Source organism: Flavobacterium esculini, assembly GCF_048284325.1.
Classification (GTDB): Bacteria; Bacteroidota; Bacteroidia; order Flavobacteriales; family Flavobacteriaceae; genus Flavobacterium.
Window position 1 is genome coordinate 230,686 of sequence record NZ_JBLVPI010000002.1, and the last position, 115,343, is coordinate 346,028.

The 115,343-nt window shown below is 33.0% G+C and carries 102 protein-coding genes and 3 tRNA genes (2 of these 105 only partly in view); 76 read left to right on the forward strand and 29 right to left on the reverse strand.

Features of this window, described 5'->3' with window-relative positions; genetic code table 11:
• Positions 1-23, forward strand: the 3' portion of a protein-coding gene (galE, locus tag ACNQGG_RS02705) for a UDP-glucose 4-epimerase GalE (RefSeq protein WP_417961284.1). Its footprint begins 991 nt before the window's first position; 23 of the gene's 1,014 nt are visible here — the last part of the coding sequence; its start codon lies beyond the left edge, outside the window; it ends in the stop codon at positions 21-23.
• A 74-nt stretch (positions 24-97) separates the two neighbouring features.
• Here galE and ACNQGG_RS02710 read toward each other — a convergent pair whose 3' ends face one another.
• From ACNQGG_RS02710 to ACNQGG_RS02735, 6 genes are all read right to left on the reverse strand, one after another.
• Positions 98-349, reverse strand: a complete 252-nt coding sequence (locus tag ACNQGG_RS02710; RefSeq protein ID WP_417961286.1) for a hypothetical protein — start codon at positions 347-349, stop codon at positions 98-100.
• A gap of 125 nt (positions 350-474) precedes the next feature.
• Positions 475-1,350, reverse strand: coding sequence for an ACP S-malonyltransferase (fabD, locus tag ACNQGG_RS02715; RefSeq protein ID WP_417961288.1), 876 nt, complete (start codon positions 1,348-1,350; stop codon positions 475-477).
• A 205-nt stretch (positions 1,351-1,555) separates the two neighbouring features.
• Complete coding sequence (locus tag ACNQGG_RS02720; RefSeq protein WP_417961290.1) at positions 1,556-2,506, reverse strand: bestrophin family protein; 951 nt, start codon at positions 2,504-2,506, stop codon at positions 1,556-1,558.
• A 32-nt stretch (positions 2,507-2,538) separates the two neighbouring features.
• Positions 2,539-3,264, reverse strand: a complete 726-nt coding sequence (locus tag ACNQGG_RS02725; RefSeq protein ID WP_417961292.1) for a hypothetical protein — start codon at positions 3,262-3,264, stop codon at positions 2,539-2,541.
• 80 nt (positions 3,265-3,344) lie between these two features.
• Positions 3,345-4,619 carry a HAMP domain-containing sensor histidine kinase gene (locus ACNQGG_RS02730; RefSeq protein ID WP_417961294.1) on the reverse strand — a complete coding sequence of 425 codons (1,275 nt, stop codon included), beginning with the start codon at positions 4,617-4,619 and terminating at the stop codon, positions 3,345-3,347.
• A 117-nt stretch (positions 4,620-4,736) separates the two neighbouring features.
• The gene (locus ACNQGG_RS02735) at positions 4,737-5,411 is read right to left on the reverse strand and encodes a response regulator transcription factor (RefSeq protein ID WP_417961296.1); all 675 of its coding nucleotides are present in this window, start codon (positions 5,409-5,411) and stop codon (positions 4,737-4,739) included.
• Positions 5,412-6,044: 633 nt separating this feature from the next.
• Between ACNQGG_RS02735 and ACNQGG_RS02740 the strand changes: the two genes are divergently transcribed.
• The 4 genes from ACNQGG_RS02740 to ACNQGG_RS02755 all read left to right on the forward strand — a co-directional run bounded on the left by ACNQGG_RS02740 (position 6,045) and on the right by ACNQGG_RS02755 (position 13,015).
• Positions 6,045-6,611, forward strand: coding sequence for an RNA polymerase sigma-70 factor (locus tag ACNQGG_RS02740; protein WP_417961298.1), 567 nt, complete (start codon positions 6,045-6,047; stop codon positions 6,609-6,611).
• A 199-nt stretch (positions 6,612-6,810) separates the two neighbouring features.
• A complete protein-coding gene (locus ACNQGG_RS02745; protein ID WP_417961300.1) occupies positions 6,811-7,995 on the forward strand; it encodes a FecR family protein in 1,185 nt (394 codons plus the stop codon).
• A 158-nt stretch (positions 7,996-8,153) separates the two neighbouring features.
• Complete coding sequence (locus tag ACNQGG_RS02750; protein ID WP_417961302.1) at positions 8,154-11,573, forward strand: SusC/RagA family TonB-linked outer membrane protein; 3,420 nt, start codon at positions 8,154-8,156, stop codon at positions 11,571-11,573.
• Between the two features lie 32 nt (positions 11,574-11,605).
• Positions 11,606-13,015 (forward strand): RagB/SusD family nutrient uptake outer membrane protein, encoded by a 1,410-nt coding sequence (locus tag ACNQGG_RS02755; protein ID WP_417961304.1) that lies wholly within the window; start codon positions 11,606-11,608, stop codon positions 13,013-13,015.
• A gap of 184 nt (positions 13,016-13,199) precedes the next feature.
• Here the strand turns inward: ACNQGG_RS02755 and ACNQGG_RS02760 are convergent, their stop codons facing one another.
• On the reverse strand, positions 13,200-13,562 hold the full coding sequence (locus ACNQGG_RS02760) for a structural protein (protein WP_417961306.1): 363 nt from the start codon (positions 13,560-13,562) through the stop codon (positions 13,200-13,202).
• Positions 13,563-13,652: 90 nt separating this feature from the next.
• On the opposite strand from ACNQGG_RS02760, the gene ACNQGG_RS02765 reads away from it, so the two are divergent.
• The gene (locus ACNQGG_RS02765) at positions 13,653-14,516 is read left to right on the forward strand and encodes an AraC family transcriptional regulator (protein WP_417961308.1); all 864 of its coding nucleotides are present in this window, start codon (positions 13,653-13,655) and stop codon (positions 14,514-14,516) included.
• Here the strand turns inward: ACNQGG_RS02765 and purT are convergent, their stop codons facing one another.
• The 3 genes from purT to ACNQGG_RS02780 all read right to left on the reverse strand — a co-directional run bounded on the left by purT (position 14,517) and on the right by ACNQGG_RS02780 (position 18,268).
• The gene (gene purT, locus ACNQGG_RS02770) at positions 14,517-15,728 is read right to left on the reverse strand and encodes a formate-dependent phosphoribosylglycinamide formyltransferase (protein ID WP_417961310.1); all 1,212 of its coding nucleotides are present in this window, start codon (positions 15,726-15,728) and stop codon (positions 14,517-14,519) included.
• A 177-nt stretch (positions 15,729-15,905) separates the two neighbouring features.
• Positions 15,906-17,108: a pyridoxal phosphate-dependent aminotransferase gene (locus ACNQGG_RS02775; protein WP_417961312.1), complete on the reverse strand. Its 1,203-nt coding sequence runs from the start codon at positions 17,106-17,108 to the stop codon at positions 15,906-15,908.
• Positions 17,109-17,173: 65 nt separating this feature from the next.
• Positions 17,174-18,268, reverse strand: a complete 1,095-nt coding sequence (locus tag ACNQGG_RS02780; RefSeq protein WP_417961314.1) for a fatty acid desaturase family protein — start codon at positions 18,266-18,268, stop codon at positions 17,174-17,176.
• Between the two features lie 107 nt (positions 18,269-18,375).
• Here ACNQGG_RS02780 and rsmG point away from each other — a divergent pair, with 107 nt between their 5' ends.
• On the forward strand, positions 18,376-19,005 hold the full coding sequence (gene rsmG / locus ACNQGG_RS02785) for a 16S rRNA (guanine(527)-N(7))-methyltransferase RsmG (RefSeq protein ID WP_417961316.1): 630 nt from the start codon (positions 18,376-18,378) through the stop codon (positions 19,003-19,005).
• A gap of 71 nt (positions 19,006-19,076) precedes the next feature.
• Positions 19,077-19,748 carry a DUF2490 domain-containing protein gene (locus ACNQGG_RS02790; RefSeq protein WP_417961318.1) on the forward strand — a complete coding sequence of 224 codons (672 nt, stop codon included), beginning with the start codon at positions 19,077-19,079 and terminating at the stop codon, positions 19,746-19,748.
• Positions 19,749-19,886: 138 nt separating this feature from the next.
• On the opposite strand, the gene pruA is transcribed toward ACNQGG_RS02790, so the two are convergent.
• From pruA to ACNQGG_RS02805, 3 genes are all read right to left on the reverse strand, one after another.
• Positions 19,887-21,515, reverse strand: coding sequence for an L-glutamate gamma-semialdehyde dehydrogenase (gene pruA, locus ACNQGG_RS02795; protein ID WP_417961320.1), 1,629 nt, complete (start codon positions 21,513-21,515; stop codon positions 19,887-19,889).
• Positions 21,516-21,809: 294 nt separating this feature from the next.
• Complete coding sequence (gene apaG, locus ACNQGG_RS02800; RefSeq protein ID WP_416849289.1) at positions 21,810-22,196, reverse strand: Co2+/Mg2+ efflux protein ApaG; 387 nt, start codon at positions 22,194-22,196, stop codon at positions 21,810-21,812.
• Between the two features lie 81 nt (positions 22,197-22,277).
• Positions 22,278-23,540 carry a type IX secretion system plug protein gene (locus ACNQGG_RS02805; RefSeq protein WP_417961322.1) on the reverse strand — a complete coding sequence of 421 codons (1,263 nt, stop codon included), beginning with the start codon at positions 23,538-23,540 and terminating at the stop codon, positions 22,278-22,280.
• Between the two features lie 175 nt (positions 23,541-23,715).
• Between ACNQGG_RS02805 and ACNQGG_RS02810 the strand changes: the two genes are divergently transcribed.
• Positions 23,716-26,526, forward strand: a complete 2,811-nt coding sequence (locus ACNQGG_RS02810) for a M16 family metallopeptidase (protein WP_417961324.1) — start codon at positions 23,716-23,718, stop codon at positions 26,524-26,526.
• A gap of 76 nt (positions 26,527-26,602) precedes the next feature.
• On the opposite strand, the gene ACNQGG_RS02815 is transcribed toward ACNQGG_RS02810, so the two are convergent.
• The 9 genes from ACNQGG_RS02815 to ACNQGG_RS02855 all read right to left on the reverse strand — a co-directional run bounded on the left by ACNQGG_RS02815 (position 26,603) and on the right by ACNQGG_RS02855 (position 40,267).
• Complete coding sequence (locus ACNQGG_RS02815) at positions 26,603-27,373, reverse strand: class I SAM-dependent methyltransferase (protein WP_417961326.1); 771 nt, start codon at positions 27,371-27,373, stop codon at positions 26,603-26,605.
• A 142-nt stretch (positions 27,374-27,515) separates the two neighbouring features.
• A complete protein-coding gene (map, locus tag ACNQGG_RS02820; RefSeq protein WP_417961328.1) occupies positions 27,516-28,334 on the reverse strand; it encodes a type I methionyl aminopeptidase in 819 nt (272 codons plus the stop codon).
• Between the two features lie 44 nt (positions 28,335-28,378).
• On the reverse strand, positions 28,379-29,767 hold the full coding sequence (locus ACNQGG_RS02825; RefSeq protein WP_417961330.1) for a TolC family protein: 1,389 nt from the start codon (positions 29,765-29,767) through the stop codon (positions 28,379-28,381).
• On the reverse strand, positions 29,767-31,113 hold the full coding sequence (locus ACNQGG_RS02830; protein ID WP_417961332.1) for an HlyD family secretion protein: 1,347 nt from the start codon (positions 31,111-31,113) through the stop codon (positions 29,767-29,769). The genes ACNQGG_RS02825 and ACNQGG_RS02830 overlap by 1 nt, the downstream gene beginning before the upstream one ends.
• 2 nt (positions 31,114-31,115) lie before the next feature.
• Positions 31,116-32,777: a peptidase domain-containing ABC transporter gene (locus tag ACNQGG_RS02835; RefSeq protein WP_417961334.1), complete on the reverse strand. Its 1,662-nt coding sequence runs from the start codon at positions 32,775-32,777 to the stop codon at positions 31,116-31,118.
• Between the two features lie 30 nt (positions 32,778-32,807).
• Positions 32,808-33,479: a TetR/AcrR family transcriptional regulator gene (locus ACNQGG_RS02840; protein ID WP_417961567.1), complete on the reverse strand. Its 672-nt coding sequence runs from the start codon at positions 33,477-33,479 to the stop codon at positions 32,808-32,810.
• A 120-nt stretch (positions 33,480-33,599) separates the two neighbouring features.
• Positions 33,600-35,117 (reverse strand): 2,3-bisphosphoglycerate-independent phosphoglycerate mutase, encoded by a 1,518-nt coding sequence (gene gpmI, locus ACNQGG_RS02845; RefSeq protein WP_417961336.1) that lies wholly within the window; start codon positions 35,115-35,117, stop codon positions 33,600-33,602.
• 141 nt (positions 35,118-35,258) lie between these two features.
• Positions 35,259-37,676, reverse strand: a complete 2,418-nt coding sequence (locus tag ACNQGG_RS02850) for a DUF5916 domain-containing protein (protein ID WP_417961338.1) — start codon at positions 37,674-37,676, stop codon at positions 35,259-35,261.
• 197 nt (positions 37,677-37,873) lie between these two features.
• A complete protein-coding gene (locus ACNQGG_RS02855) occupies positions 37,874-40,267 on the reverse strand; it encodes a DUF5916 domain-containing protein (protein WP_417961340.1) in 2,394 nt (797 codons plus the stop codon).
• Positions 40,268-40,455: 188 nt separating this feature from the next.
• On the opposite strand from ACNQGG_RS02855, the gene ACNQGG_RS02860 reads away from it, so the two are divergent.
• Positions 40,456-41,178: a murein L,D-transpeptidase catalytic domain family protein gene (locus ACNQGG_RS02860; RefSeq protein ID WP_417961342.1), complete on the forward strand. Its 723-nt coding sequence runs from the start codon at positions 40,456-40,458 to the stop codon at positions 41,176-41,178.
• Here ACNQGG_RS02860 and ACNQGG_RS02865 read toward each other — a convergent pair.
• On the reverse strand, positions 41,167-42,753 hold the full coding sequence (locus ACNQGG_RS02865; RefSeq protein WP_417961344.1) for a L,D-transpeptidase family protein: 1,587 nt from the start codon (positions 42,751-42,753) through the stop codon (positions 41,167-41,169). The two genes, ACNQGG_RS02860 and ACNQGG_RS02865, sit on opposite strands and share 12 nt — an antisense overlap.
• 609 nt (positions 42,754-43,362) lie before the next feature.
• On the opposite strand from ACNQGG_RS02865, the gene ACNQGG_RS02870 reads away from it, so the two are divergent.
• Together ACNQGG_RS02870 and ACNQGG_RS02875 are read left to right on the forward strand one after the other, a co-directional pair.
• A tRNA-Gly gene (locus tag ACNQGG_RS02870) sits at positions 43,363-43,435 on the forward strand.
• 48 nt (positions 43,436-43,483) lie between these two features.
• Positions 43,484-43,556: transfer RNA gene (locus ACNQGG_RS02875), tRNA-Gly, on the forward strand.
• A gap of 59 nt (positions 43,557-43,615) precedes the next feature.
• Here the strand turns inward: ACNQGG_RS02875 and pepE are convergent.
• Positions 43,616-44,323 carry a dipeptidase PepE gene (gene pepE, locus ACNQGG_RS02880; RefSeq protein ID WP_417961346.1) on the reverse strand — a complete coding sequence of 236 codons (708 nt, stop codon included), beginning with the start codon at positions 44,321-44,323 and terminating at the stop codon, positions 43,616-43,618.
• A 167-nt stretch (positions 44,324-44,490) separates the two neighbouring features.
• Here pepE and ACNQGG_RS02885 point away from each other — a divergent pair, with 167 nt between their 5' ends.
• The 7 genes from ACNQGG_RS02885 to ACNQGG_RS02915 all read left to right on the forward strand — a co-directional run bounded on the left by ACNQGG_RS02885 (position 44,491) and on the right by ACNQGG_RS02915 (position 50,663).
• Positions 44,491-45,231 carry a peptidase associated/transthyretin-like domain-containing protein gene (locus tag ACNQGG_RS02885; RefSeq protein ID WP_417961348.1) on the forward strand — a complete coding sequence of 247 codons (741 nt, stop codon included), beginning with the start codon at positions 44,491-44,493 and terminating at the stop codon, positions 45,229-45,231.
• Positions 45,218-45,946: a carboxypeptidase-like regulatory domain-containing protein gene (locus ACNQGG_RS02890; RefSeq protein ID WP_417961350.1), complete on the forward strand. Its 729-nt coding sequence runs from the start codon at positions 45,218-45,220 to the stop codon at positions 45,944-45,946. The genes ACNQGG_RS02885 and ACNQGG_RS02890 overlap by 14 nt, the downstream gene beginning before the upstream one ends.
• Positions 45,936-46,688 (forward strand): peptidase associated/transthyretin-like domain-containing protein, encoded by a 753-nt coding sequence (locus ACNQGG_RS02895; RefSeq protein ID WP_417961352.1) that lies wholly within the window; start codon positions 45,936-45,938, stop codon positions 46,686-46,688. The genes ACNQGG_RS02890 and ACNQGG_RS02895 overlap by 11 nt, the downstream gene beginning before the upstream one ends.
• An 80-nt stretch (positions 46,689-46,768) precedes the next feature.
• Positions 46,769-47,272 (forward strand): DUF6702 family protein, encoded by a 504-nt coding sequence (locus tag ACNQGG_RS02900; RefSeq protein ID WP_417961354.1) that lies wholly within the window; start codon positions 46,769-46,771, stop codon positions 47,270-47,272.
• Between the two features lie 62 nt (positions 47,273-47,334).
• Positions 47,335-49,578 carry a M1 family metallopeptidase gene (locus ACNQGG_RS02905; protein ID WP_417961356.1) on the forward strand — a complete coding sequence of 748 codons (2,244 nt, stop codon included), beginning with the start codon at positions 47,335-47,337 and terminating at the stop codon, positions 49,576-49,578.
• A gap of 111 nt (positions 49,579-49,689) precedes the next feature.
• A complete protein-coding gene (locus tag ACNQGG_RS02910; RefSeq protein WP_417961358.1) occupies positions 49,690-50,091 on the forward strand; it encodes a Sec-independent protein translocase subunit TatA/TatB in 402 nt (133 codons plus the stop codon).
• Positions 50,091-50,663 carry a phosphatase PAP2 family protein gene (locus tag ACNQGG_RS02915; RefSeq protein ID WP_417961360.1) on the forward strand — a complete coding sequence of 191 codons (573 nt, stop codon included), beginning with the start codon at positions 50,091-50,093 and terminating at the stop codon, positions 50,661-50,663. Before ACNQGG_RS02910 ends, ACNQGG_RS02915 begins: the two co-directional genes overlap by 1 nt.
• Before the next feature lie 153 nt (positions 50,664-50,816).
• On the opposite strand, the gene ACNQGG_RS02920 is transcribed toward ACNQGG_RS02915, so the two are convergent.
• Positions 50,817-51,458, reverse strand: a complete 642-nt coding sequence (locus ACNQGG_RS02920; RefSeq protein ID WP_417961362.1) for an O-methyltransferase — start codon at positions 51,456-51,458, stop codon at positions 50,817-50,819.
• Between the two features lie 81 nt (positions 51,459-51,539).
• Here ACNQGG_RS02920 and rlmN point away from each other — a divergent pair, with 81 nt between their 5' ends.
• From rlmN to dnaG, 6 genes are all read left to right on the forward strand, one after another.
• Positions 51,540-52,583, forward strand: a complete 1,044-nt coding sequence (rlmN, locus tag ACNQGG_RS02925; RefSeq protein ID WP_417961364.1) for a dual-specificity RNA methyltransferase RlmN — start codon at positions 51,540-51,542, stop codon at positions 52,581-52,583.
• Between the two features lie 77 nt (positions 52,584-52,660).
• Positions 52,661-53,638, forward strand: a complete 978-nt coding sequence (locus ACNQGG_RS02930) for a polyprenyl synthetase family protein (protein ID WP_417961366.1) — start codon at positions 52,661-52,663, stop codon at positions 53,636-53,638.
• Positions 53,639-53,786: 148 nt separating this feature from the next.
• A complete protein-coding gene (locus ACNQGG_RS02935; protein WP_417961569.1) occupies positions 53,787-54,347 on the forward strand; it encodes an RNA polymerase sigma factor in 561 nt (186 codons plus the stop codon).
• A complete protein-coding gene (locus ACNQGG_RS02940) occupies positions 54,334-55,053 on the forward strand; it encodes a hypothetical protein (RefSeq protein WP_417961368.1) in 720 nt (239 codons plus the stop codon). The genes ACNQGG_RS02935 and ACNQGG_RS02940 overlap by 14 nt, the downstream gene beginning before the upstream one ends.
• Positions 55,054-55,085: 32 nt before the next feature.
• Positions 55,086-56,126: a hypothetical protein gene (locus ACNQGG_RS02945; RefSeq protein WP_417961370.1), complete on the forward strand. Its 1,041-nt coding sequence runs from the start codon at positions 55,086-55,088 to the stop codon at positions 56,124-56,126.
• A gap of 123 nt (positions 56,127-56,249) precedes the next feature.
• Complete coding sequence (dnaG, locus tag ACNQGG_RS02950; protein WP_417961372.1) at positions 56,250-58,232, forward strand: DNA primase; 1,983 nt, start codon at positions 56,250-56,252, stop codon at positions 58,230-58,232.
• 152 nt (positions 58,233-58,384) lie between these two features.
• Here the strand turns inward: dnaG and ACNQGG_RS02955 are convergent, their stop codons facing one another.
• Both ACNQGG_RS02955 and nadE read right to left on the reverse strand, forming a co-directional pair.
• Positions 58,385-59,014 (reverse strand): response regulator transcription factor, encoded by a 630-nt coding sequence (locus ACNQGG_RS02955; protein ID WP_039108911.1) that lies wholly within the window; start codon positions 59,012-59,014, stop codon positions 58,385-58,387.
• 99 nt (positions 59,015-59,113) lie between these two features.
• On the reverse strand, positions 59,114-59,914 hold the full coding sequence (nadE, locus tag ACNQGG_RS02960; RefSeq protein ID WP_417961374.1) for an NAD(+) synthase: 801 nt from the start codon (positions 59,912-59,914) through the stop codon (positions 59,114-59,116).
• Between the two features lie 100 nt (positions 59,915-60,014).
• Here nadE and gldB point away from each other — a divergent pair, with 100 nt between their 5' ends.
• On the forward strand, positions 60,015-60,971 hold the full coding sequence (gldB, locus tag ACNQGG_RS02965; RefSeq protein ID WP_417961376.1) for a gliding motility lipoprotein GldB: 957 nt from the start codon (positions 60,015-60,017) through the stop codon (positions 60,969-60,971).
• Positions 60,971-61,306 (forward strand): gliding motility protein GldC, encoded by a 336-nt coding sequence (gldC, locus tag ACNQGG_RS02970; RefSeq protein ID WP_417961378.1) that lies wholly within the window; start codon positions 60,971-60,973, stop codon positions 61,304-61,306. Before gldB ends, gldC begins: the two co-directional genes overlap by 1 nt.
• Before the next feature lie 88 nt (positions 61,307-61,394).
• Here the strand turns inward: gldC and yihA are convergent, their stop codons facing one another.
• Both yihA and ACNQGG_RS02980 read right to left on the reverse strand, forming a co-directional pair.
• Positions 61,395-62,015, reverse strand: coding sequence for a ribosome biogenesis GTP-binding protein YihA/YsxC (yihA, locus tag ACNQGG_RS02975; protein ID WP_416857054.1), 621 nt, complete (start codon positions 62,013-62,015; stop codon positions 61,395-61,397).
• Between the two features lie 31 nt (positions 62,016-62,046).
• Positions 62,047-62,820 (reverse strand): alpha/beta fold hydrolase, encoded by a 774-nt coding sequence (locus ACNQGG_RS02980; protein ID WP_417961381.1) that lies wholly within the window; start codon positions 62,818-62,820, stop codon positions 62,047-62,049.
• Between the two features lie 381 nt (positions 62,821-63,201).
• On the opposite strand from ACNQGG_RS02980, the gene mraZ reads away from it, so the two are divergent.
• The 49 genes from mraZ to ACNQGG_RS03225 all read left to right on the forward strand — a co-directional run.
• Complete coding sequence (mraZ, locus tag ACNQGG_RS02985; protein WP_035670146.1) at positions 63,202-63,675, forward strand: division/cell wall cluster transcriptional repressor MraZ; 474 nt, start codon at positions 63,202-63,204, stop codon at positions 63,673-63,675.
• On the forward strand, positions 63,650-64,558 hold the full coding sequence (gene rsmH, locus ACNQGG_RS02990) for a 16S rRNA (cytosine(1402)-N(4))-methyltransferase RsmH (RefSeq protein WP_417961384.1): 909 nt from the start codon (positions 63,650-63,652) through the stop codon (positions 64,556-64,558). Before mraZ ends, rsmH begins: the two co-directional genes overlap by 26 nt.
• Positions 64,559-64,564: 6 nt before the next feature.
• Positions 64,565-64,912 carry an FtsL-like putative cell division protein gene (locus ACNQGG_RS02995; protein WP_416857050.1) on the forward strand — a complete coding sequence of 116 codons (348 nt, stop codon included), beginning with the start codon at positions 64,565-64,567 and terminating at the stop codon, positions 64,910-64,912.
• Complete coding sequence (locus ACNQGG_RS03000; protein WP_417961386.1) at positions 64,903-66,906, forward strand: penicillin-binding protein; 2,004 nt, start codon at positions 64,903-64,905, stop codon at positions 66,904-66,906. Before ACNQGG_RS02995 ends, ACNQGG_RS03000 begins: the two co-directional genes overlap by 10 nt.
• Complete coding sequence (locus ACNQGG_RS03005; RefSeq protein ID WP_417961388.1) at positions 66,903-68,366, forward strand: UDP-N-acetylmuramoyl-L-alanyl-D-glutamate--2,6-diaminopimelate ligase; 1,464 nt, start codon at positions 66,903-66,905, stop codon at positions 68,364-68,366. The genes ACNQGG_RS03000 and ACNQGG_RS03005 overlap by 4 nt, the downstream gene beginning before the upstream one ends.
• Positions 68,367-68,462: 96 nt before the next feature.
• On the forward strand, positions 68,463-69,692 hold the full coding sequence (gene mraY / locus ACNQGG_RS03010) for a phospho-N-acetylmuramoyl-pentapeptide-transferase (protein WP_417961390.1): 1,230 nt from the start codon (positions 68,463-68,465) through the stop codon (positions 69,690-69,692).
• A gap of 1 nt (position 69,693) precedes the next feature.
• Positions 69,694-71,025 (forward strand): UDP-N-acetylmuramoyl-L-alanine--D-glutamate ligase, encoded by a 1,332-nt coding sequence (gene murD, locus ACNQGG_RS03015; protein WP_417961392.1) that lies wholly within the window; start codon positions 69,694-69,696, stop codon positions 71,023-71,025.
• Positions 71,026-71,098: 73 nt separating this feature from the next.
• Complete coding sequence (locus tag ACNQGG_RS03020; RefSeq protein WP_416857045.1) at positions 71,099-72,388, forward strand: FtsW/RodA/SpoVE family cell cycle protein; 1,290 nt, start codon at positions 71,099-71,101, stop codon at positions 72,386-72,388.
• A gap of 59 nt (positions 72,389-72,447) precedes the next feature.
• Positions 72,448-73,536 (forward strand): undecaprenyldiphospho-muramoylpentapeptide beta-N-acetylglucosaminyltransferase, encoded by a 1,089-nt coding sequence (murG, locus tag ACNQGG_RS03025; protein WP_417961394.1) that lies wholly within the window; start codon positions 72,448-72,450, stop codon positions 73,534-73,536.
• A 37-nt stretch (positions 73,537-73,573) separates the two neighbouring features.
• Positions 73,574-74,923: a UDP-N-acetylmuramate--L-alanine ligase gene (gene murC, locus ACNQGG_RS03030; RefSeq protein ID WP_417961396.1), complete on the forward strand. Its 1,350-nt coding sequence runs from the start codon at positions 73,574-73,576 to the stop codon at positions 74,921-74,923.
• Positions 74,910-75,632: a cell division protein FtsQ/DivIB gene (locus tag ACNQGG_RS03035; RefSeq protein ID WP_417961398.1), complete on the forward strand. Its 723-nt coding sequence runs from the start codon at positions 74,910-74,912 to the stop codon at positions 75,630-75,632. Before murC ends, ACNQGG_RS03035 begins: the two co-directional genes overlap by 14 nt.
• A gap of 6 nt (positions 75,633-75,638) precedes the next feature.
• Positions 75,639-77,021, forward strand: a complete 1,383-nt coding sequence (gene ftsA, locus ACNQGG_RS03040; protein ID WP_417961400.1) for a cell division protein FtsA — start codon at positions 75,639-75,641, stop codon at positions 77,019-77,021.
• A 51-nt stretch (positions 77,022-77,072) separates the two neighbouring features.
• Positions 77,073-79,028 (forward strand): cell division protein FtsZ, encoded by a 1,956-nt coding sequence (gene ftsZ, locus ACNQGG_RS03045; protein ID WP_417961402.1) that lies wholly within the window; start codon positions 77,073-77,075, stop codon positions 79,026-79,028.
• A gap of 341 nt (positions 79,029-79,369) precedes the next feature.
• Positions 79,370-79,819, forward strand: coding sequence for a GatB/YqeY domain-containing protein (locus tag ACNQGG_RS03050; RefSeq protein ID WP_417961405.1), 450 nt, complete (start codon positions 79,370-79,372; stop codon positions 79,817-79,819).
• Positions 79,820-79,879: 60 nt separating this feature from the next.
• Positions 79,880-79,953 (forward strand) — tRNA-Arg (locus ACNQGG_RS03055).
• A gap of 932 nt (positions 79,954-80,885) precedes the next feature.
• Complete coding sequence (locus ACNQGG_RS03060; protein WP_417961407.1) at positions 80,886-81,755, forward strand: ABC transporter permease; 870 nt, start codon at positions 80,886-80,888, stop codon at positions 81,753-81,755.
• A 206-nt stretch (positions 81,756-81,961) separates the two neighbouring features.
• Complete coding sequence (locus tag ACNQGG_RS03065) at positions 81,962-83,221, forward strand: ABC transporter ATP-binding protein (protein WP_417961409.1); 1,260 nt, start codon at positions 81,962-81,964, stop codon at positions 83,219-83,221.
• Between the two features lie 70 nt (positions 83,222-83,291).
• Entirely contained in the window at positions 83,292-84,032 is a 741-nt protein-coding gene (locus tag ACNQGG_RS03070; RefSeq protein ID WP_121341015.1) for a class I SAM-dependent methyltransferase, read from the forward strand.
• Positions 84,033-84,749 (forward strand): class I SAM-dependent methyltransferase, encoded by a 717-nt coding sequence (locus ACNQGG_RS03075; RefSeq protein ID WP_417961412.1) that lies wholly within the window; start codon positions 84,033-84,035, stop codon positions 84,747-84,749. It abuts the gene before it with no gap.
• A gap of 3 nt (positions 84,750-84,752) precedes the next feature.
• The gene (locus ACNQGG_RS03080; RefSeq protein WP_417961414.1) at positions 84,753-85,577 is read left to right on the forward strand and encodes a glycosyltransferase family 2 protein; all 825 of its coding nucleotides are present in this window, start codon (positions 84,753-84,755) and stop codon (positions 85,575-85,577) included.
• A complete protein-coding gene (locus ACNQGG_RS03085) occupies positions 85,565-86,566 on the forward strand; it encodes a glycosyltransferase family 2 protein (protein ID WP_417961416.1) in 1,002 nt (333 codons plus the stop codon). The genes ACNQGG_RS03080 and ACNQGG_RS03085 overlap by 13 nt, the downstream gene beginning before the upstream one ends.
• A gap of 90 nt (positions 86,567-86,656) precedes the next feature.
• Positions 86,657-87,706, forward strand: a complete 1,050-nt coding sequence (locus tag ACNQGG_RS03090; RefSeq protein ID WP_417961418.1) for a glycosyltransferase family 4 protein — start codon at positions 86,657-86,659, stop codon at positions 87,704-87,706.
• 86 nt (positions 87,707-87,792) lie between these two features.
• Positions 87,793-88,710 carry a glycosyltransferase gene (locus tag ACNQGG_RS03095; RefSeq protein ID WP_417961420.1) on the forward strand — a complete coding sequence of 306 codons (918 nt, stop codon included), beginning with the start codon at positions 87,793-87,795 and terminating at the stop codon, positions 88,708-88,710.
• Positions 88,694-89,647, forward strand: a complete 954-nt coding sequence (locus ACNQGG_RS03100; RefSeq protein WP_417961422.1) for a glycosyltransferase family 2 protein — start codon at positions 88,694-88,696, stop codon at positions 89,645-89,647. The genes ACNQGG_RS03095 and ACNQGG_RS03100 overlap by 17 nt, the downstream gene beginning before the upstream one ends.
• Entirely contained in the window at positions 89,634-90,665 is a 1,032-nt protein-coding gene (locus tag ACNQGG_RS03105) for a glycosyltransferase family 2 protein (protein ID WP_417961424.1), read from the forward strand. The genes ACNQGG_RS03100 and ACNQGG_RS03105 overlap by 14 nt, the downstream gene beginning before the upstream one ends.
• Positions 90,665-91,603, forward strand: coding sequence for a glycosyltransferase family 2 protein (locus tag ACNQGG_RS03110; protein WP_417961426.1), 939 nt, complete (start codon positions 90,665-90,667; stop codon positions 91,601-91,603). Before ACNQGG_RS03105 ends, ACNQGG_RS03110 begins: the two co-directional genes overlap by 1 nt.
• An 83-nt stretch (positions 91,604-91,686) precedes the next feature.
• The gene (locus ACNQGG_RS03115) at positions 91,687-92,901 is read left to right on the forward strand and encodes a glycosyltransferase family protein (RefSeq protein ID WP_417961428.1); all 1,215 of its coding nucleotides are present in this window, start codon (positions 91,687-91,689) and stop codon (positions 92,899-92,901) included.
• Between the two features lie 11 nt (positions 92,902-92,912).
• Positions 92,913-93,794: an FkbM family methyltransferase gene (locus ACNQGG_RS03120; protein ID WP_417961430.1), complete on the forward strand. Its 882-nt coding sequence runs from the start codon at positions 92,913-92,915 to the stop codon at positions 93,792-93,794.
• 144 nt (positions 93,795-93,938) lie between these two features.
• Positions 93,939-94,877 (forward strand): glycosyltransferase family 2 protein, encoded by a 939-nt coding sequence (locus tag ACNQGG_RS03125; protein WP_417961432.1) that lies wholly within the window; start codon positions 93,939-93,941, stop codon positions 94,875-94,877.
• 22 nt (positions 94,878-94,899) lie between these two features.
• Positions 94,900-95,604 carry a class I SAM-dependent methyltransferase gene (locus tag ACNQGG_RS03130; protein ID WP_417961434.1) on the forward strand — a complete coding sequence of 235 codons (705 nt, stop codon included), beginning with the start codon at positions 94,900-94,902 and terminating at the stop codon, positions 95,602-95,604.
• 4 nt (positions 95,605-95,608) lie between these two features.
• On the forward strand, positions 95,609-96,751 hold the full coding sequence (locus ACNQGG_RS03135; RefSeq protein ID WP_417961436.1) for a glycosyltransferase: 1,143 nt from the start codon (positions 95,609-95,611) through the stop codon (positions 96,749-96,751).
• 125 nt (positions 96,752-96,876) lie between these two features.
• A complete protein-coding gene (locus ACNQGG_RS03140) occupies positions 96,877-97,773 on the forward strand; it encodes a glycosyltransferase family A protein (protein ID WP_417961438.1) in 897 nt (298 codons plus the stop codon).
• Between the two features lie 94 nt (positions 97,774-97,867).
• Complete coding sequence (locus ACNQGG_RS03145) at positions 97,868-98,776, forward strand: glycosyltransferase family 2 protein (protein WP_417961440.1); 909 nt, start codon at positions 97,868-97,870, stop codon at positions 98,774-98,776.
• A 26-nt stretch (positions 98,777-98,802) separates the two neighbouring features.
• Entirely contained in the window at positions 98,803-99,477 is a 675-nt protein-coding gene (locus ACNQGG_RS03150) for an acylneuraminate cytidylyltransferase family protein (protein WP_417961442.1), read from the forward strand.
• Between the two features lie 8 nt (positions 99,478-99,485).
• Positions 99,486-100,526 (forward strand): N-acetylneuraminate synthase family protein, encoded by a 1,041-nt coding sequence (locus ACNQGG_RS03155; RefSeq protein ID WP_417961444.1) that lies wholly within the window; start codon positions 99,486-99,488, stop codon positions 100,524-100,526.
• The gene (locus ACNQGG_RS03160) at positions 100,526-101,185 is read left to right on the forward strand and encodes a TylF/MycF/NovP-related O-methyltransferase (protein ID WP_417961446.1); all 660 of its coding nucleotides are present in this window, start codon (positions 100,526-100,528) and stop codon (positions 101,183-101,185) included. Before ACNQGG_RS03155 ends, ACNQGG_RS03160 begins: the two co-directional genes overlap by 1 nt.
• 4 nt (positions 101,186-101,189) lie before the next feature.
• Entirely contained in the window at positions 101,190-102,311 is a 1,122-nt protein-coding gene (gene neuC, locus ACNQGG_RS03165) for a UDP-N-acetylglucosamine 2-epimerase (RefSeq protein ID WP_417961448.1), read from the forward strand.
• On the forward strand, positions 102,311-103,714 hold the full coding sequence (locus ACNQGG_RS03170; protein WP_417961450.1) for a glycosyltransferase family protein: 1,404 nt from the start codon (positions 102,311-102,313) through the stop codon (positions 103,712-103,714). Before neuC ends, ACNQGG_RS03170 begins: the two co-directional genes overlap by 1 nt.
• Positions 103,708-104,265 (forward strand): serine O-acetyltransferase, encoded by a 558-nt coding sequence (locus tag ACNQGG_RS03175; protein WP_417961452.1) that lies wholly within the window; start codon positions 103,708-103,710, stop codon positions 104,263-104,265. The genes ACNQGG_RS03170 and ACNQGG_RS03175 overlap by 7 nt, the downstream gene beginning before the upstream one ends.
• A gap of 7 nt (positions 104,266-104,272) precedes the next feature.
• Entirely contained in the window at positions 104,273-105,706 is a 1,434-nt protein-coding gene (locus ACNQGG_RS03180) for an MBOAT family O-acyltransferase (protein WP_417961454.1), read from the forward strand.
• 207 nt (positions 105,707-105,913) lie between these two features.
• Entirely contained in the window at positions 105,914-106,243 is a 330-nt protein-coding gene (locus ACNQGG_RS03185; RefSeq protein ID WP_417961456.1) for an endonuclease domain-containing protein, read from the forward strand.
• Between the two features lie 295 nt (positions 106,244-106,538).
• On the forward strand, positions 106,539-107,417 hold the full coding sequence (locus ACNQGG_RS03190) for a hypothetical protein (RefSeq protein WP_417961458.1): 879 nt from the start codon (positions 106,539-106,541) through the stop codon (positions 107,415-107,417).
• Between the two features lie 3 nt (positions 107,418-107,420).
• The gene (locus ACNQGG_RS03195) at positions 107,421-108,563 is read left to right on the forward strand and encodes a glycosyltransferase family 4 protein (RefSeq protein ID WP_417961460.1); all 1,143 of its coding nucleotides are present in this window, start codon (positions 107,421-107,423) and stop codon (positions 108,561-108,563) included.
• Between the two features lie 3 nt (positions 108,564-108,566).
• On the forward strand, positions 108,567-110,114 hold the full coding sequence (locus ACNQGG_RS03200; RefSeq protein ID WP_417961462.1) for a glycosyltransferase family 2 protein: 1,548 nt from the start codon (positions 108,567-108,569) through the stop codon (positions 110,112-110,114).
• Complete coding sequence (locus ACNQGG_RS03205; RefSeq protein ID WP_417961464.1) at positions 110,111-111,121, forward strand: glycosyltransferase family 2 protein; 1,011 nt, start codon at positions 110,111-110,113, stop codon at positions 111,119-111,121. Before ACNQGG_RS03200 ends, ACNQGG_RS03205 begins: the two co-directional genes overlap by 4 nt.
• Before the next feature lie 103 nt (positions 111,122-111,224).
• The gene (locus ACNQGG_RS03210; protein ID WP_417961466.1) at positions 111,225-112,322 is read left to right on the forward strand and encodes a glycosyltransferase family 4 protein; all 1,098 of its coding nucleotides are present in this window, start codon (positions 111,225-111,227) and stop codon (positions 112,320-112,322) included.
• The gene (locus tag ACNQGG_RS03215) at positions 112,319-113,458 is read left to right on the forward strand and encodes a glycosyltransferase (protein ID WP_417961468.1); all 1,140 of its coding nucleotides are present in this window, start codon (positions 112,319-112,321) and stop codon (positions 113,456-113,458) included. Before ACNQGG_RS03210 ends, ACNQGG_RS03215 begins: the two co-directional genes overlap by 4 nt.
• Positions 113,455-114,465: a glucosamine inositolphosphorylceramide transferase family protein gene (locus ACNQGG_RS03220; RefSeq protein WP_417961470.1), complete on the forward strand. Its 1,011-nt coding sequence runs from the start codon at positions 113,455-113,457 to the stop codon at positions 114,463-114,465. The genes ACNQGG_RS03215 and ACNQGG_RS03220 overlap by 4 nt, the downstream gene beginning before the upstream one ends.
• Positions 114,447-115,343 carry the 5' portion of a glycosyltransferase family 4 protein gene (locus ACNQGG_RS03225; protein ID WP_417961472.1) on the forward strand. The gene runs 177 nt beyond the window's last position, so 897 of the gene's 1,074 nt are visible here — the first part of the coding sequence; the start codon lies at positions 114,447-114,449; its stop codon lies beyond the right edge, outside the window. The genes ACNQGG_RS03220 and ACNQGG_RS03225 overlap by 19 nt, the downstream gene beginning before the upstream one ends.

Here is a 115,343-nt window from a genome sequence, read left to right on the forward strand (position 1 = left end):
GGGAACAGAAAATCAGGAAATAAAAAAGCTGTGTTTTGCATTTGCCCCCAATAAGCAGACACTATTTGGGGGCAGTGCATTGACAGCTTTTTTTGTATTATTTTTTAGCAGATTCTTTTAGTTTTTCAGCCGCTTGATTCATTTTATCAGCCCCTTTTTCAAGAACTTCCCCTGCTTTAACCTTAGTGGAATCAGCTGCAGCATCAACTTTTACAGCTGCCGTATCTATTGCTTCATCCATTTCATTTCCAACAGCTTCGGTTGCCTCTTTTACTTCTTCTTTTGTTTCTTTTTTACAAGAAGTCATTAAAGTTGCAACTATTGCCAATCCTAAAAGTATTTTTTTCATTTTTTTTTTTTATTTTAAAAATTAATAATTGGTGAACTCATCCCATAAAGATAAACAAAATCCCCACAAACATAAGCTTATGAGGATTTTGTTTATAGGCAACAACGGATCACTGATCATTATTTTTAAGCATTCGCAGTCACCGCTTCTTTATCAATTTTTCCAATCAATCCTGCTAATACTTTTCCGGGTCCTACTTCAGTAAACAAAGTAGCTCCATCTTTAATCATTTGTTGTACAGATTGTGTCCATTTTACTGGAGCCGTCAATTGTATAATCAGGTTTTTCTTAATTTCATTTGCATCTGAAACAGCACTTGCCGTTACATTTTGATATACTGGACAAATGGGAGTTGAGAACGTGGTTGCTTCAATAGCAGCAGCAAGTTCTTCTCTTGCAGGTTCCATCATTGGTGAGTGAAATGCACCGCCAACAGGTAATAACAAAGCACGTTTTGCCCCTGCAGCTTTCATTGCTTCGCAGGCTTTTTCTACAGCCGATGTTTCTCCAGAAATCACTAATTGTCCCGGACAGTTGTAATTTGCAGCCACCACAATTCCATCAATAGAAGCACAAACTTCTTCCACGATAGTATCCGCCAATCCTAAAACTGCAGCCATAGTCGAAGGTTTTATTTCGCAGGCTTTTTGCATAGCCAATGCACGTTGTGAAACCAATCGCAATCCGTCTTCAAAAGATAAAGCGCCATTTGCCACTAATGCTGAAAATTCACCTAATGAATGTCCCGCCACCATTTCCGGTTTGAAATCATCACCCAGCGTTTTTGCCAAAATCACCGAATGTAAAAAAACTGCGGGTTGTGTAACTTTGGTTTCTTTCAATTCTTCGGCGGTTCCTTCAAACATGATGTCTGTGATGCGGAAACCTAAAATTTCATTGGCTTTCTCGAATAATTCCTTTGCTAATGGAGAGTTTTCATATAAGTCTTTGCCCATTCCTGTAAATTGTGCGCCCTGACCCGGAAATACGTATGCTTTCATCTGTCTAATTTAAAGATTTAAAAATTTAAAGATTGAAAAATTAGTTTCAATCAGAACGCAAAAATACTATTTTTTACGGTATTTGAAACTATCTGTTTGGGTTCGTTTTGTTACTGGAAAGTATACCCCTTATTATAGATAATTAAGATTCAATCAAAAAAAAATCCACTCAAATTAAGGAGTGGATTTAGGCTAAAGCCAAAAGCTAAAGGACAAAATAAGCATTATTTAAAGGTTGTATGTGATGTGCTTTTGCTTCAGAAGCATGTACTTCCTCGTCAAACTCATCTCTGTATTCGTTGACCATTTGCATTAAATTTTTTTCAATTGTAATTGAAATTGCATTTACAGGGGTGTCAGTTGGTCTATTTTCAAATGGATCTTGTAAATGAATTGCCATTTTTTCGATTAAGAAAAAAGCAGCAGCAATCGTTGTCACTAATGGAATTTGAAGCCAGCCAATAGTATTGATTAATCCAAATGGCAAGAGAATTATAAATAAACACAGCGCAAATCGGATGTACATACTGTATGTTGTTGGAAAAATAGTGTTTTTTATACGTTCACACTTCCCCATTGAATCACACAATCGCGTTAATGTATTGTCAATTTCTACTTGCTGGTAAACATTTATTTTATTGCGACTAAGTGCCTTTTTTAAATCTTTGGCGTGTAACATTAAGATAGCATTAGGAACATGTTTGTGTCCTTTTACAAAGCGTAAATCATCTTCATCCAGTAAATCCTTTATTGTTTTTGTTGCATCTTTTTCTCGCAGTGTTTGTCCAAGGCTATAGCACCAAGCAGCTTGTCTTTTTGCAAATTTTTCTTTGAAATCGTTTGCCTGTACTGAAAAATCGGGATCATTGTAAAAAACAATAATTTGTCGCAATAGTGTTCGGGAATCGTTAACAATAGAACCCCAGATTATTCGGGCTTCCCACCAGCGGTCATAAGCTTGATTGGATTTGAATGCCAGTAGCAATGAAATAATTGTGCCAATTATTGTTGGGATTGCTATAGGAATATTGATAGATACAGTTTTGAAAAAATAGCGAAAAATTTCGAATGCAATGCAAAAGAAAATGACTAATGCTAATTCATTTTTTATTTTTCCCAATACATATTTCATGGGAATTTTCTTTTTTAGTAACATATATTTTGAATTAAAATTTTAAACAATCATCTTTAATAAACCTCTTCATATAAAGAAAGGACGGGTAAACCTAATGTCTCGTTAAGAGCAGTTTTTTCTTTTTTTAGGAGTTTTAGTTTCTTGGGTTTTCGTGTTTCGATCAGAATATTTATGTTGTTTTTTGATATCGTATCGGTTAAAAAGGGTTCTATTTCATTCGCTTTTTGTTGGTCATTTATTTTAGTTTGACTTACGATTTTTAAAGAAAAAAGGGTGTTTACATAGGTTTGTAAATCTTCTACTTGAAGGATTGAATCTGAATTTCTAATATACAAGGCCTGACTAAATACTTCTTCTTCAAAGTTCGTATTGAGGTGTAAAATGGGACATTTGCTATTAGAAATGATTTGGACACAATACATATTTATTTTCTTTTTAGAAGATTTAAAAGAAGGAGTAATTATTGTTAATTCAATAGCGAAATGCTCCATTAAATTTCTAAAAAGGGGTGAAGAAATACCGTATTGATGGTGAATTTTTAAGCTGCAATTGCTGGATTTCAAAATGATTTCTCTACACATTTGTAAAACATTTTCCTGTGCAGTGCTTAGATTCTGATTGATGTTTCTTAATAAATTGGCAGATGAATACGTGTCTGGAATGTCAGCTATTAGCATCAAAATGAGCAGGCATTGCTCGTCATTAGATGATTTTATGGCTGTTTTAATTGCATTGATTGTATCGCTTTGTAATGTCGTAGGAATTAGAATATTTTTCATATGTATTAAATTTGATTTATTTATACATACAAAATAACAGTACCCAGTTTACAGCAATCTTAAATTAACATTAGAATATTCTAAGAATTAACATTAGAATCTCTAATGTTGGCGGTATTAAACGTAATGTTTACAATAGTGCCTTGATCCGGTTCAGATTGTATTTTAAGTTCTCCATTATGCATCCTGATTATTTTCATGGCAAGCGGAAGTCCTAATCCATAGCCATTGTATTTTGATGCTTTTTTGCCTCGGAAAAAAGGCTCGTAAAGATGGGGGATGTCTTCTGCGGGGATACCAATTCCAATATCAGTAATCGAAATTTTGATGGATGAATTGTTTCCTGATAAAGTAACAAAAACAGTTTCGTTATCGGAATATTTCACACCATTGGCTATAATATTATTCAATGAAAGTTCCAATAAAGATCTGTTACAGGGGATTTCTAGTAAACTCGGATCACTAGGGATTTTATTAATTTTTATCCTCACTCTGTTATTAGGATAGATTTTATCAATATCCGATTTTACATCCATTAGAAGTTCATCAATTCTCACGACATCTAATAATTGTTTTTTTCCGTCATAACCGGTTTGTGTCAGTTTTAAAAGACTTTCCGTAAGATCTCCCAGTCTTGAGGCCTGACTGTGAATATTTTCTAAAGAGGAAATATATTCCGTAACGCTTCTTTCTTTTAAGAGCATGATCTCTGCTTCGGCAATTATGGTTGTTACTGGTGTTTTTAGTTCATGTGAAGCATTATTTATAAAATTAGCTTGAATTTCAAATGAGGTTTCCAGTCGATCCAGCATATTGTTAAATGTCTTTATTAAATCGGCAATTTCATCGGTGCTTTTGCTTTCGGGAAGTCTGTTGTGTAGGTTTGATGCGCTTATTCTTTTTACTTCGTATGTAATTCGAGCTACTGGATCTATGACTCTTCTCGCCAGAAATCTGCCAAGAAAATAAGCTAATAGTATAAAAGCCAACCCTCCAAAAAAGAGAATTTGAATAATATAAATGCTGCTTACATTTCCCCTTCGGTCTATTGCAGTGATAATTACGATGTATTTTTGATTGGATTCCGTAAAAGTCTGGGCGTAAAAATAACGATTGCTATTTTCAATCCAATTAGAACCATTAGCCATCACTTTTGTATAAAAATCAGCCGGTAAATCAAGATTGGTATTGTATTCAAATGTGTTTTTTCCACTGACTTTAAGAACAAAATCTTGTTCATCAATGAGTTCTTCAAGTCCATTTGCTTTGAATTCTTTGAAATAACGGGTTTTTACAGGGTCATTTTGATAATGAATCGACGCCACTATTTTAGCCCGATCTTGTAATCTTTTCAAAAAGTGATATTGGTTATTTTGTTTAAACAAAAAGAAGACTACTAGACTTAACAGAAGTGTACTAAGGGTTGAAAGCGCAATATAGGTAAAGGTAATTTTTTTCTTAATCTGCATTTTTTATGGTTTCAGTACATAACCCAAGCCTTTCATGGTATGAATTAGTTTAGTGTCGTATGGTTTGTCAATTTTTTTTCTCAAATAGTTAATGTAGACATCAATTACATTTGTATTCATGTCAAAATTAATATCCCAAACATTATCTAAAAGCTGTTCACGGGATAAAATAGTCTCAGAGTTGATGGCCAGATAATGCAAAAGTTTAAATTCTTTGGCTGTTAATAGAATAATATCACCATTTCTGGTTACCGATTTTGTTCTCGAATTAATTTCAAGATCAGCAATAATGATACTTTCATTCGGTTTTTGGACTTGACCAGCTCTTCTGGAAAGTGCATTGACTCTAGCATCAAGTTCTAAAAATTTAAAAGGTTTTATTAAATAATCATCAGCGCCGGAATTCAATCCGTTTATTATATTTTCAGTACTTCCTAAAGCGGTTAATAATAAAATGGGAACAAAATTTTTCGCAGCTCTCAAGCGCCTACAAATTTCAATACCATTAATATCGGGTAACATTACATCTAATAGTACCACATCAAAATCATGATTAGAAAGTAACTCTAATGCCGTTGTCCCATCAAGTGCAACACTTACATCATGATTTTTTTCTGAAAACCCTTTACGTATAATTGACGATAGATTGGGCTCGTCTTCAACTATTAATAACTTCATTAAGATTTACTATTTCTACAAATCTAATGATTAAACTTTTGGTTTTTTTTCAAAATGGGGCTACAGTGCTAATATTAACAAAACCTTATAATTATCAGAAAGCTTTAAGTTGAGTTTTCAGAAATCAGATTAAATGGTTTCTGTTAGATTCACTTTTGGTCGACAAAATGGATGGTTAATTCATTGTACTGATGAGTTTCGGTTTTACTCAAGAAAAGTTGCTTTTCATCAACAGTAAGTTGGACGTGTTTTTTCTTAATTTGAATAAATCATCAACAATAGAAAAAGACATCAGTAATCTTATCGAAACAAATCATAAGGTTAAGTTGGTTTAAGTGTCTATTTGTCAATAAACTTAAATATGCTAAATTTTGCTTTTTGTACAATGGTTTAATCCAAATTATTAATCGAGTTTAGATTATGAAAAAGGATTTTATGTTAGTTCTACTATTGTATGTTTGTTTATATGTTTAATTTAATTAATATTGTAATTCAAGTTGCTATATTAGTATTGAGTAGGGTTCTAAATGAGAATTTTGATGCAAAACAAGTTGTTTTATAGTAAATCAATAATTTATATGTATATAGAAGCTATTCACAATGTCTGAAACAAAAGCAATTAATAATAAACTATTGGTTACAGCACTTATGGTGGGTAATGAAAAAGCCTTCACTGAACTTTTTAATACCTATTGTAATGATGTTTATGCGTATAGTTTAAGTATGCTTAAAAATCAAGTCCTTGCAGAAGAAATTGTTCAAGATGTATTCTTAAATATCTGGCTGCATAGAGACAGACTTAATACTGATTTGTCATTCAAGTCCTATGTGTTTACCATTACACGCAACTTAACATTTAATCTTATTAGTACCTTAGCAAACAACCATAAGCTTAAGAAAGAAGTGTTCTACGTAAGTCAAAAGTCATATAGTCCAATTGAGGACATCATTGCTGAAGCTGATTATGATATTATAAAGAATAAAGCTATTGAACAATTGTCTCCCAAGCGTAGAATTATTTTTGAAATGTCACGTAATAAAGAAATGAGTTACGAGGAAATAAGCAAGGAATTGAATATTTCTGTAAGTACCGTAAAAGGTCAAATGAGCAAAACCTTAGCAGATATTAGAAATTTTTTGGAAACTCATGGAGATGTTACACTTCTTATTAGCCTTCTTTCCTCCCGTTGGCTGGAATAATGATTCGTTGATTATTATCGTTTTTTTTTCTTCTTTTCTTTTTATTTCTTTTTATTTTTTCTGTTTTATTATTTTTTCTGTTTTATTATTTTTTCTGTTTTATTATTTTTTCTGTTTTATTATTTTTTTTCGAAAAAAATAATAATAGTCAATAGTACTTTTCCTTTTCTCATCTGTATTATATATAAGAAAGTATATTATGCAACACGATACCCATATCAAAAAATTACTAAAAAAGTTCATTCTGAATCAATGCTCTCAAGAGGAAGTCGATGAAGTTGTACAGTATATTCAAGGCTTGACTGAATCAAATGGACTACCAAGCGTAGCAGAAGTGTTGGCAATTTTAGACGAAAAGCCAATGATGACGGCCCTTGATGCTATTCGCATTCGGAACAAAATACTAGCGATTCCTCAAAAACAACAAAAGACATCGTTAAAAAGGAAATCTCATTTTATGAACTATACAGCTGCCGCTGTTTTCGTAGGGATTTTAACTACCGCTTATTTTTTTAAGGATGTTATTTTCAACAAGCCAGTTCAGGCTATTCCAGTAATAGTCCAGCAAGATGTAAATGCCCTGGAACCAGGTACTGATAAAGCGACACTTACCCTAGGGAACGGATCGCAAATAGCTTTAGTAAATGGGACTTCATTGAAAACACAAAATGCCAAAAGTAATGGGGAGGAAATTATTTATGAAGCTAAAGAAAGAAATACAGGTGAAGTAGTTTATAATTATTTGACAATCCCTAGAGGAGGTAAATTCTTTATTAAATTATCTGATGGTACCCAAGTATGGTTAAATTCTGAAACTAAATTAAAATTTCCAGTAGCTTTTATTGAAGGACAAACCAGACAAGTAGAATTAGTTTATGGAGAAGCCTATTTTGATGTGTCACCTAGTACAAAACATAAAGGGGCTCATTTCAAAGTGTTTAGTAATCAACAGGAAGTAGATGTTATTGGTACAGAATTTAATATCAAGGCTTATAAGGATGAAGCTAATACCTATACAACATTAGTGAAGGGGAAGGTGGATGTAAATATTGAAAACAGAAAACAAAGATTAATGCCAAATCAACAATTAAATTTAAACATTACAACAAGCAATTCATTTGTAAAAAATGTAGATGTTTATAATGACATATCATGGAAAGAAGGGGTTTTTAGTTTCGAAAAAATAACACTTAAGGATATGATGAAAGTATTGTCTCGTTGGTATGATTTTAATTTTATATTCAAAAATAAAGAAATTGAAAACGAAATTTTTGATGGCGTTCTAAGGAAAACCCAAACCTTAGATGAAATTTTGAGAAGTATTAAATATTTTAAAATTATAAAAAACTATGAAATAAAAGATAAAGAAGTAGTTCTGGAATAAAAACCGGCAAGGAAGCATGCATTCCTCTGTGACGCTTACTTCATCACACCATTTTAATCTATTAACCTATTGTATAACCAACCAACCAAAAAAATATGAAAATTATTAAAGTACTTAATGTCTTTATTCCCGCTAGAGAGCGGCTAATTAAAACTGTTATGAGAGCATTTATCTTTTTATGGTGTACAAATGTTTTTTGTCTCAATGTACACAACACATATGCACAAGTGAATGTAATTATTGAAAAGGATCAATCAGCAACAATTTATCAGGTATTTAAAATTATAAAACAACAGACTGATTTAAATTTTGTTTATCCTAGAAAAGTTTTTAAAGACATTCCGAATGTTGAATTAAAAAAAGGTATAATCACAGTATCTAAATTATTAGGACAATGTCTTTCCAGTAATAATCTAAATTTTGAGCTAACGAAAGATAATACCATCTTAATTAAAGAAAAGACTGTAATGGTTCCTAACAAAGTACAGCAGAAAATAATAAGCGGAAAAATCACTGATGAATCTGGACAACCTATACCAGGAGTTAATATTATTGAAAAAGGAACCACAAATGGAATCCAAAGCGATTTTGATGGGAATTTTTCAATAAAGATAAATAGCGAAAAAGCAATATTGGTGGTTTCTTATATTGGTTTTAAAACAAAAGAAATTTTGTTAAATGGTCAAGTTAATCTTTTGATTAAATTAGAAGAAGACTCCGCTACGCTAGATGAAGTAGTGGTAGTTGGTTACGGTTCTATCAAGAAAAAAGACTTGACTGGATCTGTGGTTTCTGTTGGCGCAGAAAAACTACAAGGGAGGTCAAATAGTAATGTGCTTCAGTCACTTGCAGGACAGGCAACTGGTGTACAAATTACACAGTCTCAAGGTGCTCCTGGTATTGCTCCTACAATAAAAGTACGTGGTGCTTCTTCCATAAATGCAGGTACTAGCCCGCTTTATGTTATTGATGGAATCCCGTTGGAAGATAGTTCAACAAATTCAACAGATACAGGAATAACCACAGGGAGTAATTTGAGTTTTAATCGAAATCCACTGAATTTTATTAACCCTAATGATATTGAGTCGATTGATATATTGAAAGACGCATCTTCTGCAGCCATTTATGGTTCTAGGGGGGCAAATGGTGTTGTTATCATCACCACCAAGCAAGGGAAGGCAGGTAAAACCAAAATTGACGCGACTTTTGAATCTGGTTTTTCACATGTCAACCGTAAGACTGATATGATGAATGCCTCAGAATTTATTGCCTTCAACTCGGCGGCTAGAAATAATTCATGGGCGACAATTGTTGCCGCAAATCCATCGGCCACAAGAGGAATTAATGTAACTGTTCCTGTAGAATTTTCGGATCCCGCTTGGATTGCCCGTATCGGAAATGGAACGGATTGGCAGGATGTTGCATTTAGAACTGCTAAAAACCGTAATTTTCAATTGTCGGCTTCCGGTGGTAACGAGAAGACACAATTCATGGTGTCAATGGGTTATCTTGATTCAGAAGGTGTTGTTGATAACAACACTTACGAACGAATTAATCTAAGGTCAAATATCAAGCATAAGTTTAATGATAAAGTTCGTATGGGAATGAACATTGGCCTTAGCCGTGCAAAAGAAGCGCCATACGGTACAGGTGGAAAAAGTGACGTGGTAAGTTTGGCTTTGCAAAGTGATCCGTTTTTTCCGCTTTATGTTGAAACAGGAAGTCTGGGTTTTAAAGATCCTACTTCAATTTGGAATACATTTTCTAAATATGGTTTCCAGCTTTGGCATCCTTATGCATTAACCAGGGAAGCAATTACTAAAAAAATAACGAATATATCTACGATAACTTCTTATCTTGAATGGGATATTATTAAAGATTTAACTTTAAAAACTTCTGCAAGTTCTAATATTGAGAATACAGTTCATAATTTCTACTGGAATGCAGGTCAGAACTGGGGATACTCTGGATGGGTGCCAGCTCAAGCCGACTTCAAAACGCTGCAATCGAATAACTGGATTTCGGAAACTACACTGACTTATAATAAGACATTTAATCAGAATCATAATTTAAATTTATTGGCTGGTTATTCTGCACAAGAACAAAGTACAGATATGAGTAGTATGACAGCGGGTAATTTTTCGAATGATTTAGTACATACCTTGAATGCAGGCGTTGTGAATGCAGGTAACACTTTTTCAGAAGAGTGGTCATTAGTTTCCTATTTGTCCCGTGCCAATTATTCTTACAAAGGCAAATATCTGGCATCTGCAGCAGTTAGAGCTGATGGTTCTTCTCGTTTTGGATCGAATAACAGATGGGGGTATTTTCCATCAGGATCGCTTGCTTGGCGTATCTCTGAAGAATCATACCTAAAGGATGTTTCTTGGTTAACGAATATGAAAGTTAGGTTGAGCTATGGAGCAACGGGTAACAATCAGATTCCAAACTACGGATCGATTGGGGTATTAGGGTATAGCCCATATGTAAGTTCAGGTACCTTAAACCAAGGGATTTATACATCAAACTTTGCAGATAAAAATTTGAAATGGGAAAAAACGGGTCAGACCAACTTTGGGGTTGATTTGAGTGTTTTTAATGGACGTGTGAAATTTACTGGGGATATCTATTATTCAAAAACGAAAGATTTGTTACTTAATGTACCTATTCCAATTCTTTCAGGTTTCTCTTCTACTTTGACGAATATTGGAGAGCTAGAAAACAGAGGGATTGAATTAAATCTTAGCACACACAATATCGACAGTGAATTCAAATGGACTACTGACTTTAATATTTTCGCCAACCGAAACAAGGTGTTAAAACTGGGTGTAAACGATGCTCCAATAGATATTAATGTTAGTAGTATGACATCTCGCACCGCTGTAGGACAACCGATAGGTATGTATTATGGTTATGTTGTCGAAGGTGTAATCATGTCAAAAGCGGAGTTGGATAGCAAAGCTTATCCAGTATGGCCAGGCAGTGAAGCGGGTGATCCAAGGGTAAAGGATGCTAATAATGATGGTAAAATTGATTCTAATGATCGTACCTATATTGGGAACAATCAAGCTGATTTTCAATGGGGATTGACGAATAATTTTTCTTACTCAGGATTTGAACTTTCAGTTTTGGTGCGCGGTTCGCAAGGTGGAGAAATTCTTAACCATAATGCCCGATATCTGAAATCAGGTGTAGGTGGAGGGAACCGTAACATGTATTCTGTTGTAAACAATTACTGGAAATCCGATGCAGATCCTGGCAATGGAATGATTCCAAAACCTCGTATGTTACCAACTACTGTTCGTGATTTTGGGTCAAGTTATTGGGTTGAAGATGGATCATTCGTTCGTATCCAAAATATTCGTATGGGGTATAATTTGCCTAAAAAATTAGTTGAAAAAATGAAGGTAAGTAACATAAAGTTATATCTAAATATGGAAAATGTACATGTATTCTCTGATTATTTAGGTTTTGATCCAGAAGGTAGTACCTATCAATCCGGTGTATTGGTAGGCTTTGATTATGGTGCTTATCCAAATCCTTTTACCGCCACCGCTGGACTAAATATTAGTTTTTAAAAATCTAGATAAATCATTTAAAACTTAAGAAAATGAAAAAAATAACATATATCATACTTTTTTGTAACGTATTCCTATTGGGATGTAGTTCCGACTTTTTAGATAAAGCGCCTATTTCAAATGCTAACGAAGAGAATTTTTATAAATCGCAGAAGGATATTGAAACAGCGATGTGGTCTGCTTATAATTCGCTTTATACTTTATACGGTCCTGAAAGTCTGCCGTCGTTCTACGGCGAGTTAATGTCCGATAATGCATATAGTGATAATGCTGCCGGAAGAATACAAGACTATGAAAGCTTTGAATTGCACGCCATGACTATCGATAATGAGTTAGTTCTCAATTTCTGGAATAACTATTATAAGGCAATTTATATTGTAAATAATAGTATTGTCAGTGCCGAAAAACTTGATTTTGCGAATCGAGATGCTTTAATTGGGGAAGCTAAGTTTTTACGTGCTTTGTACTATTTTGACATGGTTCGTGCCTGGGGTGATGTACCATTGGTCATAACTCCAATCAGTATTGCTAATGCTTATGCACAAGGGCGCACGCCAAAGGCGCAAGTTTATGCCCAAATTATTGAGGATCTTGATTTTGCGGTAGCGAAATTACCAGTAAAAACAAGTCAACGTTTTGTAGGTGCTGCCAGCCAAGAAGCGGCCAATACTTTACTGGGTAAGGTTTATCTAACTATGGGGAATAAAACAAAAGCTACTGAAACTTTGTTGAAAGTTTATGGCAAGTTTAGTCTGGTACCTTATGCCGATTTATGGAATTTAACTAAGAAAAATGGTGCGTCGTCTATTTTTGAGATTCAATATAAAGGTGGTGTATCCAATCCATACAGTTTATATTGGGCCATGTTCTCACCAGTTGACAATCGTGTGGTTACAGCTTGGGGCGGAGGATTTAATCAGATTGCTAATGATTTATGGAATGCCTATGAAACGGGTGATCCAAGGAGAGACATCTCTATTCAAAATGGGTATCAAACTGCTAACAACTCATTTGTCAACGTAAAATTTCCGATTAAATGGAAAGATACAAAAGCTCCAGTTGCTGGTTTAAGAGAAGCTTCGGATAATAACTTTATCATTCTTCGCTATGCTGATGTTCTTCTAATGCTGACAGAAGCAACTTCAGATCCAAAATACATGAACGAAGTTCGTGCCCGTGTTGGATTACCAGCCTATGGAGCGATAGGTTATCCAGCTCATTACAATACGGTGAATTTAGCGCTGGAACATGAAAGTCAGGTCGAATTTGCATGTGAGTTCCATCGTTGGTTTGATTTAATAAGAACCGGAAGAGCAATTCCAGTAATTAAAAGCAGTAGTAAAAATATCACTATTACAGAAGCGAAATTATTATTGCCTATTCCTATTTTAGTAATTACCCAAAATCCGGGTGTGATTACTCAAAATGAAGCTTATAAATAGAAATTAGGATTTTAAGTTAGTTAGTTAGTTAGTTAGTTAGTTAGTTAGTTAGTTTTGTTAGGAGTATAGACTGCTTCCTGTCGAATAGACAGGTAAGCGGTCTTTCTTTTTTTATTGTGTCGAGACATTCCCTTCTTTAAAGATTGACTCTGCAATAGCTGTTTTTAAGGTTTTGTTCTTTTTTTTAATTCGAATAATTTTTAAACATATAAATCCACAATAATCTGGAAAAGCGAATGTTAAAAGAAGCCATGATGACAATTACCCCTGCAATAATAGGGATGATTTTTAAATCGAAAGTTTCGGTAAAGAAAAATTGGGCAATAATATAAGTAGCAATTCCTTGCGCTACTGTCAGTCCGTAGTTTACATACATAGCACCAAAGAAATAGCCCGGTTCCTTCTCAAATTTAAATTGGCAATGGGAGCAATAGGGGTTCATTTTAGGGAATCCAATATTGAAAAAAATGTTTTTTTCTTTAAATACTTTGCCTTCAAGGCAATGAGGGCAATCATTATTTAGGATGTGGACGATAGCGTTTGACATTTTGTTATTTTTATCAAAGATATTTCTAATCCACGTCATGGATGTTTTCTATATTCGCTTATTATAGCACAAAAAAGACATTCAAGGCATATGAAAAAGTATCCTATTTATAACATTCAGCGGTTTAACTGCAATTCCGTGAATAGCGATTTATACATTAATACCTTCAAAAATCACTTGATCGACCATAGTTTTGTGGAGGAACCGCATCGCCATAATTCCTATGTTTTGGTCTTTTTTACCAAAGGATCGGGAACACATGAAATTGATTTTGATGTATTTACGATTCAGCCGGGAAGTATGTTTTTTTTGCAGCCCGGACAAATGCACCATTGGAATTTATCCGATGATGTGGAAGGGTTTGTGATTTTCTATTCGCAGGAAATGTATAATCTCTATTTTGGACAAAAAACCATCGGGGACTATCCCTTTTATTCTTCGGTGGACAATAAGCCTGAAATGGTTTTTGATGCATCTGAATCAAAAGCGATTTTGCCTTATTTTGAAAGTATGATTGCTGAGGTTAACGAAAATCAATTACGGAAGCAGGATAAAATCATGAATCTGCTGGATATTATACATATTGAAATTACCAGAAAATATAGTGAAAAACATCTCCATGAAGCGCATTCGTATAATGTGAAAATCAAGGGTTTTGAGGTGCTTTTAGAAAAGAATTTTAAAACGGAAAAAATGCCTTCTTTCTATGCTTCGCAACTTCATATTACGTTAAAACACTTGAACCGGATTTGCAATGAAATCTTGCAAAAAACCACAACCGAAGTAATTACGGATAGAATCATTCTCGAAGCCAAGCGCATGTTGATGGATAAAAAGTTTACCGTCAATGAAATCGCTACGGAATTAGGCTTTGATGATTATTCGTATTTCACACGATTGTTTAAAAAAAATACAGGAAAAACTCCGACTGCGTTCCGTATTTTTAAAAAGTAATTACGAATTAACTGTAACTAAACTAGCCGCTTTTTTCGCTTTTTCTACCACTTCTTCAATTGGAGTTTCTAGGGTGTCATTGACCAAAGCTACCCCCATTCTTCTATACGGTCTTGAAGTTGGTTTGCCAAAAATTCTAAAATCAGTTTTAGGCAAAGAGGCAATTTTTTCGATGCCGGAATACGTCGGGTTTGTTGAATTTTCAGAAGCTAAAATTACGGCACTCGCTCCCGCTTTTTCTAATGTGATTTCGAAAATAGGCAAGCTCAAAATGGCTCTTAAATGCAATTCGAATTCATTGAAATTTTGTGTTCCGGCCAAAGTTACCATTCCGGTATCATGGGGTCTTGGCGATAATTCCGAGAAATAAACGCCGTCATCTGCCAAGAAAAATTCTACTCCAAAAAGTCCCGCTCCGCCCAACGCTTCGGTTACTTTTTCGGCGATGTCTTGCGCTTCGTATAAATCCTTGTCGGAAATTAAAGCGGGTTGCCAGCTTTCCTGATAATCGCCACGTTCTTGTCTGTGACCTATTGGCGCACAAAATAGTGTGGGATTGTTATTTTGAACTACTGTCAATAAAGTAATCTCCGAATTGAATTTGACAAAAGCCTCTACAATTACTTCCACCACATCGCCACGGGAATCTTCAACGGCATAATTCCATGCTTTCTCAATATCAGCTTCCGTTTTTATCGTGGACTGTCCTTTTCCAGACGAAGACATTAATGGTTTTACCACGCAGGGCATTCCAACGGCTTCAACGCCTTTTTGCAATTCCTCAGCAGTTGTGGCGTAACGATAATCAGCAGTTTTTAAACCTAATTCTCTGGCAGCTAAATCCCGGATCGCTTTTCGGTTCATGGTAAAATTAGCCGCTTTCGCAGAGGGAACTACCGTGATGCCTTGTTTCTCGTACTCATAAAAACGCTCGGATCTGATGGCTTCTATTTCTGGAACGATGAAATCAGGTTTGTGTTTAGCAACGATTCGATCCAAGGCTTCGCCGTCCAGCATATTGATGACTTCAAAACCATGAGCCATTTGCATGGCGGGTGCATTTTCGTAACTGTCAACGGCAATTACGATTTGTCCGATGCGTTGGGCAGAGATTGTAAATTCTTTTCCTAATTCGCCTGAGCCAAGAAGTAGTATTTTCATATTTTTTATGTTAGGTGGCTGGTGACAGCTTGCGAACTGTACGTATCGCATGAGGGATAGCAGTGGAAATCCTTTGTATTCCCTTAGCGGTAGCGAAGGTAATAAAAAGATTGCAACGTATAGCCCGACCCGCTTTTTCAGCGGGGCATGCCCAAAAAAAAATAGTTTAAAGTATAAAGCGGTAAAACTTTAAACCTTAAACTATTTAAATTTTAAGCGAATTTTATATTATGCGGGAACTTCGGTAAGCGAAACCGCTTCTTTGATTCTGCGTAATGCTTCTCTCAATAAATCTTCGCTTGTCGCGTAAGAAAAACGGATACAATCTGGGTTTCCAAAGGCGTCACCAGTTACGGTTGCTACATTCGCTTCGCCTAAAAGATACATAGAGAAATCGTTAGCATCTTTGATGAAAGTTCCTTTCAATGTTTTTCCGAAGAAAGAAGAAACGTCAGGGAATACATAAAAAGCACCTTCTGGAACGTTGATTTTTACTCCTGGAATGTCTTTCAATAATCCAACCACTAAATCTCTACGGCTATGGAAAGCGTCAACCATGTGTTTTAAAACACTTGGATCAGCATCTACTGCAGTAATGGTAGCACGTTGTGCAATACTGTTAGCACCGCTAGTTACTTGACCTTGTATTTTTGTACATGCTTTAGCAATGAATTCAGGAGCTCCAATATATCCAATTCTCCATCCTGTCATAGCGAAAGCTTTTGCTACTCCATTTACGGTAATAGTTCTTTCTAACATTCCCGGGATGGAAGCGATGCTACAAAAAGTTCCTGAGAAATTAATGTGCTCGTAGATCTCGTCAGCAACAACATAAATGTTTGGATATTTCTCCAATACTTTTGCCAAAGCCGTTAATTCTTCTCTGTTGTATACCGATCCACTTGGATTACAAGGAGAACTGAACCACATCATTTTTGTTTTTGGTGTGATAGCCGCTTCTAATTGTTCTGGTGTGATTTTAAAATCAGTATCTACAGAAGTGGGAACTTCTACAGGAACTCCACCAGATAATTTTACGATTTCGAAGTAAGAAACCCAGTAAGGAGCAGGTAAAATTACCTCGTCACCATCGTTTAGCATTACTTGCGCAATATTGTATAAGGATTGTTTTGCTCCAGTTGAAACTACAATTTGAGAGGGTTTGTACTCTAAATTGTTATCTCTTTTAAATTTTCTACAGATTGCTTCTTTTAATTCAGCATATCCTTCTACTGGAGAATACGTGCTGTAATTTTCATCAATCGCTTTTTTCGCCGCTTCTTTAATAAAGTCTGGTGTATTGAAATCAGGTTCGCCTAAACTTAAGCTGATGATATCTTTTCCTTGGGCTTTTAATTCTCTGGCTAAAGCAGCCATTGCTAGTGTTTGTGACGTAGCTAGATTGTTAATTCTGTCTGAAAGTGGATTCATTTTTAGTTAATTGTAATTAGTTTTTTTAGTTTTTTATTGTGACGCACTACAGTGCTCTAATTCGATTATATAAGTTCTGGTTTCATTCCCAGTTCTTTCAAATGCTTAAAGTGTGCAATAACAGCACTCCGCATCGTTTTATATTCGTAATAAGGCAAGTTGCATTCTTGAGCGGTTTCTTTTACAATTTTTGCAATTTTACCGTAATGCACATGGCTAATATTTGGGAAAATATGGTGTTCTATTTGGTGGTTTAATCCTCCGGTATACCAGTTTACAATTTTGTTTTTTGGAGCAAAATTGGTTGTGGTAAACAATTGGTGAATTGCCCAAGTATTGTCCATTTCCCCTAATTCATTTGGAGAGGGGTTAGTGGTCTCTTCCACTACATGTGCCAGTTGAAAAACAACGCTTAAGATTAATCCCGCAGTATAATGCATTGCAAAAAAACCAATAAGTACTTTCCACCATGTAATACCTATAACCATAGGCAATACAATCCAGATAGAAACATAAATTACTTTAGTAATGATTAAAGTGGTCCAAAGTATTTTTGGGCTTTTGGCTTCACCATAGGATAATTTTCTTTTAAGGTAGCTTCTCATTTGTTTAAAATCAGTTGTGATAGCCCAGTTGAACGTTAACAATCCGTATAAGAATACAGAATAATATTGTTGGAAACGGTGAAAATTGTACCATTTGGCTTCTTTTGTAAAACGGATGACACGTCCGGCATCTAAATCTTCATCATGACCAGGAATGTTAGTATAGGTGTGGTGTAAAACATTGTGTTGTACTTGCCAGTTGTATACATTTCCTGCAAGAACATAAATAGTTCCTCCCATGAATTTATTTACCCAATTTTTATTCGAATAAGAACCGTGGTTGCCATCATGCATTACATTCATTCCTACTCCGGCCATGCCTATTCCCATGACAATAGTCAATAACAGATGGGCCCAAAATGGCATACCCAGTGTTAGTATCAAAAAATACGGCGCAAGAAAAACTGCAAACAGAATTATAGTTTTCAAATAAAGTTTCCAATTTCCTGTTTTTTGGATGTTATTTTCTTTGAAGTAATTGTTTACCCGTGAGTTAAGTGTTCTAAAAAATTTTAGATTATCTTGCTTTGCAAATGTAGGGGCAGTATTCTTCATATAATTTTATAATAATTCCCAAAGGTAATTATTATAAATTTTCAATATGCAAAATTGAGTTAAATATTTACAATCTAAAAATAGTACTTTTGTTAAAAAATTAGAACATGGACGAGATTCTTAAGTATTTTCCTTATTTAACCGATATTCAAAAAGAGCAATTCGCAAAATTGGATTTTTTATACCACGATTGGAACGAAAAAATCAATGTCATTTCGAGAAAAGACATTGATGCCTTATACAGCAAACATATTCTACATTCGTTAGGAATTGCCAAAATTATAAAATTTGAGCCGGGAACTTATGTCTTGGATGTTGGAACTGGCGGTGGATTTCCTGGAATTCCATTGGCAATCCTTTTTCCGGAAACCCGTTTTTTTCTGATTGATATTATTGCCAAAAAAATCAAAGTGGTTCAGGCTGTTGCCGAAGCATTAGAACTTAAAAACGTGAAAGCGGAACAATTGCGTGCTGAGAATGTAAAAGGGGATTTCGATTTTATCGTGAGCCGTGCCGTCACTAATATGCCTGATTTTGTTTCTTGGGTGAAAACCAAAATTAAAAAAAATAACAAACACGAATTGAAAAACGGTATTCTCTATCTTAAAGGCGGTGATTTAACCGAAGAATTAAAGGATTTTCCTAAAGCGACGGAATATAATTTAGCCGACTTTTTTGAAGATGAATTCTTTGAGACTAAAAAAGTGGTGCATTTGCCTTTGAAGTTTGTGGTTTAGAAATTGTATTGCTGTGTTGAATTTGTGTCTTAAAACTAGAAGATTCAGGATCTAAAAATAATAAAATTGTAATGAAAAATAAAGTACTATCATTTTGCTTTTTGGTGTTGTTATTTGTAACCGCCAATAGCAATGCACAAAAATCAGATGTAGGGAATTGGTTTGCTTATCTGGGCAACCAAAAAATAAATGATAAATGGAATTTTCATAATGAAGTTCAATATCGAAACTTTAGTTTTGGAGATCTCGAACAACTACTTATTAGAACAGGTATTGGTTATAATTTGTCTGAAAATAATAATAATGTATTACTGGGATACGCTTACATTCATTCAGAACCTTATATAGCGGGGACAGAGGTGAAGATACAAACAGATGAACATAGGATTTTTCAGCAATTTGTTACAAAACAACAGTTTGGGAGAGTGAGTATTTTACATAGATATCGTTTTGAACAACGATTTCTTCAAGATAATTTTAAAATGCGTTTCCGTTATTCGCTAGCGTTGAATGTCCCAATAAATAAAAAAGTGATGGAGAAAAATGCAGTTTATGCCTCGTTGTCAAACGAAGTCTTCATCAATACAAAACAAAATCATTATGAAAGGGATCGCGTTTATGGTGGTATCGGATACTGTTTTAGTAAATATGTTAGAGTAGAGGCGGGTGTGATGTCACAACTTTTGCCTGCAACGAGCAGAACTCAATTTCAAATTATGGTTTTTAATAACTTGCCTTTTTAATTGTTGCATGATTAGTAAAAACTACGCTTGTTAGATTTAGTTTTTAAATGGCAAACCCCACAAGACTTCAAAATTATTTGAATTCTTGTGGGGTTTGTTTATTTTTAAAATTAAGAATCGTTATTCAAAAAGTTTAAACTATTCTCCTAAAAACGGATATCTGTAATCCTCAGGAGTAACAAAAGTTTCTTTGATGGTTCTTGGAGAAGCCCAACGCAATAAGTTCAATGCTGAACCTGCTTTGTCGTTAGTTCCTGATGCTCTTGCACCACCAAAAGGTTGCATCCCTACAACAGCCCCAGTTGGTTTGTCATTGATATAGAAGTTACCCGCTGCGTTTTGCAACTTGGTAGTCGCTTGCTCAATAGCATAACGGTCTTGACTGAAAACAGCACCTGTTAAAGCATATTCTGAAGTCGTGTCAACTAATTCCAATGTTTCTTCCCATTTTGCATCTTCATAAACAAAAATTGTCATCACTGGTCCGAATAATTCGGTTTCCATTGTTGAATAATGTGGATTCGTCGTAACAATAATTGTTGGTTCAATGAAATAACCAACAGATTTATCATAATTACCCCCAACGATTATTTCGGCATCAGTATCTTTTTTGGCTTGGTCAATAAAACTGGCCAATTTGTCAAATGACCCTTCGTGAATTACTGCAGTAATAAAATTGCCAAAATCTTCTGGCGAACCCATTTTCATGGATTTTGTATCGGTGATTAATTGTTCTTTAATTGCTGACCACAAACTTTGTGGCACATACGCTCTTGAAGCTGCAGAACATTTTTGACCTTGAAATTCGAAAGCACCGCGTACAATTCCTGTTGCAACTTGTTTAGGGCGAGCACTTGGATGTGCGATGATAAAATCTTTTCCCCCAGTTTCTCCTACAATTTTTGGGTAGGTTTTATAATGGTGGATGTTTGCTCCAATTTTTGACCAAATATCCTTGAATACATGTGTTGAACCTGTAAAATGGATCCCGGCAAAATCGCGACTTGCCAAAATAGTATCGGTAATCATCAAAGCATCTCCAAAAACTATGTTGATAACGCCATCAGGAACTCCCGCTTCTTTGAAAACTTCAATTATGATTTTTGCAGAGAAAACCTGGCTGTCACTTGGTTTCCAAATCACGACATTCCCCATCATGGCAGCACTCGCAGGAAGATTTCCAGCAATGGCAGTAAAGTTAAAAGGAGTGATAGCATATACAAAACCTTCCAGTGGTCTGTATTCTAATCGGTTCCACATATCCGAATTGGATTTTGGCTGATCACCGTAAATTTGGGTCATAAATTCTACGTTGAAACGTAAAAAATCGATAAATTCACAAGAAGCATCAATTTCGGCTTGGTGAATATTTTTAGATTGCGCAATCATTGTTGCGGCATTTATTCTAGCTCTGTAAGGACCAGCAATCAATTCAGCTGCTTTAAGGAAAATAGCGGCTCTTTGTTCCCAAGCCATATTTGCCCATGCAGTTCTTGATTCTAATGCATTTGCAATTGCTTTTTCAACATGTGCTTTTTCGGCAAGATGATACGTTCCTACGATATGTTTATGATCGTGAGGCGCCGTCATGTTTTTTGTATTACCAGTTCTAATTTCTTCGCTTCCAATGTATAATGGTACATCGATTTTAGAATTCCACATTTTTGTGTAAGCGGCTTGAACAGCTGCTTTTTCAGGTGAATTTGGTGCATACCCTTTTACTGGTTCGTTTACCGCTTTTGGTACATGAAAAAATCCTTTTAACATATTTGTAAAGTTATAAAATTAGAAATCCTTGTGGTGTATTTTTAAATATTGCACAAAAGTACGAAGGATTGTTTGAAAAAAAACATTTTTTGCTGTAAACTAAAAAGGATAGTATAGAATGTAGTGTTTTAGCCCAGATAGAAATGGAAAGCTTTTTGTAGGCTCGTTATATTTTTTCTTGTGAAATAAGAGCGACTTCAGAAGCTCCTTATTTTACTTAGAAAAAAATAAATGAGGCGACGAAAACTTGAAATGAATAGCTGGATGAGCTACTAAAAAAAATGGTGCTAAATTTTAATTCAAGGCAAATGGTGCACATAACCTAAAGGTAGGCACAATAACTTTGAAATTTTTTGTAGAAGTAAAATTAATCATATTAAAATGCCCTTTCATTGCGCCATAAGGAGACGATAATAGGCATCCTGAACTGTAGGTGTGGAATTCCCCTGGTTTTAAAACTGGTTTTTTTCCAATAATGCCTTCGCCATCTACTACTTCTATATCATTAAGAGAGTCGAAAATTTCCCAATGGCGAGAAATTAATTGTACAGAATCTTTACTGTGGTTTTCGATTGTGATTTCATAACTAAAGGCAAAGTGAATTTTATAGTTTTTGAAGTAGGTGCCTTCAAAACTAGTCAATACCGATATTTTTATGCCTCTTGTTATTTGAGAAACCATAATAAATAAATGAATAGGTGCTTAATAATGACAAATTTACAAAAATTTGATTTTGTATAGTCATTTTTTGAAAAGTTTTTTTTAGTTGATGATATTTAATGAATTTTCCATCCCTTTTCCGATGGCTCTGTCATATCGGTCGGTATTTTCGCGGTAATATACCATTATGAAATAATCATTTTCTGTTTGATAAAAATTTCCGTCAATTGCATTTTCGTAATCAATTATTCCTTTGTTGTCTGCAACTGTATACTGGAAATTTGTAAATCCTTGTTTTATTAAAACTGCTTTTTCATAAATGCTCTTTTTTTCATTATAATCCATTTTGTATTCTGGAGTTAAATTGTAATTATTGAACATTCCAGTAATATAAATGTCTTTATTAATTCTAAAAGTAGGAGCCGAAAGGCTAAAATATACCCAGGCATAATCGGCTTCAATTTCATTGTTGGTCGCGTTTATATTTTTGATAACAAAATTTCCGTTCACGTCTTGTGTTACAGAATAGGGGTAATTTGTTCGGGCATTATTGGTATATAAATAAGAACTGTAAATTTCATTATTTGAATCTACACGGGCTACATTATTATTGGCAGCTCTAATGTCTTTATTTTCAAAGTATAAAAACTCGTTTCCTGCCCAAAACTGGGTTTGCGTATCATATTTATAAATCAAATCATTTCCAATAGTATATTGAGGAGCAATATTTGTGATGGCGTCATTGAATTGCCCATTTTGAACTAAAACTACTTTCACATTTTTCAATGGATTTTGAAAAGTAATGGTACTGGATTTAATAGTAAATTCCAGGTTGTGTTTAAATTCCAAATTACTAACGGTTCTGGCTCTTTTTACTTGGATAGGAATTGTGACAATATCTTCATAAACGATGAATTTTCTCGAGAAAAGGGCTTCTTTGTTGTTATTTAAAACTTTCAGAATGTAATTACCGCTGATTAATAATTGTGTAAACTGATTAGGAATAGCCAGTCTGTAATGGGAATAGAGTTGTAAGGCATTGAAAGAATTGGTATAATCTGAAATTCTTTGGTTGTCAAAACCTCTTAAATACTCGCTTTTAGGGATGTCTGTTGGTTTCCAATTATAATCACAATGGGTAATTTCGTAATAATAATCAGCTTCATTACCAAACAAATCGTCAAATTGCAACTGGAATCCTTCTCCTAATTTAAAAATTGGAATTACATTTTGTTCACTTTGTACAAAAGAAATCGTCTTAATATTATAGGGCGGAGCAATCTCTTTTTCTACTTGAGCAAAAGAGCAATAAGATGAAAAAAGGAGCAGAAATAAAGAGAATATTTTGAGAGAAGGTTTTGTCATGGTTTAGGAACTTGAATATTGTAAATATAGTGATTCCGATTCATTTTAATTAAGGTTGTTTTTTAGCATAAAAATATAAATTAAATTTATAGGTAATTTCTGTTAATTTTTTTTGTAATAATTGATAAAATTTAAAATTATCTGTTTAGTTTTGACTAAAAATAAACCAACCAATATGAAACAACTTGGTAAATTAGCTTTAGGTCTTTTACTGTTTCCAGCAGTGATTTTTGCACAGGAAATAGATTACTCAAAAGCAATTCCTTTTGATTCCAGTGTGAAAACCGGAAAACTTAAAAATGGACTAACGTATTACATCAAGAAAAATGCCAAACCAGAGAATAAAGTAGATTTGAGGCTGGTTATCAATGCGGGTTCTATTCTTGAAAATGATGATCAACTGGGATTGGCTCACTTTATGGAGCATATGAGTTTTAACGGTACGAAGCGTTTTCCAAAAAACAAATTGATTGATTATTTGCAAAGTATTGGTGTGAAATTCGGACAGCATTTAAATGCTTATACAAGTTTTGACGAAACGGTTTATTTTCTTCCTATTCCCTCAGATAGTCCAGAAAAATTAGAGAATGGTTTTAATATTATAGAGGATTGGGCTTTTAATGCAAATTTGACTCCAGAAGAAATCGATAAAGAAAGAGGTGTTGTCCTTGAAGAATATCGTTTGGGTTTAGGCGCTCAAAAAAGAATGATGAGTCGTTATTTATCCAAAATGATGTACAAGTCACATTATGCAAATCGTTTGCCAATTGGAAAAAAGGAAATTTTAGAAAAATTTAAATACGATAAAATTGTAAGTTTTTATAAAGATTGGTATCGCCCCGACCTAATGAGCGTTATTGTTGTTGGTGATATTGACATAGCCGAAATGGAGAAAAAAGTTGTTGCTCACTTTTCGAACTATCAGAATCCTAAAAATGAAAGACCACGAAAAATTTTTGGAGTTCCAAATCACGGAGAAACCTTCGTGGCAATTGAAAGCGATATCGAAGCAACAAGCGCGCAAGTGCAATTGGTGTACAAGGATTATGGTTTGCCAAAACCTTTAATAACTGTATTGGATTTTAAAAATTATCTGGTAGAAGGATTATTTACCACAATGATAAATACCAGATTGGGTGAATTGACAAATTCAGCCACACCTCCTTTTACTTATGGATATTCCTATCATGGTCAAACTTGGGCCAGAAATAAAAAAGCGTATCAGTCAGTAGCGATGTCACAAGAAGATAAGCAATTGGATGCATTGAAGGTTTTAGTTACAGAGAATGAAAGAGCTAAGAAGTTTGGTTTTACACAAGGAGAATTAGACCGATCAAAAGCAGAGTTTCTGGCTAGTATCGAAAAATCTTATAATGATAGAAATAAAACTAATTCTGAATTTTTTGTTGGTGAATACCAAGCTAATTTCTTAGAAAAGGAACCAACTCCAGGGATTGAGTGGACATTTGCCACAATGAAACAAATTTTACCTACAATAGGCTTAAATGATGTTAATGGTTTTATTAAGGAATATATCAAAGATGATAATCGTGTGGTTGTGCTGACTGGTCCAGAAAAAGAGGGTCTTAAAAAACCTTCAGAGCAAGACGTTTTGGATGCGTTAAAAGTGAATGTTGACGAAATTAAACCATATGAGGATGCTGCTATGGCAAAAGGCCTTTTGAGAAAAGATGTTGTTTCAGGAAGTATCGTTAAACGGGAAAACAATGATAAAATGGGGACAAAAACTTTAGTATTGTCAAATGGTGCTAAAGTAACCTATAAAAAAACCGACTTTAGAAATGATGAGATTCTCTTTGAGGCAGTAAGTTTAGGTGGAAGTAATTTGTATTCTAATGAAGAAATGAAAAAGGTTCAGTTTGCTAATGGAGCCTTAACTGAAGCGGGTTTCTCTGGGTTGAAATTAAATGACATCAATAAATTCATGACGGGTAAAATTGCCAGTGTAAATCCTTATATAGCAAATACCACTGAAGGTTTTAGAGGGAAAACTACTCCTAAGGATTTAGAGTATTTATTCCAAATGACTCACGCTTATTTTACAGATTTAAATTTAGATGTAGCAGCATTTGAAGGATACAAACAAAAGCAATCAGCTTATTTTAAAAATATGGCATCACAACCCGGATTCTTTTTTCAACAAGAAGTTCTTAGTTATTTGAACAAGGAAAATCCAAGATTTAATGGATTGATTCCAAATGAAAAAACATGGGGTGAAACTGATTATACATTGGCATACAATAAATATAAAGAGCGTTTTGCTAATGCAGGGGATTTTGAGTTCTATTTCGTAGGAAACGTAGATGATAAAACAATGGAAGATTATGCTACTAAATATTTAGCTTCGTTACCTTCTTCTAATAAGAAAGAAAAAGCCACTGATTTAGGATATAGAATGCTTAAAGGTGATTTGAAAAAAATAGTAAATAAAGGAACTGATCCAAAAAGTTCAGTAATGATTTTGTATTATGGGGATGCTGTTTATTCTGCTAAAGAAGCTACTGCAATGAAAGCTTTAGGAGAAGTCCTGACTATAAAATTAATTGAAGAGTTAAGAGAAAATGAAAGCGGAGTATACGGAATCAGTGCAAGGGGAAGTATGAATAAAGTACCCTACGGGTCTTATGATTTTTCGATTGGTTTTCCATGTGGCCCAGAAAACACTGAAAAATTAACTGCTGCTGCATTGAAAGAATTGCAAAAAATAATTGATAACGGACCTGAAACAAAAGATGTTGCAAAATTTAAGGAAGCAGAATTGTTGGAGTACAAAAAGAACAGTAAAGAAAATAGATATTGGTTGAGCAATTTTACGAAGTCGTTTGTAAATGGAACAAATCAAGATGACATTCTTCAAACCGAAGAAAAAATCAATGAAATTACCGCAAAAGACATCCAGAATGTTGCCAAAAAATATCTTACAAAAGATAAAATAATCGGAATGTTGATGCCGGAGAAAAGCTAAATAACTTTGGTTATTTAATTGTAAAAAGCCCGCTAAAAATATTTAGCGGGCTTTCTTATTTATAGTATATACTTGTTTATTTAAAACAAACAGGAATAATTTCCCCTTTGGCCAAGCAATATTTTTCTACTAATTCAGGTGCTGTTTTATTAGTATAATCTTCTTCGATAACTTTAAAACCGATACTTCTTAATTTATCAAAATAATCTCTGCCATAAATACGAACGTGATCGTATTGGCCGAAGATTTTTGCTCTTTCTTTTTGGTCGGTAATGGTGTCATCCGCAAAAGTAGTGGCTCTGGATAAATCTTGGGGAATTTGTAAAATGGCCATTCCGCCAGGTTTCAAAACGCGATATAATTCCTGCATTGCTTTCGTATCATCCGGAATGTGTTCCAAAACGTGATTGCAAAGAATAACATCATATTGATTATCTTCGAAAGGCAAATCACAAATATCCGCTTTTACATCAGCAAGAGGTGAAAATAAATCAGTTGTCGTATAATCCAGATTTTTTTGATTTCGAAACAATTTATAAAAGGCTTGTTCTGGTGCGAAGTGCAGGACTTTCTTTTTTGCTGCCGAGGAAAAAAAATCAGTCTCTTCATTTAAATACAACCACAATAAACGGTGTCTTTCCAGAGAAAGCGTACTGGGTGAAAGCACATTGTTTCGTTGTGTTCCGTAACCGTAAGGCAAGAACATTCTGAAACTTTTCCCGTCAATAGGATCGGTAAATTGAGTTCCTTTTAATGCTAATGCAAGAACGGGACGGGCCACGTAACTTAAACGAATAAGTATAGGACGCGGAATGGTATTGAGTATAAGTTTAAAGAGTTTTTTCATTTTTGTTCAGAGAGATTCGCTTTTATAACTTTAGATTTTCTTATAAGACCTTAAATCACTTAAATGTTTCAAAAAAGGTTAAACATTTAAGTGATTTAAGGTCGTGTAATTTAGTTTTAATTCTAGTTAGACTATAAATAATTTATAGAACTAAAGGTTCTCTTCTAAACTCATCTTCTTCATTACTCACAATTCCTAACGCTTTGTAGATGTATCCAAAAGTCGATAAAATCTCAGGTTTTCCATCGATAATTGCAACGTCATGCTCAAAATGGGCACTTGGTTTTCCATCCGCAGTAAGGATTGTCCATCCGTCTTTTAATTGTTTGATGTTTCGGGTTCCCATATTAATCATAGGCTCAATAGCCACAACCATTCCTTCCACAAAAAGCTTTCCTCTTCCTTTTTTGCCATAATTTGGCATTTCGGGATCTTCGTGCATTTTTTGTCCTAGTCCGTGTCCTACTAATTCACGAACGACACCGTAACCATGCGCTTCAGTGTATCTTTGAATCGCATTTCCAACATCTTCCACGCGGTTTCCTAATTTTAATTCTCGGATTCCTTCGTATAAAGATTCTTTGGTTACTTGCAATAATTTTTTGGTTTCAGGCGCTACTTCGCCAATTTCAAAAGAATACGCGTGATCTCCATGGTATCCATTTTTATAAGCACCACAATCTACCGAAATAACATCACCGCTTTCTAAGGGTTTGTTATTAGGGATTCCGTGAACTACTTGAGCATTTGGACTCATGCAAAGAGAATTTGGGAATCCGTAAAGCCCAAGAAAACTTGGTTCGGCACCATGATCACGAATGAATTCTTCGGCTAATTTGTCCAGATATAAAGTGGTGACTCCTTCTTTTATTTCAGAAGCAATCATTCCTAATGTTTTGGATACGATCAATGCGCTTTCTCGCATCAATTCTATTTCTTCACGTGATTTTACAATAATCATAATTTCGAATTTTCAGTTTGCAAAAGTACAATTTTATAAATTATTTAATCCGGATTAGCCATTATTTTAAAAAGTTCCGAATTTGAAATGTAAAAACGGTTTTCCAAAGCTATTTTCGAAAGTTGTGCCACAACTAAATTATTCTCTCTGGTATTGATTAGAAATAAGGAGCTTTCGCCAAAAGAGAATAATCGCTCCTCTGAATTGAGCATTGTCAGATTATCTTGTACCAAACCTTTGATTAAAGCCTTTTGTTTTAGCAAGGATACAATTTCCATTTTTTGAGCATTTATTTTATTGGTTAATTGCACTTTTTCTAAATCTAATGTAAATTCAGTTTCTTGCACTTTATATTTTGCCAGTTTCAAACTACCGCGTTCTTTTCTTAGAAACAAAGGGAAATAAAAATCCAGTCCTATCTTATAATCCTGAAATTGATAATTGTCGATGTAGCTGGGTTCGGACAAATAGGAGTATCCCACATCAATTTTTGGTAAAAGCAGGTTGGCTTTTAGTTTTCTTTCCACATTCAATATGTCTATTTTGCTTTGTAGCGCATTTATTTTTGGATGATTGGTGATGGAAAAATCGAGATTCAATAAATCATTCGTTTTTAAACTTTCCTGAATTGTAAATTCCAATTGGGTTTCGGGAATAAGCGCATCGGATATTTCGAGCGGAATGTTATTTTCCAGCCACAGAAAATTAGAAAGGTCTAGTTTGGCTTTAGCTAATTTCAGGTTTGAATCCTCTAAGTTAAGCAGTCTGTTTTTTACAATAATTCCTGCTTCAATGCTATCAATTGCCGGTTTATCACCTTGCTTGATCAAGGATTGAATTCCTTTGAAACGAATTTGTGCATTACTACTATATTCTTGATACAACTGAACCTCATTAAAGTTTTTCTTCCAATTAAAATAGGCTAAAGAGGCATCATACAAAACAGCGATAGCTTGAAGTTTTCTTTCAGATTGGCTTAATTGTATTTGCATCTTTGCTTTTCGCAAATCAGCCATTCGTTGATTTATAAACAATCCTTGTCCAAGGGGAATGGTGATTCCCAGTGAAGTCAATCCTTGATTAGGAACTGTGTTTTGAGGGTTCAGATAAATTCCATCGTTGTTGTCAAAGCCTGCTTTAATCTCAATTCCATACCAGGTTGGGATTTTGAAACTGCTATTTAAAATCGAATAATACTCTTTGTCTTTAAATTGTTTTTTGCTAAAATCAACTTCAATTTTGGGGTCGAATCCACCACGAGCCATCATCAAATTAGCCTGTGCTTTGTTTATTTCCAAATTAGCGTTTTTAACTAACGGATGGTATTTTTTTACATAGCCTAAGAATTCCGTATACGAAAGCTCATTTGGCGCGTTTTGTTGCGCTGTAGCAGAAAGCGCAAAGAATAAAAATGCGAAAAGTAGTGGTTTCATTATTTTTTTTCTTTGGTTGTTTTTGGTGCGGGTTTGTAATAGTTAGCCGGAAAACCATTTAATGTTCTCCATAATTCGAACCACACGGGAACAGTATTCAGTAAAGCAATAGTTTGCGCGCCCGCTCCTATGCTTAATTGTTTAGGCCATTTGTCTTCGTTTTTGTCAGGGGTGATTAAAACTCTGTATTTTCCATTTTCGCTAATAAAGTTTTCAATGGCTACAATTTCTCCCCCAAAAGTTCCATAAGACATATCTGGCCATCCTGAAAACACGATAGTTGGCCATCCATCAAACCAAACCCGAACTTTTTCCCCTTTGTTCAACAACGGCAAGTCCATGGGGTTTACAAAAGTTTCCACTGCAATATCATATTCTGATGGCATAATGGTAGCAATTGGGGTTCCTTCTTTTATAGTTTCGCCTAAACCAGATTGTAAAGCTCTGTTGATGTACCCGCTTTGGGATGCTTTGATGTAATACAAGCCATTGCGGATGCTGTAATTTACATATTGGTTTTCAAGTTTGTTAACTACTGCATCAGTGTCGTATTGACTGCTGAGTGCCGTGTATTTATCACTGTTGGCTTTAGAAACTTTTTCAGCATATTCAGCGGCAATTCGGTTTATTTCTACTTTTGCATTTATAAACTCGTTTTTGCTGGTTAAGTATTTGTTTTCTTGAGTTATGATTTTAGCCTCTACTTCTTGTAATTTCAATCTTTTTTCCTCAATATCGGTTAGTGGTTTCAACCCTTCTTTGTTCAACTGCACCGTACGGTTGTATTGCGTGTTCGCAATTTTTAGTTGGGTTCTTACTGCAACTAAATCCATACTGTCACTTTTTATTTTCAAAAGAGACTGTTTGATTTTATTTTGTGCTTGTTCCAGTTTCAACGTTTTTTCGGTTTCAATAGCTTTAATTTGACCAGAAAGCGTGGTTACTTTTGAACCGTACGATTGCAAAGATTGTTTCTTGGCATCCATCTGTTTTTTAGTGTTTCCCACTAAATTAGGGTCCATGTAATCTTCTTTGATTTCCGATATGAAAAGTATCGTGTCCCCTTTGCTGACAAAATCACCCTCTTGAACATACCATTTTTCTATTCGACCAGAAATTACACTCTGAATAGATTGGGGTCTTTGGCTTGGTTTTAAAGTGGTTACGGCTCCTGTTCCTGAAATGTTTTGTGTCCAAGGCAAGAAAAGAGCAACAAGGCCAATTATGGAGACAATGGCTATAATTCTGTTTAAAATTTTATAATGAGGTCTGTTGGATAGATTTTTGACTGTTGAATACCGATCCAGAGACGGTAGTTTCGTTTTATTATCGGATATGTTTAGCATAACTAATTCTTTTTAAAATCAAGTTGAATGAGACCATTTTTCATCGTGATCTTTCGATTGGTTTTGGTTTCCCAATACGGGTTTTTGGAGGACACAATAATCGTCCATGTGTTCTTATCGGAAGTGATAAAATCAATAATTTCATTGGCTACTTTCTCATCCATAATATCAGTTGGGTCTTCATAAAAGAGTATTTTTGGTTTATGGATAATACTTCTTGCCAACAGTATTTTTTGTGCATTGGAAGACGATAATTGTCTGCCTTCCGGATAAATACGTTGGTCTAGCCCCTTTGGCAGTAATTTTATAAATGTGGTAAGTTGCACTCCGTCAATCGCCCATTTCAAATCTTCGGAACTTACAGAGTCATCATTAAAAGTAATGTTTTCTAAAAGTGTTCCTTCAAAGGGTTTTTCTCCGTAGATTATGCTTCCTATTTGAGATCGATATTGTTTCAGGTTTATTTTTCGGAAGGTGTCGTCATTGATATAAAAGGAACCAGAAGTGGGGTGGAGTAACCCGGATAAGATCCTCATTAGTGTTGTTTTTCCAGAACCATTTTCCCCGTCGATTACTATTTTTTCCCCCTGTACTATTTTCAATGCAATATTGTTCAGTATTTCTTTATCATAATCTGGGAATTTGAAGCTGAGATTTTCAATTTCCAGTGAGATATTGGCATAGCAAACATCGCTTTTAAAGCTAGTTTCTTCTTCTAATGCCAGGTCCGTTACCTGTCCTATTTTTTCAATGGAAGTTAACACATCATAGAAAGTTTCTAGTCCAATTATTATTTTTTCTAAGGAATTAATTACCAGTAAAATGATGATTTCTGCAGCTACAAATTGCCCGATATTCATTTGTTGGGATAATACTAAAAATCCGCCTATTGACAATAAACTAGTCGTAATTATTATTTTAAATACGATCAACTGACTGAATTGTTTTTTGATAATATTAAAATGTTTTTCTCTATAATTCAAATAATCGGCAACTAAAGAATTGTTTTTTTGAAGCGCATAATCGTAATTGAGTTCATTCTTAAAACTATAGCTGTTGCGCGCCATTTCTTGTAGCCAGCTTGCTACTTTGTATTTGAATTTTGATTCTTTTAAACTGGTTTCTAACCCTGACCTATAAGAAAATCGGAAGATGAAATACAAAAGAAAAAAAAGTAAAATACCAAATACAATAAAATAAGGATGATACAAGGACAATAAAATCACCCCAAAAACAATTTGCAATAAACCTGCCGAAAAATCAATCAATAATTTTGAAGTCCCTTTTTGAATGGACATGGTATCAAAAAAACGATTGGCTAACTCCGGGGGATAACTGTTATGTAGTTCTTCAGTTTTTATTTTTGGCAACCGGGCAGCAAATTCAAACGAGGAGCGAACAAATATTTTTTGTTGTAAATTTTCAGTAATTCGAAGCTGCATTAAAGAAAGAATCCCCACTAAGGCTACACCAAAAACTACTAAGACTATTAATACAATCCATGAAGCGCTCACTCTTCCAGATTGAATAAAGTTCGTGATTGCTTGAATTCCAAGAGGCAGCGATAAACTGATCAGTCCGGCAAATATGGCGTAAAAAATTATTTGGGAGACATCTTTTTTGTCTAATTCAAGTAAATGGTAAAAACGTTTTAGAGGAGTCATAATGGTTTTGGGATTTTCTTTTTAATGTTTTTATTTCAAAACGTTTTCTGCAAGATTCAAGTAAAAATTTGTAGTGCTAACGGAATCATTACAATCTGTAATAGTTTTTAAATGTTCGGTTAGAAAATGTTGATGTAAACTGCCTTCAACTATCGTAGAAATAAGTGATTTTGCATAAGGATATTCTGGGTTTACCTCGGTTACAATACCTACAATTCGATTGATTACCCTTTTATAAATCAAGAAAAAACCTTCGCTGTTTTCTTGATCAATTTCCTTAATATATAGTGTTTTTGTGAACTCAGCAATAATAATTTTGTTTAGAACGGCTTCATTGATATGTGCTGTAGTGTTATCGTCAATTACTTTTTCGGTTACAATAGTTATCGCTTTTTTTAGTTTTTCCTTTGGATCCAAAATATTTGTAGTAGCAAAAACCAGTTTGTATTCCATCCAGCTCCAGTACCAAGAGGATAAATAAACTAAAAGTTTATGTTTGTTTTCAAAGTAACGATAAATGGAGCTTTCGTTCGATCCAATTTTCTCCCCTAATTTTTTAAAAGTAAAATTGTCGAATCCAATTTCGTCGATCAAAAGGATGCTTTGTTCTATTATTTTTTTACCTAAAGAGGAGGTTTCAGGATCCTTAACGTATATCTTTTCGTTGATTTGTACTTTTAAATTGGATAAGATGCTATTCACAATTGATATTATTTCATGCAAATATAATAGTATTACTATCAATAATGAGATTTTAACTTTTATTTATAAAAAAAAGCTACTCGACTGGAGTAGCTTTTTGAGAAAAATTATTTTAATTATTTATAGTAGGGAATGACAAGTCATTACTTCAGGTTTCTCGATCCCCATTAATTCCAAGATAGTTGGAGCGATATCGCCCAAAACTCCATCATGAATTGTTTTTAAGTCTTTGTCTACCAAAATAATTGGAACTGGATTTGTTGTGTGCGCAGTATTTGGACTTCCGTCAGGATTAATCATGGTTTCGCAGTTTCCATGATCTGCAATTACGATTGTAGTATAATTATGGGCTAATGCGGCTGTAATTACTTTTTCGACACATTTATCAACGGCTTCGCAAGCTTTTATGGCAGCACTCATAATTCCGGTGTGACCTACCATATCGCCATTGGCAAAATTAAGACATACAAAATCTACTTCTTCTTTTTCAAGTTCGGGAACTAAAGCATCCGTAAGTTCAAATGCGCTCATTTCCGGTTGCAAATCATAAGTAGCTACTTTTGGAGAATTTTTCAAGATGCGACTTTCGCCAGCAAAAGGCAATTCTCTCCCACCAGAAAAGAAGAAAGTTACGTGAGGATATTTCTCCGTTTCGGCAATACGGATTTGTTTTTTGTGTGCTTTTTCCAAAACTTCACCAAGGGTTTCGGTAATATTATCTTTATTATAAACAACTTTTACGTTTTTATACGTTTCGTCATAATTGGTAAGCGTTACATAATACAAATTCAATTTGTGCATGTTTTGCTCATGGAAATCTTGTTGCGAAAGCGCTTCGGTCAATTCTCTTCCTCTATCCGTTCTGAAATTGAAGAAAATAACAACATCATCATCTTCAATAGTAGCAAGAGGTTTGTCGTTATCATCAACCACAATCATCGGATGAATAAATTCATCGGTTACATTAGCTTCATAACTTTCTATTATCGATGCAACTGGATTTTTAGTGTGAGTACCGGTTCTGTTTACTAATAAGTCGTAAGCCAATTTTACTCTTTCCCAGCGTTTATCACGATCCATTGCATAATAACGTCCAATTACAGAAGCTATTTTCACGGTAGTATTTGCGATATAATCTTCTAAATCCTGAATGTAGTTTTTACCCGATTTTGGATCAACATCACGACCATCAGTGAAGGCGTGAACAAAAACTTTTTGTAATCCGTATTGTTGTGTTGCATCAATCAAACCACGTAAATGTGAAGTATGGGAGTGAACACCACCATCAGAAACCAATCCTAAGAAGTGTACTTTTTTATTGTTTTCTTTAGCATAAGTAAAAGCATCAACCAATACTTGTTCTTTTGCCAAAGTATTATGTGCTACGGCAAGATTTATCTTGGCTAAATCCTGATATACGATTCGTCCGGCACCAAGGTTCATGTGACCTACTTCGCTGTTTCCCATTTGTCCTTCTGGCAAACCTACATTCAGGCCATCGGTTCTCAGTTGAGCACTTGGGTAATTTTTATAAAGGCTATTTATAAAGGGTACATTGGCATTATCAATTGCAGATACCTCAGGGTCAGGAGATTTTCCCCAACCGTCCAGAATCATAAGAATTACTTTTTTGTTCATTGGAATATATTTTGAGCAAAGATAAAGCATTTCTAAAAATGTTCGAAGCAATCGAAATCACTATTATTCATTCGTAAGATAACAATAACAAATAATGATAATTTTGTTGTAGAAAACGAGGTTTTCTAAAATTAATGCAACTTAGAATTTATTTTTCACTTCGTTATAATCAATAAAATAACGAATACTTATTGAGAAAATATGTTTTAGCTGATCGTTAGTCAACAAAGTTGTAACTTTTTTGCCAAAATCTTTATCGATTTCTCTTTGGAAATTAGCAGCATTATTTCTATATAAAATAGAAATTTCACTACCTGGGGCAAACCACCAGGAATAAGAAATATCACCATTCCAGGAGAAAAAACTTGAATTTTTATTTTCAGTATAATTGGAATAATCTGTTAATCTGCCGTTTTGTTCTAATGATAAAAAGTTTTTGTTTTCGGCAAAAGACCAGTAATGACGCAAGGAAAGATTAAAAGTCATTTTACTGTTGACGGAGTATTTTCCGGAAAGAGTGTTGGAATACGTAATCACATTTCTATTGGCAAAAATGATAGTGTTTGGCGTTACTGAATTTAAATCATCATTTATACTGTCTATATATCCCTTGTTGTTGTTTTGTCTAAAAAAGCTAAAGCTATAATTCAATGAGAATTTATCATTGAAACGGTATCTTGGACCTATGTCGATACCATAAGAATTTCTTCCAGGTTCACTCAAAACAGCAAATGATGGATTGATGTCAATTGCAAATCTATTATTATAATTCGAAGAAAACATAAACCATCCTCCAAATCGTTTTGGGAAAATTAAATACCTGTTTTCTGTCCTAGGCTCATAATAATCATGGGATTCAATCGGATTGGCATTTATTCCTAATCCAAAATAATGGTTTTGTTTATTGTTTGAATTAATATTAAAATTGATATTATTGCCTTGAATTTTTCCGGTCTCTTTTTGAAACTGGGTGTACATATTAATATTTGTATTGAACGTATTGAAATATTTGGTTGGGTTTAATATCCTATAATTTACATTTCCATAAATTGCATAATAGTTGGTCTCAAAATTGATTCCTAAATCATTGTTGTCGAAATTTTTTGAGAGAATTTCTGTTCCTAAACTATATCTGTATTTTCCAGAAGTCTCCGCAAAGTTTAACGATGTTGCGGTTCCTTTTTTGTCTTCAGTGTCGTTTATGTAACTGTATTTAAAATTTCCGGAAAGATTATAGGTGTTTTTCTTAGTATTTAAATCCCAAACTAATGCAGAAACATTTCCATCACGAAAACTCCCGTTTCGGGTAACATTAGTATTCACAAATGAAATTGAGGAGTTTTTGCGAAAGCGCTGATCGAGAACCAAAACATTATAATTTGCTAAGGGTTCCACCAGTTCTTTTCTTATTTCTTGAGTATCATTGTTTTGTATTGACGCATACGTTTTTTCAGTAACGGCATTTAAGATTCCTATCCCCAAACCATCTTTTGTTCTGCCGGATACTTTTAAGGCATTGATAAGATTAACGCTTGATGGATTATCAATAATTTCTTCATTACTTGCAGCAGTTGGATAATTTGACGGTTTTCCACCAATTCTTCTCGAATAAAGTAAATTTCCTTTGCTGAATAAATCCGTTCCTTCGGTGAAAAAAGGCCTGTTTTCATTAAATTGTTGTTCGAATGGGCCTAAATTTAAAATCTGATCATCATATTTTGTTTGGCCAAAATCAGGAATAAGAATAGCATCAAGTGTAAAAGCATCGTTTATGCCATACTTTATATCCAGACCACCTTTGATTGTTCCGTATGTTTTTTGCTGTGAATTTGCATTTACATAAAAAGAAGAATAGGGTAAAAGAAACAGTCGGGTAGGTGTTTTTATATTTTCAATTCCTTCCAAAACTCCAGTTTGTTGTGTAAAAGTTCCAATTTTTGAATCAATAAAATTCCAGCTGTATTTATGTTTATCACGCTTTATTTCTCTAAAAAAATTGAGTCCCCAAGTCTGTTTTTTTTCACCTGAAAATCTCAAAGCCGCATACGGAATTCGCATTTCTACAACCCAACCAAAATCGGTAATAGTTGCTTTGCTTTTCCAAACAGCATCCCATGAATAATCCTCTCCATTCGTGTCCGTCGTTATGCAATCAGCTTGCCCATCTGATGCGGAGACATAAAATTGAAAATCTTGTTGCCCGTCATTAAAACCATTTACAAAAACTCCAAAAAGATCCGAAGCACCAAAGTTATCTCTTTGTGCTATTTCTTTCATTATTTTATTAGGCTCGTCATCATACATTGCTGCCGCTATATAGATGGCGTCATTGTCATATAAAACTTTTACTTCTGTTTTTCTATTTTCCGGAATACCCTTTCCATTATCTGGCGTAAACATGATGAAATCCTTTGCAATAGGTATTGATTTCCATATGTTTTCGTCCAGTTTTCCGTCTATTGTTATATTATCTGAAATGAATTTAGTTTGTAATACTTTTTTTTGGCTGTAGCCAAGAAATGAAAATAAGAGGACACTTATTAAAAGTATTTTTCCCATGATTTTTTTGATTGATGTGATGATTGATTTAATTGGGATTCCAAAGAAAATGATTTCAATAGTAGACTATACTTTTATCAAATTGTTACAGCTTTAAGAAGAAAAAGCAATAATTACATTATTAAGTCTATTTCATAGATTTGAAAAACGTTTGTTTTTGAATTTTATTTTGACAGAGTGGGAAGTTGTAAAAAACTTTAAAATTTATTTTTCACCACATTATAATCAATAAAATAGCGAAGACTAATTGAAAAAATAGTAGTCAGATTACTATCAAAAACATTTTTAAAGTTCGAAGATAATTTTTTCTCTACAGCACGGCTGCTCTCTTGGGCATAATTGCGGTATAAAATAGAGATTTCACTTCCAGGTGCAAACCACCAGGAATAGGATAAATCAAAATTCCAGGAATTAAAATTTCTATTTTTATTTAAGGAATAAGTATTATTTTGAACTAAATAACCATTATCCTGTAAAGTAAGAAATTGATGGTTTTGAGAATAGGACCAGTAATAACGAGCCGTTAAGTTGAGCGTCATTTTATTGTTTATGGCGTATTTTCCAGAAAGATCATTTTGTACTATTTCTCTGTTACGCTCCGCAAAAATGATTCCAGTATTGTCTTGGTCTACCCAACCTCTATCATTTACTTTTCGAAAGTATTGAAGATTATATGCTAAAGAAACTTTGTCGTTAAATCTATATTTTGCACCACTGCCTAAAATATACTCAACTCTATGCTCTTCGTCAAATTTAGTTACGGCAGATTCGATTTCATAACTAAGCGCTTTGTTTTTGTCAGAAGTAAATAGAGCATATCCTATTATACTTTTAGGAATATGCACATATCTTCCATCTTGTCGAGGTTCGTAAAAATTAAACTTATTCAATGGATTAATATTGAATTGAAATTCAAAATAATTATTCTTGAGGGTCGTTGCTTTAATTACAGTTTTATACCAACCTTCTTGTAATTTTCCTGTAGTATTTTGTATTTCTAAATTTACTTCCTGTTCTATCTTGAATGTGTTAAAATTCGCTGTTGGATTCACTATTCTGTAACTGGCATTGGCATAGGCATTATGATAATTGGTGTAAAAAATGATTCCTAAGTCATTTATATCATAATCCTTAGATATGTATTTTCCAGAAAGTAAGTATCGATATCTTCCACTTGTTTTTGCAAAGTTTAATGACGTTTTGAAGCCATCATAATTTTCAATTGTATTGATTGAACTGTATTTGAAATCTCCATATAAATTATAGGTATTTGATTTTGTATTCAAATCGAATAATAAAGCAGAAACATTAGCGTCTCTAAAACCTCCATTACGAGTTGTATTTGTGTTTACAAATGAAACCGATGAATTTTGATTAAAACGTTGGTCTAATGCCAATATGTTATAATTGGTAAGTGGTTCTATGACTTCTTTTCTAGTTTCATTGGTGCTATTATCATAAATAGTAGCGAATGTCTCTTTAGTAACGGCATTTAAAAAACCAATTCCTAAACCTCTTTCTGTTCGTCCTGAAACTTTCACTGCATTTAGTAAATTAACGGTACTTGGATAATTTATGATTTCTTCATTGGCCCCAATTATTGGCTCCGTACTTGGTGCTCCGCCAATTCTTCTGGAATATAACAGTCCTCCCTTATTGAATAAATCGGTGCCTTCTGTGAAAAAAGGTCGGTTTTCATCCAGCTTTTGTTCAAAAGGTTCAAGGTTTAAAATGGCATTGTCAAATTTTGTCTGTCCAAAATCAGGTACTAAAATCGCATCCAATGTAAAGGAATCGTTGATACCGTATTTTATATCTAAACCGGCTTTAAGTGTTTTATCTGAACCTAAATCATTTTGCTGATAGTATGTTGAGGTATAGGGAATAAAGAAAAGTCTGGTGGGTGTTTTTATGTTTTCAATTCCTTCTAGAATACCTGCTTGCGGAATTACAGCACCAATTTTTGTGTCAACACGATTCCATGTGTATCTTTGATTGTCTCGTTTTATTTCACGCATAAAATTCAGTCCCCAAGTTTGTTTTTCTGCATTTGAAAACCGGAGCGCTGCATAAGGGATTTTCATTTCTACTACCCAGCCAAAGTTGGTTATTATTGCTTTACTATCCCAAATAGCGTCCCATGTAAAATCTTCACTTTCTTCTATTGCTAAACAATCCATTTGAACTCCTGCGGAACTCACAAAAAAACGAAAATCTTGTTGTCCGTCATTAAATCCATTTATGCTTACTGAAAAGTTATCTGAAACCCCAAAAACATCGCGTTTTGTAATTTCTTTTTTTATTTTATTAGGTTCGTCATCATACAACAGAGCAGCAATGTAAATCGCATTGTTATCATACAGCACTTTAACTGCTGTTTTCTTATTATCGCTTATTGGTTTTCCATTATCAGGTTCAAACATTATAAAATCAGTAGCAATGGATTCTGTCTCCCAAATTTCCTCGTTAATTTTGCCATCGATAGTGATGTTTTCTGTAGTAGATTTTGCTAAAAGAACCTTTTTTTGACTATAGGTATTGAAACTATAGAATATTAAAAAAATTAGTGCTGCAGACTTAAATTTGGACATAAATTGGGATTGTATCAAAACAAAAATAACAAAATTAACATAGAAAGTGATTATTTTATGAATTTTTACTCAATATTTCGCTTCCTTATCCGTTATAATTGGACTAAAGTTTTGTTAAATTATTTTAAATAGTCATTTTTTGCCGTACGTTTGCAAACCCGAATTAATTTATAACTTAAAGATAACCAATGATTTATAAGATATTTCCTGCTATTTTGTTTATGCTGCTTTCGTTTTCTCCAAGCAAAAAAAGTTTTTCTGAGTCAAAGAGCGTTAAAGCAGTAGTTTATGCCAAAACGGTAAAATCTACTGTTGAGGCCAATATTGAAATGGCATATAATAATTTACACTCCAATGAATTTGTTCTGCCTAAATTAGAAAGTTTTTCAGAAGCTTTAAAAGGGTATTATTTATTGAAAGAAAAAGGTTTAATCCAGAAAAATATTTTAACCTTAGTCGATTTTAGTTTATCATCCAATTCTAAAAGACTTTGGGTAATTAACTTGACAACGGGCGAAATCTTGTTTAATACTCTCGTGGCACATGGAAGAAATACGGGCGATGAATTTGCTTCTGCCTTTTCAAATTCAGCCGAATCGTATAAAAGCAGTTTAGGATTTTATGCAACAGGTGAGATTTATGCTGGTAAGCACGGTATGTCCCTTAAATTAGATGGTTTAGAAAAAGGCGTTAACGACAACGCAAGAGCAAGAGGTGTTGTTATGCATGCGGCTGAATATGTATCTAATTCGTTTATTAAAAATAATCATAGATTAGGAAGAAGCCAAGGTTGTCCAGCCGTACCAGTAGAATTATCTAAAGAAATTATAAGTGCAATAAAAAACAAATCATGTTTGTTTATTTATCATCCTTCAAGAGCATTTAAATTAGCTTCAGAGTTAGTTTCTTAATTTGTTATACAAATTGGCATCAAGGTTGTAAATATCATCTCTGAAAATCAATTTGTTATTTTCACTCCAAGCAGTCCAATACAGTAAATGAAAGGAAACATCTTTTTTTATTTTAACAAATTTTGTTCTTTCGTTTTGTAATACAGTTGTGATTTTTCCCAGACCCCAATTGACGGAGTCGTTCAGTAAATATTCTGTTAATTCCAGTGGATTGTCAACTCTGACACAGCCTGAACTCAATGAGCGATCTATTTTGTCAAAATAATCCCTGTGATTTGTGTCATGTAAATAAACAGAGAAGCGGTTTGGGAAAATAATTTTTACCATACCCAGCGAATTAAAAGTTCCCGGACTCTGAACATAGCGATACGTTTCGGCTTGGGATAATTGCCACTCATAAGGACTTACTATTCTCCCATTACTATCATATACTTTAATGTTTGAATCTGTTAAATAGCTTCGGCTTTTCAAAACAGCAGGAATAACATCTTCTCTCAAAATAGTGGGCGGTACAGTCCAAGTCGGATTAAATACAATCTGAGTTAACTTGGAACTTAGGATGGGCGTTTTTCTTTTTGCTCTTCCCACGATTACTCTGTGTGTTCTCAAAGTGTCCTTATCTTTAACTAAAGTCAATCTGTAATCTGGAATATTAATGATTACGTATTCCTTTCCCATTTCTTTTGGATACCATTTCCAGCGCTCGAGATTGGAAATGATTTGATGGATACGTTGTTGTTTTGAAAAATTAAGGGAAGTAATTGTTATTTCTCTAATAATTTCGTTAGTGGCTAATCCATGACGCGCTTGAAATCTTTTTACTGCCATTACGGTTTCTTGGTCATAAATAGGTGTCAAGCTATCTTTCGGTTGTAAATCTTTCCAATAAATCAATCTTTTTTTGATGTCAATTAGGGAAGGATTGGTGTCATTGGGAGTAATATTTCCTGTAATTTTTAATTTTTTAAATTTTTCTTTGGGGAAAGCATTAATTAGTTTAAGTGCTTTTTTTAATCTTTTGTAAACAACGTGATTGGGTTTTAATTGTTCTATTCTATAGTGCAACGAATCGCTGCTTAATAATTGGGTGACTGTTCCATTTACATCTATAGGGTTTTTTCTCAAGTCCCAGTTTTTATATAATTTTGAAGGGTTCAGTGTACCGTTGGTTAGATGTGAAATATATTTTTGTAAACTCGAAGTCAGTAAAATATCATATTTCGCTAAATCTATAGTGTCTAGAGTTGCAGATTTTTTTTCGAAATCACTTAATGCTTTTACTTTGTAATCTTCTGGACTTAGTCCTTCTTCATTAGATTTAAGGAGCTCCTCTAAAATTATTTTTCTCTTTTCGCCAGATTGCCAAACGGTTCTGTATGCTGAAGATTTGTAAAAATCGGTAAGTATTTTGTTTTCAAAGGAAATTACTAAAGCAGAGTCAATTTTAATTGATTTACTTTCAGATTGAACAAGTGGGGGTGAAGCCTCTTTTTCTAAGACCACTCCAGTTTTTAGTTCGTCTTTTTTACAACTAATCACGAAGCATATCAACAGTATTAGAAATAATTTACTCATTATTAATTGTTTTAAAGATGACCACGTATTCTACGACTCCTTTTATTTCAAAAGGCAATCCTTTTACTTGGTATTCGATTTTTTCATAGAAACCAATAGCTTGCTTTCTGGCGTTTAACCAAATTAAATTTATTTTTTTGTCTGAACACTATTTCTCAGAATTAAGAAAAAGCTTTTCGCCAAAACCTTTTTCTTGATATTGTTTCAAAACTACCATTCCCCGAATTCAAAACTGTTTTTCTGAAATAATAAATCATTTTTTGCTTCGAAATATTGAAATAACACCAATTAGATTGGTTTGGTCAAACAAATCAAAATACGCAGTGGGCTTTAAATTGTAACCATCGAAATGACAATTATCGATCATTTTCTCTGCTCGAAGGACATGATGTCTTATTGGAAATGTCTCCAATGCAGAAATTTGTTTGATGTTTTGCATTTTTTTTAATTTTTTTTTTGGCCTTAATAAAGGTATAATATTTTCATAATAAATTCTTTATGATTTATATATGCTTTATTAAAAAAGATTGTGGAGGTGGGTTTATGATTTTTCAGAAAAAAAACTTGCATTGAAGCAGAATTATTATTTATATTTGCACCGTTGTTAATGCGAAAGTAGCTCAGTTGGTAGAGCTCCAGCCTTCCAAGCTGGTTGTCGCGAGTTCGAGCCTCGTCTTTCGCTCTAAAACCTCAAATTTTGGTTTGAGGTTTTTTATTTAATTTTTGTCATGCGAAAGTAGCTCAGTTGGTAGAGCTCCAGCCTTCCAAGCTGGTTGTCGCGAGTTCGAGCCTCGTCTTTCGCTCTACAAAGCCGAAACTTAATTGTTTCGGCTTTTTATTTAGTATAAATTCGTTTTCGATATTATTTTATAAAACTCAGATCGCTTCCGCTTTCTAATTCTTCAGGGACTTGGTTTTGTCTAAAAAGTCTCGCTGATAAATTGCCTCTTAAAGTTGTTTTTTCGCCTTTAATGTCTATCCAGCTTCCTTCTCGTAATCCTAAAACAGGAATGGTATTAAAAGCATGAAATTCTTGGATTCTAGTTTCGCGTGTTTCGCCCATATGTGTTGATTGTTTATCAGCATCTAAATAATGGGGATTCAAATTAAAAGGAATCAATCCCAATGTTTGAAAACTCGGGGGATAAACAACAGGCATGTCATTAGTGGTTTGCATCGTCAGGCCACAAATATTGCTTCCGGCACTTGTCCCTAAATAAGGAGTTCCATTTTTTACGGTATTAGCAAGAACAGTCATTATTTTGTTTTTATACAATTGTGAAACCAGTACGAAAGTATTGCCGCCACCAGTAAAAATTCCCTCAGCATTTTTGATAGCTTCAGCGGCATCGTCAAATTCATGAATTCCTTTTATGGTTTTATTTATTTTGGCAAAAGCCAAAGCAACTTTAGAAGTATATTCTCCATGTGAAATGCCTCCAGAACGGGCATAGGGAATAAAAAGTATCGTTTTGCAATTTAGAAAATGTAAACTTAATGTAGGTAATATATAGTCTAAATAGTCCCCACCATGAAGGGTAGATGTGCTGGCAATAAGTATGTTTTTCATTGTGTTTTTTTTCAAATAGGATGTGATAAAGGTATAAAATTGTCTATTTCAATATTGTATTTTGCGTTTTTTAATTAACATATTTTTACCAAATTGTTAGTAATTAATTTTGAAGAGAGTAAGATACTTTTACTGGATGCCAATAATCGAAATTTGATTGTCATCTGATGAGTAGAGTTGTATGTATTTTTTTTATTTTAGTTGTTTCTAAAGCCTTTGCGCAAGAACCTGTTCCAGTTAAACTAAACGGAAAAGTTATTGCTGACATGTCTGATCTTGAAGGTATTTATGTTATTAATTTAAAAACTGAAAAAGCGGCAATTATTGAAAAATCCGGTTATTTTTCGATCCCCGCAGTTGTAGGAGACACACTTGTGTTTTCGGCAGTGCAGTTTAAAGGAATCCGAATTGTCTTGACCCAAAAACATTTTGAAAATGATTTTCTTTTTGTGAAAATGGAACCGATCATGAATCAATTAAAAGAAATTGTTGTTAGAGGGGGGTATGATAATATCAATGCCGTTGCGCTTGGGATAATTCCAAAAAGGCAAAAAAAGTACACTCCTGCAGAACGCAAATATGTAACTGCGAGTTCTGGCAGGATGAATCCACAGGGATTTGATCCACTTTTGAATTATTTTTCAGGTCGATCAGCTATGCTTAAAAAAGAAATTGAAGTCGAGAAAAAAGAATCTTATCTGATGTCATTAGAAGAAATGTTTGGCAAGGATTATTTTGTAAATAAATTAAAAATACCTTCTGAATACGTAAAAGGATTTGAATATTTTGCAGTTGAAAACACTAAATTCACAAAGATTTTAGATTCAAAGAATAAAACCATAATTGAATTTTTATTAGGCGAGTTAGCTGCAAAATATAACGAAATAGTTGCTCGTGAAAATAAATAATACACTACTGCTGATTTTATTTTTTATAGTTACGATCACTTTTGGTCAAACTAATATTGAAAAAGAAATTCGGGGAAAAATCTCTGCTGATACAACTGCTGTTGAAGGCATAAAAATCGTCAATTCATCTGCTGAAAAAGCTACTTTAACGGATAAGGATGGTTTGTTTTCGCTATTTGTAAAAGAGGGTAACGTTTTGGTTTTTTCTGCTGCAAATCTCGTAACTTTACATAAGAGAATAAGTAAAGAGGATTTAATGCAGGATATTCTTAAGATTCAAATGGCTTCGAAAAGCATTGAACTTAAAGAAGTTATTGTAAATGATAATCTACAAATAACGGCCGAGAACTTAGGGATTATTCCTTATGGTCAAAAAAAATATACACCAGCTGAACGAAAATTATATACTGCAACTTCCGGTGGTGGAATCGATGGATTGTTAAATACGATTTCGGGTCGTAAAGCAATGCTTAAAAAAGAAATAGTGGTAGAAAATAAGGAACAATCATTGAATAGACTTGCACCGCTTTTTGAAGATAAGTATTATACAGAAAACTTAAAAATTTCTGCTGATTACATCAAAGATTTTCAATATTATTGTGTTGATGATGCCAGTTTTACCGCCGCATTGAAATCTAAAAACAAAACATTGATTACCTTTTTGATTGCCGGATTGTCTGAGAACTATAATAAAATCATTACAAATGAAAAATAAAATCGTAATACTGGTTTTGTGTTTGTGTTGTCAATTTTGTTACAGTCAATTGACAAGAAAAACACTGTATGGTCAAGTGGTAAATGATTCAATCAAGTTAGAAAATGGTATTGTTTTTAATGTTAATTCTAAGACTGGAACCGTTATAAACCAAAAAGGATTTTTTAGTATTTTGGCTAAAGCCAAAGATACCTTAGTTTTTTCTGGCTTAGCTTTTAAATCCAAGAAAATAGTTCTTACCCAAAAGGAAATGACAACTCCATTATTAAGAGTGAAACTGGATGCCTTTGTCAATCTGTTACCAGAAGTAATGGTTTACGGAAATAAAAACTTAAACCCAGTTTCAGAGAATACGCAAAAGTATGTCGATAAGCAATATTTTGACGATGCAAAATCATCTCCAAAAAATAGGACGATGCCATCTGACGGAAGTATTGAATACGGTATGAATTTTGTTCGAATTTACAAAGACGTATTAAAAGCCTTAAAGAAAAATAATCCTGAAAGAACTGATTTCATGAGTGATAAAGGTTTTACTGAGCAGGTAATGAAGAGAATGAGCTATTCGTTTTTTACCGATACGTTAGCGTTAAATGATGATGAAATTGGTCTTTTTCTAATTTTTTGCGAGAATGATTCTCAGTCAAAAATAGTTATGAAGCCTGAAAAGGAATTTCAATTAATGGATTTCTTGATTACTAAAAACAAAGAATTTAAAAGAATTACTACTTTTGAAAAATGAAACCGCCATGATTCCCAAACATAAATAAGATTGAAGAAAGGCGATACCATATTCCAATAAAAAACAAACAGAATCTTCGTATGAAAAAATTAATCGTATATACTTTTATTGGAATTTTATTTCTGAGTTTAACCGCTTTTAATGTTCATAAATTTTATATGGCAGTATATCAGGTAAATTATGCTCCTGAAAAGAAAATGCTCCAAATTACATCTCGGATTTTTGTTGATGATTTGAATAAAGCACTAGAAAAAAAATACAATAAAAAACTGTATTTAGGAACCGAAAAAGAATCACCTGAAGAAATGCTATTACTAAAAAAGTATTTTTTGGAGAAATTTTCTGTAAAATTAAATGGACAAACAAAGGCTGTTAATTTTCTGAGTAAAGAGCTGGAAGGCGATATCCTTATTTGTTATTGTAATGTAAAGGAAGTCACAAAGATTAATTCGCTTGAAATTTTCAATTCAGTTTTAATAGATTGGAACGTTGAACAACAGAATATAACCCATATTACGGTGCTGGGAGAGAAAAACAGTATCCTTTTTACCGATTCTAATAGAAATCAAATGTTAAAATATTAACAAAAGGTAATAAATTTGTTGAAAATCATTATTTTGCGCTCTTAAATAATTGCATTCAACACATGAAGAAAATCACTTTATTATTTATTTTTCCAGTAATTCTATTTGCTCAAGAAAAAAACACTACAGTAACCCCAAAACAATCAGGAAAGTACGATACGAATAAGTTTAGTCAAATGTACGATTTATTGGCAACGCCAAATATGTTTCGGACAGCATCTGGAGCTCCAGGGCCGGCTTATTATCAGCAACAGGCTGATTATAAAATAGATGTAGAGCTTGATGATAAAAATGCGAAGTTGAGCGGATCAGAGACAGTAACGTATTATAACAATTCACCAGACAGTTTGGAGTATTTATGGGTGCAGTTAGATCAAAATCAAGCCGAGAAAAACTCACAATCTCCTCTAGCTGAAAGTGAAAAAATGGAACAAGTATTACCTGCTGAAAAATTTACCAATCGATATTTGAAGCAAGGATTGGATCGTGGATTTAATATTGAATATGTAAAAGATACCAAAGGAACCCCTTTGTCATATACTATAAATCAAACCATGATGCGTATTAATCTGGTTACTCCTCTTAAACCAGGGGAAAAATTTATATTTTTAACTAAATGGTGGTACAATATCAATAATTATATTCAGGATGGCGGTCGCTCTGGCTATGAACCATTCGAAAAAGAAGGGAATAAATTGTACGTGATTGCTCAGTTTTATCCAAGAATGGCAGTTTATAATGATGTAGAAGGTTGGCAGAATATGCAATTTTGGGGAGGTGGAGAATTTGCTTTACCTTTTGGAAATTTTGATGTAAATGTTACTGTTCCTGCAGACCATGTTATGGATGCAACTGGAGAATTGATGAACAGAAGCGAAGTGTTTTCGCCTGCACAAGTTAAAAGATATGAACTGGCTCAAAAATCATTTGACAAACCAGTTGTCATTGTAACTCAAGCTGAAGCTGAAATTGCTGAAAAAGGCTTTTCTGATAAGAAAAAAACATGGAAATTTAGTGCTAAAAATGTGAGAGATTTTGGAATAGCCACTTCAAGAAAGTTTATTTATGATGCTATGGCAGTGCAACTGAGTACTAAAGTGGTAATGGCAGAATCAGTTTATCCTAAAGAAGCGAATCCGCTTTGGGGAGAAACTTCTACAAGAACAGTTGCGCATACTTTAAAAAGTTATTCTTCTCACACTTTTGACTATCCTTATCCAAAAGCGGTATCTGTTTCGGCAGAAGATCAAGGAATGGAATATCCTATGATTTGTTGGAATTATGGGCGTCCAGACGAAAATGGAGTGACTAGCGAGCGTACTAAAAATGGAATGATGGGAGTAGTAATTCACGAAGTTGGTCACAATTTTTTTCCTATGATTGTCAATTCTGACGAACGTCAATGGACTTGGATGGACGAAGGATTGAACTCGTTTATGCAATACATGGCAGAGCAGGAATTAGGAACTAATTTCCCTTCTAATCGTGGAATTCCTAGTAAAATTGTTCCTTATATGAGTGGTGATCAAAAATTCTTGGAACCTATTATGTCTAACTCAGAGAATATAATTCAATTTGGTAATAATGCTTATGGGAAACCGGCAGCAGGACTTAACATTTTGCGAGAAACCATTATGGGAAGAGAATTATTCGACCATGCTTTCAAGGTATATGCAAATAGATGGAAATTCAAACATCCTACACCAGAAGATTTTTTTAGAACAATGGAAGATGCTTCTGCAGTAGATTTAGATTGGTTCTTCAGAGGTTGGTTTTACTCTACTGATTTTGTTGATATTGGTATCAATGAAGTAAAACAATATTATATTTCTGAAACTCCATCAGCAGATTTGAAAGACTTGAAAGTGAGAAAAGGACGTTTTGGTTTAGATAAAGGTCCATTTGTATATTTAATATCAGATAAAAACGGAGAATTAAAAGGATCAGAGAAAAAAGCTTTGAAAATGGATGAAGTAAAATTGCTTTCAGAATATGTAGATCAAAAACTTACAGCAGAAGAACGCGCCACTTTAAAAACACCTAAATATTTCTATGAGGTTGAGTTTAATAAACCAGGAGGAATGTTGATGCCTATTATTGTTGCAATTACTTATGAGGACGGCACAGTTGAAAATTTCAAATATCCGGCTCAAATCTGGAGAAAAAATAATGATACAGCCAAAAAAGTGTATGCCACTGAAAAAGCAATTAAAAAAATTCAGATTGATCCAAAACTTGAAACCGCTGATATAGATGTAGCCAATAACAGCTGGCCAAAAACAGAAGTGAAATCAAAATTTGATTAATATCAATTAAAATAGAAAAAAAGACTCCAAATGGAGTCTTTTTTTTATGAAAAAATTAAAATACTGCGATTCAAAATTTGATATATTTGTATCCAAGAAAAATCTAAAATTATGTTTGGTATAGGTGGAGGCGAATTAATTTTTATAATGTTTATTGTACTCATGCTTTTTGGCTCTGATAAGGTGCCTGAAATAGCGCGTACTATGGGAAAAGCGATGGCGCAAATAAAAAATGCAACCAATGATATAAAAAGTGAAATTCAAAAAGGAGCAGAGTCTAATGGTTTTGATACAAAATCATTGAGCGATATAAGAGGCAGTATTACATCTGAAATCAACAAAGCGAAAGATAATCTATTAGGAGATACAAGCTCGTTGACTGATATAACCAGTAATATAACCTCAGAAATCAATAAGGCCAAAGAAAACCTTTTGAGTGAAACAACTACTCAAATAGAAACAACAAAAGAAGGAATTGACGATATTACAGGACCGATAAAACGTCAAATGTAATGTTGGAAAAAATCCTGTCTCTCGATACTGAGTTATTTGTTTTTCTTAATGGTCTGGGTTCTGAAACCTATGATGGATTATGGTTGTTTATTACCAAACAAAGCAATTGGATTCCGTTATTTTTACTGTTAGCATACGTGCTTTATAAAAAATTGGGTGCAAAACAAACGTTGTACATGCTTTTGTTTATAGCTGTTTTAGTGACAATTACTGACCAGACAGCCAATTTGTTTAAAAATGGATTTCAAAGATTGCGACCATGTAATAATCCAGAAATAAGTTCATTTATTCGCGTGGTGCAATTTCGCAATTCCTTTAGCTTTTTCTCAGGACATGCGGCAAATTCTATGGCAGTAGCTACTTTTTTATTTTTCAATTTTAAACACAAAATCAAATACTTTGGCTTTCTGTTTTTATGGCCGTTAATATTTGCTTATAGCCGCATCTATTTAGGATTGCATTACCCATTGGACATTTTAACAGGCTATTTGGTTGGATTTATTTTTGGATTATCCATATTTAAGATATATAAAGCAGCTCAATTAAAATATTTTCCTCGAACAGATAATTAGTAGCTTTGGAGCTATTTCCTGCTTTCCGCTCGTATCTTTACTTGCTTAAAGAACGCAAGTAAAGGATACCGCTTCTATCAGGGCTAGGGCATTAGTTTCCCAAAAGGCATTTTAAATAGAAATAATTTGAATCCAGAATGCTGTAATTGACTTCTAAAGAACTCTGCTCACTGTCAATCCATCGCGGATTGGTAATAAAACCGTTTCTACTCTAGGGTCATTTGCTAGCAATTTATTGTATTCCAATAATACCTTTGTACTCAAATCTTTAGGGTTTAGGGGCTCAAGAACTTTGCCACTCCACAACACATTATCCGATAAGATAATGCCGCCTTTATTCATTTTTGGAACAATCAATTCAAAATAATTGAGATAATTGTCTTTGTCAGCATCAATGAAAACCAAATCAAATTTCATATCAAGTGTTGGAATAATACCAGTTGCTTCTCCTAAATGCTGAAAAATTTGTTTCCCCCAAGGTGATTTGTCAAAATGTTTTCGCTGAAAATCAACTAATTCTTCCTTGATGTCAATTGTATGTAGCATCCCGTTTTCCTGTATTCCTTCACATAAACACAAAGCAGAATAACCGGTGTAAGTCCCAATTTCGAGAATATTTATTGGTCGAATCAATTTCGATAGCATACTCAAAACCCGACCTTGGAAATGCCCGCTCAACATTCTTGGTAATAAGATTTTTTGATAGGTTTCTTTATTCAAAGCAGCTAATAAAGCGGGCTCTTTTTCAGAATGTTGCTCTATGTAATCTTCTAATTCTTGGGAAATGAAATGCATTTTTTGATTTTTTTTCAATAGAAGGCAAAGTTATCAAATTATCAAATCAACAAATCAACAAATTGTCATTAAATTTGCACCATGCAAATCGATAAAAAAGATATAAGAGCCTTATCAAAAGAACAATTACGTGATTTTTTTGTGGCTAATAACGACAAAGCCTTTCGTGGAAACCAAGTTTACGAATGGTTATGGAGCAAAGGAGCACATAGTTTTGAGGATATGTCTAATGTTTCTAAGGGAACACGCACGATGCTGGAAATGCATTTTGTTATCAACCACATCAAAGTAGATACGATGCAGCGCAGTGAAGACGGAACCGTAAAAAACGCCGTTCGTTTGCATGATGGTTTGGTGGTAGAATCGGTTTTGATACCTACAAATACAAGAACTACAGCTTGTGTTTCGAGTCAAGTAGGTTGTAGTTTAGATTGCAACTTTTGCGCCACGGCGCGATTAAAAAGAATGCGAAATCTGGAACCGGCTGAAATCTATGATCAAGTAATTGCCATTGATAAAGAAAGCCGTTTGTATTACAATCATCCGTTGTCGAATATTGTTTTTATGGGAATGGGCGAACCGCTTATGAATTACAACAATGTGTTGAAAGCAATCCAAATGATTACCTCTCCAGAAGGTTTAGGAATGTCGCCTAAACGTATTATGGTTTCGACTTCGGGAGTACCTAAAATGATTAAGAAATTAGCAGATGATGATGTAAAATTCAAATTAGCAGTTTCGTTACACTCAGCAATTGATGAAATTCGTTCTCGAATAATGCCTTTCAGCGAAAATTTCCCTTTGGCAGATTTACGTGAATCATTAGAATATTGGTACCGAAAAACCAAAAGTAAAATCTCTTACGAATATGTCGTTTGGAAAGATATTAATGACAATAAAGCTTCAATAGATGCTTTGGTGAAGTTCTGTAAATACGTTCCTTGCAAAGTGAATCTTATCGAATACAATCCAATTGATGACGGGGAATTTCAACAAGCTTCTGAAGAATCAATTAATGCGTACATAAAAGCGTTGGAAACTAGCGGAATTGTGGTAAAAGTGCGAAGAAGTCGCGGAAAAGATATTGATGCAGCTTGCGGACAATTGGCCAATAAAGAAGCATAAATATTTTTTTCGAAAAATATTCAAAAGAATGCAAGCATTTGTAAGATTGCAGGCTAAAATTGTATCTTTGAATTCTAATGAATATTACTTCGCAAATAAAACAGCCCATTTTCAATGAAATGGAACTTTTTGAAAAAAAGTTCTACGAATCGATGACTTCAAAAGTGGCTTTGTTAAATAGAATTACCTATTATATTGTAAACAGGAAGGGGAAGCAAATGCGTCCCATGTTTGTTTTTCTGACTGCCAAAATGGTTTCGGCAGGAATTGTAAATGAAAGAACCTATCGGGGAGCTTGTGTTATAGAACTTATTCATACCGCAACATTAGTTCACGATGATGTTGTTGATGACAGCAATCGAAGAAGAGGTTTTTTCTCTATAAATGCACTTTGGAAAAACAAAATTGCAGTTCTAGTTGGGGATTATTTATTGTCAAAAGGATTGTTGCTCTCAATTGATAATGGGGATTTTGATTTACTTCGAATTATTTCTGTCGCTGTTCGCGAAATGAGTGAAGGCGAGTTACTTCAAATAGAAAAAGCCCGAAGACTCGATATTACCGAAGATATTTACTATGAAATCATCCGAAAAAAGACAGCGACACTTATTGCTGCCTGTTGTGCTCTTGGTGCAAAATCTGTTATCGAGGATGAAGTTCAGGTAGAAAACATGCGCAAATTTGGAGAACTTATCGGGATGGCTTTTCAGATAAAAGATGATTTATTCGATTACACCGAAGATGCCATTGGTAAACCAACAGGAATTGACATCAAAGAACAAAAAATGACTCTGCCTCTTATTCACGTCTTGAATACGTGTACTTCAAAAGAGAAAACATGGCTTATCAATTCTATTAAAAACCATAATAAAGATAAAAAACGCGTCAAAGAAGTTATTGCTTTTGTAAAAAACAATAATGGATTGTTTTATGCGGAACAAAAAATGGTAGAATTTCAGCAAGAAGCCCTTTTGCTTTTAGATAATTATTCGGATTCTGAGTTTAAAGATGCGCTGATTTTGATGGTAAATTATGTGATTGAAAGAAAAAAATAATTTTTTTTAAAATATTTTTCTTTCGTTAACTATTGATGTTATTGACTTTTTTGGTTTTAATTTTTTAGAATCAAAAAATTTTCTATCTCAGATGCAACCTTTTTGCATTGTCAATCGTCTATACTTATAGAAACACTTTATGAAAATTTTGAAAGTAATCAACTTACATCAGGAGGAAAATGAATTAATCGAGTTAGCTGTCGAGAATAATCGGCATGCACAACAAAAGATTTATACCCAGTTTTCTCCAAAAATGTTAAGCGTTTGCCGCCAATATATAAAAGACATTCATCAGGCCGAAGATATCATGATTACCGCTTTTATGAAAGTGTTTACGAATCTGAAGAATTTTCAGCACAAAGGAAGTTTCGAAGGTTGGATTAGAAGAATCATGGTCAATGAATGTATTTCTTTTATCCGAGTTGAAAAAAAGCTAAAATATAGTGAAGATGAAACCTATTTTGAAGAAAGTTTCAATAACATTGAAAGCCAATTTTCAATAGACGATATCCAATTTTTGATTGATAGTTTGCCGGATGGATATAAAATGGTTTTCAATTTATATGCTATCGAGGGTTATAAGCATCAAGAAATTGCAAATATGTTAGGGATTAATGAAGGAACATCAAAGTCGCAATTGTCACATGCCAGGAAAATGCTGCAAGGACAGATTAATACGTTAAAAAATTACAGTTATGGAACCGAATAAATTAGAAAAACAGTTCAAAGAGCAATTGAATTCTCGGGAAATCAAACCGTCAGAAATGGCTTGGTGCAAACTGGATGCAATGCTTACAGCTGCAGACCCGAGCAATAGCGAACAGGCGAAGCAAAAACCAAAAGCTAAATTTCCTTGGATGTTTATAGCGGCAAGTTTTGTTGGATTTTTAGTGATAGGTACGGTTTATTTTGGGCAAAACGGAAATGCTATTGAAAACCAGGAAAATGAGGTTGTTATTCAAAATTCAGTTGTTCCTAAAACTACTGTAGTTCCCACGAATAGTATTACACTAAAAACGGAGGAAGAAAAGAGTTTAGTTCCTAATGTTGTTTCAAAATCAAATTCGGGAATTAATCAAATTCCAATTTTAAAAGAAAAATTAAGTGCCGTTAACAATAATTCAAATGAAAATCAAGTAACAGAAGTTTCAATCAGTAATCAAAAAACAGAAAAAAAATCAATCAAATTACAAACTAGCGATGCGGCAGTTGACGAACTGTTAGCCGTTGTGGAAAATCCTTCGAAAAAGGAAAATCAATTGAATCAAAAACCGGTTGTGCGTGTAAATGCAAGTAATTTACTGTCGCAGGTTGATGGAGAATTAGAACTTTCCTTTCGTGAAAAAGTAATAAGTAAAGTAAGCAAGAATTACCAATCGGTAAAAGTCGCGTTGACCAATCGTAACTTAGAATAAAAATCATCAATCACCTTTAAAATCAAATCATCATGAGGAATTTTACCATTTACTTAGTAACACTGTTGTGTTTTTTTGCGAGCAAAATGCTTGGACAAGAAACATTTGAAAAACGAGCAAAAACAATTGCTTTAAAAATTGAAACCATTACCAAAGAAGAAAAAGCTGCACTGAAAATAGAAGTTGAGGCAATTAATAATCAATTAATCAATGGTACAATTACAAGAGAAGAAGCGGAGAGTAAAAAGAAATTAATGGCCGAAGCCAGAGCAATCAACATCGAAGCCAGAGTAGCAGTAGAGCAAGAAGCATTGAAAAATTTGGTTCAGGAAAAAGTGGATGGAAAAATTAAGGAGCAGGATTCTACTAGAAAATTCATCGTTTCTTTTAATAGAATAAACGGTAAACATAATTGCAAGGATAGTATTCAGGGAGAAAAAAGAACAACTTTACAATTTGTTTTTGCCATGGGTTTAAATAATTTAATTACAGGCGGGAAAGTTCAGGAATCGGACTATAGATTTCTAGGTTCTCATTTCTATGAATTAGGAGTTTCCTACAATACCAGAATCGCTAAAAACAATAATTTGCTCCATGCTAAATATGGGTTGTCAGTGATGTACAATAATTTGCGTCCTTCAGATAATCGAAATTTTGTTATAAATGGGAACCAAACTAATCTTGTGGTTAATCCGGTTGATTTAAAAGACTCTCGTTTTAAAAATGTTTATTTAGTGGCGCCAGTTCATTTAGAGTTTGATTTTTCAAGTAAAAAAATGAAAGAGGATAAACCATTTTTCAAAACGCACCAAAGTTTCCGTCTTGGAGTAGGCGGTTATGCAGGAATAAACTTAAAATCAAAACAAATTATCAAATATGATGATAATGATCTAAAAGCTAGGGAAAAAGTTAGAGGAGATTTCAACAGTACTAATTTTATTTATGGTTTGAGCACTTATATCGGTTACAAGGAAACCAGCTTGTATTTGAAATACGATTTGAATCCTTTGTTTAAAGAAAATGCAGTGAAACAAAATAATGTTTCTTTAGGATTGCGTTTTGATTTAAATTAAAATTTGTTGAGTTAGTTTTATACTATTTTAAGAACCCTTTTAGGAGTTTCAAACTCTGAAAGGGTTTATTTCTTTAAAAAACTTTGTAACTTTGACCTTTTGCAACTTTGACACTATATTAAATTGATTTCAAAAGCCACTATAGATACTGTTTTCGAAACTGCTCGTGTTGAGGAGGTAATAGGTGATTATGTACAGTTGAAACGCGCAGGAAGTAACTTCAAGGGATTAAGCCCTTTTTCTGAAGAGCGCTCTCCATCGTTCATGGTTTCCCCTGCCAAAGGTATTTGGAAAGATTTCAGCTCCGGAAAAGGGGGCAACTCTGTGGCTTTTTTGATGGAACACGAAAAATTTACCTATCCGGAAGCCATTCGTTATTTAGCTAAAAAATACAATATCGAAATCGAAGAAACGGAACAAACAGATGAGGAGAAAGCCAATACTGATGTTCGGGAAAGTATGTATTTAGTTTCGGAATTTGCGAAAACCTATTTTCATAATACACTTTTAAACTCTGAAGAAGGAAAGGCTATTGGCTATTCTTATTTTAAAGAAAGAGGTTTTACCAATGAGACTATTAAGAAATTTGGATTGGGTTATTCTCCTGAAACCTGGGATGCTTTTACAAAAGAAGCATTAGGAAAAGGATATAAATTAGAATTCCTCGAAAGTACAGGATTGACAATTGCTAGAGAAGACAGACCGTTTGACCGTTTTAAAAGTCGTGTAATGTTCCCGATACAAAGTATGTCAGGAAGAGTACTCGGTTTTGGAGGTCGTATTCTTACTAATGATAAAAAAGCGGCAAAATACCTGAATTCTCCAGAGAGTGATATTTACCATAAAAGTAAAGTTCTGTATGGTATTTTTCAAGCCAAACAATCAATCGCTAAGCTGAATAATTGTTATTTGGTAGAAGGATATACGGATGTAATTCAGTTCAATCAGGCTGGGATTGAAAATGTGGTTGCTTCTTCTGGAACAGCTTTGACACCAGACCAAATCCGTTTAATAAATAGATTGACAAAGAATATTACCGTTCTTTTTGATGGAGATGCAGCGGGACTTCGTGCTTCTATTCGAGGAATCGATTTAATTCTTGAGGAAGGGATGAATGTGAAAGTGTGTACTTTTCCTGATGGAGAGGATCCGGATAGTTTTGCCAAAAAAACATCCTATGATGATTTAGTTTTATATCTCGAAAATAATGCTAAAGATTTCATTCAGTTCAAAGCATCGCTTTTGATGAATGACGCCAAGAATGATCCCATAAAAAAAGCGGATTTAATTCGGGATATGGTAGTGAGTATTTCGAAAATTCCAGACAGAATACAACGAGAAATTTATATTCAGGAATGTTCCCGAATCATGGATATTTCGGAACAAGTTTTACTAAGTACTTTAGCGCAATTAGTTCAAAAAGATGTTGTTGAAGTTGGGAAAAAACAAAAACAGGAGCAATTGCAGAATGCTTTTGACTATATTAGAAATGATGATACAGTCGAGACGGATAAAGTAGATTCCCTGTATCGATTTGAACGTAAAATAATTGAAATCCTTTTGCTGTATGGGAATAAAACTGAAAATTTTGAAGAAGTTTTATTAAAGTCCAATAGTGAAGGAGAAATTATAGATGTCGTTGAAATTAAGGAATTAAAAGTTTTTCAGAAAATATATTTGAGTTTGCAAGATGACGAAGTAGAATTTGCAAGTCCTATATTTAGAGAAATTTATAAAGATTTAATCGATTATTATTTGCAAAATGAGGATTCTGGACTTGAAAAATATATAAATCATTTTCAGTCCGCTATTCCCGATGAAGTGACTAATATCATTATGGAGGAGGAGAAAAATGTATTGCATAATTGGGTAGGTCAAAATATTTTTCCTAAAACCAAAGAGGAAATGTTAAATCAGGATGTTTCGGATACATTACTTACTTTAAGATGGTTTCTGCTTAGTGAAATTATAGAAGAATTAAAAAATTCTGTCTCCAATGATCCCGATTCTGATAATATGGAGTCACTGTCTTTAGTGATGAATTATATTGAGTTAAGAGGGAAATTTTCAAAAAAATTAGGAAGAGTTGTGGTGCGATATCATTAAAATGATTTTACTCCATGTGTTTATAAATTAAAAAACTCTGTATTATCAGAAGTAAATTCGGATAATACAGAGCTCATGTCTGTGATTATGGATTATAATATTAATCCATTCTTTTTCAAAAAAATTAGAAAGAGTAATGTGTTTAGATAGTACTAAACAATTTCTAATGTTTTTGCTTTGTTTACTAAATCTACTAAATTGGTAACATTTAGTTTGGTTAGTAATCTTAATTTGTAAGTACTAATTGTTTTTTCGTTGAGTTTTAGAATTTCGGCTATTTCATGATTCTTTTTTCCATCACTTAAATAGCGTAATACTTCTACCTCACGGTTAGAAAGCTTTCGATACAATCGTTCGCTCTTACTTTGTTTTGCAATTAATGCTAGGTTTTTCTTAACGGTTTCGTTAATAATTATCTTTCCTTGATGTACTTTGATAATTGAAATTCCTAAAGTTTCAAGTTTTTCTTTTTTGTGAATAAACCCTGAAACTCCAGCTTTTATAGCATTAGGTGCATAAATTTGTTCAGAAAGACCACTGAATATAATAATTTTTGTTTTTGGGAAGTTCTTCAAAACTGATTTTACTTCGAAAATACTTGAAAGCCCCTCTAATTCCAAATCCAATATTAATACATCAATCTCTTTGGTAAGCAGTATATCCCGAACCATCAAAAAATTACCTACATTGGCAACTATTGATATTTCTGCATGATCTTTAAAGTAAGATTTTACTCCAAAATGCACTACGGGATAATTGTCGGCTAAACATACTTTAATCATGGTATTTAATTTTATTTAAGTGTTGTTTATCTTTTGGACAGTAAAATTAATAAAAAAATTCTGTAATTAATTGGAAATCAATATAAAATATGGTTTTTTTTATAAATTTGATATCAAACAAACCGGTATTGCATTCATTTTGTGTTTGTTGGCATTATTTAATCGTTTGTAAATTTCAAAAACTACCTTTTCTCTTCCAGTAAAATCATTTGCTGATTTCCCTGCTTCATCCTCCTTCATTGCCCATTCAAGCTCATCATAGCTGGCACCCAACTGATCTTCATCTGTTCTTTCATCACCAAATAATCCATCAGATGGTGATGCTTTTAAAATTGAATCCGGAACTTTTAAATACGCACCTAAGCTATAAACTTCAGATTTTAATAAATCAGCAATAGGACTCAAATCTACTCCGCCATCACCGTATTTAGTGTAAAATCCAACACCAAAATCTTCTACTTTATTTCCTGTTCCTGCAACTAATAATCCATAAATTCCAGCGAAATAATACAATGTGGTCATTCGTAAACGTGCACGCGTATTGGCTTGGGATAAGTGGAGCTTATGGATATCAACATTCTCCGGAACTATTTTTTTGAAACTTTCAAAAACATACGTTAAATCAGCTTCAATACTTGTTACATTTGGGAATCTATTTTTTAATTGGTCGATATGTTCACGTCCACGAGTTACATGGCTGTGCGGCTGATGGATTGGCATTTCAACACATAAAACTTGTAATCCGGTTTGTGCGCATAATGTAGAAGTTACTGCTGAATCTACTCCTCCTGAAATCCCGATGACAAATCCGTTAACTTTTGCATTTTCTGCATAAGTTTTTAACCAATTTACTATATGAGTATTCACTTTTTCAACTTGGATTGTACTTTTTTTAGTCATAATAGTTTACGTTTTAAAAAGCAGGAATGTATATTTGCAAACTAAATTAGTTGCGCATTCGTTTCCTTAAATTCTTAGGACACAAATTTAATTAATAAATATGAAAAAAAATCTATTTTTTGTAGTCTTTTGTCTCTTTTTCTTATCCTGCGAGAAAAAAAATAAGATCGAAAATACCGTTTCAGCAATTCCTTTAGAAGTGAAAGTAGCCCGCTTTGATAAAATATTTTTTGAAACTTCCCCCAAAGATTTGGACAAGGTAAAAAAAGAATTTCCTTTCTTTTTCCCTGTAGGAAATGACAATAGTGTTTGGTTAAATAAAATGCAGGATCCCATCTGGAGAGAATTATATACAGAAGTTCAAAAAAAATATGCTGATTTTGAACCTGAAAAAATGGAATTGGAATCGCTTTTTAAACACATTAAATATTATTTTCCTCAAACGAAAACACCAAAAGTTATAACTATAATCTCTGAAATGGATTATAAGAATAAGATTATTTATGCAGATAGTCTAGTCATTATTTCACTCGAATTATATTTGGGGAAAAATCATAAATTTTATCAATTTCCAAATTATATTAAGCAAAATTTTGAGCAAAGACAAATCATGCCAGATGTAGTATCGAGTTTCTCATTACGTAAAATTGCTCCTGTTACAGATAAAAATATGCTTAGTCAAATGATTTATTTTGGCAAACAATTATATTTAAAAGACTTACTTTTGCCAAATTATACTGATGCGGAAAAAATGGGATATATTCCTGAACAAATAAAATGGTGTGAAGAAAATGAAAGTTATATGTGGCGTTATTTTATCGAAAAAGAAATGCTCTATAGTGATGATCAAAAGTTGATACCACGGTTTATTAATCCAGCTCCGTTTTCTAAATTTTATCTGGAAATTGATAATGAATCACCAGGACAAGTTGGTGTCTGGATAGGTTGGCAAATGGTACGGTCCTATATGAAAAATAATGAAGTAGCTATAGCTGATTTGTTGAAAACCGATGCGAAAGAAATATTTATGAAATCAAAATACAAACCTAAGAAGTAATGTCAAATCAAAATACCTCAGAAATTAAGTTTCTAATAGAATTAGACGATAACCGTGTTCCGGAAAAATTAATGTGGTCAGCTAAAGATGGTGTAGTTGATCAGGAAGAAGCAAAAGCTATAATGTTGTCCATTTGGGATAGTAAAGTAAAAGAAACGATGCGTATCGATTTATGGACTAAAGATATGCCAGTTGATGAAATGAAAATTTTCTTTCATCAAACTTTGGTTGCTATGTCTGAAACGTTCAAACGTGCTACAGATGATGAGAAAATGGCGGACACCATGAAAGATTTCTGTGATTATTTTGCTGAAAAGTTGGAGTTAACGAAGTAAATTAGGCATTGTTTAAAATGAAAAATCCCAAAACTGCTTTTTGAAGTTTTGGGATTTTTTATTTTTAAAATATGAAGGAGAGTATTTTCTAAAACTGACTGTTGTTTTTGAAAACTTCTTGATTCACTTCGTCAATATAACTTAATAACTCTTCTTTTCCAGTAGATTCAGTTGCTGAAGTGACAAAATAGTGAGGCATCTCCGCCCAGTTATTAGCAAACATTTTCTTTTTGTAAGCCGCAATATGAGAGTCGATTTTTACTTTACTGATTTTGTCAGCTTTGGTAAAAACAATACAAAAAGGGATTTCGCTTTCGCCCATGTATGACATGAATTCAATATCTATTGTTTGGGCTTCATGACGAATATCAATCAGAACAAATGCACAAACTAGTTGTTCTCTAGTTTCAAAATAATCAGTTATAAATTCCTGAAAAATAGATTTCGTTTTTTTAGAAACTTTCGCATAACCATAACCGGGTAAATCGACTAAGAACCAGTTGCTGTTGATCAAAAAATGATTAATCAATTGCGTTTTTCCTGGTCTTCCTGATGTTTTAGCTAGCTTTTTATGATTAGTTAGCATGTTTATCAAAGAGGATTTTCCAACATTTGATCGGCCTATAAAAGCGTATTCCGGCATAAAGTCTTTGGGACATTTGGCCACATCGGAATTACTAATTATAAATTCGGCGGTATTAATTTTCATTTCTTTTAGGTGTAAAATTCTTCTTTTAAGATTAGTGTACTGCTAAATGAGTATGGGTTAGCCAATCCTCTAACAAACGATTAAACTCATCAGGATGTTCCATCATGGCAGCATGACCACATTTGTCAATCCAATATAAAGTTGAATTAGGTAATAATTTATTAAACTCCTCTGCAACATCTGGTGGTGTAACTTTGTCGTTTTTCCCCCAAATAATGCAAGTTTGAACATGCATTTTTGGTAAATCTTTTGCCATATTATGACGAATAGCACTTTTGGCAATGGTCAATGTTTTGATCAATTTTATTCTGTCATTTACGGATTCGTAAACTTCATCAATAAGTTCTTTGGTCGCTACTTTTGGATCATAAAACACGTCTTCCGCTTTTTTCTTGATGTATTCATAGTCGCCTCTTTTGGGATAGCTATCACCCATTGCGCTTTCGTAAAGCCCTGAGCTTCCTGTTATTACAAGTCCAGATACTTTTTCAGGATACATTTTAGTATGATATAAAGCGATGTGACCACCTAATGAATTTCCTAAAAGTATTACTCTTTCTAGTCCTTTGAATGTGATAAAATCCTTAACATATTTTGCAAAACTTTTTACATTCGTTTTTAATATATTCTGAGTGTATATAGGTAAATCTGGAATAATTATTTTATATCCTTTTGCAGAAAAGTAACTTGCAACAGCATCAAAGTTGCTAAGTCCTCCCATTAGTCCATGTAAAATGACAATTGGAGTTCCTTCGCCTGCTTCATAATAGCTGTACCTACCTTCTTTTTTATAGTGTTTTTCCATTTTTTTTGAATCCGGATTTTCAATTTTGACAAATATAGGATTTAATAAATAAAAATGAATTTTTACAACAATTTTTAATTGTAAAATTATAGAAGTTGATGTAAAGACACATGTCTTTTTTTTTACATTTTTCAATTCTGAATTTTAATTATTTTGCTTTTTATGCTAGCCTTTTAAACGGGAATTTCATTGTATTTAGGCTTCCTTTTTTTATAATATTACCTTTCTTACAAATAAAGTAAAAATTACCTAACGCCCTGATTGTCTAAAAATTAAGGGTTTTTATTCAAAAGTGGGTAAACTTATTAACAAAGTGGTATATAGTGGTAAAATGTGGTAATATTTTTTATATTTTTGCTCAACATCATTTAAACTTTTTACTTGGATACAATTATTGGAACATATGAGTGTAAAGTTGATGCCAAAGGAAGGTTGCTGTTACCGGCGCCTTTAAAAAAGCAATTGGCTTCTTCTCTTCAAAACGGTTTTGTTTTGAAGCGTTCCGTATTTCAACCTTGTTTGGAGTTATATCCTATGGAGGAGTGGAATTTGATGATGCAAAAAATTAATAAACTGAATCGATTTGTAAAGAAAAACAATGACTTTATCCGAAGGTTTACTGCAGGAGTAAAAGTGGTTGAGATAGATGCTTTAGGACGATTATTAGTGCCAAAAGATTTAGTGATTTTTGCAAGTATTGCTAAGGAAGTTGTGTTTTCATCGGCAGTGAACATTGTTGAGATTTGGGATAAAGATTTATACGAAAAATCAATAAATGGTGAAGATGTAGATTTTGCAGATTTGGCAGAAGAAGTAATGGGAAATATAAATGACGACGACAATGGAATATCATAATCCGGTTTTGCTTCAAGCATCAGTAGATGGTTTAAATATTAAGCCAGACGGCATTTATGTAGATGTAACTTTTGGTGGGGGAGGCCATTCAAAAGAAATTTTGAAAAGACTGGGGCCAAACGGAAAATTATTTGCTTTTGACCAAGATGAAGATGCTTTGGCAAACGCATTACCAGATGAAAGATTTACGCTTATCAATGAAAATTTCCGTTTTATAAAACGGTTTTTACGTTTTTATGGTGTGAAAAGTGTTGATGGAATTTTAGCGGATTTAGGCGTTTCTTCACATCAATTTGATGTTCCGGAAAGAGGTTTCTCTACTCGTTTTGATGCTGGCTTAGATATGAGAATGAGTCAAAAAAATGATTTGAATGCGTATCGTGTTGTCAATGAATATGATGAAGCGAATTTAAAAAGAGTGTTTTTGGATTATGGTGAATTGAAAAATGCAGCTGCTTTGGCAAGAACAATTATAGAAGCCAGAGAGGAGCAACCAATCAAAACTACAGATGAATTGAAAGCCGTTTTGGCGAGATATTTACCTGAAAGAGTTAGAAATAAAATATTGGCTCAAATCTACCAGGCCATCCGGATTGAAGTAAATCAGGAAATGGATGTTTTGAAAGAATTCTTGGAGCAATCCTTAGAGATATTAAATCCAGGCGGCAGATTAAGCGTGATTTCGTACCATTCTTTAGAAGATAGATTGGTGAAAAGATTTGTAAAAAATGGGATGTTCGAAGGAGAACCAGAACGTGATTTTTTCGGTAATTTTTCGGTTCCATTTAAAACAATTGGTAAATTAATTGTTCCGGATAATGCTGAAATAAGAGAGAATAATAGAGCAAGAAGTGCTAAATTAAGAATAGCTGAAAAGAGATAATTAGTTATGAAAAACGGAGTTTACAGCTTATTAAAAGCTAGATTTCTTATAGATGATGATGCTGTTAAAAACTGGCGATTCATTGTTTTTGTAATTATTTTGGCGATTGTTATGATTGCTAATACACAACGATTTGAGCAAAAAGTATTTATGATTGCCGATTTGACAAATCAAGTTAAAGAATTACGTTCTGAGTTTGTGGACAGACGTTCAGAATTAATGAAATTGAAAATGGAATCTACTGTTTCTGAAAAAATGATAGAAAAACAAATTTTTCCGTCAACAGTTCCTCCAGTTAAAATCAAAGTTAAAAAAGAAGAAGAAAAAAGCTTTTTCAAAAAAATATGGCAGTAGAAGATAAATACATATCGTACAGAATTTATCTGGTTGCATTCGCTATCTTTTTGATGGCCATTGCGATTGCTGTAAAATTGACAAATATTCAATGGGTCGAGGGTGATTATTATAGAAAATTAGCCAAAGAAAGAACCGTTAGGAATTTTGTGATTCCTGCTAATAAAGGCAATATTTATTCTGCTGACGGGAGTCTTTTAGCGACTTCTATTCCTAATTATGAAATTAGATTTGATGCTGTTGCTCCAAAAGCAGAAGCATTCGAAAAAAATGTTAAGTCATTGTCAGATTCACTGGCATTAGTCTTAGGAAAGCCATCCAGTTTTTTCCAAAACGAATTAAGAAAAGCCAGAGCAAACAAGAATAGATATTATTTGATTGCCCGTAATTTGAGTTATACACAGTATTTTAAAATTAAAGGTTTTCCATTATTTAAATTAGGTGCTTACAAAGGTGGAATTATAATCGAACAAGAAACCGTAAGGGAACATCCAATAGGGAAAATTGCCGAACGAACTGTTGGTTACGAAAGAACTTCTCATGGTGCATCACTCGATGGAAAAGGAATTGAATGGGCTTTTAGAAAATACCTGAACGGTAAAGACGGAAAGATTTTAAAACAAAAAATTGCAAAAGGACAATGGAAACCGATACGTGATATCAATGAAGTTGATCCGCAGGATGGTTATGATGTGATATCTACAATTGATGTTTACATTCAGGATATTGCGCATCATGCTTTGCTAAAACAGTTAGAATTGTATCAGGCAGACCACGGTTGTGTGGTGGTTATGGAAACAAGTACAGGTCATGTGAAAGCAATTTCGAATTTGGGAAGAGCTACTGACGGAACGTATTTTGAAACAACTAATTATGCTGTAGCCGAATCTCACGAGCCAGGTTCTACCTATAAATTAGCGGATTTAATGGCACTTCTTGAAGACAAAAAAGTAGATACTAGTGCGGTTTATGACAGCAATGGTGGGGTTGTTATTTACTCAGGAAGAAAAGTTCGGGATTCACACGAAGGCGGTTATGGAAAAATTTCTTTAGCAAGAGGTTTTGAACTTTCGTCGAATACTGTCATGGTTCAAGCCGTTTATAACAGTTATAAAAATGAACCTTCAAAATTTGTAAATCACCTCAATAATTTCGGATTAAACAGGCCTTTGGGACTTTCGATAAAAGGAGAAGGTCTTCCCTATGTTCCACAGCCAAGTGATAAACACTGGTCAAATATTTCTCTTCCATGGATGGCTTTTGGGTATGGAGTTTCTATTACACCAATGCAAACATTAGCTTTTTATAATGCTGTTGCTAATAATGGGGAAATGGTTAAACCTCAGTTTGTTTCCGAAATTAAAGAATGGAACAGAACAATTAAAAAATACGATAAAGAAGTTTTGAATCCTAAAATATGTTCACAAGAAACTATTTTAAAATTGAAAGCAATCTTATTGAATGTGGTTAAAAAAGGTACGGGTTCTAAGCTTTATTCTAAAGATTTCTCCATGGCGGGAAAAACAGGAACGGCCCAAGTGAATTATGCAAAAGATGGCGGTTCGGGTAAATATTATGCTTCTTCATTTGTTGGTTATTTTCCAGCAGATCATCCCAAATATTCCTGTATAGTTGTAGTACATAAACCAAGTACAGCGTTAAATAATTATTATGGTGCTGATGTGGCAGGTCCAGTTTTCAAACGTATTGCGCAAAAGATTTTTACCGATGCGCCTTCAACTAATGAGATTAAAAATTTAGATAGAAAAATACAAAAGCAAGACAGTAATTACGATTCGTATTTTGTCAAGTCACAAAAGAAAGAGCAATTAATTCCTAACGTGAAAGGAATGTCAGGAATGGATGCTGTAGCCTTATTAGAAAATTTAGGTATAAAAGTAAAAGCTATTGGAGTTGGAAAAGTGAAAAAACAATCGCTTCAGGCAGGACAAAATATAGTTAGAAACACAACAATCTTATTAGAATTATCGTGAAAATCTTAAAAGACATATTGTATAAAGTAGCTATCGAAGCCGTAAAAGGGTCGACGGATATTGCTATAAGCAAAATGGATTTCGATTCTAGAAAAATCGAGTCTAATGATGTGTTTATTGCTATTCGTGGTTCCATTTCAGATGGTCATGATTTTATAGAAAAAGCAATTCAGCAAGGAGCTGTAGCTGTTGTATGCGATACATTTCCAGAAAATATTGCAAAAGGGATTACCTATGTTCAGGTAAAAGATACCAATTCAGCTTTAGCATTTATGGCTGCAAATTATTTTGGAGATCCTTCTCAAAACTTGAAATTAGTTGGTATTACAGGAACAAACGGTAAAACTACTATTGCTTCTTTGTTGTATCAATTATTTAAAAAAGCAGGTTTTAAAGTTGGATTACTTTCTACAGTAAAAATTTTGGTTGACGATGTCGAATATAAAGCGACTCATACCACTCCGGATTCAATTACAATAAACCACTATTTAAAAGAAATGGTGGAGAGCGGTGTTGAATATTGTTTTATGGAAGTGAGTTCTCATGGAATTCATCAAAAAAGAACTGAAGCATTGCATTTTGTTGGCGGTATTTTCACCAATTTGTCTCACGACCATTTGGATTACCATCCAACATTTGCGGAATATAGAGATGTAAAAAAATCGTTTTTCGATAATTTACCCAAAACGGCATTTGCATTGTCCAATATTGATGATAAAAACGGACCAGTGATGTTGCAGAATACTGCAGCAAAAAAACTGACTTATGCTTTAAAAACCTATGCGGATTATAAAGCGCAAATTCTGGAAAATCAATTGTCAGGTTTGTTGTTGAAAATAAATGGAAATGAAGTTTGGGTAAAACTGATAGGAACATTTAATGCCTATAATTTATTGGCTATTTATGGAACTGCGGTTGAATTAGGAATGGAAAGTCTGGAAGTACTTCGATTATTATCCGATTTAGAAAGTGTTTCGGGACGTTTTCAATTTATTGTTTCGGCTTCAAATATTACAGCGATTGTGGATTATGCGCATACACCGGATGCATTAGAAAATGTGCTAAAAACAATCAATGACATTCGTACTAAAAACGAACAATTGATTACAGTTGTAGGTTGTGGTGGTAATAGAGATAAAGCCAAGCGCCCAATTATGGCTAGAATTGCATCTGATTTGAGCGACAAAGCAATTTTTACTTCGGATAATCCAAGAAATGAAGATCCCGAAGTTATTATTACTGAAATGGAACAAGGAGTTGCTCCTCAAAATTATAAAAAAACATTGACGATAACGGATAGAAAGCAGGCTATAAAAACGGCATGTCAATTGGCTCAGCCAAATGATATTATTTTAATTGCTGGGAAAGGGCATGAGACGTATCAGGAAATAAATGGCGTTCGTCATGATTTTGACGACATGAAAATAGTTAAAGAAATATTAGATCAACTGGGAAAATAAAAGTTTAACCGGTTAACTGTTTATTTGTTTAAGGGAATATCCAAATAACCAAATAAACAATTAACCAAATCAACGATTAACCAAATAAACAAAGATATGCTATATTATTTATTTGAATATTTAGACAAAACATTGGACGTTCCTGGGACAGGCGTTTTTCAGTACATTACTTTTAGATCTGCATTGGCATTAATGCTTTCGTTGCTGTTATCTACGATTTATGGAAAAAGAATAATCCGTTTTCTACAAAGACAACAAGTAGGGGAAACGGTTCGTGAACTTGGTTTGGCAGGTCAAAATGAAAAAGCAGGGACGCCAACTATGGGTGGTTTAATCATCATATTTGCCACTTTAGTTCCGGTTATGCTTTTTGCAAAACTGCATAATATTTATATCGTTTTATTGATTGTGACCACACTTTGGATGGGAATAATTGGTTTTATCGACGATTATATCAAAATTTTCAAAAAGGACAAAGAAGGACTAAAAGGAATATTCAAAGTTGTAGGGCAAGTAGGTTTGGGCTTAATAGTAGGGACTGTTCTTTATTTTAGTCCGGCAGTTACGGTGCGTACCGATACTTCTACATCAGATATTTTTAAAGTACCAACCGAGACAGTGATTTCGCCTGCGTCAGTTGAAGAAAAATCTACGGCAACTACGATTCCTTTCTTTAAAAATAATGAATTTGATTATGCCGAATTATTAGCTTGGACAGGTGAAGGATATGAAAAATGGGCTTGGTTGATTTTTATTCCAGTTGTTATTTTTATTATTACTGCAGTTTCCAATGGTGCTAATTTAACGGATGGTATTGATGGACTGGCTGCAGGAACTTCCGCTATTTCAGTCCTTGCATTGGGGATATTTACGTTCGTTTCGGGGAATATTATTTTCTCTAATTACTTGAATATAATGTATATCCCTAGTTCAGGGGAAATGACTGTTTTTATCGCTGCTTTTGTGGGATCATTGATTGGATTTCTTTGGTATAATTCCTATCCCGCATCTGTTTTTATGGGAGATACAGGAAGTTTGACTATCGGCGGAATTATTGCAGTTCTGGCAATTGCTGTTCGAAAAGAAATGTTGATTCCATTATTATGCGGAATTTTTCTTGTCGAAAATCTATCGGTTGTTTTACAGGTAAGCTATTTTAAATATACCAAAAAACGCTTTGGCGAAGGCCGAAGAATATTTCTGATGTCGCCTTTGCATCATCATTATCAGAAGAAGGGGTATCATGAAAGTAAGATTGTAACCCGTTTTTGGATTGTTGCCATAATGCTGGCCATATTGTCAATTGTCACTTTAAAATTAAGATAATATGAGGCTAGTAATTTTAGGTGGAGGAGAAAGCGGAGTAGGAACTGCTATCCTGGGTAAGAAAAAAGGATACGATGTTTTTGTGTCTGATTTTGGAAAGATAAAAGAGAATTATAAAGAAGTTCTTGTTATTAATGAAATTGCCTGGGAAGAAGAAAAGCACACGGAAGATTTGATTCTGAACGCTGATGTGGTGATGAAAAGTCCAGGAATTCCAGATAAATCTCCAGTAGTAAAAAAGCTTTTAGCTAAAGGAATTCCAGTGTTATCGGAAATTGAGTTTGCAGCTCCTTTTACAGATGCAACTATAATAGGAATCACCGGAAGCAATGGAAAGACTACCACTACGATGTTGACCTATCATTTGCTGAAATCAGCAGGGTTGAATGTAGGATTAGGAGGGAATATCGGGAAAAGTTTCGCTTGGCAAGTTGCTGAAAATAAATACGATTCTTATGTGCTTGAATTGAGCAGTTTTCAATTGGATGGGATTATAGATTTTAAGCCACATATTGCAATTATTACGAATATTAGTCCGGATCATTTAGATCGTTACGATTACAAATATGAAAATTATATTGATTCAAAGTTTAGAATTACAATGAATCAAAGCGAGGAAGATTACCTCATTTATGATGCAGATGATGAAGCCATTGCAGAATGGTTTAAAACACACACAACAAAAGCCAAATTAATTCCTTTTTCATTGACAAAAACTTTCAGCGAAGGAGCTTATATAAAAAACAACAAAATGGAAATTTCAATCAATCAAGAAGAGTTTACAATGGACACAGAGCATATTGCCTTAGAAGGAAAACATAACATGAAAAACGCAATGGCAGCAACTTCTGTAGCGAAATTGATGCAAATAAGAAAGGCTACAATACGTGAAAGTTTATCTAATTTTCAAGGAGTAGAACATCGTCTTGAAAAAGTATTGAAAATCCAAAATGTACAATATATCAATGATTCAAAAGCAACCAATGTAAACGCTACTTTTTTTGCACTAGACAGCATGAATACTCCTACGGTTTGGATTGTGGGTGGAGTTGATAAAGGAAATGATTACAACGAATTGATGTCATTAGTTCGTGAAAAGGTAAAAGCTATTATTTGCCTTGGTGTGGACAACAAGAAAATAATTGATGTTTTTGGTAATGTGGTTGACATGATGATTGAAGTTGACAATATGAATGATGCTGTGAGAATGGCGCAACGATTATCAGAAAAAGGAGATACGGTATTACTGTCACCGGCTTGTGCTAGTTTTGATTTATTTGAAAACTATGAAGATAGGGGAAATCAATTTAAGCAAGCGGTTAAGAATTTATAAAAATGTTTAATGTTTAAAGTTTAAGGTTGAGAAGCGTTAAACTTTAAGCACAAAAACTTTAAACAAAAAAGAAATGAAACAACTAGTTAACAGTTTAAAAGGAGATAAAGGTATTTGGTCATTTGTGGCCTTATTAGCCTTGTTTTCGTTTATGCCTGTTTTTAGTGCGAGTAGTAATTTGGCTTATATTGGCCAAGGGAACGGAAATACATTGGGCTATCTGGTAAAACATTTGGCGCATATTTGCATAGGTTTCGCCATTATTTATTGGGTGCATAAAGTGCCGTATCATTATTTTCGGGCTATTTCTAAAGTTGGATTGCCTGTTGTTTGGATATTATTGGGTTATACATTAATCAAAGGAACTGTTATCGCTGGTGCCAATGCGAGTCGCTGGATTCAAGTTCCATTTATCGGAATAACCTTCCAGACATCAACGTTGGCATCCATAGTGTTGTTTATATTCGTGGCGCGCTATTTGTCAAAAACAAGAGAAGAACCAATTGAATTTAAGGCTTCTTTATGGGAGCTTTGGTTACCAGTATTTTTTACATTAATACTAATCTTACCTGCTAATTTTTCTACTACTGCCTTGATTTTCTGTATGATATTGATGCTGACTTTTATTGGTAAGTACCCATTAAAATATATTGGAATTATTATTGGTTCTGGGATTTTATTTCTCGCTTTTTTTGTGCTTCTTTCAAAAGCTTTTCCAGATTCCAGATTTTTTAGTAGGGTAAATACTTGGGAAAGCAGAATTGAAAATTTTAGCACGGATAAACCGGATGAAGATGATTATCAAATAGAGAAAGCTAAAATTGCTATTGCATCTGGTAAGATTTACGGATTGGGTCCGGGTAAAAGTGTTCAAAAGAATTTTTTACCACAATCTTCTTCCGATTTTATTTACGCCATTATTGTAGAAGAATATGGCCTTTTAGGAGGCTTGGGAGTTCTTGCGTTATATTTATTATTGTTATTTCGATTTGTCATTGCTTCACATAAAGCCAATACATTGTTTGGGAAATTAGTGGTTATAGGATTAGGTTTTCCCATGATATTTCAGGCAATGATTAATATGGCGGTTGCAGTAGAATTATTACCAGTTACAGGACAAACATTGCCATTAATAAGTAGCGGAGGAAGTTCCATCTGGATGACCTGTTTCGCACTTGGAATTATCATCAGTGTAACTAAAAAAGAGGAAGAAATCGCCCAAGAATTAAAGGATGCTGCCAAAAGAGAAGAAGCACTGCAAAAATTAATCGATAGAGAATTAGGAGAGGAAGATCTAATAGAAGAAAATTATTCTATTGAAGATAAAGCTACGAATCCAATGCATGCAGTTTTAAATAAGTAATTCGATTTTCAGAGAAAAAGTAAATTATAAAAACTTAGGAACTCAGTAACTTCATAAAAATGAAACAGTATAAATTCATATTAAGCGGTGGCGGAACAGGCGGACATATTTATCCGGCAATTGCAATTGCCAATGAATTAAAATCTCGTTTTCCTGATGCCGAAATTCTTTTTGTAGGTGCCAATAATAAAATGGAAATGCAAAAAGTACCTCAAGCAGGTTACAAAATCAAAGGACTTTGGATTGCAGGATTACAACGAAGACTGACATTTGATAATGCGCTTTTTCCAATTAAATTACTTTCAAGTTTATTAAAATCCAGAACTATACTAAAAGAGTTCAAACCGGATGTTGTTATTGGAACCGGAGGTTTTGCAAGTGGGCCTTTATTGCAGGCAGCTGGGTTTGCTGGTATTCCAACAGTAATTCAGGAACAAAATTCCTATCCTGGAATCACCAATAAATTATTGAGTAAAAAAGCAAGCAAAATTTGTGTTGCTTACGAAAATCTGGAACGATTTTTTCCAAAAGAGAAGATGATTTTGACTGGGAATCCAGTGCGCCAGGATTTAATTGATATCGAAAGTAAAAGAGCGGAAGCTATTCAATATTTTAATCTAGATTCTAAAAAGAAAACATTGTTAATTCTTGGAGGAAGTCTGGGAGCAAGAAGAGTCAACCAATTAATCGAAAAAGAATTGGAAAATATTCTTTCTCAAAATGTTCAGGTGATTTGGCAATGCGGAAAACTGTATTTAGAAGATTATAAAAAATATAACAAAGAAAATGTTCAGGTAGTCGCTTTTATCGAAAGAATGGATTTAGTCTATGCTGCTGCGGATGTTATTATTTCACGAGCAGGTGCGTCATCAGTTTCGGAATTGTGTATTGTTGGGAAACCAGTGATTTTTATTCCTTCACCAAATGTAGCTGAAGATCATCAAACTAAAAATGCGAAAGCTATTGTTGATAAAAAAGGAGCCTTAATGCTCAAAGAATCGGAGCTAGATTCCCAATTTGGTCTTGTTTTTGAAGCCTTGTTGAAAGATCAGGGAAAACAAAACCAGTTGAGTGAAAATATTAAACAATTGGCTATGCCAGAAGCAACAAAACAAATTGTTGATGAAATTGCGAAGTTGATTAAATAGAAAGAAAAAAGATAATAGTGCAAAGACTTAAAATAATATGAACTTAAATCAAATACATAACGTCTATTTTATAGGAATTGGAGGCATCGGGATGAGTAATCTGGCTCGTTATTTCAAGAATTTGGGAAAACAAGTCTCAGGTTATGATAAAACACCTTCAGCTCTTACCAATGAATTAATGGAAAGCGGAATTTCAATTCATTTTGAAGACAGTATCGATTTAATTCCTACAGATTTTTATGTAGAAAATACTTTGGTGATTATTACGCCAGCAGTTCCAAAAGCGCATTCAGAATGGAATTACTTCTTGGAAAGAGATTTTCAAGTCAAAAAAAGAGCAGAGGTTTTAGGGATAATCACAAAGGATACTTTTTGTTTTGCAGTAGCGGGAACACATGGCAAAACTACTACTTCAGGTATTTTAGGTCATATTTTGCATGAAAGTGGAGCTGATGTTACTGCTTTTATTGGTGGAATCGTAGAAAATTACAATTCGAATTTAATAGGAAACGGAAAAACGGTAACTGTTGTTGAAGCAGATGAATTTGATCGTTCGTTTTTGCATTTACATCCTAATATAGCATGTATTACATCAATGGATGCGGACCATTTGGATATTTATGGAACCAGTGAAGCAATTGAGGAATCTTTTATTGAATTTGCTTCTAAAGTTGAAGATAAGAGCAATCTTTTTATAACGAAAGAATTGCCTTTAGAAGGCATTACTTGTGCTGTAAACGAAGACGCTGTTTTTAAGGCTTTTAATGTTAGGATAGGAAATGGCAGTTATGTTTTTGACGTACAAACGCCTACGGAGATAATCAAAGATTTGTATTTTGGATTACCTGGAAAACACAATTTGATGAATGCATTAATGGCTATTGCAATGGCAAATATATTCGGCACCCCAACCGATGCCATTGCAAGTGCCATTAAATCATTTAAAGGGATAAAAAGAAGATTCTCGTACCAAATTAAAACGGATAAGTTAGTTTATATTGATGATTATGCGCATCATCCAACAGAAATAAATGCAGTACATCAGGCGGTTAGAGAATTGTATCCAGACCAAAAAGTATTGGCAATTTTTCAACCGCATTTATTCAGCAGAACGAGAGATTTTGCTGATGATTTTGCCAAAAGCTTATCTGCTTTTAATGATGTTGTTTTGCTAGATATTTATCCGGCTCGCGAATTGCCAATGGAAGGCATAAATTCACAATGGTTGATGGATAAAATGACCAATAATCATAAAAAAATTGTTTCTAAAAGCGATTTAATACCAACAATTTTAGCTAGCGATGCTACCGTTATCGTAACTATTGGAGCAGGGGATATTGGAGAATTAGTACCATCTATTAAAAAAGCAATAAATGAAACTCTTTAATTGGACAAATATTCGATTATTACTGATGTTTGTGTTGGTGATTTTTCTTTTTTCATTTACATCAAATCGAAATAAAAATAGAAAACTGACTAAATCCGTGATTGTTTTTGTTGGAGATAATGCGCCTTTTGTTAAACAGGAAACGGTTAATAAATTGTTAATAGAAAATAATAGAGATGCATCAGGCATTCAAAAAGTTAATTTAGATTTGAATAAACTGGAAAGAACTCTAGATGCACAAGAAATGATTGAAAAATCAGATGTATTTGTGAGTATTGATGGTGTGTTAAAAGCAGTAGTAAAACAAAAAACTCCCATAGCTAGAGTTTTTGACGGGGGTGGTTCTTTTTATATTGATTACGAAGGGAATAGAATGCCATTGTCAACTAATTTCACAGCGAGAGTTCCACTTGTATCCGGGGGGATAAACAAAAAAAATAACGAAGATTTAGCCGATTTATTTCGTGCAATCTATGACGATGCGTTTTTGAAAAAAAACATCATTGGAATTGAAATTATGCCGAATGGTAGCTTAAAAATGCTCAATAGAAATTTCGATTATCAAATTGATTTTGGTAGAATGATAAATGTGGAGCGAAAATTTAAGAATTACAAAGCTTTTTTTCAAAAAGCGGTTTTAGATAGTTCGTTGTATAAATATAAAAAGATTGATCTCCGATTTACGGAACAAGTAGTTTGCACTAAATAATAGATAATGGAAAAAGAGAATATTGCAGTAGGTCTAGATATTGGGACAACTAAAATAGTTGCTATGATAGGCAAGAAGAATGAATATGGGAAACTGGAAATTTTAGGTGTAGGAAAATCTAAAAGTTTAGGCGTGGCCAGAGGCGTTGTAAATAACATCACTCAAACCATACAATCAATACAGCAAGCGATACAAGAAGCCGAAAATAATTCAGGCTATAAAATAAAAGATGTAGTGGTGGGAATTGCGGGTCAACACATCCGTAGTATCCAGCATACAGATTACATCAGCAGAAACAATCCCGAAGAAGTAATTGGAGGGTATGACATTCAGCTTTTGATTGATCAAGTAAATAAATTGGCAATGTTACCCGGTGAAGAAATAATACATGTTTTGCCACAAGAATTTAAAATTGACGGGCAGTCTGAAATTAAGGAACCTATAGGGATGTATGGCGGAAGATTAGAGTCTAGTTTTCATGTTGTAGTAGGGCAAGCTTCATCGATTCGTAATGTAGGAAGATGCATTCAAAGTTCAGGAATTGAATTGTCAGGTTTGACATTGGAGCCGTTGGCTTCAGCAGATGCGGTTTTGAGTCAGGAAGAAAAAGAAGCGGGAGTTGCACTTATTGATATAGGTGGTGGAACAACTGATTTAGCCATTTTCAAAGATGGGATTATTCGTCATACGGCTGTAATTCCTTTTGGAGGAAATGTAATCACAGACGATATTAAAGAAGGATGTTCTATAATTGAGAAGCAAGCTGAGTTATTGAAAGTTAAATTTGGATCTGCTTGGCCGGGGGAAAATAAAGACAACGAGATTGTTTCTATTCCGGGATTGAGAGGCAGAGAGCCAAAAGAAATTTCATTAAAGAATCTTTCTAAAATTATTCATGCTCGTGTTGTTGAAATTATTGACCAAGTTTTTACGGAAGTGAAAGCATACGGACACGAAGATCCCCGTAAAAAACTAATCGCAGGTATAGTGCTTACTGGTGGTGGTGCTCAATTGAAACACATCAAACAGCTAGTAGAGTATATTACAGGAATGGATACAAGGATAGGATATCCAAATGAGCATTTGGCTGGAAATTCAGATGAGGAGATTTCAAGTCCTTTGTATGCTACTGCTGTAGGATTAGTAATGAACAGCATTGAAAATAATACTCAAAGTGCAGTAAGAATGGATGCAATTGAACAACCAAAAGCACCAGTGTACAGACAGCCTATAGTTCAAGTGCCAGTCAATGAGGTTTCTGAAGAGGAAGTTGAGGAAGAGGCACGAAATACGAATGAAAAACAGAATTCGACAGTGAACAGAATTCAGAGAAATTTCTTTGACCGTTATGTGGATAAGATTAAGGATTTCTTAGATAATGCAGAATAAGGGCAGTGCCCAAAAAACACAATAAATAATAAATATCAAAAACCAAATAAAATGATGAGCAACTCAGAATTTGGAAGTATTTCATTTGATTTACCAAAGAACCAATCAAATGTAATAAAAGTTATTGGTGTAGGTGGAGGCGGAAGTAACGCCATAAATCACATGTTTAAACAAGGGATCAAAGGCGTAGATTTTATCGTATGTAATACAGATTCTCAAGCCTTACAGAGTAGTTCTGTGCCTAACAAAATACAGTTAGGTGTACATTTAACGGAGGGACTTGGCGCTGGAGCAAATCCTGATGTAGGACAACAATCCGCTATTGAAAGTATTTCCGAAATTGAAAAAATGTTGGATCGCAATACTAAAATGGTGTTCATCACTGCCGGAATGGGTGGTGGAACAGGAACTGGAGCTGCACCAGTAATCGCGCAATTGGCTAAAGAAAGAGATATTCTTACTGTAGGAATTGTGACATTACCTTTCTTATTTGAGGGGAAAGTGCGTCAGGAACAAGCATTAATTGGTATAGAAAAGTTACGTAAACAAGTCGATTCTTTAATTGTTATCAATAATAACAAATTAAGAGAAGTGTATGGAAATCTTGGTTTCAAAGCCGGGTTTTCAAAAGCAGACGAAGTTTTGGCAACAGCCTCAAGAGGAATTGCGGAAGTAATCACACATCACTATACTCAAAATATCGATTTAAGAGATGCCAAAACAGTATTGTTTAATAGCGGTACGGCTATTATGGGATCTTCTGTTTCTTCAGGTGAGAATAGAGCTAAGGAAGCAATTATCGCTGCTTTAGATTCTCCTTTGTTAAATGATAATAAAATCACTGGTGCCAAAAACGTATTGTTGCTTATCGTTTCTGGAACTAATGAAATTACTATTGACGAAATTGGAGAAATCAATGATCATATTCAAGTTGAAGCAGGTCATAATGCTAATATTATAATGGGGGTTGGTGAAGACGAATCGCTTGGAGATGCTATTGCAGTGACTATAATCGCTACAGGTTTTGATATTGAACAACAAAATGAAATCGTAAATACAGAGCCAAAAAAAATCATTCACACATTAGAAGATGAGCAGAGAAGTGTTCATAATCTAAGTAATAAAATGGTAACTGGATTCGATTTAAATACAGAATCTCCAGTTTCTAATTCAAATGAAAGAATTGTTTTTGATTTGTTAGAAGATACTGTAGTTGCGCCTGAACCAGTGGTGATAATACCAACACCAGCGCCAACAATCAATAAAGAAGAGTTGATAGTTATGTCTGAATTTATTAAAAATTTAGATGTTACTTTCGAAATCGTTTCTCCTATTACTGATATTGATTTCACAATCACATCTACAGTAGCCGAAGTTAAAGAAGTAAAAGCGGTACAGCCAAAAGTTATTGAAAGACAAGAACAAACTACTTTTTCTTTTGATTTGCCACTTTTCAAAACAGAACCAGTAGCACAAGTGGAAGAAAATAAAGTTTTGTTTGAACTGACAAATGAAACTCGTGATATTAAAGTAAATGAAGCAGTTCAATTTGTTCCGGTAACGGAATTGACTGACAACGGAATTATCAAGTATTCTCTTGAAGAATATATGGAGCCAGAGAATGATTTCATGGCTAAGCCAGTTGCTAAAACGCCAGAAGTTGTCATTCCGGCAGAGTTGAACATTACCATGAAACAAGTGAATACACCAGTAAATACGCCTGTTGACTTTGATGCTATTTCTCCTATGGAAATGACCATCGAAGAATCATTGCGAATGAGAGCTGATGAAAGAAGAAAAAAATTAAAAGAATTCAACTATAAGTTTCATAACAATGTTTCTAAAATTGATGAGTATGAAAAAGAACCGGCTTACAAAAGATTAGGAATAGACATTTCAAACAACCAAACTAATAATACAAATTCGAGAATTTCTGTTGGAACAGACAGCAACAACGATCTACAGTTGCGTTCTAACAACTCGTATTTGCATGACAATGTAGATTAACTAACTCAAACCAAAATGAAACAGCCCGAAAATTCAATTTAATTTTCGGGTTATTTTTTTGTGTAGTGAGAAGAAAGCAATCTATTGTTAATTCCAGTAAATTTCTTTAAATTTGTCGGGCCTTAATCCAGCTGTCGTTTCAAGCTTTTTCTCGAAAATGTTTTTTTCTAAGTCCTTAAAAGAGCTTCTAAAGTCGCTTTTTAAGTCCTATAAAAAATACATTTTCTCTTAAAAAGGCTTTTCACTACCCTCTGGGGCATTAAAAAGCAGTCGTTTTCATAATTAGCATTTCAACAATCGATTAAACAAATAATCGATTAACCAAATTAACAATAAAGAATATGAGTTTATCAGTACAAATCATGGACGAAATGAAAACCGCCATGAGAGCCAAAGATACAGTTGCATTAGAAGCTTTAAGAGCTATAAAATCTGAAATCCTATTAGCTCAGACAGCATCAGGATCAAAAGAAGAAATAACGGAAGATGACGAGGTTAAATTGCTTCAAAGATTAGTAAAAACCCGTAAGGAAAGTGCTAGAATTTTTACAGAGCAAAACCGTTTGGATTTGGCTGAACCAGAATTAGCTCAAATTGCAGTAATCGAAAAATTCTTACCGGCACAATTGAGTGAAGCAGAAGTAGAAACAGTGATTGCAAAAATCATCGCCGAAACTGGAGCTGCAGGTATTGCTTCAATGGGAAAAGTTATGGGATTGGCTGCTGCACAATTAGGAGGAACTGCCGAAGGAAAAACCATTTCTACACTAGTTAAAAAATTATTGACATAAAAGTAAATAGTGTTAATTAACGAGTTTTAAACTCGTTAATTAACACTCTAAAATCATAATGACTGCGTAGTTCAACTGGATAGAATATCAGATTTCGACTCTGAGGGTTGCAGGTTCGAACCCTGCCGTGGTCACTTTAAAAACTACCATAATTACTATTAATTGTGGTTTTTTTATGTCTTTTTTTTACCGGTCACTGATTTTTACAATCACTGAACTGACTATTTGATAAAAACTCGGAGGCTCTTTGTATCTGGCGTTACGATCCCTTTTAGTATTTTTGTTTTGAGAACGGTTCTCGATACGATTTTGTAAAAATGTAGTTGATGTTTCTCTCTAACGTCTCTTCGAGTGTTTTGACTTGAAGGGGTGCGTTTGAAAGTATTAATTTGTTATGTCAAAACGTATCGTGGAGTATTGGAAGCAAAATGGTTCTCTATACAATGTATAAAAATGCTGTCGCTATTTTATACAATCACTCGAACTGACGTGATAGTGTCTCAAGGAGGTTTTGGTTTACAACGGTTCTCTCTGCAATTTTAAAGCTATTTGTGTCGTTTACAGAGACATTATCTTAGCTTTTAAAACCACTCTATTTGACTGAAACTGCAGTTTTGAGATGGTTCTCGATACAATTTTTGAAGCTATTTGTGTTGTTTAATTAGGAATATTATTTTAGCTTTAAAGATCACTCGAACTGACGCACATCGTTAGTCTTGAGACAGTTCTCTGTCGATGGATTGTTAATTATTGCTGTTATTTGTAAAGGAATAGTATATTCGTTGAAAAAAACTCTTATTAACAATAGGTTTTGCCTCAAATACTGTTAGTTAGAGTAGCGAAGCGTATCCGGAATTTTCGTTCTTTGCTATGGTCTTGATTCTTTGTATTTAATTAAATAGAAGATAATACCCAATGAAAATACGATACGATGCTCTTTTTTAAGGCATACCAAGTAAATTATTTATATTTGCCTTATTACTATACCATTTCGGAGGTCGGTAAGAGAGATTCTCTCGACTGCGTTGAGAATACAAAACCAAAACTAGGATTTTAGCATAAACCCATGAGTCAGACCGAACATACAAATACCACTTGGCTGTTTGAAATAACGCCTAAAAATAAATTCTTCTCCCTTAATCTTAAGGAAGTCTGGCAATACCGTGATTTGCTGATGCTTTTCGTGAAGAGAGACGTGGTGACTGTTTACAAGCAAACGGTCTTGGGGCCACTTTGGTATTTGATACAGCCTTTGTTTACCTCGATTACCTTTACCATTATTTTTAATAACGTAGCGGGAATTGATACCGGAACGGTACCGCCTTTTTTGTTTAATTTGGCAGGAATTACGGTTTGGAATTACTTCACAGCCTGTCTTACGGGAACATCGAATACTTTTGGCAGTAATGCAGGAATTTTTGGGAAGGTGTATTTTCCAAGGATTATTGTGCCGCTGTCCATTGTAATTTCTAATTTGATTAAATTTGGTATTCAGTTTTTTATATTCATTTGTTTTTATGCCTATTACTATTTTCAGGGTGCATCCATAGGGATAAATGGAGCAACCTTATTTTTTCCATTGCTAATTGTAATGATGGGGGTTTTAGGATTGGGATTGGGGATGTTTATCTCGTCATTAGTAACCAAATACCGAGATTTTAGTAATTTGATTGGCTTTGGCGTGCAGCTGTTGATGTATTTGTCTGCCGTGATGTATCCTATGGCTTTGATTGCAGCAAAATTACCTACTTATGGATGGCTCGTTCAATACAATCCATTGGCGTATGTGATAGAAACGACTCGTTATATGTTGCTAAATGTAGGACACATTTCCGTTTGGGGATTGGGTTATACGTTTGTGGTAACCGTAGTGGTGTTTTTAGTGGGGGTTTTGATTTTTAATAAGACGGAAAAGAGTTTTATAGATACGGTTTAGATTCTAGATTGCAGATTTCAGATAATGAGAATTTGAAAGATTTAGAATAATTGCAATGGCAAAATGAGTTCGATGTCAAATGGGAATGTCGCAAAGGCAATATCAAAAACAAATTCAATAGCAAATTTAAAAAGGAACAATTATTCGATTAATTGAATAAACAATTGATCGAATAACCGATTAAACCAATAAACAATTAACCTCCATTGAAAGACATTATATTAAAAGCCGAAAATATCTCTAAGCAATACCGACTTGGTCAAGTAGGTACTGGGACTTTGTCGCATGATTTGAATCGCTGGTGGCATCAGGTGCGAGGTAAGGAAAATCCGTATTTGAAAATTGGGGATACTAATGATCGCAGTACCAAAGGCGAAAGTGATTATGTTTGGGCATTGCAAGACATTAATTTTGAAGTAGAGCGTGGCGAAATTTTAGGTATTATAGGAAAGAATGGGGCGGGGAAATCTACCTTATTAAAGATATTGTCCAGGGTTACGGCACCTACCACAGGAAGTATTAAGTTTGGTGGTCGTGTGGCTTCTTTACTGGAAGTGGGAACCGGATTTAATGGAGAAATGACGGGCAGGGAAAATATTTACCTGAATGGTGCTATATTGGGAATGACCAAAAAAGAAATAGCCTCTAAGATTGATGAAATTATTGATTTCTCCGGCTGTGAGCGTTATATTGATACGCCTGTAAAGCGTTACAGCAGTGGGATGTATGTTCGACTGGCTTTTGCTGTAGCTGCTTTTCTAGAACCGGATATTTTGATTGTTGATGAGGTTTTGGCTGTGGGTGATGCTGAATTCCAGAAGAAAGCCATTGGTAAGATGCAGGATATTTCGCAAAATGGAGGAAGGACGATTTTGTTTGTAAGTCATGATTTAAGTGCAATAAGTACTCTTACTAATAAAACAATTATCCTGTCGAATGGTAAAATAGCTGCTTTTGAAGAAACCAATAAAGCAATTACAATCTATTCCTCCATGCAAAATTCCGGAAATATTTTTACACAAGAATCATTATTAGATAAGCCAACTGTAACTAAAGTTGAAATTTTAACTTCTGAAGGAGGAACTTTGCAAGGGAGTAATAAATCTTTTACTATTGACTTTGAAGTAACAATGCCTGATAAGGAGGTAGAAAATATGGCATTATCTTTTCAGATTTTGAATCATTTACAGGTTCCAATCTTGTATGATTATATTTTTGATATTCACACTGAAATTTGTAGGTCAAAAGGATTAAATCATTTTTCTTTTACGTATCCTAAATTAGCACTATACAAAGGGAACTATAGTATCATTGTTCATTTAGCAGAAACAAAAACAAAAACAAAATTTCAAGAATTTAATTGTTGTTCATTTGAGGTAGACATGATAGGGATTAAAGAACCAGAATGGGGTTGGCAGAAAAATGTTTGTCAATATATTAATATTGGAAAATGGATTGCCCTTTAATAAAAATAATCTAAAATCATTAGTTTCTTTAAATTAGATTAGCCTTGATAAAATAAAAAAAATATAAAAGATGACACCCGTAGATTATAATGATAATTTTCATAAAGTGCACTTTCAAAACTCGATAGATTCTGCGAATGAGATTGTGCCTCTGTTTTTGTCCTATTTTAAACCTAAAACTGTTTTAGATATTGGCTGTGGACTTGGAACGTGGTTATCTATATTTGAGCAAAATCAATGTGAAGTTTTCGGAATAGATGGCGATTATGTAAAACCAAAAGATTTAGTTATTGACCAAAATAAATTTAAAGCTTATGATTTAAATACTTCTTACAATTTAGAAAAGAAATTTGATTTAGCAATCTCACTTGAAGTTGCAGAACATATTTTTCCTGAAAATGCTAAAATTTTTATTGATTCTATGTGTTTGCATAGCGATATAATATTGTTCTCGGCAGCAGTTCCTGGTCAAGAAGGTACAATGCATTATAACGAACAATATAATGAGTATTGGATTGATCTTTTTTCTCAAAATGGTTATCAGTGTGTTGATTTTTTAAGACACAAAATTTGGAATAATCATAAAATTAGTTGGTGGTACAGACAAAATATTTTGATATTTATAAAAAAAACAGAAATTGATAATTCTAAATTTGATTTAATAACTAGTGAGAAAATGAATAATTTTAATTCATACGTTCATCCTGATTTATTAGAATACAAATGTCAAAAAGCTGATAGATTAGAAAAAATATTAAATAATCCGTTAGAGATTTTTAAATATTATCTAAGAGATAAAAAATTATATTAAATGGAAAGAGCAGAAAATCTTGCAAGACTTGAGGATGTTGAGGAAATAAATATTTCTAATACAAATTATCTCGTGTATCTGTCATTCCATCGTGATTTATATAAGGCAATTGAAACTTATGCTACAGGTAAATTATTAGATATTGGCTGTGGCAATAAGCCCTATGAATCATGGACTAAAGGGAGAGTCTCGGAATACATAGGATGTGATATAATACAATCGAGTTCTAATAAAGTAGATGTTTTGTGTGAAGCAAATAATATATCTCTTGAAAGTACTAGTTTCCATACTGTTTTATCGACTCAAGTTATAGAACATGTAGAAGATCATCATGGCTTAGTAAATGAAGCTTACCGATTGTTAAAAAAAGATGGGTATTTCATTTTATCTGGTCCGATGTACTGGAATTTACATGAAGAGCCCTATGATTTTTTTAGATTTACAAAACACGGGTTTAGATATATTTTAGAAAAAGCAGGCTTTGAAGTATGTGAAATTGTTTCTAATGGAGGTGCATGGGCAACTCTTGGACAAGTCATAAATCATACTTTTGAATTTAGAAATCCGAATGCCCATAAGGTAGCTAGAGGAATCAAATATTTATTTCGTAAACTGAGATTACAGATCTTGGTTAATAGAGTGTTTAGTTATTTAGATGCGAAAGATTTAAATGCCATAAACACAATGAATTATGTTGTTGTAGCAAGAAAAAAATAATAAATGAAACCAATTTTATCAATAATTATTCCTTGTTTTAATTCTGAAGCTACTTTGGATACTACGTTGGAATCTGTATTGAATCAAAAATATCAAAATTGGGAAGCCATAATTGTAAACGATGGGTCAACAGATGGGACCGAGGAAATTGCTTTGCATTGGATTAATAAAGACGATAGATTTAAATACTTTACAAAGCAGAATGAAGGTTTGGGTAAAACTCGAAATTTTGCAATCAACAAATCGTGTGGAATTTTTATACTACCGCTTGATTCCGATAATCAAGTTGAAGAGAGTTTTGTTCAAGATGCTATTTCTATTTTTGAGGCTGATTCTAATATTGGAGTTGTGTACGGTCACGCGCAATATTTTGGTAAAAAGAATGGTTTTTGGGAAGTAGATGATTATAAATTGGAGAAAATGTTGGTTCATAATTATATTGATGCCTGTGCAATTTACAAAAAGAAATTTTGGGAAGAAGTAGGAGGCTATGATGAAAACATGCCTTATCAAGGTCATGAAGACTGGGAGTTTTGGATAGCTTTAGGAAATTTAAACATTGTGTTTTATCACTTAAATAAAATTGCTTTTAAATATTTTGTTTCGAAAGGCACTATGAGTCAGTTATTTACTAATGAAATTATTGTGCAAAACCAAGACTATATTGTTAAAAAATATAGCAAGCAATATCATGAGCAATATACTAAAGCTTTTTTTAGGAATTTAGATATAGATAAATTAAAGAGTGAATCGGTTTTAGTTAAAACGAGTAAAGATTTATTATTTATAATTTTGTTTAGGATAAAAAAACGTTTATGGAACAAATAACTCCTTTAGTTTCTATAATAGTTCCCAATTATAATCACTACAACTATTTAAAAGAACGTTTAGAAAGTATTTTCAATCAGACGTATTCTAATTTTGAATTAATTTTATTGGATGATTGCAGTACTGACAAAAGTCAAGGAATCCTTTTAGAGTATGCTGAGAATCCAAAAGTAAGTCATTGTATTTTTAATGAAACAAATTCTGGAAATACATTTATTCAATGGAATAAAGGATTGGTTTTGGCAAAAGGGGATTATATTTGGATTGCGGAATCAGATGATTTTTGTGAACTAAATTTTCTAGAGGAATTGATTCAGCCATTAATTAAAGATGATGAAATAGTATTGTCGTACTGTCAATCAAAGAGGGTAGATGAATTTAGTATCCATACAGGAGATTGGTTAAACCATACGGCTAGTCTTGACAAAACATTCTTTTTGAAAAATTTTATTTTAAATGGAAATGATTTTATTGAACGTTTCTTGATTTATAGAAATGTCATTCCTAATGCCAGTGGTGTTGTATTCAGGAAGAAAAACGCTGTATATTTAGGAGAGTTAGAAACAGATTCTTTTTTAAGATATTGCGGTGATTGGTTGTTTTACGTGAAACTAATTACAAACAATAAAGTAGCGTTTATAAGCGCCTCTTTAAATTCTTATCGATATCATTCTAAAAGTGTCATTACGATGGCTCACAAAAGCGGAAAATTTGCATCCTATAATGGAGTTGATATTAATGTCAGGAAAAAAATGAAAGCTTTTTTATTGGGTAAAAAAATGAATAATTTGTTAACTATTTTAAAAATTAATAAGCAAATTAGTAATGACTTAAAATATGAAAGAGCATTTCATTTTGTTAGAAATCAAGAAAAAATCAAAGGATTTTTACTCTTAATTTCAATATTTAGAACGTTTATTAGAAAATATAAATTTAAAAAAAATATTGAGTTACGAATTAATAAAATGTTCTCTAAAAACACCATTTAAGTTTTTATAATGATGAAAAAAATTATATTCATATCAAATAATGCCACTAGAACAGGAGCACCTTATGTTTTATTATTGTTTCTAAAATGGTTGAAAAAAGAAAATAAAAATATTGAAATTGATATTCTCTTCTTAGAAGGAGGTGATTTATTATATGATTTTAAGCAAGTGGCCAATGTAAGTTACAACTATAGTGACATTTTAATTAAGAAATCTTTTGGAAACAGGCTGTATTCCTATTTGTTAAGAAAAATAAATAAAAATAACACAAGAAAAAATCGTTATATAAAAAGAATCGCTATTAAGCAATATGATATCATTTATGCGAATACCATTGCCTCAGTTTCATTTGCTACACTTTTAAAAAAGCAGTCTATTAATCAACCAAAATTGATTGCTCATATTCATGAGTTGAATACAACAATCAGAGAATATTTGCCTAATTTTAATGAATACATTCCTCATATAGATTCTTTTATATCTGTATCTGTACTGGTAATGCAGCATTTAAATTCAGACTGGCATATTGATCCAATAAAGAACCATCTTGTTTATGCTTTTTCTGATAAGGAAGCACATAAGGATGAAAGTCTTAAAAAGGTTTTTCAAGTGGGTGCATCGGGGATGGTGAGTTCGAGAAAAGGAGATGATTTATTTATACAAGTTGCTAATTATATAAAAATACGATATCCTGAAATTAAAATTAAATTTACTTGGGTGGGACAAATTTACAACAGGCAAAGAAACCTTATTGAAGCTGATATAGAGAAAGCAAACTTAAAAGAGACCGTTTTCTTTGTTGGAGAACAAAGCGAGCCAGAAAACTATTTTAAAAAATTTGATATTTTTTTATTGACCTCAAGGGAAGACCCTTTTCCATTGGTTTGTGTAGAAGTAGGCAAAATGGGGATTCCTATTATTTGTTTTGAAGAAGCGACAGGTATAGCAGAAGTATTAGTTGATGGAGGTGGCTTTATAGTTCCTTATCTTGATATTGTAGCAATGGCGGAAAAACTCGTTTTGTATTATAAAGACACTTCATTGAGAAACAAAGATGGATATTTAAATAAAGTGAATTTTTCTAAGTTTACTGCTGATAATATGGGAAAAAAAATATTTAATTGTATAGAAAGTGTTTGATGCTGTCCTGTTTTTTAACATTAGGTTTATTGTTGATTATTATTATCTATAAATAAAAAAATTTTAGGTTTTATATAAAATAAAAAATGCTTGCTATTGTAATTCCATATTATAAACTTACTTTTTTTGAGGATACGCTTGTTTCGCTTGCTCATCAAACAGATAAGCGGTTCAAAGTCTATATTGGTAATGACACCAGTCCAGAAGATCCTTTGTCTTTGTTGGACAAATTCAAGGAACAATTTGAATTTGTGTATTATAGGTTTGAAGAGAACTTGGGTGCTACATCTCTTGTAAGACAGTGGGACCGTTGCATTGCAATGTCAGGAGATGAAGAATGGTTAATGATACTTTGTGATGATGATACACTAAGTGAAAACTGTATTGCTGAATTTTATAAGAGCATACCAGAAATTAATGATAGTGATTGCAATGTAGTGCGTTTTGCTACATTTGTAAAACAAATGGAGTTGCATAAGACTTCTGCGCTGTATGAACATCCTGAACTTGAAAAAGCAACTGATTTTATGTACAGACGAATTACTAACTCCACCCGTAGTTCTTTGTCTGAATATGTTTTTAGAAAAAGTATATATCTGCAATATGGTTTTTTTGATTATCGTTTGGCATGGCATTCCGATGATAGGGCATGGCTTGAATTTTCACAATTTAAATATATCTATACTATTAATTCAGCATCTGTATGTTTTAGACTAAGTGAAGAAAATATTTCCAGAAGCGATTTTATGATTAAAGAAAAAAATCAAGCTACTTTAGCATTTTATAATTTTGTAATATTTAAACATCTTTTAAAATTCAAACGTTTTCAACGTAAAGAACTATTACTTGTTTATGAACAATTTATTTATAAGATCAATAAAGTAAATTTCAGTTTTTTTATTTGTGTTTTTTCACTCTTATTTTTTAATCTATATTTTATACAATCTATAAAGTTTACAAGACGACTTTTAATCTATTCAAATAAGCATGCTCAAAGTTCCTAAAATAGCCATTATTATTCCGGTTTATAATCGAGCGTATTTATTACCCTATACTTTAGATAGTATTATTGCACAATCATTTAGCGATTGGGAATGTATACTAGTAGATGATGATAGTTCCGATGCTTCTTTTGAAGTCATGAAACAATACCAAAACAAAGATGCGCGCTTTAAAGCCTACACAAGACCCTGCGAATTAAAAAAAGGTGCTAATTCATGTAGAAATTTTGGATTTACAAAATCGAAGGCTCCTTTGATAAAATGGTTCGATAGTGACGATATAATGCTGTGGAATCATTTAGAAATTGCATATCATACACTAATTGAAAAGAATTTGGATTTTGTAGTTACAGATACTGTAAATTTTGATCACGATACGCATGAGCTTTTAGATAAACCGTATTCATTTGATCGAACTCAAGAAAGTATCAATGCTGAAAATTTTGCTTACGTACGAATTGGTTGGATTACGGATGATTTTTTGGGTACCCGAAAAATTGTTGATTCTGTAAAATTTAATGAAAATATTACTGATGGTGACGAGTATAATTTTTTTATAAAATTATTGCAGAATAAAGTAAAAGGAATATTTATAAATCAAACGTTAACAAATAGAAGAATACATATTGATTCCATTTCTTTCAAAAATAGACAAAATGATATTAATTACATGCTAATTTTAACTGCTTTAAAATATCAGACAGCGAATGATTTGGTTGTCTATAACAATAAAGCCCTTATACGTTGGTTTTTATCGGGCTACATGCGTATTGCTTTTGATCTAGCTCTAGCACAAACAACTCTACCATATAAAAAAGAGGCTTTTAAACTGATTTGTAAATACCATTCTGTTAAGAAGGGGAGTGCTTTTTTACTAGCAGTATTTTTAGGGAGCCATTTTAAAAAGGGATATAATATTATGAAATATGCAAGGAAATAAATTAAATAGTACTCCTCTCGTCTCTATTATTCTCCCTGTTTATAACGGAGAAAAATATTTATCTGAGTCTATCGAAAGCTGTCTGAATCAAACCTACCAAAATATAGAATTAATTATTGTTTATGATTTTTCGACTGACAATACTCTAGAAATTGCTACCCTCTATGCTACAAAAGACAATAGAATCACAATTATCAATAATGTCGAAAAAAAGAATTTACCTACAGGTTTAAACATTGGTCATTATGCTGCCAAAGGAGATTTCTTTAGCTGGACTAGCGATGATAATATATATGAAAGTCATGCTATTGAATGCATGTTGAAAACTCTTTTAGAAGAGAAAGTAGATATTGTATATGGCGATATGGTGATAATCAATCACAATGGACAAAAAGTTAGGGATTATAATTTTCTTGATTTTGAAAATATAATATTCCAAAATTACATTGGTAACTGTTTTCTGTACAAAAAAGATGTTTTTGAAAGAAACAAAGGATATGATGAAAATCGTTTTTTGGTTGAAGATTATGATTTTTGGTTAAGGGCTATTGCACATAGCCGTTTTTATCAAATAAAAAAAAAATTGTATCAGTATAGAAAACACGATACAAGTTTGACACATCAAATTGCTTTTAATAATGATAAGAAACAACTTTTTAGTGAGAATGTAATTAAAATGAATAATGAATTCTCAAATTTATTTGTAACTTCTGATTATTTAAAAATGGGGGATTTCTTATCAAAATCTTTAACCTATCAAAAAATACCATTTGAATGGATTATAGAGAATGAAAGTGTCATTAACGAATTCAAAAACAATCTTTCTCAAAATATTAATTTCCCAAATAAGCGGGTAATTGAAAAGATATTTTTAAATAAAATAGTTCATTTAATGGTTCTGGATAAGGGTGTGAAAACTAACCTTTCCAAATCTTTTTATATTGTAAAAAAATACGGTTTGTTCTTGGATAAAAAGGCTATCAAAACGTTAATTAAATATTCATTTTTCAAGAAATAATGATGCCAAAAGTATCCATAATAATGGCGACCTATAATAGGGCGCAATATATATTAGAATCTATACAATCAATTCAGGCTCAAAGCCATCAAGATTGGGAGTGTATTATTATTGATGATGGCGGGACAGATAATACCCCGGAAATTTTAGCTCCTATTTTAGAACAAGATACAAGATTTAAATATTTTAGACGTACCCCAGATTATCAAAAAGGATTACCGGGAAGCAGGAATTACGGTATAGACCTTGCTCAAGGGGATTATATAATATTTTTTGATGATGATGATATTGCTCATCCCCAAAATTTAGAATTGTGTGTTCAAGAGTTAGCAAAAAAAGAAATTTCATTTTGTAAATATTCTAGAGGTGTATTTTTTAATGATTTTAACTATAAATTTGATTTTTCAAAAGAATATAATTCTTTTTTTATAGACAGTAATGATGTGGAACGGATTATAAAATATGAGATTCATATTAAATCTTGTGATGTAATGTGGAAGAAAAAATGTTTTATTGAAAATCGGTTTGCCGAAAATATTTTGTATTGTGAGGATTGGGAGTTATACTCCAGAATAGTATCGGCAGGTTTTAGGGGAGTTTCAATCGATAAATGTTTATTTTTCTACAGGAAACATCAAAATTCAATGACGGGTGAGTTTTATGGAAATGATCCAATTAGGAGAGAATCATACTCGGAAGCTCTTTTATTAGTAGTGCAAAACCTGAAGGAAAAGAAATTGCTTTCTAATTCTTTATTACGTTATTTAGTGCAAATCTCTCTAGGTTTCAAAGAATATGATTTATTTAACGCCGTTTTAAGCGTACTTGAGTTGCCTAAATTCGAAAAATTAAAATGGCAGTTATTTTATATTGTTTTACCTGTCAGATTATGGTTTTATGGCATATGGAAAAAGTTGAAAAAAGATTTAAAGAAATGAAAACCCTTGTGTATTTTAGCATTAATATGGAAGTTGAAAAAGTAAATTTGTTTTTTAAACTCAAAATAAAAATTTAGCCGATAATGAAGTTTTTAGTAATTGAACAAGATTTAAAAGTGTCTGGAACTAGCCAAGGGATTATTTCACGATCGTTTTTGGCTAAATTAAGAATATCATATCCCGAGTCAAGCATTGATGTGGTCTATTTAAAGCACCATCCAAGCGATGATCAACTAGATTTACTGCCTGTAGATTCTATAGAAACCCATATTTTAAATTTGAAAATACCTTTTTTTACTAAATGGTTGAATAAAGTTTATTGGCGGTTATTTCACGTTTCTTTAAAAGAGGAACATATACATAAAGTGTTTAGTTCTTATATAGCCAAGATAAATTATCATAAGTATGATCATATTTTTATAAGAAGTACTGGACTGGGTTGCGAAACAATTCTTAGTTCTAAGGATTTGCCTATTTTAGGAAAGGCTATTATCAATTTTAACGAACCTTATCCAATGTTTTGGTGTTCAGGTACAACAGCAAGCTTAAGCAATTTAGAGTTATTTAAAGTGAAGAAAATGCAAAAGGTGGTAGAACAGGCAAAAGCTTGTATGGGGACACATTTTCTAGCGCAAGATATGCAATTTCTATATGGTTCCAGAAAAAAATTCCATACTTTACCACATCAATATGTAGAAAATGTTTTCGACCTAAATGATAAGAGCCAGGTGATTCAAAAATTAAAAAAAGTTACCATTACATATCATGGTGCTATACAGTTTGGCAGAAACATAGATATTTTGTTAGATTGCTACAAAGAATTGATCGAAAGCAATATTGGATACAAAGAGAATACAGAGTTTATATTACGTTTGAAAAGTGCAGAAATCTATAGATTAAGAAAAAAATATGTAAATATTAAGAATATTAGACTTCTCGAAGGCGTGAATTTTTCAAATGCTGCTTATGAACAGAAATATCTTTCTGATATAAATATTTTATTGGAAAATGGTCCAGTTTATTGTAGCATATTATTAGGTAAAGCCCCATTGTTAGCTTCCATTGAAAAACCTATTTTTTCTATTTCTCCTATTAGAAGCGAAATGAGAAATATTATTAAAGACCAAAAATTTATTGCAAATTATAATGATAAGGAAGAAATTAAGGATAAATTAGAAAGTTTGATTGTTGCTAGCTTAAATGATGAAAAGTTTGAAAATCCTTTTGGAGATTATTTTAGCGATGAGAATTTTAAACTGAAGTTGGATGAGGTTCTATTAAATTCGTCTGCAAAATAATATTAAAATTGATGAAAAAAATGATATATAGTTTTATTTCGAAACTTGGATATAAAATAGAGAATAAAAAAAAGGAAAAAAAAAGGAAGTTGCAATTTGTAAATCAATTTGATGCAAAAATCAATCAATTTTTACTAATAAAATCAATTAGTTTTATTGAAAAAATTTTAGAATCTTATCCTGACTTAAAAATTGAAGATGATAATAATGGTTTGGTTTTTGAATTTAATGGTGTAAAAATTTATGTAGAATCTTACGAAGAGATTTTAATAATTAATGAAATATTTGTAGAGAAGGATTATGGTTTTTTTACAAATGAAACAGTAGTTTTGATTGATATTGGAACAAATATTGGAATAGCGTCAGTTTTTTTCTCTAAAAAAAATAATATTTCAAAAATTTATGCATTTGAACCTGTTGAGGCTACCTATAACCAAGCATTAATTAATTTTAAGATGAATGAACACTTTTTAAAAGTAAATAAGTTTAATAAATATGGTTTAGCAAAAAATGACAAAAAGGAAATTTTTCTTTTCAATAATAATGTTAAAGGAAATACAGGAGTCCGAGGGGCAATGAGTGCAAGCTTTGTTTCATCAATGGTTGTTGAGGTAGAAGTTGAATTAAGAAATGCGACAACTGAAATTGAAAAGATAATTATAGAAAATCCCAATACCAAAATTGCTGTAAAAATGGATTGTGAAGGAGGGGAGTATGAAATTTTTGAAAATTTAGAAGCTTCTGGTTGTATTAAAAAGATAGATTTTCTTATTTTAGAATGGCATGATAGAGGAAGTGAATCTCTTGAATTGATACTCCAAAAGAATAAATTTGATTATTTTACTCGAAATCTGACATGTAAAACAGGTATGCTTTATGCTTACAAAAAATAATTTTTTATGCAATTAATCCCCATAATAATTCCAATGTTTAATTGTGCAAGTAAATTAGTGATATTTTTGACAGTATATTTGATTTGAATTATAAAAAGATTAAGTTATAAAGGTGGGAAGTACTTCTAAATGTATAAATTATAAATGAATCGATTAGTTTCCATAATTATTCCTACATACAATCGAGCACACTTAATTGAAGAAACACTCGATAGTGTTTTAGCGCAAACTTATGCTAATTGGGAATGCATAATTATTGATGACGGTAGTACTGATAATACGCTAGAAGTTATAAGTGTTTATCTAAAAAAAGACAAGCGTTTTCAATATTATCCAAGACCGGTGTACAGATCTAAAGGCCCTAATGTCTGCAGAAACTATGGTTTTGAATTAAGCAAAGGCGAATTTATAAACTGGTTTGATAGTGATGATGTAATGTTGCCTACTTTTTTAGAAAAGCAAATTTGCTCTTTTGGAGCTACAGCAGACATGAGTGTTTGTAAATTAGTTTATTTTGATTTTGATAAAGGAATTGGAAGTAAGGTAAATATAATATTTTCAAATAATTTAATAGAGGATTATTTAACAGGAAAAATTAAATTTTATACGTTTACCCCAGTTTGGGCTAAAAAATTTCTTAATAAACAAGTTGAATTATTTGACGAAACAATTACTAATTTAGATGATTGGGATTTTAATTTGCGAATGTTATACCAATCACCTAAAATAGTTTTCAGAGAGGAAGTATTAATTAAATATAGAGTACACGAAAACTCTTTATCTCAAGAAATTAGAAAACTTAATTTTGATCAAATTAAATCTGAATTTAAAGCAAGAGAAAAACATTTGAAATTGATAAAATCAAATAAAAAAGTAAATTATAAAGTATTAGAGAATAGCAATATAAAACAGTATAAGTTTATTTTGAGAGAAGCTATAATAGCTAATAATGATAATAAATTTTTTTATTTTAAATATCTTTTGATAAAGCAATTAAGAGCACTTGATATTTATGGCATTTTTAAATCTTTATTTGGTTTTGTTGTTTATGGATTATTTAAGAAAGGATATAAATTACTCTAATTTTTTTAATAACTAAATGTTTATGCAAAATCAATTTATTAATCCTTTGTTAACGAAAGATAATCTGGAAAGTTACATAATACGCAAGGAAATATTTAAATCAATTTCTAATGAATATCCTTTTTTTAAAGGGAAATTATTAGATTCAGGTTGTGGTATTATGCCTTATAAAGAATTAGTGCTTGAAAATAAAGAAATTACTAGTTACGTAGGTCTGGATATTGAGCTAGCTCTTGATTATAATAATGTTAAACCAGATTTTTATTGGGATGGAATAACGATGCCTTTTGAGAATGAATCTTTTGACACCGTCATTTCCACAGAGGTTTTAGAACATGTATTAAATCCTGATGCCTATTTAATGGAAGTCAAAAGAGTTTTGAAACCTGGAGGTATGTTTTTCTTTACGGTACCTTTTATGATGTCTTTGCACGAAGTCCCACATGATTATTATAGATATACTCCTTATGCTTTAGAAATGATTTTTAAAAGAACAGGTTTTACTGATATCAAAATAAAACCAATGGGAGGATACAATGCCGCTATGGCACAAATGATTGGTTTGTGGGTTAATATGTACTTGTGGGGGAAAAAGAAAAAAATCATGAGGGTAATCGTAAAGCCAATAATTATGTATTTATCTTTGAAAGATAAAGCTCCATTAAACTTCAATAAATCAACGATGATAGTTGGTTTATCAGGTACTGTTATTAAACCTTTAAAATAATTTAATGAAAATCCTCTTTATTTCTATGCATTCCATTCATGCTATACGTTGGATTGAGAATCTAAAAGAAAGTCAACATGAATTATATTGGTTTGATGTTTTAGGCAGAGGGAAATTAGAGGCAATAGACGGAGTGACGCAATTTACTAATTGGAAACAGAGAAAACGGCCTTATATAAAAGGTGAATATTTTTTAAGTAAAAAGGTACCTCTTTTTTTCAATATTCTACAACCTTTCCTTGAAATAACAGCAAATGAAAAACTTGAAGAAATAATAAAAGACATTCAACCTGATGTAGTTCATAGTTTTGAGATGCAAAGTTGCTCATATCCTATTTTAAAAACCATAAATAAATTTTCGACTGTAAAATGGATTTATTCTTGTTGGGGCAATGATTTGTATTATTATAAAAATTTTAAAAATCACGAATTAAAAATTAGAGACGTTCTGAAAAGAGTAAACTACTTGCATACCGACTGTGATCGTGATTTTAGATTGGCACAAGAATTGGGTTTTTTGGGGAAACATTTGGGGGTTATTCCGGGTGGTACGGGTTATAAAATTGACGCTTTAATAAAATATAAAAAACCTATTAATAAACGAAAAATAATCTTAATTAAAGGATACCAACATATTTTTGGCAGGGCTTTGTATGTTGTCAAAGTAATGGAAAATATTTATTTGAATTATCCTGATTTTGAAATTATAGTATTTGGAGCACATCAAGAAATTATTTCATATATAGGACAAAAACAATTGCCTTTTAAGGTTTACGATCGGAATGGACTATCTCAAAATGAACTTTTGAAGCTTATGGGGCAATCGTTGCTTTACATTGGCAACAATATTTCTGACGGAATGCCAAATACACTTTTAGAAGCAATTGTTATGGGGGCTTTCCCAATACAATCCAATCCAGGTAATGCTACTTCAGAAATTATCGAAGATGGAATAAATGGTTTTTTAATACAAGATGCAGAAAATAGTAAAGAAATAGAATCTACAATTCAAAAAGCTTTAGCTGACAAAAGTCTCATTGAAAAAGCATATATTATTAATATCACTCTTGCAATTCAAAAATTAGATTATGAAAGGAACAAGGTGAAAATAAATTCATTATACAATACTGTTTTACTATGCGAGTAGGTAATAATCCTCATAAGGATGAAGTAATACAAGAATCAGACTACCTCCACCAGGTAGTTATTCCTGTATATATTCCTCATCAAGAGGGATACTTTAAAGACTGCCTAAAGATTTTTCAATTATGTATGCAATCGCTCTTGAAAACGGTTCATAGTAAAACCTGTATTACTGTTGTTAATAATGGAAGTTGTGAAATGGTAATCGAATATTTAGATCAAATCTATCATGAGGGTCAAATACAGGAAGTTATTCATACTGAAAACATAGGAAAATTGAATGCCGTGCTAAAAGGTCTTGCCGGGAATAATATTGAATTAGTTACCATAACAGATGCCGATGTATTATTTTTAGAGAATTGGCAAGAAGCCACTACAAAAGTATTTAGAGCATTGCCAAAAGCTGGTGTAGTGGGTATTGTACCTCAATTTAATATGTTTAAAAATAAATCGGGTACTATTCTTTTTGACAATCTGTTTAATAAAAAATTAAAATTTTTTCCTATCCAATCACCAGAAGGGTTGGTTCGTTTTTATGACAGTATCGGTTGGGATAGAAGCTATAATAAAGATTATCTGAAATACGGTTTAGGGTTAGAACATGATGATGTTAAAGTATTTGTAGGTTCAGGACATTTTGTAGCGACCTATAAAAAACAAATGTTCCAAGAAATGAAATCGTACTTCAATTATAAATTAGGCGGAGATTCAGAAAATTACTTAGACACTTTACCTTTGAAATATGATTATTGGAGAGTAACTACTTATGATAATTATGCCTATCACATGGGAAATGTTTTCGAAGATTGGATGTCTCAAATCGAACATAATAAAAACAACAGGACTGAAATCGATTCGGGGTTTAAACAACATAAACGTGCTAAGGCTTCTATAGTTGTATTAAAAAATAGACTATTTTCCAAGTTTTTAGCTAGTAAGTCTGTTTCTAGAATTTTTTACCGATGGAAAAAATTACCTAAAAGAATGATTAAAAATTATTCTACAATTGCGCCAATCGTAAAATGAGAAATGAATATTAATTAATATTTCAGTTTAAAAAACAATATAAATATTTTAAAATATTCATTTAAAAATAATATTTCAAGTTAGAAATGATATAATGAAAGAAAAAGTATTTTCCATTCTCATAAGTACTAAAAACAGACGTAATGATTTGATTCTTACACTTGGTAAATTAGAGGGTTTGTTGATTCGAAATGATGTAGAATGTATTATATATGATGATGGTTCGCATGATGGAACGTTTAATTATATTCAGAATAATTATCCTACTATCATACTTAAAAGAAATGAAGTGTCAAAAGGATATTTATATTGTAGAAACAAAATGCTTAGCCAAACAGAAGCAATGTATGCTATTTCTCTTGATGATGACGCTCATTTTTTAACAAATAATCCTTTGGAACGAATTCGAAATTATTTTGAATCCAATCCGCATTGTGGTTTAATTGCCTTTCGTATATTTTGGGGGCTTACGGAACCAGTAAATACAGTTTCCTTTGAATTTCCTCAACGTGTGCAAAGTTTTGTTGGCTGTGCTCATGTTTGGAGAATGAAAGCTTGGCACAATATACCCAATTACCCGGAATGGTTTGTTTTTTATGGAGAAGAAGATTTTGAGTCATTTCAGTTGTTTAAGCAGGATTTGGAAGTACACTATTTTCCTGAAATATTAGTCAATCATAGAGTAGATTTGAAATCACGAAAGAATAATCCTGATTACTATATTCGTTTACGAAGTTCTTTACGTTCTGGATGGTTTTTGTGTTTTTTGTTCTATCCCAAACGTATTATTCCGCGAAAAATGGTATATTCGATTTGGAAGCAATTGCAATTAAAAGTGTTTAAAGGGGATGTAAAAGTTTTACAAGTGCTCAGTTTGGCGCTATTTGATTTATTTTTTGCAATACCCAAAATAATACAAAATAGTAATCGATTGACTGAAAACGAATTTAATAGTTATGAAAAGCTTCCTGCTGCCAGAATATATTGGCAACCTAAAAAATAATGTTTATCAGTTCAGATTTTTTTTAAATGAAAAATATAGCAATAATTCCAGCGCGAGGGGGCTCTAAACGATTACCCTGTAAAAATAATCTTTTGTTTGGAGGCATTCCACTTATTGCTCACAGTATTTTGTTTGCTCAGCAAAATAAGGATATTGTAGACGAAATTTACGTATCGACAGATGATGAGGCAATAAAAAAAATAGCACTAGACTATGGAGCTCAAGTAATTGACCGTCCAGCATATTTATCAGGAGATTTTGAACCTACAATAACTGCTGTTCAACACGCTTTAGATGTTATTCCGTATGCTGTTGATACTGTGGTTTTATTGCAAGCAACTAATCCATTGCGGCCAGAAAATTTATTACGTGAAGCTTTTGGAAATTATATCATGAGCGATTCTGACAGCTTATTCACTGTTACCAGAAACCATCAAAAATTAGGTAAAATTTCAAATCATTGCTTTGAACCTTATAATTATACCATAGGCCAACGCAGTCAAGATTTAGAACCTCTTTATTTTGAAAACGGCTTATTATACATTAGTAAAGCAAAATTGATAAAAGAAGGTAAAATATTTTCTCAAAATAGCATCCCTTATGAAGTAAATCATATTTTTGCCAGTATTGATATCGATACTCAGGATGATTTTGACTATGCAGAGTATTTGTATCAAAAAATCATAATTCATAATTCATAACACATTTTATGAACCCATACATAGAAATAGCAGGAAGAAAAATAGGACCCGATTATCTACCATTAGTAATCGCAGAAATAGGGATTAATCATGAAGGCTCTTTACAAATAGCAAAAGAAATGGTTGATGCTGCGGGTAGGGCTGGTGTTGAGGTAGTCAAACATCAAACACATATAGTTGCTGACGAAATGAGTGGTGCGGCTAAGAAAGTAATTCCTGGTAATGCTGATGTTTCTATTTATGAGATCATGGAGCGGTGTTCTTTGAACGAAGCCGATGAGTTGGAGTTGAAAAATTATGTTGAAAGTAAAGGGATGATCTTTATTTCTACCCCTTTTTCTCGTGCCGCTGCAGATCGTTTGGAAAAATTTGATGTACCAGCCTATAAAATCGGTTCCGGGGAATGTAATAATTATCCATTATTAGAACACATAGCTTCTTTTGGAAAGCCCGTGATTTTAAGTACCGGAATGAATACCATTGACAGTATCACCAAAGCTGTAGCAATATTCGATAAACATAAAGTTCCAGTAGCCTTATTGCATACTACGAATTTGTATCCAACACCCATTCACTTAGTGCGTTTTGGAGCCATGATGGAAATGCATAACGCCTTTCCTGATAATGTTTTTGGATTGTCAGACCATACTTTAAATAATAATGCCTGTCTTGGTGCAGTTGTTTTGGGTGCCAGTATTTTGGAGCGCCATTTTACAGATCATATATATCGCACGGGCCCAGATATTGTGTGTAGTATGGACGAACAAGCTTGTACAGAACTTATTGTTTCTTCCGATGAAATGTGGCAAATGCGAGGTGGAACAAAAAAGCCTGCTTTGGAGGAACAAGTTACCATCGATTTCGCTTTTGCAACTGTTTGTTCTATTCAATCCATACAAAAAGGGGAATTATTTACCAAAGAGAATATTTGGGTGAAGCGACCTGGGACAGGGAAAATTTCAGCAGAACATTTTAATGATTTGATCGGTAAAATTGCTGCTCGCGATATTGATAATGATGAGCAATTAACCTTTAGCGACTTTAACTAATGGACAAATTATACGATATAGACAAAAAATTTGAATACGAAAACGGATTTTATGCCACTGCAGATCCATCTCGTTTTAGTAAGATAATTACTCATTTAGAGTTTTTTAAACAGACTTCTAATGTGAGAGGTGAAATTGTAGAATTCGGAATTTTTAAAGGCAATTCATTTTTTAGATGGATCAAATTTAGAGATTTATTAGAACAAACTAATAGTAGAAAAATTATTGGATTTGATATTTTTGGTGATTTTCCGGAAGCTTATTTTGAGGGAGATAAAGATAAAAGAGATGCTTTTGTAGCAGAAACTAATGGGGGGAAAAGTATTTCATTAGAAGAAATTAATCAACTATTAGATCAGCAAGGTTTAAATAAAAATGTTGATATTGTTGAAGGGGATATTTTAGTCACCTTAGATTTATATTTAGATAAAAATCCGCATCTAAAAATTTCATTGTTGCATATAGATGTCGATTTATATGAACCTACAAAACATATTTTAGAAAAATTATTTGATAAAGTTACTAAAGGCGGAATCATAATTTTTGATGACTATGGAGCGTTTGCAGGAACAAATAAAGCAGTAGATGATTTTTTTCAAAATAATATAGAAATAAAAAAATTGCCTTTTTCACATGCAATTTCCTATATAGTAAAGTAAATAAATGAAAAAAATCCTTTTCCTTACCGGAACGCGAGCAGATTTTGGTAAAATAAAATCACTAATTTCTGTTCTTGATGATCATCAAGATTTTGAAATTTTTGTTTTTGTAACAGGAATGCATTTGCAAGAAGAATATGGATACACGCTTTTAGAAATTGAACGTTGTAATTTTAAAAATGTGCATACGTTTGAAAATCACACACATGAAACTACAATGGACTTAACATTAGCCAAAACGATAGAAGGTTTGTCAAGTTACTGCAAAAAAGTGAATCCGGATTTGATTGTCGTTCATGGAGATCGAGTTGAAACTTTGGCTGGAGCTATTGTAGGCTCTTTGAATAATATTCTAGTAGCACACATTGAAGGAGGCGAGCTGTCAGGTACTGTTGACGAATTAATTCGGCATAGTGTCAGTAAGTTAAGTCATATTCATTTTGTTTCTAATGATGATGCAGCCAAACGCTTGCTTCAAATGGGAGAAATTGCGACGTCTATTTTTACTATAGGTTCGCCAGATATTGATATTATGTTTTCGGATTCGCTCCCTAGTTTAGCAATTGTAAAAGACTATTATGAAATCAATTTTGATGAATTTGCCATTGTAATGTTCCATCCTGTGACAACAGAAGTTGTAGAAATGCAAAAATATGCAACGGATTTTGTAAACAGTTTATTAAAAGATTCCCATAATTATATAGTAATTTATCCTAATAATGATTTGGGGAGTCAATGTATAATAAAAGAATACGAAAGGGTAAGGAATAATAATCGTTTCAGAGTTTTTCCTTCCCTGCGTTTTGAATATTTTTTAACTTTTTTAAAGAATTCACAATTCATAATTGGTAATAGTAGCGCCGGAATCAGGGAAGCTCCCTATTATGGAATTCCTATCATTAATATTGGGTCTAGACAGCAAAATAGAGTTGTCCATGCTGATATAATAAATATTGATTATACTGTTGAAAGTATCGATAAAGCTTTACAGTCTATAGATTCCCACAAAGTACAAATTACAACAACAGATTTTGGACAAGGAAATAGTACTGCTTTATTTTTGAACTCCATTCAAAATGGCGATATTTGGAAAATAAATCATCAAAAACAGTTTAGAGATAATTAATGTCAAATAAGAAAATTTTTATTTTACTACCCGATGGCGTAGGACTGCGTAATTTTGCTTTTACAGACTTTTATCATAAAGGAAAAGCTAAAGGTATGGATTTAGTTTTTTGGAATAATACGCCATTTGATTTAGCCAAAACAGGTTATGAGGAAATAAGATTCAAACAAAACAGATCTAGTCTTTTATTAGAAGTATTAAAAAATGCCAGAAAAGAGATTGAACTCAATTGCAATATAAGAAAATCTAAAGACTACGTTTATGATTCGTATCGATTTCCATTTTCGTACGCAACTTTAAAATCGTCTTTAAAAAGCTATATAACTCGTTTTATAATTCAATTATTTAATTCAGAAAAAGGGTTAGAAATAGTTAGACGTTTAATAAAAAAAGTAGAACGAAGCAGCAATTTTTATTCTGAATCGTATGAACTTTTACAAGTACAAAAACCAGCTCTTGTTTTTTGTACCAATCAAAGAATAAGTTTAGCTATTGCTCCATTGTTAGCAGCTCAGGATTTAAAAATACCCACAGTAACTTTTATTTTCTCTTGGGATAATTTACCAAAAGGAACTATGCTGGTAGAAACCGATTATTATTTTGTATGGAGTTCACATATGAAAGAAGAGCTTTTATATTATTATCCGTATATCAAAGAAAATCAAATCCTAGTAACGGGAACACCCCAATTCGAAAATCATTATCAATTAAATAATATAATTGATAAAGAATTATTTTTCAGTCAAAATGGGTTGGATTTTCAAAAGAAGTATATTTGTTACTCTGGTGACGACGTAACAACATCGCCATATGATTCAGATTATTTATTAGATTTGATTAAAGCTGTTAGAATTTTAAATAAAAAAGGAAATCAATTGGGAATTATTTTTAGGAGGTGTCCTGTAGATTTTTCGGATAGATTTAATTCAGTTTTAGAGGAGAATAAAGATATAGTTACTGCGATTATACCTAAATGGGATAAAATTGGAGAGGGCTGGAGTACCATTCTGCCAACGAAAGAAGATTCTGTTTTACAGTTGAATATTATTGCACATACTGAATTAGTTATCAATTTAGGGTCTTCTATGGTTTTTGATTATGTTGCTCATAAAAAACCATGTGCTTTTATGAATTATAGTCCTGAAAGAAAAGATAGTAATTGGTCCGTTGAAAAAATTTATAAGTATGTTCATTTTCGTTCTATGCCTACAGATGCAGTAGTTTGGTTAAATTCACCGGATGAAATTGCCTCTAAAATAGAAATGATGTTGAGTAATGAAGCTCAAAAAGTGGTTGCTAATGCTCAAGAATGGTTTGAAAAAATTAACCAGCATCCAGCAGAAGATGCTTCTCAACGTATTTGGGAAAGCATTTCCAAAATTTGTAAAAAGGAAACATGTTAAAACAAACTATTTTATCGGATTATAAACGATATGGTATTACTAAAATTAGCTTTTGGGTACTCGTCAAGACTTTTATAATTATGCCTGTCCCTGGGCTGAAATTCATGACTATTTTTCGCTTAACTCAATATTTTAGAAGCAGGAACAGGCCTTTGTTTTATTTTTTCTTTCTGTGGTTGCGGAACTTAAAAGTTAAGTACGGATTTGATATCTCCTACAGAACTCAAATTGGGAAAGGTTTTTATATTGGACATTTTGGAAATGTGGTAATTCATGGGGATACCGTAATAGGGGATAATTGTAATATTTCTCAAGGAATAACTTTTGGAGTTAGCAATTCAGGAGCTCATATTGGAGTCCCAAAAATTGGAAATAGTGTATTTGTTGGACCAGGTGCCTGTGTTTTCGGTGCAATAATAATCGGGAATCATGTTACCATAGGTGCAAACGCAGTTGTAACGGAAGATGTACCGGATTATCATACAATACTGAGTTCTAAAACCACAATAATCAATAAGGATTTATCCTCTTTCTACATTCATAATAGCTGAAAATAGTATGTTTTTCAATTCTTTATCCTTTGCCGTTTTCCTGCCCATTGTATTTGTGTTGTATTGGTTTGTTTTTAACAAAACTAAAAGTACCCAAAATGCAGTACTTATTGTAGCAAGTTATTATTTTTATTCCTGTTGGGATTGGCGTTTTTTGTTTCTGTTGGTTTTCTCCACATTTTTGGATTATTATACCGGTATCCGAATCGAAAAGGCCAAAACTGAAATTGCTCGGAAATTTTGGTTTTGGTTGAGTATAAGCATCAATCTTGGTTTTCTGGGTGTTTTTAAATACTATAATTTTTTTGCTGATTCTTTTTCTCAATTATTGAATGGATTTGGATTACAGACGAGTCCTTTATTGCTAAATGTAGTTTTACCTGTGGGTATTTCATTTTATACCTTTCACGGATTATCATACGTTATCGATATCTATTTAAAAAGAATCAAAGCCGAATATAATTTCGTGGATTATTCCTTGTTTGTCAGTTATTTTCCATTGCTTGTTGCCGGGCCCATAGAGAGAGCCACACATTTATTGCCACAAGTAAAATTGAAACGTAACTTTGACTATCAAAAAGCCAAAGAGGGTGTGTATCAATTCGTTTGGGGATTGGTCAAAAAAGTTGTCATTGCGGATACCTGCGCTACGTATGCTAATGCTATTTTTGACCATTATACATCGATGAATTCCTTATCCTTGTTATTGGGAGTAGTTTATTTTGCGTTTCAGATATATGGTGATTTTTCGGGTTATTCGGATATGGCTTTGGGAATGTCAAAATTATTTGGAATCGATTTGTTGCGTAATTTTAATTACCCCTATTTTTCTCGTGATATTGCTGAGTTTTGGCGTCGATGGCACATTTCTTTATCGTCTTGGTTTCGGGATTATTTATACATTCCTTTGGGAGGCAGCAATGGTGGTATGGCGATGAAAATTCGAAATACCTTTGTTATTTTTTTGGTTAGTGGATTTTGGCATGGTGCGAATTGGACTTTTATTGCTTGGGGATTCATTAATGCGCTGTATTTTTTACCGTTGTTGCTTTTAAAAAAGAATCGGTCTAATATGGAAACGGTTTCATTGTATTGGAATTGGAACTCTTTTAAAGTAGTTTTAAGTATCATTAGTACCTTTTCATTAACCTGTTTGGCCTGGGTTTTTTTCAGGGTAAAATCGATAGGAGATGCTTTTGATTATATTGGTCGTATTTTTACTGATCAGCGTTTTTTACCGCAGTATTTAGAAAATGAGCGCTATAATTATGAAATTGCATTGTTAATAGGCATTTTTGTAGTAGTTGAGTGGAACAGTCGAACGCATGTGGAACCCATTTCTGGAAGATACAGTAGTCTTAAATTAGCATTATGTATTGCCGCTATCGTTGCTTTAGGAACGTATTCGGATTATAAAGAATTTATTTATTTTCAATTTTAATACATAATTTCAGTTTTACCTCGACCCTAAAGAGAGCCGAGAATTTAGGTCGATTTTTGCTTTTTTTGTTTTGTAGAGTTCCGAGAAGGAGACGATTTTTTTAAAAGTAATGTTGTTTTTGAATTAAAATTATTTTGGAAGTTATGGATAAGAATTCGCTTCAATCAGATTCTATGTGGAAAGGAGCATCTCCACAGATTTTTTCAAATGCAAAAAAAATTAAGAGAAAACTCAACAGAAGCTGAAGAAAAGCTTTGGTTAGCGGTAAGAAATAATCAGATTGAGGGATATAAATTTAGGAGGCAACATCCTCTTAGTATTTATATTGCTGATTTTTATTGTCATCCCCTAAAGTTAGTAATTGAGATCGATGGAGGATATCATCTGACTGAAGAACAACAGCTTTTGGATGTAAAAAGAACAAATGATATCGAATTTCAAGGATTAAAAGTAATTCGATTCACAAATGAGGAAGTACTAATGCATTTACCGGAAGTTATTGCTAAAATCAAAGCGTTTATTTTAACAGTATCGTAATTTTTTGTTTTGCCCCGGCCCTAAAGGGATTCGAAAATTTAGAACAGTCTTGAAATGATATATCGTTGTATTTCTTTTTTCTTCCCTTTAGGGTTGGGGATGGAAAAAAGAAATTAAAGGAATGTAAATTTTCGTTTAACCCAGGCCCTAAGGGGATCGAAAATTAGGGAGTTTGGCATTTAATTTTCGTTTAGCGAGCACTAAAGGAAGTCGAAAATTTAGAACAGTCTTCTAGCATTGGGGGATATATAATAATTAGAATTAATTAGTAAATATAAAAGAGAACAAAACAACAATGAAGCAGTTTTTACTTTTGACTTTCAAAATACTATTACTTACAGTATTGATTGCCGTAATTTTAGATTTTCTTTATACGTCTGTTTACTTACAGTCCTCCAATAGGGGAAAAATAGACTATGTGTATAACTCAAAAGCAAGAAATTATGATGTATTGATTTTAGGGTCTTCCAGGGCGAATAATCATTTTGTAGCGCCCTTGTTTGAAAAAAAAGGATTGAAGACTTTTAATTATGGAATGAGTGGCGGGCATTTATTTGAAGCCTCTTTATTATTGAAATTAATGGTAGAACGGAAATACGAAATAAAAAATCTGATACTAGAAGCTGATCTGAATTTGTCTAATGAGCAAATGGCCGATGGAATTGCGTCAAAATTTTTGCCGTATATTCATCATTCAACAGTAATAGAAAGACATTTTTCAAGTCAGAAAAATTTTAATCAATTATTTTATATTCCTTTTTATAGGTTTGTAGCTTTTGAGCCTCGTATTGGGTTTAGGGAGATGTTTTTTAATGGTATTCATAAAAAAACAATGCATTTAGATAATCTAGGGTATTATCCTTTAGGCAAAAATCCGAATGCGAATATGAAAAATGACCTAACGAATCTAAAACCGTTACATAATAAATATTACGAAGAAATTAAGCAAATTTGTGTAACGAATAATATTAATTTGATTGCCGTTATGACGCCCATGTGTACCAACACTAAAGGGTTGAATTACTTTGAGAAAGTGCATCAAATTTATCCTGAAATTCATAATTATGAAAATTCAGTGGAAGGCGATCAATATTTCTCGTCGTGTGGTCATATGAATGATACTGGAGCGCGACTGTTCACATCTAAAATTTTAAAAGATTTTTTTAATAAATAAACTATGAAAATAGCCTTTTTGACTCCTGAATATCCACATTCGAAAACTGGAACCTATGGAGGTATTGGTACGAGTATAAAAAATCTGGCTACAGGACTTTTAGCGGAAGGTTGTTCGGTTCGAATTTTGGTGTATGGTCAGAAAGAAGAAGGTGTTTTTGATGATGAAGGTATACTGATCCAACAAATACGTAATGTGAAACTCAAAGGATTGTCGTGGTATCTTACCCGAAAAAAACTCCAAAAAATAATAAATGCATTATACGAGAAAAAGGAAATCGATTTGGTGGAAGCACCGGATTGGACCGGGATAACTTCTTTTATTTCTCCCAACAAATGCCCTATTGTCATTCGATTGAACGGTTCGGATACTTATTTTTGTCATTTGGATCAGCGTCCTGTAAAGTGGAACAATAAATTCCACGAAAAACGAGCGTTGCAAAAAGCTGATGCCTTACTTTCAGTAAGTCAGTTTACAGCAGATAAAACAAATGAAGTGTTTGGTTTAGATAAGAGATTTATCATTATTCCTAATTCTATTGATGTGAATTTATTTAATGAAAATAATAATGCTATTGAAAATACTACAATTCTTTATTTCGGAAGTTTAATCCGCAAAAAAGGACTCTTTGAATTGCCATTCATTTTTAATGAGGTAATCGAAAAATACCCTAAAGTTACCCTTGTTCTAGTGGGAAAAGACGTTCCTGATGTTATGTCAGGGAATCCATCCACTTGGCAGATGATGCAGGGATTGTTTACAGAACAAGCACGAGGAAATGTGGATTATTTAGGAGCTGTTCCCTATCAGGATATAAAAAAGCAAATCAGCGAAGCAACTGTCTGTGTATTTCCTACATTTGCTGAAGCCTTACCTGTTTCGTGGATTGAAGCTATGGCGATGCAAAAACCAATTGTAGCTTCCAATATCGGTTGGGCCACTGAAGTGATAGATGACGGAATTAATGGTTTTTTAGTGCATCCAACTCATCATTGGGAATATGCCACTAAAATTATTCAACTATTGGAAAATGTCAAATTACAAAAAGAATTTGGTGTCGCAGCGAGAAAAAAGATAACTGATAAATTTAGTATAGCAATCGTTGCACAAGAAAGTTTGTTGTTTTATAACTCTTTAATAGGATAAGTTTTGATTATTGTTTATCATATAAATACTAAAATTATAGCGGTGACGGCTTTAGATAATCAAAAAATTGAATTTGATTATCAAGGGACAATTGCAAGTGGTTTACAAAAGATAGCAAAACAATTTCCAGAAAAAAAAATACTTTGGTGTCATTCAGCTGTTAAAGAACAGTTGAATTTAGAGGCCATAAAAACGCTGTTTCACCACGATAAAATGATGTTGTCTTTTTCCTCATCACAACATCATTTTTTTGACAGTAAAATAGGTTACGTTGAGGAGTCTTTATTCATTAATGTCAATAAAAAAGTATCTTATCCAACCTGGCAAATGAGCAGTGTTGTTGGTGTAATTCATGCTTCTGTTTTAAATGCACTAAGTGATGAAATATTTTGCGATTCTAATTTTGATTATTATCTGAGTTCTATAGCAAAAATAGGAATGCCTTTAGGTTTACTTTGCTATTCTGAACCAGGACTCTTAAAGTCAAGAGAATTAAAAAATATCCTTATATCCAAAGCAAGTATTTATACTCTTTTTCGATTTGTAAAGCAGCATTATAAGACCCAATGGGTGTTTCTATTGTTATTAAATTTGGCCTTGTATAAAAGGAAATTTCCTATACTCCCTTTATTCTTTTCACTTTTTTATAAGAAAAGGAAAAATAACACTATAAATTTAGATTCTATACCTGTTCAGTCTTCAAGAAAAGTAATTGATACAAGTACTGTCGATGTCATTATTCCAACTATTGGAAGAAGCGGCTATTTGTATGATGTGTTGAAAGATTTTTCTCAACAAACACTACTGCCTAACAAAATTATTATTGTAGAACAAAATCCAGAAGAGTTTAGTAAAAGTGAGTTGGACTATATTTATGAAGAAAAGTGGCCTTTTAAAATAGAACATTTTTTTATACATCAAGCGGGTGCTTGTAACGCCCGAAATTTGGCTTTGAATCAAACGAAGAGTGAATGGGTCTTTTTGGCTGATGATGATAATCGTTTTGGCCCTAATTTAATTCAAGAAATTCTCCAAAAAATAGAGCAATATGGCAATGAAGTGGTCACGACATCCTATCTGCAAAAAAATGAATCTAAAAAAAATAGAAAAATAATCCAATGGCCAACTTTTGGAGCGGGTAATAGTTTTGTTAAAAGAAATCTTTTGAATAGCGTTAGATTCAATATGGCTTTGGAGTTTGGTTATGGTGAAGACAGTGACTTTGGGATGCAATTACGAAATCAAGGCCATGATGTGTTGTACTTCCCTGAGCCTGAAATAATACATCTAAAAGCACCTATTGGAGGGTTCAGAATAAAACCAGTACTGTTATGGCAAAAGGACTATGTTCAACCCAAGCCATCTCCAACTGTTATGTTGTACCTCATTTTGCATAATACTCAAGAACAGCTTTTCGGGTATAAAACCACTTTGTTTATTAAATATTATAAATATCAGGATATTAAAAATCCATACCGTTATTTTAAAATGTTTCAAAAACAATGGAATCAAAGCATGTTTTGGGCTAATCAATTAAAAAAAGCATCATGAAATTTTCTCTAATTATTTGCACCTATATGCGCCCAGAACCTTTAATCCAATTGTTGCAATCGGTTCAGGAACAAAGCCTATATCCTACTGAGATTTTAATCATAGATGGATCAACAAATGCGGAAACAGGGATTGTTTTAAAAGAAAATCGAGTTGAAGGTTTGAAGTATTTTTTGGTATCATCTGAACACCGCGGGCTGACCAAACAAAGGAATTATGGAATAGAGAGAGTAGGAAACAATATGGAAATAGTTTGTTTCTTAGATGATGATACTGTTTTAGAAAATGATTATTTTGAGCAACTCTTAAAAACTTACCAAATTTATCCAGAAGCTTTAGGTGTTGGAGGTTATATCATAAATGAGACTGAGTGTGAATTTGTAGGCTATAATTATGTACCTAAAATAGAGGAGTACTTTTTTGACGGCTGGAAGAGAAAAGACGGGAGCCGATTTGTTTTGAGAAAGAAGTTGGGATTAGACAGTGATTCTCCTCCGGGATTTTCATCCTTATTTTCCCATGGCAGAAGTGTTGGTTTTTTACCACCTAGCGGTAAAATATATGAAGTAGAAATGCTGATGGGAGGTGTTTCCTCTTTTAGAAAAAAAATTTTTGAAACCATAAGATTCTCCACTTATTTTGAGGGTTATGGTTTGTATGAAGATGCTGATTTTACGTTGCGTGTAGCCAAAAAAGGAAAGTTGTATTTAAATACTGCAGCCAAATTAAATCACTATCATGATGTTTCAGGAAGGCCTAACCAGTATCAGTACGGTAAAATGGTGGTTCGTAATGGCTGGTATGTATGGCGGACAAAGAATCCGAAACCACTTCTTGAAGCCAAACTGAAATGGCATTGTATTACGATACTTTTGACGATCATAAGATATGGTAATGCTTTTAATACAACTAAAAAAAAGGAAGCCTTTGTTGAAGCATTAGGCAGGACAGTAGGATGGTGGAGTTTGTGGTTGAATAAACCATCCAAAAATAAGTTTTTCCAATAAAGATAAACTACAATTATAAATATAAAAGAGAGCTTTCTTTTAACTTAAATAATAACTAAATTAAAGTTTTTAATTTATATTTATCTGAGCTTACCAAATTTTCATGAAAACAATACTTATAGCACATAATTACAGTGAAGTCTCGTTTTCAGCGATGAGTTATAATTTAGCGCATCATTTGGCTACCTTAGGGCATCAAGTTATCTTTGTTTCTCATCAACCCTATTTTTTTGAGGACCGAGTTGTGAAGAAAGAAAATGGTGAAATTAGTATTTGTTCCTGGCCTACAACGGAAAGGCCGACTTTAATAAGAGATTTTATTTGGTACGTTTCTATCTATTTTAAATATAAACCGGATGTTATTATTGGTCATTTTGTAGGGAGTAATATTTCAGTTAGTGTTTCAAAATTATTGTCTTTCGGAAAAGTAAAGACATTCGAGTACTATCACACCTTAACAGATCAGCTTTTGACTGATATAAAAAAGACTTCGATACAACAAAAGTTGTTGTTTTTTAGGAAAAAAATATTTTATAACTTATTTTGTGATGTGATTGTATGTCCATCCGCATTAGCAAAAAAAGATTTACAAGATTTTTATTTAATTGATAAGGGGCTAGTTATGCTCAATCCTATTAAGGACAGATTTGAAAGTAAAATTGCCATTGATGAAGCCAAAATTACCATATCTTACCTTGGGAGATTAGATCCCTCAAAAGGGGTGATTGATTTAATTACTGCATTTACAGCCTATAAAAATAAAGTTCCGAGTTCAAAAATTATTTTAAATATAGCAGGAACCGGGAGTCAAGAATTAGAAGTAAAAGAAATTATAAAGGATAATTTGGCAATATGTTATTTAGGAGGATTACCTTATCAGGCTATTGATGACTACTTGAATAAAAGCCATTTTGTAATAATTCCGTCCAAATATGATAACTTGCCAACTGTTGGTTTAGAATCAATGATGAATCAAACGCCTTTGTTAATTTCTAATACAATTGGTTTGGCATCTTATTTAATTGAAGGAAAGGAATGTTTTAAATTTGAACCCAATGTAGATTCAATGATATCCTTATTTGATAAAATTGAGAATAGTTTTAATCTCTGTGAACAAATGAGTTTTGATGCGAGAGCTACCTTTTTAGAAAAATTTGGTATGGATACCTATTGTAATTCTATCTCTAATATGATATTATGAAATTTGTAATCATTACTCATGTACCCCATATCATTGAGCGAAATAATTTTTTTGCTTATGCTCCCTATGTTAACGAAATGAATGTTTGGGCAAAGGATATGAAGGATTTGATATTGGTGGCTCCAATAGTAAAGTCTGAGAAAACTCTTCTAGATATAGCTTATGAACACAAAAAAATTCAATTCATACCCATTACTAGTTTTGATGTACTATCCTTACAAAACATAGTGCGTTCTGTTTTTAAAATACCAAGTATTTGTTGGCATATTTTTTTTGCAATGCGAAGTGCCGATCACATTCATTTACGATGTCCTGGAAATATAGGGTTATTGGGTTGTTTTATTCAGGTGCTTTTTCCCAATACTCCGAAAACTGCAAAATATGCAGGCAATTGGGATCCCATGTCTAAACAGCCTTCGACTTACAAATTGCAGCAATGGATTTTAAACAATACCTTTCTTACCAGAAACATGCGGGTTTTAGTGTATGGTGAATGGAAAGGAAGTTCTAAAAATATAAAACCTTTTTTTACCGCGACTTATACCGAAAAAGATAAAGTGCCACTAGTTCCAAAAAAGTTAAATGAAGTCGTTGATTTTGTGTTTGTAGGTGCTTTAGTGAAAGGAAAGAATCCAATGTATGCAATTCATTTGATAGAAAATTTATATAAAAAGGGATATTCCGTACGTTTACGGATGTATGGTGAAGGTTTAGAACGGCAGTCTCTTGAAGATTATATTTTAACGCATCAGCTGGAAACAATAATTTCATTAAAAGGAAACCAAACTCAAGAGGTCGTCAAAAAAGCCTATCAGGAAAGTCATTTTGTGATTTTACCCTCTAATAGTGAAGGCTGGCCAAAAGCGATTGCCGAAGGCATGTTTTGGGGTTGTGTACCATTGGCACCATCAGTTTCCTGTGTCCCTTATATGCTGGATGGCGGAAAAAGAGGTGTTTTACTGGAGCTGAATTTGGAAAAGGATGCTGAAAAGACAGAAATGCTTTTAAATAATCAAAAGGATTTAGATGCTAAAAGTAAAAATGCTGCGGAATGGTCCAGAAGCTATACTTTGGATGTTTTTGAACAAGAAATTGTAGGTTTGTTAAAACCCGATTTAAATTCCAAGATTAAATGAAAAAAAAATACCTGTTAGGACTCTTCTTTTTTGTTCTTGCATTATTACTCGTAATCAATTATAGAACTCCTTTTTTTCAACAAGACGGAGGCGGATGGTCTATAGGTTATGGTTCATCTGCCCGTTATCCGGAGAAGATTGCCGTGGAAAAAAACTCCATTTATTCGATCGAAAAGTTGAAAGCCCAAAATAACAGTACGGTTTTTCTTGCTGATCCCTTTTTTGTCAAAGAAAGAGATACTTTTTATCTGTTTTTTGAACATAAAAAAAATAAAGCCAATGCCGATATTGGTTTATTGACATCAACAGATGGGGAAAATTACCAGTATCAGGGAACTGTTTTAACCCAAAAATTTCATTTATCGTATCCTCAGGTTTTTAAATATAAGAACGATTTTTATATGGTACCGGAGTCTAAACAGGCGCATGCAGTGTTGTTGTATAAAGCGTATCATTTTCCTTTTGATTGGAGAATTTGTGATACTTTGATTGCTAATGTTACACTTGTGGATCCTTCGCTCTATTTGTCAGACTCCCTAAATGTTTTAGTAGCCACAGATTATAACAAAAATATGTATCTCTACCAAGCGGATTCGCTGTTTGGGAAATGGAAATTACATCAGAAACCAATTGCTTTAATCGGGACAGAAGCACGAGCGGGTGGTCGTTTTTTTGCCGATAAAAAAGGATTGCTTTTACCGGTGCAAAATTGCACCAAAGGGTATGGGTATGGGGTATCTTTGTACCGTTTCTCCTTTCATAACGGAAGTTATAAAGTGAAAAGACAAAACCCTTTTTATCTGCGAGCAAATGAAAATATACCTGCATTTACTGCCGGAATGCATCATTTGGATGTGCAGCAAATAGATGTAACCCATTACTACTATGTTTATGATGGGAATCGCTTACTAAGCAATTCTAAATATCTAAATATTAGAGGGCCACTGAAATGGAGTTATTTGGATTTAAAAAACTGGATTAAAGGAAAATGGGAATACTTCAATTAATAGATAGTTTAGATGCGGGTGGTGCTGAACGCATGGCGGTCAATTATGCGAATGCATTGGCTAAAAAAATTGATTTTTCCGGATTGGTGGTGACACGGAAAGAAGGGCCCCTTTACAATCAGATTGATAAACAAGTTTCGTATTTGTTTTTAAATAAGAAAAGAAGTGTTGATTTAGCGGCATTATTTAATTTGATGCGTTTTGTTAAAAAAAATAAAGTTACCATAGTTCAGGCGCACAGTACGTCTTTTTTTCTGGCCTTTCAATTAAAGTTAGTTAGTCCTTCGATTAAAATAATTTGGCATGACCATTATGGTGATAGTGAGTTTCTAAATAAAAGACCATCATTGGCTTTGCGACTGATTGCTCCTTTTTTTAGTGGAATTATTGCGGTCAATCAAAACCTAAAAAATTGGGCTCGGGAAAATTTATATTTTGAGAACTGTACTTATTTTCCCAATTTCCCATCTGATGAAAAGAATCTTTTAGGGGATACTATATTAAAGGGGACTACTGGAAATCGGATTGTTTGCTTGGCCAATTTAAGGGTGCAAAAAAATCATTTTTTATTGTTAGAAATAGCAAAAAAAGTGAAACTCTCTCATTCGGAATGGACTTTTCATTTAGTAGGGAAAGATTTTCAAGATGATTATTCCAACCAAATTAAGGCGTTTATTATTGAAAATAATCTAACCAAAAATGTGTTTCTTTACGGTACTAAACAAGATGTGAAATGTATTTTACAACAATCAACAATAGCTGTTTTAACGTCTCAATCCGAAGGGTTGCCTGTGGCACTTTTAGAATATGGCATGCAAAAAAAACCTGTTGTTGTAACTGATGTGGGAGAAATTTCATCAGTGGTTAAAAATGGAGAA

Bases quoted from the DNA above. Each gene is read 5' to 3' on its own strand.
- ACNQGG_RS02885 (WP_417961348.1), top strand. From the start codon at position 44,491: ATGAGTAGAGTTGTATGTATTTTTTTTATTTTAGTTGTTTCTAAAGCC.
- ACNQGG_RS03085 (WP_417961416.1), top strand. From the start codon at position 85,565: ATGGAACAAATAACTCCTTTAGTTTCTATAATAGTTCCCAATTATAAT.
- ACNQGG_RS03180 (WP_417961454.1), top strand. From the start codon at position 104,273: ATGTTTTTCAATTCTTTATCCTTTGCCGTTTTCCTGCCCATTGTATTT.
- gpmI (WP_417961336.1), bottom strand. From the start codon at position 35,117: ATGAACAAAAAAGTAATTCTTATGATTCTGGACGGTTGGGGAAAATCT.
- ACNQGG_RS02860 (WP_417961342.1), top strand. From the start codon at position 40,456: ATGATTTATAAGATATTTCCTGCTATTTTGTTTATGCTGCTTTCGTTT.
- ACNQGG_RS03195 (WP_417961460.1), top strand. From the start codon at position 107,421: ATGAAAATAGCCTTTTTGACTCCTGAATATCCACATTCGAAAACTGGA.
- ACNQGG_RS02930 (WP_417961366.1), top strand. From the start codon at position 52,661: ATGAATATTACTTCGCAAATAAAACAGCCCATTTTCAATGAAATGGAA.
- apaG (WP_416849289.1), bottom strand. From the start codon at position 22,196: ATGGTTTCTCAAATAACAAGAGGCATAAAAATATCGGTATTGACTAGT.
- ACNQGG_RS03125 (WP_417961432.1), top strand. From the start codon at position 93,939: ATGAATCGATTAGTTTCCATAATTATTCCTACATACAATCGAGCACAC.
- ACNQGG_RS03070 (WP_121341015.1), top strand. From the start codon at position 83,292: ATGACACCCGTAGATTATAATGATAATTTTCATAAAGTGCACTTTCAA.
- ACNQGG_RS02850 (WP_417961338.1), bottom strand. From the start codon at position 37,676: ATGGGAAAAATACTTTTAATAAGTGTCCTCTTATTTTCATTTCTTGGC.
- ACNQGG_RS02790 (WP_417961318.1), top strand. From the start codon at position 19,077: ATGAAAAATAAAGTACTATCATTTTGCTTTTTGGTGTTGTTATTTGTA.
- rlmN (WP_417961364.1), top strand. From the start codon at position 51,540: ATGCAAATCGATAAAAAAGATATAAGAGCCTTATCAAAAGAACAATTA.
- ACNQGG_RS02920 (WP_417961362.1), bottom strand. From the start codon at position 51,458: ATGCATTTCATTTCCCAAGAATTAGAAGATTACATAGAGCAACATTCT.
- ACNQGG_RS02905 (WP_417961356.1), top strand. From the start codon at position 47,335: ATGAAGAAAATCACTTTATTATTTATTTTTCCAGTAATTCTATTTGCT.
- murG (WP_417961394.1), top strand. From the start codon at position 72,448: ATGAAACAGTATAAATTCATATTAAGCGGTGGCGGAACAGGCGGACAT.
- ACNQGG_RS02940 (WP_417961368.1), top strand. From the start codon at position 54,334: ATGGAACCGAATAAATTAGAAAAACAGTTCAAAGAGCAATTGAATTCT.
- pepE (WP_417961346.1), bottom strand. From the start codon at position 44,323: ATGAAAAACATACTTATTGCCAGCACATCTACCCTTCATGGTGGGGAC.
- ACNQGG_RS03050 (WP_417961405.1), top strand. From the start codon at position 79,370: ATGAGTTTATCAGTACAAATCATGGACGAAATGAAAACCGCCATGAGA.
- ACNQGG_RS03110 (WP_417961426.1), top strand. From the start codon at position 90,665: ATGATGCCAAAAGTATCCATAATAATGGCGACCTATAATAGGGCGCAA.
- ACNQGG_RS02815 (WP_417961326.1), bottom strand. From the start codon at position 27,373: ATGAAAAAACTCTTTAAACTTATACTCAATACCATTCCGCGTCCTATA.
- ACNQGG_RS02760 (WP_417961306.1), bottom strand. From the start codon at position 13,562: ATGTCAAACGCTATCGTCCACATCCTAAATAATGATTGCCCTCATTGC.
- yihA (WP_416857054.1), bottom strand. From the start codon at position 62,015: ATGAAAATTAATACCGCCGAATTTATAATTAGTAATTCCGATGTGGCC.
- ACNQGG_RS03075 (WP_417961412.1), top strand. From the start codon at position 84,033: ATGGAAAGAGCAGAAAATCTTGCAAGACTTGAGGATGTTGAGGAAATA.
- ACNQGG_RS02735 (WP_417961296.1), bottom strand. From the start codon at position 5,411: ATGAAGTTATTAATAGTTGAAGACGAGCCCAATCTATCGTCAATTATA.
- ACNQGG_RS02780 (WP_417961314.1), bottom strand. From the start codon at position 18,268: ATGAAGAATACTGCCCCTACATTTGCAAAGCAAGATAATCTAAAATTT.
- ACNQGG_RS03155 (WP_417961444.1), top strand. From the start codon at position 99,486: ATGAACCCATACATAGAAATAGCAGGAAGAAAAATAGGACCCGATTAT.
- ACNQGG_RS02810 (WP_417961324.1), top strand. From the start codon at position 23,716: ATGAAACAACTTGGTAAATTAGCTTTAGGTCTTTTACTGTTTCCAGCA.
- ACNQGG_RS03145 (WP_417961440.1), top strand. From the start codon at position 97,868: ATGAAAGAAAAAGTATTTTCCATTCTCATAAGTACTAAAAACAGACGT.
- ACNQGG_RS02835 (WP_417961334.1), bottom strand. From the start codon at position 32,777: ATGACTCCTCTAAAACGTTTTTACCATTTACTTGAATTAGACAAAAAA.
- ACNQGG_RS03035 (WP_417961398.1), top strand. From the start codon at position 74,910: ATGAAACTCTTTAATTGGACAAATATTCGATTATTACTGATGTTTGTG.
- ACNQGG_RS03210 (WP_417961466.1), top strand. From the start codon at position 111,225: ATGAAAACAATACTTATAGCACATAATTACAGTGAAGTCTCGTTTTCA.
- ftsA (WP_417961400.1), top strand. From the start codon at position 75,639: ATGGAAAAAGAGAATATTGCAGTAGGTCTAGATATTGGGACAACTAAA.
- ACNQGG_RS03080 (WP_417961414.1), top strand. From the start codon at position 84,753: ATGAAACCAATTTTATCAATAATTATTCCTTGTTTTAATTCTGAAGCT.
- ACNQGG_RS02900 (WP_417961354.1), top strand. From the start codon at position 46,769: ATGAAAAAATTAATCGTATATACTTTTATTGGAATTTTATTTCTGAGT.
- ACNQGG_RS03095 (WP_417961420.1), top strand. From the start codon at position 87,793: ATGCTTGCTATTGTAATTCCATATTATAAACTTACTTTTTTTGAGGAT.
- murD (WP_417961392.1), top strand. From the start codon at position 69,694: ATGAGGCTAGTAATTTTAGGTGGAGGAGAAAGCGGAGTAGGAACTGCT.
- ACNQGG_RS02825 (WP_417961330.1), bottom strand. From the start codon at position 29,767: ATGAAACCACTACTTTTCGCATTTTTATTCTTTGCGCTTTCTGCTACA.
- ACNQGG_RS02765 (WP_417961308.1), top strand. From the start codon at position 13,653: ATGAAAAAGTATCCTATTTATAACATTCAGCGGTTTAACTGCAATTCC.
- rsmH (WP_417961384.1), top strand. From the start codon at position 63,650: ATGACGACGACAATGGAATATCATAATCCGGTTTTGCTTCAAGCATCA.
- ACNQGG_RS02720 (WP_417961290.1), bottom strand. From the start codon at position 2,506: ATGTTACTAAAAAAGAAAATTCCCATGAAATATGTATTGGGAAAAATA.
- purT (WP_417961310.1), bottom strand. From the start codon at position 15,728: ATGCGATACGTACAGTTCGCAAGCTGTCACCAGCCACCTAACATAAAA.
- murC (WP_417961396.1), top strand. From the start codon at position 73,574: ATGAACTTAAATCAAATACATAACGTCTATTTTATAGGAATTGGAGGC.
- ACNQGG_RS03100 (WP_417961422.1), top strand. From the start codon at position 88,694: ATGCTCAAAGTTCCTAAAATAGCCATTATTATTCCGGTTTATAATCGA.
- ACNQGG_RS03170 (WP_417961450.1), top strand. From the start codon at position 102,311: ATGTCAAATAAGAAAATTTTTATTTTACTACCCGATGGCGTAGGACTG.
- ACNQGG_RS02995 (WP_416857050.1), top strand. From the start codon at position 64,565: ATGAAAAACGGAGTTTACAGCTTATTAAAAGCTAGATTTCTTATAGAT.
- ACNQGG_RS02710 (WP_417961286.1), bottom strand. From the start codon at position 349: ATGAAAAAAATACTTTTAGGATTGGCAATAGTTGCAACTTTAATGACT.
- ACNQGG_RS03150 (WP_417961442.1), top strand. From the start codon at position 98,803: ATGAAAAATATAGCAATAATTCCAGCGCGAGGGGGCTCTAAACGATTA.
- ACNQGG_RS03140 (WP_417961438.1), top strand. From the start codon at position 96,877: ATGCAATCGCTCTTGAAAACGGTTCATAGTAAAACCTGTATTACTGTT.
- ACNQGG_RS03185 (WP_417961456.1), top strand. From the start codon at position 105,914: ATGCAAAAAAAATTAAGAGAAAACTCAACAGAAGCTGAAGAAAAGCTT.
- ACNQGG_RS02830 (WP_417961332.1), bottom strand. From the start codon at position 31,113: ATGCTAAACATATCCGATAATAAAACGAAACTACCGTCTCTGGATCGG.
- pruA (WP_417961320.1), bottom strand. From the start codon at position 21,515: ATGTTAAAAGGATTTTTTCATGTACCAAAAGCGGTAAACGAACCAGTA.
- ACNQGG_RS03130 (WP_417961434.1), top strand. From the start codon at position 94,900: ATGCAAAATCAATTTATTAATCCTTTGTTAACGAAAGATAATCTGGAA.
- ACNQGG_RS03205 (WP_417961464.1), top strand. From the start codon at position 110,111: ATGAAATTTTCTCTAATTATTTGCACCTATATGCGCCCAGAACCTTTA.
- ftsZ (WP_417961402.1), top strand. From the start codon at position 77,073: ATGATGAGCAACTCAGAATTTGGAAGTATTTCATTTGATTTACCAAAG.
- ACNQGG_RS02725 (WP_417961292.1), bottom strand. From the start codon at position 3,264: ATGAAAAATATTCTAATTCCTACGACATTACAAAGCGATACAATCAAT.
- ACNQGG_RS02980 (WP_417961381.1), bottom strand. From the start codon at position 62,820: ATGGAAAAACACTATAAAAAAGAAGGTAGGTACAGCTATTATGAAGCA.
- ACNQGG_RS03000 (WP_417961386.1), top strand. From the start codon at position 64,903: ATGGCAGTAGAAGATAAATACATATCGTACAGAATTTATCTGGTTGCA.
- ACNQGG_RS03220 (WP_417961470.1), top strand. From the start codon at position 113,455: ATGAAAAAAAAATACCTGTTAGGACTCTTCTTTTTTGTTCTTGCATTA.
- ACNQGG_RS03115 (WP_417961428.1), top strand. From the start codon at position 91,687: ATGAAGTTTTTAGTAATTGAACAAGATTTAAAAGTGTCTGGAACTAGC.
- ACNQGG_RS02915 (WP_417961360.1), top strand. From the start codon at position 50,091: ATGTTGGAAAAAATCCTGTCTCTCGATACTGAGTTATTTGTTTTTCTT.
- ACNQGG_RS03215 (WP_417961468.1), top strand. From the start codon at position 112,319: ATGAAATTTGTAATCATTACTCATGTACCCCATATCATTGAGCGAAAT.
- ACNQGG_RS02775 (WP_417961312.1), bottom strand. From the start codon at position 17,108: ATGAATCCACTTTCAGACAGAATTAACAATCTAGCTACGTCACAAACA.
- ACNQGG_RS02750 (WP_417961302.1), top strand. From the start codon at position 8,154: ATGAGAGCATTTATCTTTTTATGGTGTACAAATGTTTTTTGTCTCAAT.
- ACNQGG_RS02955 (WP_039108911.1), bottom strand. From the start codon at position 59,014: ATGATTAAAGTATGTTTAGCCGACAATTATCCCGTAGTGCATTTTGGA.
- mraY (WP_417961390.1), top strand. From the start codon at position 68,463: ATGCTATATTATTTATTTGAATATTTAGACAAAACATTGGACGTTCCT.
- ACNQGG_RS03060 (WP_417961407.1), top strand. From the start codon at position 80,886: ATGAGTCAGACCGAACATACAAATACCACTTGGCTGTTTGAAATAACG.
- ACNQGG_RS02755 (WP_417961304.1), top strand. From the start codon at position 11,606: ATGAAAAAAATAACATATATCATACTTTTTTGTAACGTATTCCTATTG.
- rsmG (WP_417961316.1), top strand. From the start codon at position 18,376: ATGGACGAGATTCTTAAGTATTTTCCTTATTTAACCGATATTCAAAAA.
- ACNQGG_RS02855 (WP_417961340.1), bottom strand. From the start codon at position 40,267: ATGTCCAAATTTAAGTCTGCAGCACTAATTTTTTTAATATTCTATAGT.
- ACNQGG_RS03120 (WP_417961430.1), top strand. From the start codon at position 92,913: ATGAAAAAAATGATATATAGTTTTATTTCGAAACTTGGATATAAAATA.
- ACNQGG_RS02805 (WP_417961322.1), bottom strand. From the start codon at position 23,540: ATGACAAAACCTTCTCTCAAAATATTCTCTTTATTTCTGCTCCTTTTT.
- fabD (WP_417961288.1), bottom strand. From the start codon at position 1,350: ATGAAAGCATACGTATTTCCGGGTCAGGGCGCACAATTTACAGGAATG.
- ACNQGG_RS03105 (WP_417961424.1), top strand. From the start codon at position 89,634: ATGCAAGGAAATAAATTAAATAGTACTCCTCTCGTCTCTATTATTCTC.
- ACNQGG_RS03020 (WP_416857045.1), top strand. From the start codon at position 71,099: ATGAAACAACTAGTTAACAGTTTAAAAGGAGATAAAGGTATTTGGTCA.
- gldC (WP_417961378.1), top strand. From the start codon at position 60,971: ATGTCAAATCAAAATACCTCAGAAATTAAGTTTCTAATAGAATTAGAC.
- ACNQGG_RS03135 (WP_417961436.1), top strand. From the start codon at position 95,609: ATGAAAATCCTCTTTATTTCTATGCATTCCATTCATGCTATACGTTGG.
- ACNQGG_RS02865 (WP_417961344.1), bottom strand. From the start codon at position 42,753: ATGAGTAAATTATTTCTAATACTGTTGATATGCTTCGTGATTAGTTGT.
- neuC (WP_417961448.1), top strand. From the start codon at position 101,190: ATGAAAAAAATCCTTTTCCTTACCGGAACGCGAGCAGATTTTGGTAAA.
- ACNQGG_RS03160 (WP_417961446.1), top strand. From the start codon at position 100,526: ATGGACAAATTATACGATATAGACAAAAAATTTGAATACGAAAACGGA.
- ACNQGG_RS02745 (WP_417961300.1), top strand. From the start codon at position 6,811: ATGCAACACGATACCCATATCAAAAAATTACTAAAAAAGTTCATTCTG.
- ACNQGG_RS02910 (WP_417961358.1), top strand. From the start codon at position 49,690: ATGTTTGGTATAGGTGGAGGCGAATTAATTTTTATAATGTTTATTGTA.
- nadE (WP_417961374.1), bottom strand. From the start codon at position 59,914: ATGACTAAAAAAAGTACAATCCAAGTTGAAAAAGTGAATACTCATATA.
- ACNQGG_RS03190 (WP_417961458.1), top strand. From the start codon at position 106,539: ATGAAGCAGTTTTTACTTTTGACTTTCAAAATACTATTACTTACAGTA.
- ACNQGG_RS03175 (WP_417961452.1), top strand. From the start codon at position 103,708: ATGTTAAAACAAACTATTTTATCGGATTATAAACGATATGGTATTACT.
- map (WP_417961328.1), bottom strand. From the start codon at position 28,334: ATGATTATTGTAAAATCACGTGAAGAAATAGAATTGATGCGAGAAAGC.
- gldB (WP_417961376.1), top strand. From the start codon at position 60,015: ATGAAAAAAAATCTATTTTTTGTAGTCTTTTGTCTCTTTTTCTTATCC.
- ACNQGG_RS02945 (WP_417961370.1), top strand. From the start codon at position 55,086: ATGAGGAATTTTACCATTTACTTAGTAACACTGTTGTGTTTTTTTGCG.
- ACNQGG_RS02895 (WP_417961352.1), top strand. From the start codon at position 45,936: ATGAAAAATAAAATCGTAATACTGGTTTTGTGTTTGTGTTGTCAATTT.